The sequence below is a fragment of the Acinetobacter sp. NBRC 110496 genome (assembly GCF_000876115.1).
GTDB lineage: Bacteria > Pseudomonadota > Gammaproteobacteria > Pseudomonadales > Moraxellaceae > Acinetobacter.
The window spans coordinates 1-83,541 of sequence record NZ_BBTF01000015.1 but is presented as its reverse complement, the minus strand read 5'-3'; the positions used below and the strand labels follow the sequence as shown (position 1 = coordinate 83,541).

The following is an 83,541-nucleotide window of genomic DNA, read 5'->3' as shown; positions in this document are numbered from 1 at the left end:
TAACAAACTTAAAGTATAACTTTAAAATCTGTCTGAATATCAAGGATGTTAATCCTATCTAATCAACTCTAGCTATTCTTGCAATCTTAAAGTGGCGCAGCGGACGGGGCTCGAACCCGCGACCCTCGGCGTGACAGGCCGATATTCTAACCAACTGAACTACCGCTGCACGATAATTTTGCAATCACAGCAAACGACGATTAAAACTTAAGTGGCGCAGCGGACGGGGCTCGAACCCGCGACCCCCGGCGTGACAGGCCGGTATTCTAACCAACTGAACTACCGCTGCACTTGAGTCTTAACGTAAAGGCTTGGTGGGCGCTGACGGGATCGAACCGCCGACATTCTGCTTGTAAGGCAGACGCTCTACCAACTAAGCTAAGCGCCCTTAACGTCTTCATCGTTTGTGAGGTGCATTATAGAGAATCTTTACAGCCTGTCAAACGCTTTTGCCATTCTTTTCCAAAAAAACCGCACGAGTGATTAAAAAATAAGTAATTCCTTGAAAAAACCGACATTTCCGTATTTTATTTAAGCACTTATTGCTATTTTCTTAGCTCATTTTCGATGGCATGTTCTGAGATATAAACCAGCGCTTGCTCAGAAACGAGTCCAAATAGTTCGAGAATTTCATCATTCTTCATTCGAATACACCCATGCGACATGGGAATCCCCATCGGTTCTGTATCGGGTGTCCCATGAATATAGATATAACGCTTAAACGTGTCGTGCCCTTCTCCATGATTAAAGCCTTCCTCTAAACCATCCAGCCATAAAATTCGCGATAAGATCCAGTCACGTTGCGGGAATTGCTGAGCCAATTGCTGGTCATAGACCTCCCCTGTGGGCTGACGTGCAATAAATACGGCATTTTTAGGTGCATCCTCACCAATCTTTTGTGCGACCTGATGCCAACCTCGAGGCGTTTTCCCGCTATTCTCCTGTTCACCAATACCGTTCTTCCCAGAAGAGATCACATAAAATTTATTCTGTTTTGGCAAATGTAATGTTTGTTGTGCTAAATCAATGACAATATCTGCCTGATCTAAGGTATAGCTCATTTTTATCTCAATAACGGATGGAACAACTTCATTTCAACATAGACGGGCGCTTTTTTCTTGTACTTTTCCGTAGTTTTAATCATGGGTGAGTTTTAAATATAAGTATAAACGCACAACCCTTGTATTTTTTCTCATTGCCAGCCTTTATTTCATCTCTTGTATTAAAGCCTATTCTTATTGTTGCGAAGTTTTAGTCGCTCGCAGCAAATAGCGATATTTGGCGCAAGGTCTTGCGCATGAGAAATACATTTCGCAAGAGCGTTGCTTTAAGTTTGTTTATCCTCGCCACTCGCAGCATAGCTGCTCGTCTTGCGCAGCTAAAAAGCGTTGCTTTTCTTAACTCGCCACTTGCAGCATAGCTGCTCGTCTTGCGCAGCTAAAAAGCGTTGCTTTTCTTAACGCTGCTCAGGCTCGGGGCGTAACCACAACCATACCGCAACAATAAACATGGTGACATCGGTAAAGACTTTGACCCAAAATGGCGCATTGGTAAACAGCATCAAAATACCGCTAATCAACATCATGATACTGGCAATCCATTTTGCCTTACGTGGCACAGTGCCATGTTCACGCCAGTTGCGTAAGGTCGGACCATATTTAGGATGATTGAGTAACCACGCATCCATTTCAGGCCAACCTTTGGAAGCAGCCCATGCGGCAAGAATCAGAAATACTGTCGTGGGCATTCCCGGTAAAATCGCCCCAATGATTCCCAACGTAATAAAAAATACGACCAAACTACGCCAGAACAAAGTTTTCATTGAGCCATTAACCAACACCTGTTTACAACCGTGCTAGTATAAAGCGTTTTTAGTGTCGTTTCTTAAACTTAACCTATTATTTCAATGATTGAGTGACTTCATGTCTAAGATGATTGCCACCCCTTGCTATTTTGAGCCGTGGTTACAGTTTAAGCACCCCATCGTACGACATTTAGCATTTTGTATTGCCAGTCCGAATATTTTGGCTCAAATTCCACCTGATTTAAACATTAAGCATCCTTTTGAGCTTCATTCAAATCAGAACTGGCTAGATCACTATCTAGGTTATGAAAACCGCTTAAAACAACTTGATCAGCAGCCCCAACCCTTAATTGATTTTCTGGCGCAACTCAAAAGTACTCGGCTTGGTTTGCGTTTTGAAAATCTATTGTGGTTTTGGTTATTAGATGACGCTTATCATCCGTACCAGCTCCTTGGACATAGTATTCAAAAAATTGCAGGTGCTATCACATTAGGCGAACTTGATTTTTTACTGCTTAATCAAGACACTCAAGAAGTAGAGCACTGGGAAGTGGCTTTAAAATACTACTTAGGTGAAGGCGAGCTAGATTTAGCACAGTGGTATGGACTGAACCGAGAAGATACTTTACAGCGTAAATTAAAACATTTTACCGAGCGTCAGTTCCAGTTTACTGAAGCAAATCATCATCAGATCCAACGCAAATTTGCGGTGATGAAGGGACAGTTATATCTTCCAGCAGAATCCCACCACCTCAACCTGCCTTGCTGGATTAACACCTCAAGGCGTTTAGGTCATTGGGGCACTGATCTTCCTGAAACAGCTTATTATCGCTTACAGCGGCATGAATGGCTTTGTCCCGATCGGTACCCCACTTCTGAAACAGCAGTCTGGTGGAGCAATGGTCTTTATTATCAGGATTCACCGACTCCTGTGTTTTATATGTTTCGCCAGCCCTCATTATTGTTTAGCAAACCTAAACAAACTCATTAGTTCATAGAGTAACATTTTATAACACATTTACCATCAAACCCTTATGTTCATTTAATGCTAAATTTTTTAGCCTCTTAAGTACATCATAATTACATTTAAACGGAGAAGATGATGAAAAAAATCTTAGTTGCTTCAATCATGACTGCTTTTGTTTTAACTGGTTGTAATACATTTAAAGGTATCGGTAAGGATGTATCTAAAGCTGGTGACAAAGTAACTCAAACGGCTGAAAAAACGCAAAATAAAATGTAATTCGATACAACCCGCCTTACCAAACCTTATCTAGACCTAGATAAGGTTTATTTTTAATACCTTTCTCCACAATATTCCCCTATTATATCGGTTCACATTTCACCAGATTTAGCTCCATCTCGCATGAATCACTCCGATACGCTCGAACTTAGTTTACAACTCCTACGCCAACCTTCTGTCACCCCGATAGACCATGATTGTCAAAATATCATGGCAGAACGCTTAGCAAAAATTGGTTTCAACATCGAAAACATGCGCTTTGAAGATGTCGATAATTTATGGGCACGTCGTGGTACTGAAAGTCCGGTATTCTGTTTTGCAGGCCATACTGATGTTGTTCCAACGGGCCATTTAGATGCATGGAATTCCGATCCATTTTTACCGAGTATTCGTGATGGTAAATTATATGGTCGCGGTTCTGCTGATATGAAAACTGCTTTGGCTGCCATGGTGGTTGCCTCTGAACGTTTTGTGACTAAACATCCAGATCATAAAGGTTCAATTGCTTTTTTAATCACTTCCGATGAAGAAGGCCCATCGATCAATGGTACGGTGAAAGTGGTTGAGACCTTGGAAGCACGTAATGAAAAAATGACCTGGTGCTTGGTCGGTGAACCATCGAGTACCAATCAACTTGGCGACATCGTTAAAAATGGTCGTCGTGGCTCACTCAATGCTGTGTTAACCGTACATGGCAAGCAAGGTCATGTTGCTTATCCACATCTGGCAGAAAACCCGATCCATACCGCATCTAAAGCCTTAAATGAGCTATGTGAAACCGTTTGGGACAATGGCAATGAATATTTCCCTGCAACTTCCTTCCAGATTTCCAATATTCAAGCCGGTACAGGCGCGACCAATGTGATTCCAGGCACATTACAAGTTACGTTTAATTTCCGCTACTCAACGGAAGTGACTGCGGATATCTTAAAACAACGCGTAGTCGAACTCTTGGATCAACACCACCTTCATTATGATATTCAGTGGACGTTATCAGGCTTACCATTTCTTACGCCTGTAGGTGACTTGGTCAATGCGGCAAAAACCGCGATTAAAAATGTCACGGGGATTGATACGGTACTTTCAACCAGTGGTGGCACTTCTGATGGTCGCTTCATTGCACCAACAGGTGCACAAGTACTTGAATTGGGCGTATTGAATGCAACAATCCACCAAATCAATGAACATGTGAATGTCGCAGAATTAGAACCATTGGCTGAAATCTACGAACAAATTCTAGTCGAACTACTTGCCTAAAATAAAAATGTATAAATAAAAAAGGAACTCTGATGAGTTCCTTTTTTATTATAGTCCAAGTTGGGTCTGTATATTCTGTAGATGTGGGACATAAAATCGGTTTTCCCCCATCTTCACATATTTAAACACCTTGCTATCGTCAACTTCACCTTCTTCATCGACCACTTCCGAAATACGTAAACGGATCGACTCAGGCATTTGATTGCAAACTAGGGCAAAGCGTTGTGATACATCATCTCCTTCGACAACCAGGGCCACACCTTGTTTTTGCATCGGATCATTGACCGCGTATACAGGAAGTTTTAAATCATGCCATTCAATATGATCAACATTGGTTTGAGTATCCATTGCTGACAATACAATATTTTGTGGCAACAGCATGGGTACGTTTTGATGACATTCAATAATGTATGCATCAATAAACCCCGTGGAAACCGTAATTAAATGTTGTAACTCTTGTTGGTCAATTTGTCCCAACGCCGAGTTTGCGCTTTTCTTAACCATTATTTTTTACCTCTTAGCGCACCGTAAGTAAGCTTTCAATATTCTCCAAGAGTGCTTCTTCTTGGAATGGTTTACCCATATATTGGTTAACGCCTAGTGATAGTGCACGTTCACGATGCTTCTCACCAGTACGTGATGTAATCATGATGATCGGCAAGTCGCGGTGTATTTCATGATGGCGTACCAGATTCGACACTTCAAAACCATCCATACGCGGCATTTCAATATCCAGTAACATCAGGTCTGGTTTCACGGTTTCAAGCTGTTCTATGGCATCCACACCATCTTTCGCGGTCACTACATCATAACCTTGACGCTCTAACAGACGTGAGGTCACCTTACGTACGGTCACCGAGTCATCGACAATCATAATCAAGCGACGCTCATCATAACGCTGTTTGCTATATGTCTCATCTGCCTGCTTACTCCGCGCAGTAGACTGCGCTTGTCGTGCAATATTTTGACCATCCAGAATCAAACAGACCTGACCATCACCAAGAATCGTTGCACCTGCAATCACCCCAATATTGGAGAACTGTTGCCCCACCGGTTTGACGACAATCTGTCCACGTGAACCAATCAGTTGATCAACCAACAGGGCAGTGGTTTGTCCTTGAGCACCTTTAATCAACAACACAGGTAAAGAATGAACCACTCCACTTAAGCGAGGAACAGGTTGTCCTGCAACGAACTCGGATAAGTAGCGTAAGCGATAACGTTCTTGGTCAATGGTAAAATAGTCATCCTGACTTTCAAAGTATTGTTCTAACGCCAATGGAGAGATACGAACAATACGGTCAATCTGAGCCAATGGGAAGGCAAACTGCTGATCGCCTGCTTTTACCATCAAGGCATCACTGACGGCAACCGTGGTTGGTACGCGAATGGTAAAGGTTGTTCCCTTACCCAGCGTAGAGTCGACACTGACATGACCACCCAAGGCCTTAATGTCACTCTGAACCACATCAAGACCCACACCACGACCCGAGATTTGAGTCACTTGGGTTGCCGTACTAAAGCCTGGATGGAAGATAAACTGTAGAATTTCTTCCTGATCCAGTTTCTGATCTTTGGTCATGAGGCCAGTTTGTAACGCTTTTTCTTTGATGCGGTTAACATCAATCCCTTTACCATCGTCACTGAACGTCACCACGACATCTGTCCCTTGGCGACCAATGTTCAACACAATATGCCCAGTTTCTGGTTTTTGTGCTTGTAAACGCTGTTCACGATCTTCAATACCATGGTCAATCGCGTTACGTAACATATGCTCAAATGGTGCAACCAACCGCTCAAGAATACTGCGGTCCAATTCACCTTCAGTATTGTTCACCACCAGTTCTGTTGGTCGATTCAACGTCGATGCCGTTTGACGCACAATACGTTGCAGACGTGGCAATAGACGAGAGAATGGAACCAGACGGGTACGCATCAGGCTTTCTTGAATTTCAGCCTGAATCCGCGACTGTTGTAGTAATAAGCCTTCAGTATCACGTATTTTTTCAGACAGTGTCGTTTTAAAATCAACCAAATCCGAAGCCGATTCAGCAAGTGATTTGGAGAGCTGATTCAACGATGAATATTGGTCCATTTCCAGTGGGTCAAAGTCTGCATAACGTGCCTCTTCGCCACCATGACGGGCGATAATCTGGCTTTCCAACTCACCTTCCATTCGGCGTAACTGATCCGCCAAACGCTTGATTGCCAATTCCATTTCCGTCAACGTACTGCCTAACTGACCCAAATCCATTTCAATACGTGAACGGTTAATCGCATTTTCCCCTGACAGGTCAATCATCTTCTCGATGACCTCAGCAGAGACACGAATCATTTCATTGTTCTGTTCTATGCGTTCCGTGGTTTCCCACTCACCCAACATCGATGGAGGTTCAGTGCCATCCCCCTGCACAAACTCCATGGTAAATTCAGGTGTAAAGATATCTTTGGTCGAGAGCTTCTGAGGAAGTTGTGCAGATACATCGACAAACTCCATCTTCTCCAAGCTTTGTTTCAAGCCGTCAAAATTTGCATATTGACGTTTAGAGATGGCATCATTTAACCATGCCAATGCTGTATTGAGCAGGTTGTCATACACATTGGAATTGAAATGATGTACACCAAATTGCTCAAAAGCATTCTCTAAATGGTAGGCGATAATCGCAATGGCATCCATTTCAGCCATGCGCGCGCCACCTTTCAGACTATGCGCATTACGCTGTAACTGTAGCAATAAACTACGGTTACCCCGTTGCTCAAACCATTGCTTCAATAAGCCTTGTGCTTGCTCCAGCAGTTCTTCAGCTTCTTCAAGGAAGGTTTGCTCAACCAGAGAACGAACGTCATCATCCGTAGGCTCCAGCACTGTCTGCGGCAGTTGTGCCGCTGCAGTATGCTCAAGAACTTCGGTTTCAACCCACTCAGACGCTGACTCAACGTCAACAGGCTGTTCATCGACCAGCGTTTCGGTTTTGACAGACTCAGGCTGTTCCAGCAAAGTCTCGACTTGGCTCGACTCAACTCTTTCAAACTCGTGTGCTGTTTCAAGCCCAGACTCAACAGAAGCAACATCCGATTGATCAGCGTGTTGCAATAATTGCAACACATGGGTCGATGGATAATCGGTGTGCTGATCACGAATGGTTTGAATACGATCCGCAATATCATCCTGTACCAAACGAATAATGGCAATCAGTTGTGGTGTCGCCTGAATCTGTTGATTGATCAGCTTCTCATAAATGGTTTCTAATTCATGCGCAATCAAACCAATATGACGCGCTTGAATCATATTTGCCCCCCCTTTTAAGGTGTGCAAATAACGCATCAGGTTTTTGAGGGCATTGATATCTTGATGATCCGTCGTCCACGTATTCAGATCCGCATCAATCCCGACCAGCAACTCATCGGCTTCTTCAAGAAAAATCTCTATCAGGTCAGGATCAAAGTCACGGTTGGCCTGATCAGACGGTAACTGCTGCTTATCCAGCGCGAGTTGCGCTGCAAATGCAGTAACATCAATCGTCGTCGTTATCGATTCAACCTTATGTGGCGTCGCAGTAAGAGCAACTTCCGTATCATCGCTTTCCATTTCGGCTGTGTTTAGTTGCTCAGGCACGGTGACTGGCACAGTTTCACGTTCAAGCTGCTCAGCAACAACTGTTGTTTTCGATAACTGCTCAAGCACAGCTAAAGTATGCGTGGCAGGATAATCCACCTGCTGATCACGAATGGTTTGGATACGATCGGCAATATCATCCTGAACTGAACGAATCGCTGTAAGCAATTGTGGTGTTGCTTGAATCTGCTGATTAATTAACTTTTCATAGAGAGTTTCTAGTTCATGCGCAATCAAGCCAATATGACGTGCCTGAATCATATTTGCTCCCCCTTTTAGGGTGTGCAAATAACGCATCAGATTCTTTAACGCATTGATATTTTGATGATCAGTTGCCCAAGTGTTCAGGTCAGTATCAATTCCGCCAAGCAGTTCATCTGCTTCTTCAAGGAAAATCTCCACAAGATCCGGGTCAAAATCACGGTTTGCTTCACTTGACTGCAATTGCTGTTTATCGAGCGCAAATTGACTGGAAAAATCCGTTGTTTGAATAGCTGAACCAGCTTTTACATGAGCTTCAGTCGCTGCTGTTTCTTCAGCTGCATCTACTTCCTCTACAACAGATATGTCATCCAAAGATTCAACATTTTGTTGTGTAAATGAACTCAACTCATTTAAAACACGTTCATGTGCTTTGGTTAAAGTGACGCGCTGTCCCGCCGCCAAGGTATCAAATAGCTGGATAAACTGTTGATGGACTTGGTGATAGAGCTCAAATGCATAATCCAAATGCAGTAAACTTGGCTTAAAAATCAGATCTTGATAGCTAGAACGCAACAGACTGGTGTATTGATACATCCCGATGGTTGCATGATGATGCGTATGCTGTAACAAGGTCTCTGTTTGTTGACTGAGTAGTTGCAGGTATTGAGGGAACTCCTGACGGGCACGACTCTCAAAATCAAATTCGACATCTAAAAGATCATTGATATTGAGTTCAAGCAACTCAGATACCAAGCCTTGCGGTCTTATTGCAGCACCATTCTTTTCTTCAAGCTGGAAATCGTAACTGTCCCATGCCACATTAAACGTCTGATAGATTTCATCGAGTTTCTGCTGTGAAGCCTGTTGTTTTAATGTATGCAAATAATCCCGTACAAACTGCGCATAATGCGTCAGCAAAGCCGTTTCATCCGAACTAGAATCCAACTCTTCTTGTAATAAGGTTTTAAATAGATTCTCAACTTTTGAGCTCGCCTCAAAAACGTGATTCACATGCGCCATGGCAGAACTGCCACGTAAGGTATGTAATGCACGAATCAAGGTATTATAATGGTCGTTACTTGGGCGATCATTCTGCAAAAATTGGTCGATGGTGGCTAGATGTTCTTCGGCTTCTTCTTGGAAAATGGCCAAGGTTTCTTTAGCCAGTGCCTCATCTTCAAACGGTGCCGCCCATTCAAGTTCAGATACAGGCTCAACCTGCTGCTGTTCGAGATCAGTGGTTGCTGTTTCCTCCATCTGCTCAAGTCCAGTCATTTGCTCTTCACTGGTTAAATCAGTCGCAAGATGAAGTAATTCTGCTAAGGCTGGTTCAGGACTTTGCTGTTGTTGTAATTGCTGTCCCAACACGACCAAAGGTCTAAAGTCGATTAAATGCTGTTGAACTGCTTTAAAATCATGACAAAGTTTAAAACGATAAATATTGAACACTGTTTCTACATAACGCTGAATATCTGCATTCAAGCTAATCGTGCCTGCGATAACACGATTCAGCGTATCTTCAACTGTCCATGCCAACTCACCTGAAGATTTAGCTCCCACCATTCTTCCAGAACCTTTTAAGGTATGAAAGTGGCGGCGAATATCGCTCAACACATTCTGCTGATGTGGTTGTTCCGCCCACTGAACGAGTAATGGTTCTAACTCAACAAAGATTTCATCTAATTCTTCAATAAAAATCTCAAGAATCTCTGCATCTTGCTCAAGATAACTGTCTTCAGGAAGCGTCATCGTTTCAACTAACGTTTTTAATATTTGTTTCATAGCTGCTTCTTTCGTTTTTATCCACCAATGTGGGTAAAAATTACGTCTATCTATTACACAAGATGTAGTCCCACTGCACCATCATCTTGTTGAGATATCCAACCTCTTTAAAAATGGAAAGGCAGACACCCCCATCTGCCTTTCCAATTCGGTTTAGTCTGGTAACTTAAAGTCAGTTACAGACTCACGTAATGATTCAGCCATGTTTGCCAACTCAGATACTGAGCGCGCTGTATCAAACGTTGCTGTTGTCGTTTGTGAAGTAATTTCCTGCACGACATTCATCGTCGTAGCAATATGACTTGCTGAGGCAGACTGAAGTTTCGCTGCATCGGAAATGCTTGCAATCAGTTTTGCCAAGTCACCCGATACCGTTTGAATCTCATCTAGTGCAATCCCCGCATCTTTCGCCAAGTTCGCACCACGGACAACTTCCGACGTGGTTTGTTCCATCGAGATTACCGCTTCGTTGGTATCCGTCTGAATGGTTTTTACCAGGCTTTCAATCTGCTTGGTTGCGGAAGCAGAACGTTCTGCAAGACGCTGTACTTCATCGGCTACGACCGCGAAACCACGTCCCGCTTCACCCGCCATCGACGCCTGAATCGCAGCGTTTAATGCCAAGATGTTGGTTTGGTCGGCAATATCGTTAATCAGCGAGACAATGTTACCAATCTCTTGTGAAGATTCACCCAAACGCTTAATACGTTTCGAAGTCTCTTGAATCTGTTCACGAATGTGGTCCATCCCCTCAATCGAACGGTTTACCACTTGCGCACCATTGGTTGCAATTTGTACTGAACGTTGTGCTACGTCAGCAGACTCAGATGCGTTGGCAGATACTTGGTCAATTGACAATGCCATTTCGTTCATTGCCGCAGATGCCCCTGCGATTTCTTGTGCCTGATGCTCAGATGCCTCTGCCAACTGGTTGGTAATGTTCTGAGTGTCTTGGGTATAACGTGCAACTTCTTGCGAGGTATCGGTAATTCGGGAAACAAGGTCACGTAACTGATCAATCGCAAAGTTAATCGAGTCGGCAATCGCACCTGTAAAATCTTCTGATACCGTTGCATATGAACGTAAGTCACCATCTGCCAAGTCTGCAATTTCATCAAGTAAACGTAAAATCGCATTTTGGTTACGGTCATATTCATCTTGTAAACGTGTTACGCGCTCTTTATCGGTATTACTACGTAACATCAAGAGTTGTAATACAAAGAACACCAATGCCGCTAACGATAAAATTAAAACAATACCAGCAAAGACATTGCCCCAGCCGCCTTCAGATTTATTCGATAAATCATTCAGTGAAGTAAGAAGTGCATCTGACTGGGTGAAAATTTGTGAAGATGCCTGGCGTACACGAACAATCTGATTGGCGTTTTGAAGTACTGTTGCTGCGGCAGACTTCAATACTGCATCGTAGTCAGACTTAATACTATCCACAGATTCACGTAAAGCGGCAGAACTAATTCGGTCTACACCCAGTTCAGCACTTCCATTCAACTGCGCATTTAGATACACACCAAAGGTATCAATATCGGCACCAAAGTCATTCGCCGAAACGTTTGAGTTATCTGTTCCCACCAGTACCGAGTTGATCGAACGTAAAATACGCTCGGCAATGAACACCTGGTTCTTGGTAATGATTACCTGACTACTCGGCATGTTCTCACGTACCATCTGATCAACCATCAAGTTATATTCAGCCTGAATCTCAGGAATGGTTTCACTAATCGAAATGTTGGTATCGTAAAGCTGGTTAATAACTTTTTGTTGCGATGCAATCAGGTCAATGTTTTTAGAAACATTGTCCCAAAGCCCACTCACCTTCTTGTATTCATCCGAACCTTTACCGTACACACTTTCAACAGTACTCAGGTTTTCAGCAAATTGCTTTTCAGACTCAACCAACTTCTTCATTGCTTCTGGTGTACCAGATGCAGTAGCTTCCGTTGCTTGACGTGAAATGGTTTGTGATAACAAACGCAACTCACCGAGACTACGGGTGAGTTGATTCGAACGAGGAACACTTACGAATAAGTAAATGAGGAGAATAACTGCAAGGGCCAAAGCAATTAAAGCGCGATAGATAATCGGTTTTGATTTCTCTGTTTCACCGAATAAGCGCGAAAACTGGTCAAGTTGCGTTCGAATATTATCGAAGAACGCACCGCCTTTTTTCAGCCCGGCACTATCGCCATTGCCGTTCTTTTTTTTAAGTTTAAAGCCCATATCAGCTTCTCCCCGAATACGCGTTTATGTTCCGTAGCGTAGAATTAGTTTATAAATTTTATTGATGCATTCATATATTGAGGATTGCTTAACAAACGACTCAATAAAAACACATGCCATTGTTGATTATGTTGATGGAAATGACCTTGGCAATAATCTTTCAGCTTATTATCCAGATCATTATTCTGGGAGAAAAAACTCTTTTTGTTAAAGTGTTGAATCCCCAAAACCTGATCGACGACCAACCCCACATAATGGTCTTGATGGCTAATACAAATCACTTTTTGCGTTGGTGAAAACTGACTCCGTTGCCCTGAAATAAAATGTGTTAAATCAGAAACTGAAAGCAGACGTCCACGAATGTTGGCCAAACCTCTTACCCACGCCTGAGTATTTGGTACTGGTGTATATTTCGGCGGATAAATCACCTCCGAAATTTCCCCTAAAGGCGCAACAAAATATTGCCCTAACATCTCAAATGCAATACCAGACCAACGACTGACTTCATTTTGAGTTGAAGTGTATTGTTTATTGCCTCGCTTGGATAAACGAAGCAATTCGATAAATCCATTTGCTGCCATACCCTATCCCGTATTGAGTAATGAGAAGGCTCAACTTGAGCAAAAAATTAACTTAATAATTGTTTAATGACATCAATAAGTTGCTGTTCATCAATGGGTTTAGTCAAATAGTCGCAAGCCCCTTGACGTTTACCCCACACACGGTCTGTGGCCTGATCTTTGGTACTAACAATCACAACAGGAATATGTTGTGTATCCTTACCTTTACTGATTTGGCGGGTTGCCTGAAAGCCATTCATCCCTGGCATCACCACATCCATCAGCACCAAATCTGGCAATTCAGCTTGAGCCATTGTGACTCCATCAGCACCATTGGTCGCTTCAATAACGTCATAACCGTGCTTTGTCAAAATCTCTCTAAAGCGAAATGTTTCTGTAGGTGAATCATCTACAATAAGTATGCGAGCCATTTTTTCCTCAATCTTAACTTTTATTATGCACTAACGTGGTTGCGAATCGCGTTTAACAACTCATCTTTACTAAATGGCTTGGTTAAATATTCATCCGAGCCCACAACACGCCCTTTTGCTTGGTCAAACAAACCGTCTTTGCTTGATAGCATAATCACTGGAATATTTTGATAACTTAGAGAATTTTTAATTAATGCACAGGTTTGATAACCATCTAAACGAGGCATCATGATATCAACAAAAACGATATCAGGATTGGCTTCTGCAATTTTTGACAATGCTTCAAAGCCATCAACAGCGGTAATGACTTCACAACCTTCACGCTGCAATAACGTTTCAGCTGTACGACGAATCGTTTTTGAATCGTCAATCACCATCACCTTTAAATTTTGAAATTTATCTTCCATTTATTGTCCCGCCCCAATACTCAATACAAATTATGGTTGGTTTAATTTGTTTTATACAGATTAGTTGATATTTTTAACATATCTTTACTTGCATTATCAATGAAGTTTTTTGAACCAACCTATCAGTTTCTCTACACAATCACAAACAGTTCACACTTTTAATTAAATTCCTAATTTTTTTGCTGAATAACTATTTTTAAATGTAGAAATTAGCACTAATATACAACTGATTATTATTTAAAAATAAGTGATTTAATTAACTTTTTTTCGGGGAATGTAATGACTGGTTCGTTAAAGTGCGGTTTTCGCATGGGTCACTTTACAACGATTACTCGTACTTACATTTGTTCATTTTTTCTATTGTGTTTTGTTAGCTATTCCAGTGCTGCTACCACAGAACAACCTAAAGCTGTCTGGTATCGTTACTATGACAAAAATGGCGTTGCCAATGTCAGCACTTCCGTTTCCCCAAATCATATTCGTTACGGCTACGAAGCACTAGATCGTAACATGCAAGTGATAAAACGGAATAACCCCTACAACGCAGCCGCAGATGCCCAACAATCTGCACAACGGGAATCCGTAGCGCGTCGTCGCGAACAGGACTTAAGACTAAAACGCGCCTATGGCAACCCACAAATTGCCGCAACAAAACGAGACCAAATTTTGGCGAACCTGAAAAAACAGCTAAACTATCAGCAAGAACAATTACAACAATTACAAAAGGATAAAATCGCGTTTAAACGTCAGGAGATGGAATATCATCGTAAAGGTGAAGTACTGCCAGCACAGCTTAAAAACAATCTGGAAAATAACACTCAAAATATTGAGAACATCAAAAAAACGGTGGAAAGCCTACGTAATGCCTATCACAAGACTGAAGTCGAGTATAGCGATATTATCCAGCGCTTAAATGCGCTGGGCCCGACTTAATCCATATGCCCTTTTACAATCTCGACATTAAATTTTAAGTAATTCGAATATTTAAATACTCAGCTCTACTTTATACTGCGCCAAATTGAATGATTCATGTCATAATGCCCATTGCCCAAAACTGGGCATATTATTTTGCTCGTTGTTGTAGCACTTTTTAAATAACACTTAACTTTAGGACAGTTTCCATGCGCGCAAGCCGCTTTTTATTTGCAACGTTAAGAGAAACCCCAAATGATGCTGAGGTCATTTCTCATCAGCTGATGTTACGTGCGGGGATGATTCGTAAACTCGCTTCTGGCTTATACTCTTGGTTGCCCATGGGAACTCGTGTTTTAAAGAAAGTAGATGCGATTGTACGTGAAGAAATGAATCGCTCTGGCGCATTGGAAGTATTTATGCCAGTGACCCAACCTGCAGCGCTTTGGGAAGAATCTGGCCGTTTTGAACAATATGGGCCAGAACTTCTACGTTTTAAAGATCGTCATGACAATCCATTCGTGCTTGGGCCAACCCACGAAGAAGTCATTACTGATTTAGCACGTAATGAACTGAAAAGTTATAAACAATTGCCGTTGAATTTCTATCAAATTCAAACCAAATTCCGTGATGAAATTCGTCCACGTTTCGGTGTAATGCGTTCTCGCGAATTCATCATGAAAGATGCTTATTCTTTCCACATCGATCAAGCATCATTACAAGAAACCTATGACGTGATGTATGACACCTATAGCCGTATTTTCACCCGTCTGGGGCTGGATTTCCGTCCAGTACAAGCAGATACAGGATCAATTGGTGGCTCTGCATCACATGAATTTCATGTCCTTGCAGCCAGCGGTGAAGATGATATTGCCTTCTCTACTGAATCTGACTATGCAGCCAATGTTGAAATGGCTGAAGCGCTTTTGGTCGGTGAACGTGCTGCTGCAACCCAAGCCTACAGCGTGGTTGACACACCAAATCAGAAAACCATTGCTGATGTGTGTCAGTTCTTAAATGCCGATGCAAAACAATCTGTCAAAGCATTATTGGTACAAGGTCCAACAGATGAAAAAGGCAATACACCTGTAGTTGCCCTGTTCTTGCGTGGCGACCATGAACTCAATGATATTAAAGCTGAAAAGCATCCCTTAATTGCAGCACCTTTAACATTTGCCACTGAAGAGCAATTGCAACAACATGGCTTAACGGCAGGGTTCTGCGGCCCGCAAGGCTTAGTTGAAAAAGGGCTCACCGTGATTGTAGACCGTGCTGCATCGGTACTGTCTGACTTCGTTGCGGGGGCAAATGAAGTCGACAAGCACGCAACTGGAGTAAACTGGGATCGTGATGCGACATTTACCGAAGTCTTTGACCTGCGTAACGTAGTTGAAGGCGATCCATCTCCAGATGGTAAAGGCACAATTCAAATTAAACGCGGGATTGAAGTTGGTCATATCTTCCAGCTGGGTACCAAATACTCAGAAGCATTAAACTGTAAAGTGCTGGGTGAAGATGGCAAACCCCTCACCGTGACCATGGGTTGCTATGGTATCGGCGTGACTCGTGTGATCGCATCCGCTATTGAGCAGAACTTTGATGATAAAGGGATTATCTGGCCTCAAGCGATTGCACCTTTTGAAGTTGCGATTGTGCCAATGAATGCCCATAAATCACCACGCACCCTCGAAGCTGCCGAAGCACTTTATGCAGAATTACAAGCACAGGGCTATGATGTCCTACTGGATGACCGTAACGAACGTCCAGGCGTAAAATTCTCTGATCTTGAATTGATGGGTATTCCACACCGTATCGTGATTGGTGAAAAGGGTCTCGATGCAGGTACCTTCGAATACAAAGGCCGTCGTGATGCTGAAGCCAGCAACCTCAATAAAGAAGAATTATTGGCGAAATTGATCCGCTAATCTGAACTCTAGAGATAAAAAAGCCGTTTCAATGAAACGGCTTTTTTATTGATTAAACAGTTAAATCTTTAATAGTTTCAGATGGCCCATTATTTTTCACAGATTCAATGCCCTTGTCACGCGACTGCTCACTGGAATACAGCTGACTGGTTCCAATGACCTGATGATTGGCTGCTTTCAAATTAAAATATGGTTTTTCATTCTTTGAAGTTAAGCGATCATATCGACCATCATCAGGACTATTTTTCTGTACTGATGCGATCCCATTCAATGCTGCTGCTTTGGTTTTATATAATTCACTATTTAAAATTGGTTCACCATTTCCTGCCTTAAGTACAAAACGATATTGCCCATCACTCGCCTTACTTACTTCAAACCACCCTGACATAAGAACCTCTATTTATTGGAGTTAATCATTGTTTGTTATCTCCACCAATATAGTTCAGCTATCCCAGTTTAAAAAGCTTGTTTTTTGTTCAATTTTAGTAATTGACCGACTGCATCAAACTATAAAACCAGACCAAGGCCAAACATCTCCTACTGTTGTTCTTTTAAATGTCGACGTAGTATTTTTCCGATATTTGATTTCGGTAACTCTTGTACAAACTCAATATATTTTGGACATTTATAGGCGGTCAAATGAGCTTTGGTATAGCTTAAAATTTCCTCTTCCGTTAAAGATGGATCTTTACTCACAATAAAGATTTTTGGAACTTCACCAGATTTTTCATCCTTTACCCCAATCGCAGCCACCTCGAGCACCTTATGATACTGGGCGACAACTTCTTCAATTTCCCTTGGATAAACATTAAATCCAGAAACAACGATCATATCTTTCTTTCTATCAATCAGTTCAATAAATCCCCGCTCATCCATTATGCCAATGTCACCTGAACGGAACAGTTGATCCCGAGTCATAACCTGTGCTGTTTCTTCTGGTTTTTGCCAATAGCCCTGCATCACTTGCGGGCCACGTATGGCCACTTCACCTGGCTGACCATAGGGCAGTGGATTGCCATGCTGATCAATAATCACGACATCCGTTAAGGGGACCGGGATACCCACCTTGCCACTAAAAGTCGTTTGCCCATTGGGATTAAACGTAGCTAAAGGCCCTGTCTCGGAAAGGCCATAGACCTCACAAATAATATTGCCTGTCAACTGCTGCCATAAATCTGCTGTTGCCTGCAAGGTTGGCATCCCGCCACTCACGGCCAGTTTGAAGTCAGAAAAATCTATTTCCTTAAAATCAGGTTGATTGGCGAGAGTATTAAATATCGTGTTGACACCAGGAAATACATTTGGAGAGTAACGGCGCCAAGTGTCTAGAATGTAATTGATGTCGCGTGGATTCAATATGAGTACGACCGTCTGACCTGAATAAAGGCTATATAAAATACTGAAAGAAAAAGCAAATATATGATAAAACGGCAGAAGGCATAAAATTCGACTACTGCCACCTTGAGACGATAACAACAAATTTGAAGAAAAAGCGGCATCCATCTGCAAAGTATTAATAAATAAATTACCGTGCGTTAGGATGGTGCCTTTTGAAAGACCCGTTGTGCCACCAGTATATTGTAGTAAGGCAATATCATGAAGCTGGAGTGCTGGGCGTTGATAATCCGTAGAACCAACCTCATTCATGATGCTTTTAAATTGATATACATTACCGATAAGCTCATGTTGAACCACTTTGCTTTCTTGCAAGTGTGGATATTTAAATCGTGTTTCCTCCGTCAATAAATCCGGAATCGAGGTCTGGATAATCGTCTTGACCTTGGTTTGTGCTTCAATTTGCTGAAAAGCTGGAATCGCATCATCAATAATAATCAAGACCTCTGCGCCAGAATCATTGAGCTGATACTGAAGCTCACGGGGGGTATAATGCGGATTCACATTAACTGCAATATAACCCGCACGAAGGATGGCACAGGCAATAACTGGATATTGCAGTAAATTCGGGAGCATGATTGCAATTCGGGTTTGCTGAGCTAAATTTAACTGTTGTAAATAACTGGCAAATCGAAGACTAAGCTGATCAAGCTCAGTAAAAGAAAGGATTTGATCATAAAAAATAAAAGCAGCAGCATTACTGAATTGCTGAAAAGATTGCTCTAGCATCTCAATTAAAGATTCATGCTCGCTAGGTGATTTTAATTGATAAGCAACATTATACTTCTGATATTCATTATACCAAGGACGTTCGATTTTCATTTATTAGAGCTATTTATTTGATGAAATTTCAAGTATAAATTTTTCTACTGAAAAAAGTTGTCGATTATGTAAAAAACTGTGAATCGACTTAGCACCATAGAAACACAATGATTATTAATAATAAATCAATATATTATGCTTTAATCAAGATCATACCTTATTACTTAGGAGCGATTAATACCTAATCCCGTGATCACAACGCTCCACAATTTCAGTTAAAATAATCAACTAAATAGCAGATAAAGAAAATAATTACCTCTCCAGCCTAAATCTAAAAAGGAGCATCTACATACTCCTTTTTAGATCAGATGATTAAACTTTTTTCACGAATTCAGACTTCAATTTCATCGCACCAACACCATCAATTTTACAATCAATGTTATGACCATCACTTGCATCGGCAACCAAGCGAATGCTTTTGACCTTTGTTCCAACCTTCACCACAGAAGATGAACCTTTAATTTTTAGATCTTTCACGACCGTTACACTATCACCATCAGCCAAGACATTTCCGTTGGCATCTTTAATAATGTCCTGTACTTCTGAAGCAACAGCTTCCCCTTCCTTCCATTCATGTGAACATTCAGGACAAATCAATAAATCGCCATCTTGGTAAGTATATTCTGATTGGCATTGTGGGCAATTTGGAAAAGACATAAAAAAAACTCAAAAGGCTATTATGATGGATAGACGCTATTTTTTCAAAATTTCAGCCTTGAATCTCTTTCCCAAGTAGATAATTCTTCAGTACCAAAGCATGATTCAAGGCCGGGTCTTTGGCCGCATAAATCAGCGTTAAAGGTTGCTGTTTGGCCATCTCTCTCAGTTCTTGAACATGTGGATTATGACTTAATTCTTGATAATAGCCCTGCTGAAAACTCAGCCAATGCTCGGCTTGATGACAAAATGCCTGTCGCAACTCGGTTGAGGGGGCAATTTCCTTGAGCCATAAATCCAAATGTGCCCGTTCTTTCGATATTCCTCTCGGCCATAAACGATCTACCAAGACACGTTTGCCATCGGAAACGGCGATAGGATCATAAATACGTTTAATCTCGATTTGCATACACACTCGCCTACAATTTAGGCTTAGCTTTCCATTGCGATATCAATCACCTGCCCTTTTGCATCAAAACTTACACAAATCACATAATTGGTCATTCCATCGGGCAAAGTAAAATCAAGCATCTCATGCGGTTCTAAGCCGTCATCATCGCATTGATGATCCAAGACTAAAATCTCCAGCACCTGTAACGGTGTTGGAGTAGGTGTCCCAAAATGTTTTTGCCAATATGCAGATTCAACCTCCTCAAGATGGTGTTGAATAAATAGCTCTACACTGTCTTCGGCCTGTTGGTTTTCTAAAGCTTCTCGCATTGCACGACGTGCAAGCTGTTCACGGTGTTCAACAATTGCTTGTCCTGACATAGCATCCCCCGATGTCATCATCATAAACTGTATTTTTAAGCTGATTCTGCTTTTTCAATTTCTAATCTGGAATCTCAACCTGCACCAATAAGCCAAGCAAATACAATGATTCTTGCCAGCCTAAATAACACGCTTCAACTGGAATCACGTCTGGTATCCCTTCTTGGGTAATATGGATTTCAGTACCGACCAATACTTGTTTGAGTTGAATCGTCACCTGAATATCACCGGGCAGGTTTGGGTCATCAAAACGACTGGTATAACGCAAGCGTTCATTGGGAACCAGTTCGATATAGCTTCCACCAAAAGAGTGAGAGTGTCCTGTTGAAAAATTGGTAAATAACATTTTATAGCTCCCCCCCTCTTGCGGATCAAGATGATGGACTTTTGCTGTGAATCCATGCGGTGGTAACCATTTGACCAAGGCATCTGGATCTAAAAAGGCTTTAAAAACCCGAGCAGGTGGCGCATTTAATACACGATGTAATTTTACTGTACCCGTCATTATTATTCTCCAATCTTACAATTCTTGCGCTGGATCGATTTATCATAGCGATTTGCTGTACAAATGCCATGCCTTCAATCGCTCATTTGAGCACGATTATCGAGAATCTAAAGCTGCTTTTTTGTGAAAAATGGCGCAAAATAACAATCTATATTTTAGTGATCAGAACGCAGATTTAGGATTGATCTATGAGCCAGCTTGCTTTTACTGCTTTTAGCTTAAATGGTGTAGATGCACAGAAATTTTTACAAGGTCAGGTGACCATTCATGTCGAACGGATACCTGAAAATGAAAATCGCTATACCGCTATTTGTGATTTAAAAGGACGTATTCATTTTGGTTTATGGATTAAAAGACTCACCCCAGAGAGCTTTGAACTTGTGACCACGCAGGACCAAGCCGAAGAATTTGCTAAGCATATTAAAAAGTTTGGTGCTTTTTCTAAAATGAAGTTAGAACAAATCAGCCCTGTTTACCCAACAGTAAATGGTATTCAAACTGAGTTTTCTGCAACAGTAAGCGATATCAGTACTTGGCAAGTTCAGGCAATTCAGTCTGGGCAAGCTTGGATTAGTCAAAGTACAGAACACCTATTCCAACCACAAGAATTACGATTACATCAACGCGATGGCGTACATTTTGATAAGGGCTGTTATCTTGGCCAAGAAATCGTGGCACGTCTTTGGTTTAAAGCCAAACCAAAGCATTGGTTGCATTTAATTCAAGCCGAAGGTGGTCTGCCAGCCCCAGCAACACAACTCAGTAAAGATGTTGAAGTAGTCAATAGTGTTACCTTTGAAACTGGTTATCTGGCACTTGTGATTGCCAAACCCGCAGCCTTAACAGAACTTGGTGTAACTGTTTTAGAGCTGCCTGAAACACTGAATGGCGATGTCGCTCGACCAAGTTAAATCCTTGTGGAAATTAGGCTTTAATATTATAGTAAAAACTCATGTGTTATCGCGGCTGCTGAAACCGATTAACTCATGAGTTTTTTATAATGGATGATTTAGCACAACAACGTAACCGAGCATGGCGACGTAAGCAAAAGTTTTTATTTCGAGGCCGAGACTGTAGACACACAACACGTTTGTGGAAGCCTGTAAAGCAATGGAAATATCTCTATACAAGACAAGTTAAACTTGCTCAGGCAAAGCAATTAAGAATCGAATATCCTCGCATTTCTAAAGCTCAATCTTTACATGATGCCCGTTTTAATTATTGGACTCTTTGATTCTGAATATTCTCTTTATTTGCAGCCGTAACCAATGGCGCAGTCCAACAGCTGAACGTATTTTCGCACAAGGGTATGGTCTACGTACCCGTTCAACTGGCACCAGCCGTCACGCCAAACACACCATTTCATTAAAAGACATTGCTTGGGCTGAGCAAATCTTTGTGATGGAATCTCGACACAAGCAACAGATCAAAGAACAGTTTTCCAAACAACTAGCGCATAAAAAAGTGTTTGTGCTCGATATTCCAGATGACTATCACTATATGGACCCTGAGCTGATTGAATTACTTCAATTGGCGATGCAGCCCTATTTAAAATAAAGTTTCATCGCTGTTCTTGTCGAAAGTTTAAATCGACGTTATTGTTCCTATATTCTCAACACAATCGATTCCACATGAAAATAACGATCAAAACATGGTTATCCGCTATCACGCTTAGCCTTTTTGGCTTACAAACATTACATGCCGATAGCAAAACACTGGAACGCAACTTCAAACAGAATTATCCAGATATTCCGGTCAAATCGGTTAGTCCTTCTCCTTTACCGGGTATTTATGAAGTCTATGCCGCAGGTAAAATCATCTATACTGATGAAACCGCCAAGTATCTGTTTTTCGGTAACCTCCTCGATGTCAAAAACAAGAAAAATCTGACCGAAGAGCACTTAGCCGAATTTGGAAAAATTGATGTCAAACAACTGCCGCTCGATCAAGCAATCAAATATGTCAAAGGCAAGGGAGATCGTATCCTGTACGTCTTTAGCGATCCTGACTGTCCTTATTGCCAAAAACTTGAACAGCATATGACCTCTATAGATAATGTCACAGTTTATCTGTTCTTATTCCCACTGAAAAAATTACATCCTCAGGCAGAAGCGGTTGCCAATAAAATTTGGTGTTCCAAAAATCCGTACGAAGCTTGGGAAGATTATATGCTGCATCGTAAAGCACCAAAAAATGCAGCTCAGTGTGAAACCCCAATACAAAAGAATTTAGCCTTGGGTCAAAAATTACAAATTGATGGCACTCCGACCCTATTCTTACAAAATGGCATGCGGCTCTCTGGCAGCCCACAAAATGCTGAACAGATTGAGCAGCTTTTACAGGAAGCCAGCAGTAACAAATAATATGCAATGATGAAGGCTTATGACTCTTTTGCCACAGAAGGGTCACAAGCGATTATCTAAAAAAATAAAACATAAGATATTGATTTAATAGTTCTTAACTCATATAAAATAGTTAATTTAGGTTCTTTCATTTCACCACGATTTATACAAAATCCTTATTTACATTTTTGCCTAAACTTTTATGATGAGGACAGCATATTGAGTTCTGCCATACAAGGGATGAAAGCAGATCAACATGAAAGGAAAAATAAACATGAAAAAATTGCTGATTGCGAGTTTAATTACTGTTGTTAGTCATAGTGCTTTCGCAGCAGACGCAAAAACATCGACCATTAAACCCGATCCTGTCTTTACAAAAGCAACCCAACTTTACGAAGCAAAGGACTATGCTGCTGCCTTTCAAGAAATGCAACGTTTAGCCACAACGGGTAATCAACAAGCGATTTATAATCTTGGCTACATGACTCAGCTAGGTCAAGGTACCGCAAAAGATGAGAAAAAAGCATTACAATATTACCAAGACGCATCAACTAAAGGCTATGGCCCAGCCAGCTTTAGTATTGCTCAGGCCTACCACAAAGGTACGCTTGGCCTAGGCAAGAATCCACAAAAGTATAAAGAATATTTAGAAAAAGCCTCGATCCAAGGCTCAGATGAAGCAACCGTTGAGTTTGCAGATCTTCTATTCCGCCAAGGAAAACCTGAATACGACCAACTCGCCATTCAGAAATTATTGCCTCTCCTCCGAAAGGATTATTATCCGGCACGAAATTTAAAAGCAGTTTATGACCTTGGTATTGGGGTTAAGAATAAAAACCCGTTTATGCAACAGCAAGCAATTGAGAGCTTAAAGGATCTTGCCAAAAAGGATTATGCACCCTCTCTCATGATTCTTGGCAATATGCTTGCCAATGGCAGTATTATCGATCAGGATTTAGAGCAGGCAAAAAATATCTTTTCACGCTTAGCGGCTGTGGACTATCCAAATGCGAAAGAATCATTAGTCAAAGTTAACGAAGCCATTGCTGCGAAAAAAGCAGCGCCAACCAAAAAATAAAAAGCCAAAAGCAGCACTTTGTAAGTGCTGCTTGTTTTCACTTAGAACTGTTTGCTGACTTTAATCCCAGCACTCCAATTACGCCCATCTGCGGGTTCAAAGAAGCGGTTGCTTCCTTCGTTAACAATCACCGAGCCTGCATAGTTTTTATCGAACAGGTTATCTACGCGTGCAAAACCACTCACTCCCCAGTCTGCATATTTCCACGCATATCCAGTATACAATGACGCGACCGTATAATTTGGTGCTGCATCACTATTAATATCATTAACATACACTTTATCCATATACTGCACATCTGCACCTGCGTAAAAGCCCTGCTCAGGTTTCCACGCCAAACCAATAAAAGCTTGGCTCTTTGCGATTCCAGGAATTGCATTTCCCTCAGGAATCTCAGCAACTTTTCCAACCGCAGGAACTTTAGAATCAAAGGTCGCATCTAAATAGGCATAACTAGCATTGATGGCCAAATCTTTCCAAAGCGCTTTATTCCAAGCCAACTCAACACCTTTGCGTAAAGTCTTATCTGCATTCCTAAAAGTTGCACGACCACCAATATTTTCAGCTGCAACAATGTCATCCTTGGTTTGAATGTAGAATGTAGCCAAATTAAAATCACCTAACACATTTGAAGATTTTAGACCCACCTCATAGTTATCACTTTTTGAAGGTCTTAAGTCTAGCGTGCTGCTGCCACCTTTTGCAGGATAAGCCATCTCAGTGAATGTTGGCGTTTCAAAACCTTTGGCATAACTTGCATAGAGTAAAGCTTCTGGAATAACTTGCCAACTTAGAGCCACTGAAGGTAATACTTCTTCATAGCTAGTTTTGCCACTATTATCCCCATTCAGACCAACAATATAATGATCTTTCGATTCGTAATGCACATTACTATAACGCACACCTGTATCTAGACGCATCGTTGGTAAAAAAGACCATGAAGCCTGTAAATAAGGATCGACATTCCACAAGGTATTACGCTCATCACGGCGCAGGGCTCCTTTTACCCCTTTATCCCCAGTCTCATTAAAGTTTTGATAGCCTTGTCGACCTTCATTCATCGCATCAATTGCCACACCTGCACTGAACTGGGTATTCGGTAGTAAGTCCTTCCCCGTCCAGCGGAAGTCTGCACCATAATAATCACGTTTAAAATCAATTACTCCACCAGCTTGATACGGTGTCGCTGGATTTTTTTGAACCATATCTGGAATCGATTGATATTGTGTTACTTGACGTTGCCCAATGTAGGCCATCGCATACAGTTCATTTTGGTCATTGATTGGTTTTGACCATGTAAGCCCTGTTTGGGTTTGATCAATCTTTTTACGTGCATTGTAATCCAAAACATTTTTTGCCACTTGTCTTGGATTCACTTCCCAATCTGCTCGTGTTAAGCCACTAGGATCATCAGCATCAATCTTGACGTAGTTAGTGATCCAGTTAATCTTACTACCATCATCCAAATTCCACGTCAGTTTTGCATTGCTTAAAACCTTGTTTGCCCCGCTATGGTCTCGAAAACCATCGGTATCAAAATAAGATGAGCTAATCACATAACTCGGTTCATTTTGATTTTTAGCACCGCCTTGCAACACAATACCCGCGCGATTCTTATTGTGGCTGCCCCCAGCATAACTCATTTCAATCGAGTCTTTACCCTGCCCCTCTCTGGTTGTTGCCAGAATCGCGCCGCCCGATGAATTGCCATAAATCGAAGAAAATGGCCCTGTTAAGACTTCAAGATGACTCAAACTGCTTAAATCAATATTTGAGGTTTGCCCCTGCCCATCGGGCATCGTTGCCGGAATACCGTCGGTATATAAACGAATACCACGCACACCAAAAGTAGAGCGTGCACCAAAACCGCGCATTGACAATTGCAAATCCTGTGCATAGTTCTCACGATTACGTAATTGAAGACTTGGAATTCCTTTAACAACCTCTGTTAAATTCACTTGTGCTGATTGATCATCTTTAGGCATATCCACCCTAAAAATTGAGGCTGGTGTTTGCATATATGTAGTATCGGTGCGTGTTGCCTCGACTTTAATTGATGGCAATTGCACAGCTTGCTCAGCATCAGATTCACCCGCCCAGGCAGCGCTATTACCCACCACCCCCATACACATTGCGACGCAACCATATAAAAGGTTAATTTTCAGTGAAGGCATGAAGATTCCTTATTTCTCAAAATTTCAAAAGGATGATTTTTAAAAGTAAGCATCTAATTATTTTATATTTAACTTACATATTTAAATTTTACGGCCATCATCAAGAACGTTACCGATCTGCATTGGCAAATAAAATTAAATACCGTCATAATTGTAAGTGAAACATTTACCCTCATTGTATTGTTGTTGAAACAACTTGAGCTCTATATGCCTGAACTTCCTGAAGTTGAAACCACCAAAACCAGCCTTCTCCCTCTTTTAGAGCAACGTGTTCAAGCCGTCACTGTATTGAATGCGAGTTTACGCTGGCCAATTCCCAACGATCTCGACAAACTGGTTGGACAACGTCTAACGCAACTGAAACGTCGCTCTAAATATATTCTGGCCGAATTTGAACAAGATCAGATGCTCTGGCATTTGGGTATGTCTGGCAGCTTTCGTTTGTGTCAAGCTAATGAAGCGCTGAGAAAGCATGATCATCTGGTGATTGATTTTGAGGATTTGCAACTCCGCTATCACGACCCACGTCGTTTTGGCTGTATTTTGTGGTTAGACCAAGCCAATCAAAGCAAACTGATCGACACACTCGGCCCTGAGCCACTCAGTGAAGATTTTAATGCGGCTTACTTAGGTGAAAAACTGAGTAAAAAGAATGTCGGCATTAAAATTGCTTTGATGGATAATCATGTGGTGGTTGGTGTCGGCAATATTTATGCGACTGAAAGTTTATTCAATATCGGGGTTCATCCTGCACAGCCAGCTTCAACCTTAAGCAAAACACAGGTAGAAAAACTGGTCATTGAAGTTAAACGCATCTTAAAACAGGCAATTGATCTTGGTGGCTCTACCTTGCGTGACTATAGCAATGCCATGGGTGAAAATGGTTATTTTCAACAGACGCTTTTGGCCTATGGGCGTGCAGGCGAAATGTGCGTAAATTGCGAAACCACACTGGAAAACTTAAAGCTTGGTCAACGTGCCAGCGTATTTTGCCCGCAATGCCAACCATTGAAGTTAAAAAAAGCTTAGGCTTATTCAGATATCCCAAGGAGAACAAATCATGCAAACTGCGATTGTTCGACATATTCTCGTCAAAGATAAAGATTTAGCTGAGCAGCTAAAAAAGCGGATTCAATCAGGTGCAGATTTCGGAAAAGTTGCCAAGCAATATTCAACCTGCAACTCAGCCAAACGTGGTGGTGAACTCGGCGAGGTGAAAAAAGGTCAGTTGGTGCCTGTCATCGATAAACTGGTCTTTAGCGCAGCAGAACGTATTCTACATGGTCCGATTAAAAGCCAGTTTGGTTTTCATTTGGTTGAAGTCAAATTCCGTATGGGCAGTTTGAGATAATCGGTCTACTTGAGCTTAAATTTAGATTTAAGCTCAACAGTCAGTTCCGAGAATAAATCTTTTAATCCTGTGGCCTCATCACATAGGTCCATGCCAATGTCATTTCACCATTAGACAACTGAACCTGAGTCTTTACACGTTGATATTGTATCCCTTCAAAATCATCCAGCATTTGCCAGTTTTGTTCTAATTTGTCAGTACTAAACAAATATCCCTCAACCAAAGAATCTGCTTCATTCAGAACGATAGCAGGCAAACCTTGATCTGGCCCCCAATCTAGAATATGAATCGTGCCATGCACCGAAGCTTGCTGCCAGTCGCCACCGATTTCTCCCAAAATATGGGCATTTTCTCGATTTGGGCATAATGTACCATATACAAATAATCGGTTCATGTTAGTTGATCCCCCTCACAATATGTACAGCATCTTAAAATGAAAGCAGCTTTTTTTCTATGAGAAATGACGATTTTACGCCACTATCCAGCACGGTCCTGTTCCAATAGACAATAAAAAACGGCATCTCAGATGCCGTTTTTTATTCAAGCTAACTTAGCCCTGTTTTTTCAACTCATCACGAATTTCACGTAACAGTTGAACATCTTCTGGCGTTGCTTCTGGCTCAGGTGCAGCCTCTTCTTGTTTACGAATACGATTCATCACTTTCACTAATAAGAACACAACCCATGCTAATAACAAGAAATTAATAAGAATAGTTAAGAAGCTACCATACGCAAAGACATTCAGTCCTGCATCCTGTGCCGCTTTCAACGTCGTCACATTGTTCGGGTTATCGCCGAGGATAAGGAACCAGTTGGTGTAATCTACATTGCCACCCAAGATCCATGAAATCACTGGCATTACAATATCTTTCACTAATGAATCAATAATTTTACCAAAAGCACCACCAATGATGACACCAATCGCCAAATCCATCATATTGCCCTTGATGGCAAATTCTTTAAATTCTTTAATAATACTCATCTATAACTCTCCAGAGCTGAACTTGATCGCGGCCTGTTTTTGCATTGTTTATTACACAGGTGCGGTTATCCACATAATGCTGATAATTTAATATTTTTATCAAAAAAAGAAAGTTATTTCACACTTTAACAACACTTTTTATTTTCATAAAAATATGTCTTTAAGCATGTCCTTCCCATCAGATTTATGCAATAAAAAACCGCTAAATAAATTTAGCGGTTTTGTCATTTTTCGGTGAAGAAAAATTATTTATCGCGGTTACGCTTACGTTCGTTTTCAGTTAAGTAACGCTTACGGATACGAATCGATTTTGGTGTTACTTCAACTAACTCGTCATCTTGAATGAATTCAAGCGCTTGTTCAAGCGTGTATTCCATTGCAGGTGTTAAAGTTAAAGCTTCATCAGTACCTGACGCACGAACGTTAGTTAACTGTTTCGCTTTAGTTGGGTTTACAACCATATCGTCAGAACGTGAGTTAATACCGATGATCATACCTTCATACACTTCCAACTGTGGTTTAGCGAATAAACGACCACGGTCTTGAAGCGTAAATAATGCATAGCCCAAGCAAGTCCCTTGAACCATAGAAATCAACACACCATTTTGACGTTTCGCAACAGTACCTGCTTTTGCTGGACCGTAATGCGAGAAGCTTGATGTCATGATCCCTGTACCAGAAGTCATGGTTAGGAATTCAGAACGGAAACCAATCAAGCCACGTGAAGGTACAGTTGCTTCAATACGGATACGGCCTTTACCGTCAACTTCCATATTGGTCATTTCGCCTTTACGGAAGCCCATTTGTTCCATTACAGAACCTTGATGCTGTTCTTCAACGTCAAACGTTACGTTTTCGTATGGCTCTTGTTTTTCGCCATCGATTTCTTTCATGATCACTTGTGGACGTGATACGCCCATTTCGAAGCCTTCACGACGCATGTTTTCAATTAAAACTGAAAGGTGAAGTTCACCACGACCTGAAACCTTGAAACGGTCTGGGCTGTCAGTATCTTCAACACGAAGTGCTACGTTGTGAATCAATTCACGGTCAAGACGTTCACGAATGTTACGTGAAGTTACGAATTTACCTTCTTTACCAGCAAACGGTGAGTTGTTTACCTGGAAAGTCATCGATACAGTCGGTTCATCTACAGACAATGCTGGTAATGCTTCAACATTTTTAGGATCACAAATCGTATCAGAAATGTTTAATGCATCAATACCCGTAATACAGATGATGTCACCAGCTGAAGCTGATTCAACATCAACACGCTCTAAACCATGGTAACCCATGATTTTTAAGATACGACCGTTACGTGTATTGCCATCTTTATCGATAACAGTAACAGGTGTATTTAATTTTACAGAACCACGTTGAATACGACCAACACCGATAACACCTACGAAGCTGTTATAGTCAAGTGATGAAATCTGCATTTGGAAAGGACCATCAACATCAACTGCTGGTGGTTCAACGATATCAACGATAGTTTGGAACAACGGTGTCATATCTTCCGCTAATTCTTCTGGTGAAGGACCAGCAACACCACGAAGACCAGAAGCATAGACAACTGGGAAGTCTAACTGTTCGTCAGTACCGCCTAAGTTATCGAACAAATCAAAAACTTGATCGATAACCCAGTCTGGACGCGCGCTAGGCTTGTCAACTTTGTTGATAATCACGATTGGCTTCAAACCACGTGCGAACGCTTTTTGCGTTACGAAACGAGTTTGTGGCATTGGACCTTCTTGTGAGTCTACAAGAAGCAATACACAGTCAACCATCGACATTACACGTTCAACTTCACCACCGAAGTCGGCGTGTCCCGGGGTGTCAACAATGTTAATGCGGTATTCAGTGTTTGTACGTGCATCTAACCATTTAATTGCAGTATTTTTTGCAAGAATGGTAATACCACGTTCAGACTCAAGCGCGTTAGAATCCATAACACGTTCAATCTCGCCTGCGCGATCACCAAGAGCACCTGATTGTTGTAAAAGTTTGTCGACTAAAGTCGTCTTACCATGATCGACGTGCGCAATAATGGCAATGTTACGGAGAGTTTTAATATCTGACATGTAAAATTCGATACGCTTTAAATTTGAGGGCAAATTATACAGAAAAATACTAAACTTTAGTAGTGACAGTTTATTGACAGTGCATTTTTTTTCTGACGAAGTGTCATTGAATCGTTGGTAAAGCGAGCTAACTCTATTAGAATATTGCCCTAATGCCTCTCGCTTTTATACTCCCATGTCGAATTCACAACCTCAGCAGCAGCTTGATCTGGTCTATGGACTCAATGATCGACCGAAACCTTTTGTTGCATTTTTAGCCGCTCTACAGCATCTCTTGGCGATTTTAGTCCCGATTGTGACCCCTGGATTACTGATTTGTTTGGCACTTGGCGTCTCGCGTGAAGACACCAATATGATCCTTTCCATGTCACTGATCATCTCAGGAATTGCAACTTTTTTACAATGTAAAAAAGTTGGCCCTTTTGGTGCCGGATTGTTAATTGTTCAGGGTACCAGCTTTAATTTTATCGGACCAATCATCGGGATTGGTAGTGCAATGGTGGCTGCAGGCACCCCAGTTGAGCAAGTGATGGCCGCCATTTTTGGTGTCGTCATTGCCGGTTCATTTATTGAGATGGGTGTATCACGAATTTTACCTTGGGTGAAAAAGCTGATTACTCCGTTAGTCACAGGCATTGTGGTGCTATTGATTGGTCTTACTCTGATTAAAGAAGGTTTGATCAGCATGGGCGGTGGTTATACCGCCATGCAAGACAATACTTTTGCCAATGCAGACAACTTGATCATGTCCTGTACTGTTCTTGGAATTATTATCTTACTGAATCGAATCCGCATTGTTTGGGTGAAAAGTTCAGCCATTTTAATTGCACTGGTGATTGGCTATATTCTTGCCGGTTTTATGGGACACCTGAACTTTGCTGTCCTCAATGATGCACCATTAATTCAAATTCCAACCCCAATGCATTTTGGATTAAGTTTCTCTTGGAGCTTATTCATTCCAATGGCATTCATTTATCTGGTCACTTCACTTGAAGCAATTGGCGACGTCACTGCGACCAGTAAAATCTCGAATCAACCAGTTGATGGTCCAGTTTGGATGCAACGCATTAAAGGCGGCGTACTGGTCAACGGTGCAAACTCATTCTTAGCAGGTATCTTTAATACTTTCCCAAGTTCAGTATTTGCACAAAACAATGGTGTCATTCAATTGACTGGTGTGGCAAGCCGCTATGTCGGAATCTGGATTGCCGTGCTGCTCGTGATTTTAGGCTTATTCCCTGCTGTAGCTGCTGTAATTCAAGCCGTGCCACAAGCGGTCCTTGGTGGTGCCGTGATGGTGATGTTTGGGGCTGTAGCCGCGTCTGGGATTAATATTCTTTCGAGTATTCATCTCGACCGTCGCGCCCTGCTGATTATTGCGATTTCACTTGCACTTGGTTTAGGTGTCGCTCAAGTTCCTCAAATTCTTGAACACCTGCCTGAACTATTTAAAAATATTTTTAGCTCTGGTGTCGCAACTGGCGGTATTGCCGCTTTGATTTTAAACATTGTTTTACCTGACACACATAAGTAATCAACAAACAATCGCAAGTGCCCAGTTTCACGACTGGGCTTTGTTTTTGATGAGAGATCAAAATGGATCCACGTAGTGAAGTTGTCATCCGACAGCAAGATTATTTAAATGGCCAAGTCTTATTGATCAATGCGCCCAATGATCAGCTCGCCAAAAATTTACCCGAAAAAGCCCAAGCATCCGTGTGGACTTGGAATTATGCTGATCATCTAAGTTTTTTAAAAACTGATATCAACTCACATTTTTCAGTTGAGTTTCCTCAAGCCCAATTTGATCAAGTTGTTATTTTTGTTCCTAAATCAAAAGAATTATTAAACTATATTCTGCATGTTGTCATGAGCCACCTAAAACTGGATCAGCAGGTTTTTTTAGTGGGTGAAAAAAAAGGCGGTGTTGAGCGAGCGGCCAAGCAATTACAGCCTTATGGTAAAACATTAAAACTCGATAGCGCACGTCACTGTCAATTTTGGCAAATGAAAATTGAAAAAACTGAACAGTTAAAACCACTTGAAAACTGGTTAAAAAGCTATACAGTTCAGATAGATCAAGATCAATTAGAGATCTGCGCCCTACCCGGTGTGTTTAGTCAAAATCATTTAGATGTCGGAACAGCCATATTAGTCCCTTACCTTAGCCAAGTAAAATCAGGTAAGATTGCCGACTTTGGTTGTGGTGCTGGAATTATTAGCGCTTATTTAGCCAAGCTAAATCCGAACCAACAAATTTTTGCACTTGATGTTGATGCATTTGCATTACGGTCAACTGAGCTGACTTTTCAGAAAAACAATCTGAATCTCAATCAGTTAAATCTACATGCTGTCACTGGTTTCGTCGATGCACCCAAAGATTTGGATGCCATCGTAAGCAATCCACCTTTTCATCAGGGGATTCATACCAATTACGATGCCAGTGAAGAACTTTGCCAACGTGCGAAACAGCATCTGAAAAATGCAGGTGAATTATGGATCGTAGCCAATCGTTTTCTGAATTACCCGCCCCTCATTGAGCAAAATTTTGGTCAATGTTTGGTTAAGGCAGATCAACAAGGATTCAAGGTGTTATATGCCTGTGCAAAATAAACATTTTAAGGAATTTTTATGAGCGATACATCTGCTCCTCAACACCTTCAGCGTAAGCTCGGGGCACGTCACCTGAACATGATTGCGATTGGTGGATCGATCGGCACAGGCTTATTCCTTGCTTCTGGTTCGACCATTGCAACTGCCGGTCCCGGCGGTGCCTTACTGGCCTATGCGCTCATTGGTATCATGATCTACTTCTTGATGACCAGTTTAGGTGAGTTAGCCACGCACAATCCAACATCGGGTGCATTCTTTACCTATGGCAGTCGCTATGTCGAAGACGGCTTTGGTTTTGCTTTAGGTTGGAACTATTGGTACAACTGGGCGATTACTGTTGCATTTGAATTGGTTGCGGTTCAATTCATCATGAAATTCTGGTTTCCCGATATTCCCGGGTTCTACTGGAGTGCGATCTTCCTAGCCATTATTTTTGGGATTAATGCCTTAACGGTGAAAGGTTTTGGTGAAAGTGAATTTTTATTCTCCTTGATCAAAGTCATTGCCATTATCGTGTTTATTGTCATTGGGATCTGGATGATTGCTAAAATCATGCTGACACCTAATGTATCGGTATTTCAGCACTGGACTTACAAAGAAGCGCCATTTGTCGGTGGCTTACAAGCCCTGATCGGGGTTGCCATGATTGCCGGATTCTCGTTCCAAGGGACTGAGATGGTGGGGGTTGCAGCGGGTGAATCTAAAGATCCGAAGAAAACCATTCCTTTAGCGATTAAACAGATCTTCTGGCGCATTTTACTGTTCTATATCCTGTGTATCTTTATTATCGGGACATTGGTCAGCTATGACGACCCACTGTTGTTAAAAGCAGCTCAAAGTGAAGATATTGCACTTTCACCATTTACATTACTATATGAAAAAGCAGGCTTTGCTTTCGCAGCAAGTTTAATGAATGCGGTGATTCTCAGTGCAATCTTATCTGCGGGTAACTCTGGAATGTATTCTTCTACCCGTATGTTATTTGATATGGCCAAAGAAGGCCGCGCGCCAAAATGGTTCTCGAAACTGGATGGCCGCGGTGTACCCATGAATGCCCTCTACGCAACGACTGCGGTTGCAGCGCTGTGTTTCTTAACCACGTTCATTGGTGAGAAACAGGTATTCAACTGGTTACTCAATATGTCAGGCATGTGTGGCTTCATTGTCTGGCTTGGGATTGCGATTTCACACTATCGTTTCCGTAAAGGTTATATCGCACAAGGTTATAAGGTTGAAGACCTTGCTTACCGCGCCAAGTTTTTCCCATTTGCACCATGGTTTGCATTTATTCTTTGTTCGATCATTATCTTAGGTCAAAACTATCAAGCTCTGCTCGGTGGAAAAATTGATTGGTTAGGGTTGATCTCAACCTATATCAGCATTCCATTATTTTTGGCAATTTGGCTCGGTTACAAGTGGAAACACAAGACTAAACTGATTGCATATCAAGATATGAATGTGAAAGAAGGCGAATAAAAACTTGACCCAAATGAAAATATGAGTAAAATCGCGCTCATATTTTCAACGGCACCACATAATAGGAGGACGACAGCATGCCATTACAACTAGGAACTACACCATAAGATTTGGCACTGTCAACTCACGGACAAGTGTTCAAATATTATGATCGCTTGTCCGAATGCTCTATTTAACCTAGCATTCGCTAGGTTTTTTTACGCCTATTCGGACCAACAATTAAAATACCCGAGACAAGAAAATGGGCATACAAAAAATTCTCAATGCTGAGGCTGAATATGGCGTTCCAGTGAAAATTTTCACCAACGACATTGATAGCGAAAGTATTGAACAACTGAAAAAAATGGCACAACTACAATTTGTTTATTCACATATTGCCGTGATGCCTGATGTACATGTCGGCAAAGGTGCGACTGTAGGTAGCGTGATTCCCACAAAAAATGCCATCATCCCCGCAGCCGTAGGGGTTGATATCGGTTGTGGCATGAATGCGATTCGACTCAATCTTAAAGCGTCACAACTACCAGATCATCTAGCACCATTACGCCATGCGATTGAACGCAAAGTCCCTGTCGGCTTTGAATTACACAAACAAGTGAAAGCTAAAGCTTCTAGTATTATTCCGCTAGAAAAACGCTTACAACCTATCATCAAAAAACATCCCGGCTTGGTTCGAATGCTAAGAAAGTTTGATGCCACTTGGCAAAAACAGCTGGGGACCTTAGGGGGCGGCAATCACTTTATTGAACTGTGTCTTGATGAAAATCAGGACGTCTGGGTCATGCTACACTCAGGTAGCCGCGGTTTAGGCAATGTGATCGGTACATATTTCATTGAATTGGCAAAGAAAGAAGCACAGCATCGTTTCGGTCACGTTCCGGACAAAGACTTAAGTTATTTTGCTGAAGGCTCAAATAGTTTTGACGATTATGTTGAAGCCGTGCAATGGGCACAAGAATACGCCTTTGAAAACAGACGTGAAATGATGCGTCTGATCCTAGAAGCGATTCGTCCACTACTACCACCTTTTCAAATGACCAAAGAAGCAATTAACTGCCACCACAATTATGTGAGTCAAGAAACCCACTTTGGTGAGAATCTATTGATAACACGTAAAGGTGCAATTCGGGCAGGTCAGGATGAATTGGGCATTATCCCAGGTTCAATGGGAGCTCGCTCTTATATCGTCAAAGGCAAGGCCAATCCAGAGTCCTTTTGCTCATGTTCACATGGTGCAGGTAGAAAGATGAGCCGCAGTAAGGCAAAACTGCTATTTAGCCAAGATGACTTGATTCAGCAAACCCAAGGGATTGAATGCCGAAAGGACAGCGCTGTGATTGATGAAATTCCAGCTGCCTATAAAGATATTGATCAAGTTATGGCAAACCAAGCGGACTTGATCGAAATTGTACACACCCTCAAACAAATCTTATGCATTAAAGGTTAATGATATGAAACTCAAGGAAATGCCTAAAATCAAAGTGCGAAACCCAGTTGCACTCTCCCCTTTATTACACAAAGGTGGCGTTCATGAAACAGAGAAACCACGAGCACAGCATCGTCGTGCAAGACAGGATGCCAAACAGCAACTAAAAAAACAGATGTGGTAACTCAAAATCACACCCCTCTAACGATGAAGGAGAACAAACAAAATGGTTCAATATTTAAATTACTCAAATAAAAAAAGCGACTCAATTGAGTCGCTTTTTTATGATCTTAACTAGAGATTATCTAGCTTGACCTGGTTGTACAAGAACAGTACGGCTACCGCTGATCGCAGCAAATACGCGACGGTTCATAGCACGACCTTCTTTAGTTTTGTTGTCAGCAATCGGTTGATCCCAAGCGAAGCCTTGAGTTGTCAAACGAGATGCGCTTACGTTGTATTCGTTAACAAGTGCAGACTTAACAGAGTTAGCACGCGCTAAAGATAAACGTTCGTTTAACTTACGTGGACCAGTGTTATCTGTGTGACCTTCAATGCGAGCTGTCGCATTCGGGTACTCAGCTAACTTCTCTGCAACTTTAGCAATTTCAGACTTGTATTGTGGCTTGATGTCAGACTTGTTCGTATCGAAGAATACGCGAAGTTCCATGTTAAGGTCTTCAGTCAACTCTTGTGGTTGTGGAGCAACTGGAGTTGGTTCAACTGGAGTAACTTCTACTACTGCAGCAGCAGGTTTCAAGTGACCACCAAGAACTACGTTTAAGCCTGCAAGTGCAGTATAGTTCCAGAAATCTTCATCGATGTTATAAGTACCACGAGCTTCTGTACGAAGAGACAAAGCATCGTTCAAGCGCCAGAAAGCACCAAAACCTGCATTACCCAAAGTACCTTCTTCTTTCAAGCCACGACCAGCGCGACCCAATTGAGCTGGAGTAGCATCATCAAATGTATATTTGTAATGACCAGCACCTAACAATACGTAAGGCTTGATTTTGCTGTCATAGTTTTTAGTGATCAAATCAGAAGTAACATAGAAGTTACCGTTGATTTGTTGTTGTTTGTAGCTAGCATTAGGAGTAGAACCGTCTACATCACCTTTAACTTGGTTGTATTCAGCTTCAAAACCTAACCATGGCGTTAATTCAACACCTAGTGCAGCACCAACAAATAAGTCATCCTTAATTTCAGGAGCATTTGTTAAATGCTTAGGACCATTGTTGCTTTTAGAATCTTGGAATGTGTAACCAAGCATCAATGGTGTTACTGTAATACCCGCATTAGCAGCAGCTAAAGGAGCAGCAACAAGCATAGCAAGTGCAATACGACTCAATTTCATGGATATCCTCCAGAGATAACAATTGTTTGTTGTGTAAGCTTAGCCTATGATTTTTCGTCCTGAGAACACGAATGTCCAACAGTATTATTTTTTAAGCTATTCACTTCACTTTGAATCATACAAACACTTGATGAATTTTCCAAGTGCTTGATAACTTTAACCTCGTAAATTATTGACAAAATTTCTTACAATTTCCGTTGTAGTTCAGTAAATTTTCAATTCCCATTTAATATTGGGATGAATTATGGTTTTAAAGCTTGCGATTTAGTATTTCTTAATTAATTTATTAGTAATATTTTTATTGCCGATCCTGTTCTGGATTATAAAAAATCAATCCAAGTATTTGTTAATCAAAAATTTAATAAAAACACAAAGAGATAATATGTTTAAATTCCATGGACTGACTCTAATCGAATTAATCATCACGCTTGGAGTTTTAGCCATTCTTGCCACCTTTGCAGTCCCCTATTTCCGTGAAATTATGATCTCAAACGAAGCTGCCTACCTTAAAAGAATCCTCACAATTCATATACAAAAAGCAAAAACGGATGCACAACTTCATCATCAAAATGTGATGCTGTGCCCAAGTTCTGATGAGATTCATTGTGATCATGACTGGAATAAAGGTTTTATTGGATTTATTGATAGCAATCGGAATAGACAACGAGATGCAGAGGAAACATTGTTATTTACAATTGCACTCAACCATAAATATGGTCATTTAAGCTATAGAGCATTTGGCAATACCCCCGATTCTATTATATTTCAATCCAGCAATGGTCTTCCTCTAGCATCTAACGGCAGTTTCATCTATTGCTCAACCTCTCCAAACTATCATACGAAAATTATGTTAAGCCGAATGGGTAATATACGTTTCGAAAAGTTATCGCGTTGCTAAAAACTCTTCAGTCTAGCCTAAAATAGGTAAAACACTTTATTCAGATGCTTTTTTTACTATACTGCTTAAGTTTGGAACATTTTTATAAATTATAAGTGTGGAGACACATCATGACTGACATCGTAATCGTTAACGGCGCTCGTACAGCAATGGGCGGCTTCCAAGGTGCACTTTCAGGTGTAACAGCACCAGAACTAGGTGCAGTAACAATTAAAGAAGCAATTGCTCGTTCTGGCCTACAACCAACCGATGTAGAAGAAGTAATCATGGGTTGTGTTTTACCAGCGGGTTTAAAACAAGGCCCTGCACGTCAAGCCATGCGTCAAGCAGGTCTACCAGATTCTACCGGTGCAGTCACTATTAACAAGCTTTGCGGTTCTGGCATGAAAGCCGTGATGCAAGCAACTGATATGATCAAGGCTGGCAGTGCAGAAATCGTCGTTGCGGGCGGTATGGAATCAATGACCAACGCACCGTATATATTACCTAAAGCACGTGCTGGCTATCGTATGGGCCATGGTGAAATTAAAGACCATATGTTCCTTGATGGCTTAGAAGATGCTGAAACAGGTCGTTTAATGGGCTCATTTGCCCAAGATATGGCCAATAAACGCAGCTATACACGTGAACAAATGGATGATTTTGCGATTCGTTCTTTGCAACGCGCACAAAAGGCCATTACTGAAGGTTACTTTAAGGATGAGATCGTACCTGTTACCGTTTCGACACGTAAAGGCGACGTGGTGATTGATCAGGATGAACAACCATTAAGTGCAAAAATTGACAAGATTCCATCACTTAAACCCGCTTTTGCAAAAGACGGAACCATTACCGCCGCAAACGCAAGCTCAATCTCGGATGGTGCATCTGCACTGGTGTTAACATCTAGCGATGTTGCAACGCAACGTGGTTTACAGCCTTTGGCAAAAATTATTGCAACTGCTTCAAACTCACAGCACCCTTCTGAATTTACCATTGCTCCTGTCGGCGCGATTGAAAAAGTATTGAACAAAGCTGGTTGGGATGCGCAAGACGTCGATCTATGGGAAATCAATGAAGCTTTTGCGATGGTCACCATGTGCCCAATCGATGATTTCAAATTAGATGCTGAAAAAGTCAATATTAATGGAGGTGCTTGTGCATTGGGTCACCCTGTTGGCTCTACAGGTTCTCGTATCATCCTGACATTGATTCACGCACTTAAACGTACGGGTGGTAAGAAAGGTGTTGCTGCGCTGTGTATCGGTGGTGGTGAAGCAACTGCGGTCGCAATTGAATTGATCTAAATAATTTTTCAATTTGTTCAAAAAATCCTGCGTAATGCAGGATTTTTTAGGTTTGGGATTACAAAAAATAATGCATCCATTGCTAAAATCCCGATAAGTTATGCATTGTATAAAAAAACAACAAGGAGTCCCCCATGCAACTCAATCATTATCTAAATTTCAAAGGACAAGCAGAACAAGCATTTAACTTTTATAAATCTGTGTTTGGTGGTGAATTTGCCATGCTTAGTCGTTATGGTGATATGCCACCGACTGAAGGTATTAGCCTATCAGAAGCCGATAAAAATTTAATTTTACATGTGTCCTTACCCATCAATGAATTTACCGTATTGATGGCATCTGATACCAATGACCAGTTCTGTGCTCCCAACAGTGTCTTTACCCAAGGTACAAATCACTATATTTCAATCAATCTCGACCCGGATGAGTTGGATGAAGCGCAACGACTATTTGATGCTTTGTCTGCGAATGGCCAAATTGAAATGCCACTCGAAAAGACCTTCTGGGGTGCACTCTACGGCGCTTTTACCGATCAGTTCGGGATCAAATGGATGATCAATTGCCAGCTAGATGAATAATCTGCATCAAATAAAAAAGCTGAACCAAAGTTCAGCTTTTTTTGTTTCAATCTCTTTACGCACCAGTTTGATAACTTGCCTGTGGCACAGCAGTTGAAGCTTGATAAGGGTTGGTAAAGTCCTGAAGCCCTGCAGCCGCTTCATGAATATCCTTACCCTCTTTCACCACAAAAGTGTCAAAGCCAGAACGTTTTAAATAGTTTAAAACGTCCTTAAAGATATCACCGACCGCTCGTAACTCACCTTGATAACCTTGGCGACGTAATAAAGCAGCAAATGAATAACCACGACCATCATTGAAACCGGCAAACTCAATAAAGATCGCATCCAGTTCATTTAATGGAAATTGGTGTGTTTCAGGTGAATCATCAACAGTAATGTACAACGCCTTCTTACCTTGTACATGTGCTAATTGATCCAGCTGTGCCGTTGTAAGCACCACATCCCCCTGTGGAACAACGCCCTCTTCGGTAATGATTTGGTAGCTATTGTCAGCAATCGTGCCATCTTTAAACAGCACTTGTAGCGTTGTATTAAGCATAAGCACGCTCCTTAAATGGTTGAATGCCGACACGGCGGTAAGTATCAATAAAGCGCTCACCTTCATTACGTAAGTCAAGGTAGGTATTCAAGATTTCATCAATCACATCAGGTACAGCATCTGCAGCAAAAGATGGGCCTAGGATATCCCCTAATGATGCATCATGATCAGCATGTCCACCCAGCGTGATCTGATAAAACTCAGCACCTTTTTTGTCCACACCGAGAATACCAATGTTGCCGACATGGTGATGACCACAAGCATTCATACAGCCAGAAATGTTTAGATCCAGTTCACCTAAATTATAGATCGTGTCTAAATCTTCAAAACGGCGGCTGATCGCTTCCGAGATCGGAATTGATTTGGCATTGGCCAATGAGCAGAAGTCGCCACCTGGACAGCAAATAATATCGGTAATAAAGCCAATATGCGCACGCGCCATGTTGTGATGTTCAAGCGTTTGCCACAATTCAAATAAATCTTTTTGTGGTACATCAACCAACGAAATATTTTGTTCATGGGTGGTACGGAACTCACCAAAGGTATACTTATCGGCTAAATCTGCGATTAAGTTCATTTCTTCAGTGGTGACATCACCAGGAGCAACGCCGGCACGCTTCAAGGAAATCGTCACAATACGATAGCCTTTGACTTTATGCGCATTGGTATTAACGTTAAACCATTGTTTGAATTTCGGATGTTCGGCAAACAAAGCTGTGAAATCTTGATCTTCTAAATCTTGATAAGCAAATGGAGTGAACTCTTCATCCAATTTTTTCAAGATTTCAGGTTGAATCTTTAATGTTTCGCGTGTGTGCTGAAACTCAGCTTCCACTTTTTGTGCAAATACTTCTGGTGTTAAAGCTTTCACCAAAATTTTGATACGTGCTTTGTATTTGTTATCACGGCGGCCATGCAAGTTATACACACGTAAAGTTGCTTCCAAATAAGCAATCAAATCTTCACGTGGCAAGAATTCACGGATCACACTACCAATGATCGGGGTACGCCCCAAACCACCGCCCACCATAATTTTGTAACCCATTTCGCCTGCATCATTACGCACCAGATAAACACCGATGTCATGGAATGCTGTGGCAGCACGGTCTTTTTCTGCTAAAGCCGAAACCGCGATTTTGAACTTGCGTGGCAAAAAGGCAAATTCAGGATGGAAGGTACTCCACTGACGAATCAATTCACAGGTCGGACGTGGATCCGCAATTTCACCCGCAACCACACCTGCAAACTGGTCAGTCGTAGTATTACGGATACAGTTACCTGAGGTTTGTACCGCGTGCATTTGTACCGTTGCCAGTTCAGCAAGGATATCTGGTACATTTTCTAATGCAGGCCAGTTCAACTGAATATTTTGACGCGTTGAAACGTGTGCATAGCCACGGTCATATTCAGTCGCAATTTCAGCAATTTTTCTGAGTTGTTTGGTATTCATCAAGCCATACGGCACAGCGATACGGAGCATAGGCGCATAACGTTGCACATACAGACCATTTTGCAAACGTAATGGACGATATTCGTCTTCTGTTAATTTTCCTGCTAAATAGCGTTCTGTTTGATCGCGAAACTGAGCAACACGTTGGTTAATCAGCTGTTGATCGAAATCCGTATATAAATACATGGCGTATGGCTAGTCATTCATTATAAAGGCGACTAGCATAGCGAGCTTTCATTCATCAACAAAATGCTTTTTTTGCATATTTAATAACGGTTTTATTGATAAGCCTATCTAATTGCCACAAAAAGAAAAAGCCTAGACGAATCTAGGCTTTTTCGGATAATTTCTAAATGAAATTAGTTCTTATCTGGCAATGCATAAGCGACGAGATAATCACCCATTTTGGTGCCGAATGAACCGTGTCCACCCGCCATAATCACCACATACTGTTTGCCATTGGCTTCATAAGTCATTGGTGTTGCTTGTCCACCCGCAGGTAAACGTGCTTCCCATAACTTGTCACCATTTGAAACATTGAATGCGCGAATATAGTTATCTTGTGTTGCACCAACAAACATCACATTACCCGCAGTCGAAATCGAACCACCTAAACCAGGCACACCAATTTTCACTGGTGGTAATTGGAATAATGTTGGCAAGCTATCACGGATGGTACCAATACGTTTTTTCCAGACCACTTCATGGGTTTTTAAATCCACACCAGCAACAAAGCCCCAGCCTGGTTGTTTACATGGCAAACCTAATGGGGAAAGGAACGGACTGATATCCACACCATATGGCGTGCCATACATCGGTTGCATACCATGCTCCGTACCAGCACCACGTGCAACCGCTTGGCGATTTGGATCTGCTGGAATTAAACGGCTTACGAACGGTAAACCAATCGGGTTCATGACTGCAACCTGACGGTCCGCATTCACAGACATACCACCCCACTCAAATACCCCCAAATTACCAGGGAATACTAAAGTTCCGTTTTCAGAAGGTGGCGTATAAATACCATCATAGTTCAAACTTTTAAATTTCACACGACACATCAACTGGTCAAACATGGTGGCACCCCACATGTCTTTATCCGTCAATTTGTCTTTTGGTGCTAAATCGAAGTCAGAGAACGGTTGAGTTTTTGAGTAGAACTCACCTTTGGTTTGAGGACCCCATTTCACCGTTTGCGGAACAGGTTTCTCTGTAATCGGTACAATCGGCTGACCATTACGACGATCTAAAACAAAGGCATTCCCTGTTTTGGTCAATACATAAATCGCAGGGACTGTTTGACCTGATTTATCTTGAATATCGGCCAATGAAGGTTGTGATGGTACATCCATATCCCACAAATCATGATGTGTGGTTTGGAAGTGCCAGACCAACTTACCTGTCGTTGCATTAATCGCCAGCATTGAGTTGGCATAACGCTCTTTCAACTCAGTACGGTCACCCCCCCAGATATCTGGTGTACCGACGCCTGTTGGTACATAGACGATATCCAGTTTTGAGTCATAGGCAAGCGGCGCCCAAGCATTAGGTGAGTTATGTACAAACGTTGTGCCTTGACCAGGCATTGCATTTGGATCAGTTGCACCTGTATCAAATACCCATAACAACTTACCCGTGTTGACATCATAACCACGGATGACACCTGAAGGCTCTTTATTCGAATGGTTATCCGTTACAGAACCAGCAATCACCACAGTTGTACCAGAAACCACACCTGGAGAAGTCGGGTTATAACCACCTGGGTAGGCGTATGGCATGAATTCCTGTAAGTTTACTTCACCGTTTTGACCAAAGTCAGAACATGCCTTACCTGTATCTGCATTCACAGCAACTAAACGGCCATCATTCACAGGTACAAATACTTTACGCGGACACTCAGTTGAACTCGACTTTTTCGCCTGTAAACTGGTTGCAAATTCAGTGGTATTGGCCGCATCGTAGTACATCACACCACGACAAGTTAAATGCTGAAAAGTTTTATCCGCTTTGAGTTTCGGATCAAAACGCCATTTTTCCTTACCTGTCGCAGGATCAATTGAAATCAAATGTTGATGTGGCGTACACATAAACATGTTATTGCCAATCTTGATTGGTGTGACCTGATTGGTGGTTTCACCCGAATCATTTTCAGTACGGAAATCGCCAGTACGCAATGTCCAAGCTACTTTTAGATCTTTAACGTTTTTATCATTGATCTGTGTCAATGGCGAGTAGCGCTCACCACCCTGACTACGACCGTATGCTGGCCAATCTTCAGGTGCGATACCCTCCACTGCTTTCGCTTGTGCGGGTTGTGGTGTTTGAATCACCCCATTAATTTCTTGTGGATCATTGAAGATCGAATACACCATCACCACAATCGCAATCGCTAAAGTCGATGATAGCGCGACTTTACTCGAACTGAGATTATCAATACCACGCGTTACCGCAGGTACCAGTAACCACAACCCCAAAATGCCGAGGATATCAAGACGCGGTGCCAGTGCCCAGAAATCGGTTCCAACTTCCCAAACACCCCAAACAACGCTACCTAACATCAATCCAGCATAGACCCATAAAGGCCCTGACGCTCGTTTATAAAGTTGTACTGCTACAACCAGTAACAGTACGCCTGCAATCACATAATAAAAAGACCCACCAATTACTGCGAGCCAGATACCACCAATCAGCAAGAACAATGCAATGAGGGCGATAATCACCACCGTCAATGTTCTAAGCCCAGATTTTGAAGCAGATTGATTCATAAGATCACCTTGCATCTTTTATATTTTGGATCCATAAAAAGCAAAAAAGGTCTGTTTTTATGGTCGAGTTCAAATCACAACAACTTTGCAGATCTCACCCATGTCTGGCCTCACGCTGCAAAGTTGCCCGAATATCGAAATTAGAAAATGGTTTGGAACTTAATCCCGCCAACCCAAGTCTTATCACCATCTTTCAGTGCACCGACATGATGGACATATTGAATATTTGGACGAATGGTCAACCAGTTGGTCGCATGAATGCCGTAATACAACTCGGTGTTATATTCGTCATCCAGTAAACCATTATTTTTATCGTTGGCATGAATACGCGCGACACCCAAAGCAAGTTCATCTTTAGGGCGCTGATCAAATGGGCCTTTATAGATTAAACCAACATTTTGCATGTCTTTAACCGAATTGGTTTTCGAGTCGTGAACTGTAATATTCACAAAGCCCGTTAAACCACGATCAGACTGACCATCATGGCGAGTGAGCTGCTGCTTCGCTGTAAACCAGCCACCCTGTTTATGTCCGGTTCTGGCAGGATTTTCAATTTCAGCAGCATCAGCAGTACTATAGTAATAACCAAAACGATACTCGCCTGGTAAAGACTGCGCACTCAATTTTGGAGTCCAGACCACTTCTGCTGGAATAATCGCGCCACGTGAACCATCTGTGCTCAGGTTAAAACCTTTGCCACGTTGCAAGTTTTCAGGGTTATATTCATATGCCCCGATTTGTGCGTATAGGTCTGGTTGCAAGTTGTATTTGACACGCAATGCCCATTGGCTTACTGGCCAGTTATACCATTGGTCACCAACCCAGTTACCCACCTGAGAACCGCATAAGGCCAAGTTTTGGAAATCACAGTCAAAGCTATTGAAATCTTCACCTTCGCCGAAACGACCCACTTTGATATCCAAAGCCTGATCTAAAAATTTCTTCTTGATCCACAGGTCAGTTAAACGCCATGTTTGACCACGCCCCCAGACTTCTTGCGTAGAACTAAGATGTCCTTGTAAGGCATCTGCAGTTTGAGACAAAGACTGACCATCACGATAGGTTACCGTGATTTGGGCTTCAGTATCCTGCCAACCTAAAATTTTATTCAGGTCGAAATGAGTACCTAAAGCCAACTGCCCAGTGAATTCACTGCCATGGCTTGAGTGTTGTTTAGAATCTAAAACCCCTGCAAATTCACCAGTGTAATCAGCAGAAAATTTGTAACCCTGTTCTTGCAACGCAGTGCGTTGACCGTTCCAATCACCAAACAGCCATTGACCATTTGGATCAAATGCGGAAGAAGCTGCTTGAGTATGTTGTGTGAAAAGACTCAATGAGAGAACGGATAAACAGGAAACAATCATAGATTTAGAGATTGTCATGTTTACGTAACCTTTTATGTTATTGTGTATAAAAGGTTACTCTTATTTTTAAATTACAACTTATTCAAAATGTTAACAATCTGTACAATATTTTAACAATCAGTGATTGGTCGCACATATTTTCTACCATTTACCCTCACCCAAACCCTGACCAATAAAAGCATACTTCATTTGTGAACGAGAAAATTTGATTGGGCAGGCCAACTGAGGCTCAGTTTGTGCTGCATTTTCCGATAATGGAACTTCTACCACCCAACCCCGTTGCTGCGCGATGGGCGAGACCAATGCTTCATCCAGACTGAGTACAGGTTCAACACAGATATCCAGACGTTGGAACAAATGCTGCCATGCAGCAAAATCTTGAGTTTGAAACTTTTCCTGCAAGGCTTGTTTCACCGCTTGTCGATCTTCTGGATCAAAGGATGTCCCTTTGGCAAGCAATATAGGTAGCTCTAAAGCTGTAGCCAGACCTGCCATGAATTGTGGCTCTAAACTCCCCACCGAGAAGTAACGTCCATCTTTGGTTTGATAGTAATCATAGAAGCTTGCACCATTTAACATTCCTGCCTCAGCAGCCTGTGGTGTTTGCCCTGCCAGACTTGCTGAAGCGGCCATACTATTCAGACTCGCCACACAATCCGTCATGGAAATATCAATATATTGCCCAAGACCACTGCGTTGTCGTTCAACCACAGCAGCCAGAATACCAATCACCGCATGTAAAGAGCCGCCCGCCACATCTGCAATTTGAATCCCCAGTGGTGGTGGACCTCCCTCCTGACGACCGCTATGCCCCGATACACCTGCCAGTGCTAAATAGTTAATATCATGTCCTGCCCGATCTTTATATGTTCCTGTCTGACCATAGCCTGTAATGGAACAGTAGATTAAACGCGGATTAATCTCAGCTAAAGTTTCATAATCCAAGCCTAAACGACGCATGACATCAGGACGAAATTGCTCTAGTACAATATCAAACTCAGAGATTTTATTTTTGATCAGTTCAATATTAGCGGCATCTTTCAGGTCGAGTGCAATCGACTGTTTATTTCGATTCAGATAACTATGTGCAGTGGCCTGACCGTTAGCATAGGGTGGCATAATCCTTACCAGATCGGGACGCGTCGGTGATTCCACATGGATAACTTCTGCACCCATGTCCGCAAGGTACATACTGGCAAATGGTCCTGGTAACAAAGTCGAAAAGTCGAGGACTTTCAATCCCTTTAGTGCAGATGGCATAATATTTTTTACTCAATTTGTTTAAATTTTCTTTTATACTAGGTGTGGATAAACACAAAAACAATGTCATGTTCAGCCATTTACCTTGATAGTTTCGGCAATTTAACATGTATACAAGGCGCAATTATTTTTCTTGTCAATTGCCATAGGGCTTGTTAATTGATCATATATATGTTGCGTTGTTGGCAAAAATTTTATCAGACGAGGCATGAAACGACAGGAATGATAATTCATTTCCAAGTTTTATAACGATGTATGAGGAAATTTTTGTTACAACCCTACGGGACAAAGGCATTTTTTGATGCTACTGCATTATGTCATGCTCATTTAGAAGTACTAAATTTCACAAGCCACGCCTTGTACCATCTAAAAAATGTCTATTGTCGCAGCTATATCTGATCAACTAACAAGCCCTTTTTATTTTAGACGGTTATTTAGGTCAATTATCGTGAATAGTAAAGAAACTGAAGGATTCAATATGAGCCGTGATACGATCAGCATCCACTTCGTGAATGCGGCTTTAACAGGTGTTAAACGCCTAGGCATGGACGTTGAAACATTACTTTCACATGTCGGCATAGAAGCAGAACTACTCCGCCAACCGAAGGCTCGAATCTCTCCAGAGCAGTACACCCGTTTTATAAAAATGTTATGGATGGTCACCCAAGACGAACATGTCGGTTTTGATATACAACCGCGTCGTTTAGGTACTTTTGCCATCATGTGCCAATTGATTATCCATTCCAAAACGCTTGGTCAGGCACTGGAACTCTCCTCTCAATTCTACAAACTGTTTGGAGATGAGTGGGCGGTCAGCTTAGAGCGTGATAAACATGAAGCACGTTTGGTTCCACACATTCCCAAAGCTTTAGACCCAGATCACTTTATTACTGAAAGCATGCTGATGATCTGGCATGGTCTTGCGTCATGGTTAATTGAACGTCGTCTACCTTTAGAGCGCGTGCATTTTGGTTATGAGCGTCCAAATCATGCCGATGAATATGATGCCTTGTTTTTTGCTCCAGTGATGCAGTTCGATGCACCACGCACCGAAATTACATTTGCTGCCGATTATCTGGATCTCCCGATCCGTCAAGATGAAAAAACTTTAGAAGAATTCCTGAAAGCAGCACCTGCCCAGTTGTTAGTGAAGTTCAAAAATACCAACTCATTGACTTCGCGTATCCGTGATGTATTAAAGAGCCAGATTGGTGAAGAAATGCCAACACTGAATGATGTCGCGGCAATGTTGTATTTATCACCGCAAACCTTACGTCGTCGTTTGGCTGCAGAAGGTAAAAGCTATCAAGGCGTAAAAGATGCCTTACGTCGTGATGCTGCAATTCATTTATTGTTGACCCCAAATCTCACCCTTGAAGATGTAGCACAGCAAGTCGGCTTTAGTGAAACCAGTACCTTCCACCGTGCCTTTAAGAAATGGACGGGAGTAACCCCTGGTTTATATCGTCAGTTGCATGGCCATCACAACTAATATAACAACAAAGCAATGTTCAACTTTATACAGTTGAACATTGCTTTTTAAATGTGCTAATAATCAAGCAGACCTCTACAATTTGCTTGAATAACAATGATCATTAAAAAAGCTGACTTCTGCCATCCACAAGTTCAAAATTTGATTTATCTCCATTTGCATGGTCTACATCAAAATACCCCACTGGAACATAGTTTTGCATTAGACCTCAGCAGTCTGCAAAAAGATTCAATTAGCGTCTATACCTTATGGAACGATGAGCAATTACTGGGCTGTGGCGCAATCCAAGAACTGACACCCGACCACGCAGAAATCAAATCTATGCGGACGCATCCTGCCCATTTACGTCAAGGGGTCGCAGCACAACTGCTTGAATTTTTATTAAAACTCGCTCAACAACGTCACTATCAAAGAGTCAGTTTAGAAACAGGAAAAGACGTTCACTTTGATGCCGCAATCAAACTGTATAAGAAGTTTGGATTTGTTGAAGGTGCTGCTTTCGCAGAATATAACGAATCACCCTACAACCAATTCTTTCATTTAGATTTATCAGATTAAGCAATCTGGATAAGCTTCTTTCTACAAGTTAAATAAATGAGTATCCATCTCGTTTAAAAATACTGCTGTCTGTTTTGGCGAAGTCAAACGAATAAACTGGATATGCTGATATCGAGCATCATTCATCATCGCCAAATACTTTTTACGATTTTGAGCATGATGGGTAATCATCCATAAAATAATCGAATCCTTAGACAGAAAACTGGTCTTGAAACTTTCTCGATTATTGGAATTTTCCCATAATCTTTTTTGTGTCACCGCTCGACTAATTGCTCTTTTAACTGAGCGGTACAGATTTAACGAAAATGAATAATCCAGCCAAATAATCGTATCAATATATTTAAGCTTCAAATCTTGGGTTCGAGAATAATTACCATCAAGCACCCATCCACCAGCGGCTTGATCCATTTGATGTTGTAATTTAGCAAAAAACTCATGATCAGGTGTTTCTTGCCAATCATCCAGCCAAAATAAATCATCCATTTCAATGTAAGACAATCCTAGCTTTTGAGCAAGTTGACGAGCAAAAGTGGTTTTTCCAGCAGCAGATGTACCGACGACATTGATAAACTTCATGACTTCTCGACGTTATTCATAAGCACTCAATGTTTCTCTTCTTCCTATTTAAATAATGACACATCTATCACTTATCTCTTGCCGCTTGAATAAGTTTCACGGCATTGTCTCCAGTTACCTGCCAAGTCAGACAACGCACACTACCGCCCATTGGACAAACACTTTCGGCATTTATAGGAATAACTTTCTTACTGGTATTTTGCTGGATAATCATGAGTGCTTTTTGATCATGCGGCATATTAAAGGTCGGCACATAAATATTATGATGCGTGACCGTGGCATTTAAATTCACCCCACAAGCCGACTCAAAACCTTCCCATTGCCCTTTGGGATTAGTTTTATATTCCACAGGCACTTCGACAATTTTTGCAGTTGGAAATGAAGCTTTTAACTCCTTCATCACCGTTGTTCTAAATGCAGGCGTTTTTGAATAGTCATTCACCAACAAGGTATTTTTATCTACCCAACTGACCATGCCATCCGAATGTGCTAGTACTTCTTCATCTGGTTCTAAAATGGCAACTTCGGTTGCACCCAACGTGGCTTTTAACTCTTGTTTGGCCTCGTTATAACTCAGTTCATTATCTTCCATGAAACGTGTGGTGGTAATCACACGACCCGCATAGTCATCAACCAGATTCCCCCCATCAAGCATCAGATCAGTTTTGGCGCTTTGAATCTGATAGCGATCTGCAAAACGACTAAAGCTTTTTTGCACATCTTTACTTTGCTTCTGCGTCATCGACGCCCACGTATAAGTAAATTGCACCGGTTGCATTGGATTAACCGTGGTGAAATCACGCATCCAGATATCACGGACATCATCCACCAGTAAAATGTCTTCTGGCACTTTGCCAGTGAAATACGGTTTGGTGTCTTTATCGACCACAATCACCACATTATCATTACCCAAAATGGACTTGGCATAATCAATCTGGAAATCGACAATCCGTTGAAAAGCAGATTTGTAATAAGGGTCATGTACAGAAGGTGCAGACAATACCAACAACATTTTGTCATCAGCAACTTGATTGGAATAGGTTTGACTCATCTTGTTTTTATCCTGCTTTGCTGTGCTGTTATCAACATCCCGTCCCGAGGTATCGCATCCCAAAAGTGACAAGATCAATGCCATCACTGCATAGTGGCGCTTGGTTTTTATCATGTGCTTTCACTCATCATTTCTATCTCTCATTTTCAAGCACCAGTCTAATCGAAGACACTGTCAGACATATCAAAAGACACCAAAATTAACGATTGTCTGAATTTCTCAGCCCATTGGCGAAAAACATCAAACTTGTCAATGTTTATCATCATTGCACTGACACTTAAATTGAGTACACTCGATAAACAACAATTTTAAGGTGATACAAGGAAAACCTATGAGCGAGGCCTACATTATTGATGCCATTCGCACGCCACGCGGAAAAGGAAAAAAAGATGGCTCACTGCATGAAGTCAAACCGATTACTTTACTCACATCATTATTGAATGAATTACAACAACGTCACCAACTGGATACCTCAAAAGTCGATGACATTGTTTTAGGTTGTGTCACTCCAATTGCAGATCAAGGGGGCGATATTGCCAAAACCGCTGCGATTGCTGCAGGGTGGAATGATGATGTGGCCGGCGTACAAATCAACCGTTTCTGTGCGTCTGGCTTAGAAGCGGTCAATTTGGCAGCACAAAAAGTCCGTTCAGGTTGGGAAGATGTGGTAGTTGCCGGTGGCGTGGAATCGATGTCACGTATCCCAATGGGTTCTGATGGTGGTCCTTGGGCACTTGATCCTGAAACCAACTTAAAATCGTCTTTTGTACCACAAGGTGTTGGCGCAGACTTAATTGCCACTTTAGATGGCTATAGCCGCGAAGATGTAGACGCTTTTGCCGTCGGTTCGCAGCAAAAAGCGGCTGCGGCTCAAGCCAAAGGTTATTTCGACAAATCCGTAGTGCCTGTTAAAGATCATTCAGGTGTGCTGATCTTAGAAAAAGATGAATTTATTAAAGGCAATACCACGGTTGAAGGCTTGGCAAAACTCAATGCCAGCTTTGAAATGATGGGACAAATGGGCTTCGATGCAGTTGCTCTACAAAAGTATCCTGAAGCACAAAAAATCAACCATGTACATCATGCGGGTAACTCCTCAGGCATCGTTGATGGTGCTGCGGTGGTGTTATTGGCTTCTGAAAAAGCCGTCAAAGAACAAGGTTTAAAACCACGTGCCAAAGTACTGGCAACCGCCTTGGTAGGTACAGACCCAACCATCATGCTGACAGGTCCTGCCCCTGCTGCACGTAAAGCTTTGGCCAAAGCTGGCTTAACGATTGATGACATCGATCTGTTTGAAGTCAACGAAGCCTTTGCAGCAGTCGTAATGCGTTTTATCAATGAACTCAAGGTTCCTGCCGAGAAAGTCAACGTCAATGGCGGTGCTATTGCCATGGGCCATCCATTGGGTGCGACTGGCGCGATGATTTTAGGCACTTTGCTGGATGAGTTAGAGCGTCAAGGTAAAAAACGTGGCTTGGCTACATTGTGTGTCGGTGGTGGAATGGGGATTGCCACCATTATTGAGTTGGTGTGAGGAGAACAACATGAGCGCTATTAAATACGAAAAAAACGCGGACAATATTGTAATTCTTACTCTTGATTCATCGGGTCAATCTGCCAATACCATGAATGCAGAATTCCGTGATTCACTCAATGAAGTCAGCCAAAAGCTTAAAACAGAAACGGATCTGAAAGGCATTATTTTCCGTTCTGCCAAGAAAACCTTCTTTGCAGGCGGTGACTTGGATGAATTGATTCAAGTACAACCTGAACATGCTACTGAATTCTTCAAAATGATTGAAGAGCTCAAAGGTGACTTACGTGCGATTGAAACTTTAGGTGTGCCTGTTGTTGCTGCCTTAAATGGTACGGCACTGGGTGGTGGTTGGGAAATCGCATTAGGTTGCCACTACCGTATTGCCATCAATGATCCAAAAACCAAATTTGGTTTGCCTGAAGTAACCTTAGGTTTACTGCCAGGCGGTGGCGGTATCGTGCGTATGGTGCGTTTGTTGGGCTTACAAAATGCATTTCCATTCTTGATGGAAGGCAAGCAGTTTGGCGTGGATAAAGCAAAATCGCTGGGTCTGGTACATGACACTGCTGAAAATGAGCAAGAGCTGTTAGACAAAGCCATTGCTTGGGTCAAAGCCAATCCAAAATCGCAACAACCTTTTGATGTGAAAGGCTACAAAATTCCGGGGGGCGATCCAAAAACGCCTGCAGTTGCACAAGTGCTTGCGATTGCCCCTGCGATGCTGCGTGACAAAACCAAAGGTTGCTATCCTGCGCCTGAAGCGATCATGGCGGCTGCGGTTGAAGGTGCACAGGTTGATGTTGATACCGCTTTGCGTATCGAATCACGTTACTTTACTCAACTCACGGTCGGTCAGATTTCTAAAAATATGATCGGTACCTTCTGGCATGGTCTGAATGCAATCAAATCAGGCGTAAGCCGCCCTGCTGAAGTTGCAAAATGGCAAGCGACCAAAGTCGGTGTGTTAGGTGCAGGGATGATGGGTGCAGGCATTGCCTATTCAACCGCAATCAAAGGCATTCCTGTCGTGCTTAAAGATGTTTCAGTTGAAAATGCAGAGAAAGGTAAAGCTTATTCACAGAAACTTTTGGATAAACGTGTTTCACAAGGTCGTATGACGGCAGAAAAACGTGATCAAGTGCTTGCACTGATTACCGCAACAGCAGATGCAGCTGACTTACAAGGCTGTGACCTGATCATTGAAGCAGTGTTTGAGAATCAAGAACTGAAAGCCAAAGTGACCCAAGAAGCTGAACAATATCTGATTGAAGGTGGAATCTTTGCATCGAATACCTCGACCCTGCCCATCACAGGTTTGGCGACAGCGAGTAAAGATGCTCAAAAGTTCATTGGGCTGCATTTCTTTAGTCCAGTGGATAAGATGCAACTGGTTGAAATTATCAAAGGCAAACAAACCTCTGCCGAAACTTTGGCCAAGGCTTATGACTTTGTTCAGCAAATTGCCAAAACTCCAATCGTGGTGAACGACAGCCGTGGCTTCTTTACCAGTCGCGTGTTTGGTACATTCATCCAAGAAGGAATGCGTTTACTCGCAGAAGGTGTACACCCTGCCAAAATTGAAATGGCCGCATTGAAAGCAGGTATGCCGGTTGGCCCACTGGCGATTCAGGATGAAGTCTCTCTAACCTTGACTGAACATGTTGCAGCAGAAACTCGCAAAGCCTTACAAGCAGAAGGCAAAGATTTACCGAAAACCCCAGTGGATGAGGTGGTACACACCATGATTCACGAGCTAAACCGTAAAGGCAAAGCGGCCGGTGCAGGTTTCTATGACTATCCTGAAAATGGTAAAAAACATTTATGGGATGGGCTCAGTCGCTGGCAAAAAGACAACAATATTTCTGAACAAGACATGATTGACCGTTTCCTGTTTGTGCAGGCTCTGGATACGTTGCGTTGCTATGAAGAAGGCGTTTTAGAATCTGTGATTGATGCCAATGTCGGTTCGATTTTTGGAATTGGCTTTGCCCCTTGGACAGGGGGTGCGATTCAATTCCTGAATCAAAATGGCATTGAAAAATCCTTACAACGTGCTGAGCAACTGGCTACTCAATATGGTGAACGTTTCACACCACCAAAATTATTGAGAGAGAAAGCGCAACAAAAGGCAGTGATTCAATAATCTCGATTTAGCCAAGCCGATTAAGGCCCGTATGGAACTCCTTGTCTATACGGGCTTTTTTATAGGTTCGACAAAATCACAGCAAAACATCTGAGTAATGCATCACAATTTATGCTATAACTTCAGCAATTCTGCTTTATTTTTTTGCATCATTTGGAAATTTCTTATGTCTGAAAAACTCTGCCCAGAAACTTCGCCTTGGGGCTGGAAAGCATTAATTATCACCACAATTCTTAGTTTCTTGTTTATGGTGATTTTCTACTTGGCTATTAACAATGAACCAGATTATATGCCAATGAACCAGAAAAAAGCGGCAACCCCTGCTGAAATGTCACAATCCTCAATGTCGACAGAAACTGGCTCAACTGAAGCACATCAACACAATCACTAAAGTGTTATTGTCGAATATGATAAATCCGTGTAAAACATGGGTTTATCATGGTACTCGAGATTTTCAATGCTTCAACAAAATCGTCAGGCACTGGTCGTTGAAGGCGGTGGCATGCGTGGCGCATTCACCAGTGGTGTCTTAGATGCATTTTTACAGCAACAATTTAACCCTTTTGATCTCTGCGTTGGTGTCTCTTCAGGTTCGACCAATGTCGCCAATTATCTTGCCGCACAGCAAGGTCGTACGCTAAATCTCTACCTCGACCACTCACTTCGTTCTGAATTTATCCAATATGGTCGCTTTTTCAAAGGGGGTGACTTACTGGATTTAAAATGGATGTGGGACATCGTTGAAAAAGAACATCCTCTCAATCAAGCCCATCTATTTGCCAATCATCCTGAATTTTATATGGTGTTGACCCATGCTATTTCAGGTGAAGCCACCTATATCAAAGCTTCGAAAGACAATATTCTTGACGGATTAAGAGCCTCGAGCTCGATTCCAGTATTAACACGTCAAGCCGTTGAAGTATTTGGTGAGCCCTACTTTGATGGGGGTGTTGCCGATGCCTTGCCCGTACATTGGGCAGCGCAACAGCATGATGTCTCTAAACTCATGGTACTCCGAACTCGCCCAAAAAATTATTATAAGGCCAGCAGTAAAGGTGACCAATTGCTTGCCAAATACCTGTTTAAGCAGCAACGTGGTTTTGCACATAGTCTTTTGACTCGCACCCAACGTTATAACGATGCTGTCGAATTTACCCGCTCAGCCTCTGACCAGAAAATTCTGGAAGTGTGTCCCCCTGATTTAAAAAACATGGCAGGTCGTCTTTCCAAGGATAAGGCCAAGATTCGCTATAGCTATGATGTCGGTCTGGAAACAGGCTTTAAGGCGATTGAAGACTGGAACGCGCTTTAACCCTCTTTAGATCAAATCAACAACACTTTGAATGGCCGCACATCGTGCCGATGATAAAACGGATGAGATGACAGAAATCTCGTCTGTGTGCACCATTCAAAGTGCTGACTCACTCAACACAATCAAGAAGTGTATATTTCCACTTGGCAAATCAGCCGCAAAAGGCGCAAAATCTAGTTTTGTTTTTGTTATTTTTGGAATTTATTATGAATAACCAGCCATCCCCAAAAAAAGATTCAAATGAAGAAACCGTATTGGGATGGAAATTTGTCATCATTGTCGGGGTCCTCAGTACCATCTTTTTAAGCTTTTTCTATTTGGCCATGACCCAAGAACCGGATTATATGCCAGGTGCACAACGTAAAGCGCAACAACAGCAACATATTGAACCAGCAGTTGCTTCGGAAATCGCAACCGAACAGCATTAACGGATTTTAGATCCTGACAAACTTCTCATGCGCGAAGTTTGTCATCTGCCTTCCCAAATTAAAGCGCTAATTATTACTCACCTTTCCCCCAAAACTTCCACTTATCTTTTGGGCAGATATAGGCTTGCTCTGAGACAGAAACCAGTTGTCTCGATTCTAAGTCATAGACCTTGAATTGGCATTTCTGGTTTTCATTTTCTCCCAATATTTCATACTCGCGGCCTGCTTGTGGCTTAAATGAAGCTTCCGTATTCTCACATCCATCGACCAGTTTGGCTTTACCCGTAGTACGCTCTGTACCTACTACAAATCCATGCAGGCTGATCGGTTGATTAGCAGTCACCACATATTCCTTATAGGTCACCATCTGATAGGTATTAAAATTCTGCTCAATGTCCTTTTGTATGATTGTTCGTGGCATACCAATCGAATAATTCATATTGATTCGAGTATAGGTTTTAAAAGCATTCCATGCCCCGTAGCCACTTAAATTTTCACGTATGCCCTGTTTTCTATTTTTACAATCAAAAGTATGCTGCATATATATTTGCTGACCATTTTGGCCATATAAACGGACTCTGGCTTGTGTTGAAGGATTAAAACTGACGACTCCCTTCTGATTGAGTGGACTCTCAAATTCTTTTGCTTTACTTAAATTGGAGAAGACCAAGAGCAAAACACCGAGATAAATTTTGTTTTTCATCATTGGAATGACTCGACTTGTTATTCTTCAATTTTTATTTATAACCCTATCGCATAAGTAACGATATCAACCCATATTGATTGATATCGTTAGATTTATCCAGTAATCAATTCATGCAATTAGCACTTACAGCCAATATTCTCGATGGGCATTTGATCTTGCAATAATAATTCCAGACTTTGTTTTTCAATACCATACATGGCTTTTAAAGCTTGGATCTGCTGCATAATCTTGGCATCGGGCTGTTGAATTTGTTTGCGTTTGGTCGCTAATATCATTTTATTCTTACTGGTATGCTCCAAAGAGACAAACTCGAATACCTTAGTTTCATAACCATAGGCTTTTAGCAATAAGGCACGCAAAGTATCGGTCAGCATTTCCGCCTGTTGCCCCGCATGAATTCCGAATTGCAACATTGGCTGTAATACCTCTGGACTGTGTAATTGTGGACGCAATTCCTTATGGCAACATGGCGCACACATAATCATCGAGGCATTCAGACGAATACCGGTATGAATGGCAAAGTCTGTCGCGATATCACAAGCATGTAAAGCAATCATCACATCCAGTTTTTCAGGTTGATAACTCCGCACATCCCCTTCAAAAAAATCAAGATGATTAAAATCGACTTGATCAGCGACGTTCTTGCAAAACTCAACCAAGTTTGAACGCAGTTCAACGCCCGTGATTAACGGGGTTTTCTGTTGCGCTTGCAAATAATCATATAAAGCAAAGGTCAAATAGCCCTTTCCTGAACCAAAATCGACAATATTCAATTCATGCTGAGCAGCATCAATCTGTTCATAGGCATGTGAAAAGATTTCAATAAATTTATTAATCTGTTTCCACTTACGCGCCATGCTTGGAACGATTTGTCCTTTTTCATCGGTAATCCCCAAATGTTTTAAAAATGGGCTTTGCTGTTGCACATAACGTTGTTTTTCACGATCATGCTGCTGTTGTTCAACTTTGAGGGTTGACGCCTGTTTTTTCTGGCTATTCAGCATGGCTTTCTTTTTATTTTTCTTCAGTTGAACATCTTGATCAGAAGTAAATAGATTGGCTTGCTTAGACAACTTCAATAGCTCAGCAATTTTTTCTAGACCTTCATCAATCGCATAGTTTTTGGTCATGTCTTGTGTGGTGTAATGATATAAGCAAGACAAGGTTGCCTGACCCTGTAACTCAATCACACGGAAGGTCATCTTTTCTAATTGCGCCATTTCGCCTTTGTACTGACTCAAAATCAGACGATCAAAGCTTTTATTTTCAATAGATTGCTGGATATCCAAGAAAAACTGCTGTTCTTGTTCAAAAGAAAAATTCGGCGCAAACATAATGAAAACCTGACAAATAGAAACTAAATTTTAAAGCGTCTTACTTTAAAAGGGAAATTGCATTACGATACAGTTGTATTTTTATGCAATATGACTGCGCCTGATGAACACAAACACATTACTGGACTATGACCCCAAAGAAGAACTGATGAATGCCTATAGTCATGGGGCTGGCGCAGTACTGGCTTTAATTGCTTCAGTCTTTTTGATCATCAAAGGCTATGGCCTGCCTTTGGGACAATGGATCAGTTTATGGGTCTATGGCTTTAGCTTGGTATTATTACTGAGTAGTTCCATGCTGTATCACTTTGCCCAAGACGAACGCAAACGCTATTGGTACAAGAAACTGGATCATACCGCGATTTACTATCTGATCGCAGGCACCTATACCCCTTTTCTCAGTATCGCCATTCCAACGGCCAAAGCGCATTATTTACTGATTGCCTTATGGGTCATTGCCCTCATCGGTACACTGTTTAAGCTGGTCTTCATTCATCGCTTCCAAAAACTGTCTTTAGCCGCCTATTTAGTCATGGGTTGGCTGGCTATTTTGGTTATGGATGATATGCAACGTTACCTGTCTAAAGAAGCGGTACAACTGCTGATTGCAGGGGGATTGGCTTATACCATCGGCACATTGTTTTATGCCTTAAAAAAGGTAAGATATACCCACGCAATTTGGCATGTTTTTGTGCTATTAGGGGCAGGATTACACTTTTTGGCAATCTATTGTTATGTATTATAAGTCCATATATAGCATTAAGTTTTCGAAGTAAAACTGCACATTCAAAAGGAATTTTTCAAGACAGTCATTAGGGGCTGTTGACGTTTCATCCATACATTGCGTTATTGGCTAAAACGACATAAACAAGGTATGAAACGCAGGCAATGGTATCCCCTTGTCAAGTTTCATAACGCAGTTTAGAGAAGTTTTAGCCATAACCCTGAGCAAGAGCAAAGCCCTGCTTTAATTGCAGTACAAGGCGAAGCTCAAGGACAGGGATATTTTTGCCGTTACTGCGTTATATCTTGCTTACTTAGAATGACTAAGTTTCGCAAGGCATTCCTTTACCGCCTAAAAAATTCCCACTGTCGCAATGAGAGCTATAGCTCGTAAAGTGAAATGGCCGCAGCCCCTATATGTTCTTGAATAAATAACATGAAGGTCTTGTATGTCGTCGAGCACTACGACGGCCACCCCAGAAGTGGCCAGTAATTCAAAAGTAAGGGTATTATTTGCCAGCCTTGTCGGTACCACGATTGAGTTTTTTGACTTTTATATCTATGCCACAGCTGCTGTTCTGATTTTTCCACATTTATTTTTCCCTGAAAGTAGCGATGGCGCTGCGGTACTCAAATCACTGGCAACCTTTGCCATCGCCTTTATTGCTCGTCCCATTGGTGCAGCACTCTTTGGACATCTTGGTGATCGGATCGGACGTAAAGCCACGCTGGTTGCAGCCTTGCTCACGATGGGAATTTCTACCGTGTGTATCGGTCTGCTTCCGACCTATGCACAAATTGGTCTCGCTGCCCCATTATTGCTTGCCCTATGCCGTTTAGGCCAAGGTTTAGGCTTAGGTGGTGAATGGAGTGGTGCCGTACTGCTTGCCACTGAGAACGCGCCAGAAGGCAAGCGCGCTTGGTATGGTATGTTCCCGCAGTTGGGTGCGCCACTTGGCTTCATCCTTGCCACGGGTTCATTTCTGTTACTGAATGCTTTTATGTCGGAACAAGCCTTTATGACCTGGGGCTGGCGTATCCCATTTATTGCCAGTGCAGCATTGGTCTTGATCGGTTTATACATTCGCTTAAAACTGCATGAGACCCCAGCCTTCCAAAAAGTATTAAACAAGCAAAAAGAAGTGAATGTCCCTTTTAAAGAAGTCATGACCAAACACTTACCCATGCTGATTCTTGGCACCATTGCTGCCATTTGTACTTTCGTGGTGTTCTATCTGACCACTGTGTTCGCACTGAATTGGGGAACCACTAAACTTGGTTATGCACGGGGTGACTTCCTTGTGTTACAACTGGTGGCGACCCTATGTTTTGCCGCCTTTATTCCACTGTCGGCAATTTTGGCAGAAAAATTCGGTCGTAAAAATACGTCGATTGCGGTGTGTATTCTTTCTGCCCTATTCGGATTATGTTTTGCTCCGCTATTAGGTTCAGGTAGTCCAATTTTAGTGTTCTTGTTCCTGTGTATTGGTCTTTCGATTATGGGCCTAACCTATGGGCCAATTGGTACGGTCTTATCTGAGATTTTTCCAATTTCCGTCCGTTATACAGGTTCTGCATTAACCTTTAATCTGGCCGGTATTTTTGGGGCATCCTTTGCGCCCTACATCGCAACAAAATTGGCAGAAAGTTATGTGCTTGGTGCAGTTGGATTATATCTCAGTGTTGCTTCAATCCTCTCCCTGATTGCATTTTTAATGATTCGTGAAACTAAATATGAAGATGTAAATAATCATATTTAGAATCTTTATTCAGATGGTCTATACAATATCAATTTGGACCATCTGAATTACCATTTAAATCATCATTTTTATCTTATAAAGTTACATTTAGGATAGCATTCATCCAAATATTTTTTATGCTAAAATAATCGCCTTCATTTTTCTTAGACGATTGTGTTATGTACGCAGTGATTATCGTTGCCGTATTTTTAATCAGCTTTTTATATACCTATCTACGCGGTAAAGAGCGCTTAAAAGCATCTCGACAATTATTTGACCATTCGACATTTTTAGCGCCAATCAACATGTTTATGACTGGCTTTTCCAAGTTGCCAAACCAGCCTTTCTTCGATGTGGCGCAGTTTCCAGAACTCAAACCATTGCAAGATAACTGGCAAGTGATTCGTGAAGAAGCAATTCAGCTCCAGAATCAAATCAAAGCCTCTGAAAAAAATAATGATGCAGGCTTTAATACCTTTTTTAAACGAGGCTGGAAGCGCTTTTATCTGAAATGGTATCAAGACAGCCATCCCTCTGCGCAACAACTTTGCCCAAAAACAGTTGCTTTATTAGAAAGTATTCCTTCCGTCAAAGCGGCAATGTTTACTGAACTACCGTCTGGGAGTTATTTAGGTAAACATCGTGATCCCTATGCAGGTTCTGTCCGTTATCATCTTGGTTTGGTAACACCGAATAGCGATGATTGTTTTATTGAAGTCGATCAGGAACGCTATAGCTGGAGAGATGGCGAAGCCACCGTGTTTGATGAAACCTATGTGCACTGGGCAGAAAACAAAACTGATGAAACGCGTATTATCTTGTTCTGTGATATTGAGCGTCCAATGAAATGGGGCTGGGCACAGCGGTTTAATCACTGGTTTGGCCGCAATGTCATGTCTGCTGCAAGCTCGCCCAATGATGATCAAGACAAGACTGGTTTTATTAACCGTATTTTTAAATATGGTTATGCAGTACATCATTATGGCCGTGGCCTAAAAGAGCGTAACCGTCCGCTGTACTATGTGTCAAAATGGTTACTATTTGCCATCCTGATTGGCTTGATTTTGCTGCCAAGCCTTCTATAAGCTACTGTGTTTTCCATAAAAAAAGAGATGCTAATGCATCTCTTTTTTTATGGAAAACACACTGATGTTAATTTGCTTTTGCTGTTTGTGTACTTGTCTGGGCCGCAGCAGCATTCGCCGCTTGAACAGCTGCTTCACCAATGAGAGCAATCTTCGCCTTCTCTTGGCTTTGTGCTGACAATGCAGGGTTTGATGCCACAATACGGTTAATATTTGCTGAATTTGCAGGTGCAATAGCGGCTGTTTGCATTACGATTGGACGATTCTCAGTGTCACCCAAGGTATAGCGAATACCAGTACGTGGACTAATGACGGTGGTCACTTCACGTTTGACTTGTGCTTCAGCGGTATTACTACCCTTTGCTGCCAGTACTTTATCCACTGTTGTGGTTTGTGGCGCATCATCTGCAAATGCAAAACCCGATACTGCAACACTTGCCAAAATTAAAAGTTGTAATGGTTTTTTCATTGTCTTCCCGCTTTTAATGCGAACTCAATCAAGATCTCTAAGTGCAATTATGAAACTACAAAGCGTGCCTAGACTCAAGTAAATTCTCGTAAAAAAAGCAGAGCTTCATGCTCTGCTTTTTTATTTTAGCTCAACCTATGTCGCTGCCTAGATTTTGCCGTGACACTGCTTGTATTTTAAACCAGAACCACACGGGCAAGGTGCATTGCGGCTCTCAGGCACAGGGAATTCATTCGTATTGGCAAATCCTTCCGTTTCCTCAGAAACAGTCACTTCACCCGTTAAACCATCGACATCATCATGCTCAAATGAAAGGCGCATCGATTCCGCCTGACGTTGTTGCTGTGCTTCAAGTTCTGCCAATTCTTCTGCCGTCGGGACATGAACACGAGATAAATCCGTCACCACATCTGACTTGATCACACCCAACATATTTACAAACAAGTTAAAGGCTTCTTTCTTGTATTCTTGCTCAGGATTTTTCTGTGCGTAGCCACGTAAGTGAATCCCTTGACGCAAATAATCCATCGCAGCCAAATGATCTTTCCAATGACGATCCAGTGAGTTCAACATAAAGTGACGTTCAAGCATTGCTGCCGATTCATCACCCATTTGCTCACGACGTTGGCGATAGCGATTAATGACTTCATCAGAAATACGAGCCACTAAGCCTTCTTCATCCAAACGACGATCTTGGTCTAACCATTGCTGTACAGGAAGTTCGATACCTAAATCACTATGTAAGGCACTTTCCAGACCTTCAATATCCCATTGGTCATGAATCGACTCAGGTGGAATAAAGTTTGCAATCAAACCTTTCACTACTTCCTGATGCATTTCTTCGATATAGTCTTGAAGTGTGCTTTCAGCTAGAACTTCATCACGTTGTGAATAAATGATCTTACGCTGTTCGTTATTTACATCATCGTACTTCAACAAGTTTTTACGAATATCAAAGTTACGTGCTTCAACTTTACGCTGTGCATTTTCGATTGAACGACTGACCATTTTATGTTCAATGGCTTCACTTTCTTGCAAGCCCATTGCACGCATCATGGCAACCACGCGATCACCCGCGAAGATACGCATCAAGTCATCTTCAAGCGACAAATAGAAGCGTGATACACCTGGGTCACCTTGACGACCTGCACGACCACGCAACTGGTTATCAATACGACGTGATTCATGACGCTCAGAACCAATGATATGTAAACCACCAGAACTTAAAACATCTTCGTGATCTTTTTCCCATTGCGCCTGTAAACGGGCTTCGTCTTCAGGGGTTGGGTTTTCAATTTTGGCAAGCTTGGCTTTCCAGTTACCACCCAGCAAGATATCGGTACCACGACCTGCCATGTTGGTGGCAATTGTTACCGCATTCGGACTACCCGCTTGCGCAATAATATCCGCTTCACGTTCGTGTTGTTTTGCGTTCAAGACTTCGTGATGAATACCAGCTTGTAGCAACTTAGAAGACAAGATTTCACTGGCTTCAATGGTTGCTGTACCAATCAAGATCGGTGCAACACCCTGCTGACGAATATTGGTAATTTCTTCAATAATCGCGGTGTATTTACCATTACGGTTTAGATAGATTAAATCGTTATGATCGACACGAACCATTGGACGGTGTGTTGGAATAATCACAACGTCTAAGCCATAAATTTCTTTCATTTCCGCAGCTTCAGTATCGGCAGTACCGGTCATCCCTGAAAGCTTTTTATACAGACGGAAATAGTTCTGGAAAGTTGTAGTTGCAAGGGTTTGGTTTTCAGGTTGAATTTCCATGTTTTCTTTGGCTTCAACCGCTTGATGCAGACCTTCAGACCAGCGACGACCTGGCATGGTACGACCCGTACTTTCATCCACAATAATGACTTCTTCTTTCTGCGTCTGTGGATTCACACCGATGATGTAATGCACATTCTTTTGATAAAGATAATGCGCACGAATTGCAGCGGTGACATGGTGTACCAAATTCAGGTTGGTTGCTGAATACAGGCTCTCACCCTCAGCCAACAAGCCCATTTCAATCAGTTTTTGTTCAACTGTTTCATAACCAACTTCAGTCATTTCAACTGAGCGTTGTTTCTCATCGACCCAGAAATGTCCGCCATCAGCCACTTTTTCTTCTTTCTGTGGACGTAATGTTGGAGGAATGCTGTTAATGAGCTGATAAAGATGAGATGAATCTTCACTTTGGCCTGAAATAATCAACGGCGTACGTGCTTCGTCAATCAAGATTGAGTCGACTTCATCGATGATGGCATAGCTTAAACCACGTTGCTTTTTCTCTTGCAGAGAAAACACCATGTTGTCACGAAGATAGTCGAAACCGAACTCGTTGTTGGTTCCGTAGGTAATGTCGGAAGTATAGGCTTGTGCTTTTTCATCTGGCATTTGCATCGAGTAAATCACCCCGATGCTGAGGCCTAAAAATTCGAATAATGGACGGTTTAACTCAGCATCACGTTGTGCCAAGTAGTCATTCACGGTAATCACGTGAACACCCTGACCACTCAATGCATTGAGATAACAGGCCAAAGTACCCATCAGGGTTTTACCTTCACCTGTACGCATTTCGGCAATCTTACCTTCGTGTAAGGTAATACCACCAATTAACTGCACGTCATAATGGCGCATGCCCATGACACGTTTTGCTGCTTCACGACACACCGCAAACGCTTCTGGCATTAATTTATCTAAACTTTCGCCATTGCTAAAACGCTGTTTGAATTCTGGAGTTTTTGCAGAGAGGTCTGCATCGTTAAGAGCAGATATCGTCGGTTCAAGCGCATTGATTTGTTCAACAATTTTACGCATGCGTTTGAGCTCACGCTCATTTTTTGTACCGAAGATACCTCCGATCAGACTTGCCAACATGAATAAACTCTCTAATCCTGTTTGTTATAAGGTTTGTCAATAACAACAAACCCTAGGTCGGTTAATTTTTTCTTAGCTGTTATTATGGAGTCAGAAATAAGAACTACAAGTGCTTTGCATTCAAACAGGCAAAAAAATCTGCGAGGCGATTCTGACGTCACATCACTAAAGATGCGTTAATGTAGCAAATTTGCATTTAACTTACATCGATTTGAATGTGAATTTCTGCTCATTTTTTAACAAGATCAATAATCAATATCTCAAAAGTTCATAATAAAATACAAAAACAATAATTTTATTTATAAAGTAGATCCTGCATATTGGAAACAGATAGAAAACATAAAGAATGTATAGAGGACTGATCATGACATTACGTTTAGGCGATACTGCCCCGAATTTCCAGCAACAATCAAGCCAAGGCGACATTGATTTCTATGGCTTTTTAGGTGATAGCTGGGGAATCCTTTTTTCCCATCCTGCGGACTACACCCCAGTCTGTACCACCGAACTCGGCTACACTGCAAAGTTAAAAGATGAGTTTGACAAGCGCGGCGTAAAAGCCATTGCCCTTTCAGTGGATGATGTCGAATCACATAAAGGCTGGATTCAGGACATTAATGAAACACAAAATACCACAGTTAATTTCCCGATCATTGCCGACAAAGATCGCAAGGTGTCTGAACTATATGGATTTATTCACCCAAATGCCAGTGAGACCTTAACTGTACGTTCATTGGTGATTATTGATCCAAATAAAAAAGTGCGTTTGATTATTACCTACCCAGCTTCAACAGGTCGTAACTTTAATGAAGTGCTGCGTGTCGTCGACTCACTACAGTTAACCGATAACCACAAAGTGGCAACACCAGCGAACTGGCAGCAAGGTGAAGATGTGGTGATTGTGCCTTCATTGAAAGATGAAGAAGAAATCAAACAACGTTTTCCGAAAGGCTATAAAGCCGTCAAACCTTATCTAAGACTCACGCCCCAGCCTGAGTGAGGATCAAACGAGCAACGCTCGTTCCTGAGAAGCGACTGAAGCTTCGCAAGAAGATGAACAGCTTTGCTGTGAGTTAAGAAATTAAAGCGCAATCGCATCTGTAATAAATAAATCCAATCAAGATTGAATAACATGCATCTCAGCCTATTCTCTGAATAGGCTTTTTCTGTACCGCTTAAATTTATTTTGGTATTTTTTTAATCAATACGTTATAAGAATAATTCGATCCGCTACAGAATAAAAACAGCATCATGATCTATAACATTCACCATCTTCATTGCGGAAGTTTTTGTCCAGTCTGCGCTCCCCTGTTTGGACAAACGGGCTGGAAAGCCCACTTGGTCTGCCATTGCCTCTTGGTTGAAACGGATCAAGGCTTGGTATTGATTGATACAGGCTTAGGTACACAAGATTATTTACATACCGAACAACGCTTAGGCCGTTTACTGAAACAATTCGGTTCGATTGTGCCGAATCTCAAACTGACCGCCATTCAGCAAATTCAGCAACTCGGTTTTAACCCAAGTGATGTCAGACATATTTTTGTGACTAATCTGGATTTTGACCATGCTGGTGGAATTTCCGATTTCCCCAATGCGACCATACATCTCTTAGCTGCGGAGTTTAATGCCACCCAATTACTCACAACTAAGGGAAAATTGCGCTATAAAACAGAACAATTTAAACAGCATCGTCATTGGAACTTTGCTGAACACAACGATGGCGAGCCATGGTTTAACCTGCAAAAAGTCCAAGGGCTTCCTTTATTTCACGATGAGATTTTAATGATTCCCCTAATCGGGCATACGGCTGGGCACTGTGGCATTGCGATCAAAAAATTGGATGGTTGGATGTTATTTTGTGGTGATGCCTACTACACCCATCTGGAGCTCAATCCGAAAAATAAATTGAGAGCCCTCAACCTGACTGAACGTTTATTGGCTGAAGATAACCGACTGCGTTTGCACAACCTCAAACAGTTACAATATCTCGCTCAACAAGAGCCAAGCATTGAGTTAATTTGTGCGCATGATCCAGTCGAATTCAATCGTTATCAATAATATGAAAACAACGCTCATTACCGTTACGCTCATTTCAATACTTAGCTTAGGTGGATGTATGAAACATCCTAGCCTAGATGGTGAGCAACGTCCTAAAAACTGGGGAACGCTCATTTCACCAACGCATAATTTTTATCAAATTAGCAATGATGTGTTCCGCAGTGACCAACCCAGTAATGAATTGATCCCTATTTTGAAGAAATATAAAATTGAGACCGTCATTAATCTACGCTCTAGAAATGAAGATGCCAAAGTTTTAAAAGATCAACCTTTTAATCTGGTGCATATTCCCATTTATACTTGGGCGATCAATCGTGAAGACTTATTAGAAGCAATGCGTGCCATTCAAACGGCCAAACAAAATAATCAAAAAGTATTGGTACATTGCTATCACGGTTCTGATCGTACTGGGGCAACCATTGCCATGTACCGTATTATTTTTGAAAACTGGTCCATTGATGAGGCAGTGAAAGAAATGAAACAAGGTGGTTACGGCTTCCATGTGATCTGGAAAAACATTGATCCTTTATTCAGCCCTGAAAATGTAAAATGGATTCAACAACAACTGTCGAACCCATCTTCTTAGTCCACGAACCCAAAGAGTCTTACTTATCGCTGGTCAAGTGGAACCCAGTCAATCACCCAAGCCGATTTCATATTCAAGCTTTCATCAGAAGTAATCTTCTTACGGGTTGCATCCGCAATATCACGATCTTTGGCTGGGCCAACCATAATGCGAATTCCTTTCGAAGTCGGACTAGTAGTTACTTTATAGCCTTTAGCACGTAATTTAGACACCACAGCATCGGCATTGGCTTGGTTCGCAGCCAATGCGACTTGCACCATCCATTTCTTATCGCCATTTTCCATCAGATCTCGTGCTTTTTCTGCTTCAGCCTTTTTCTCTGCTTCGGCTTTACGCTTGTCCTCTGCTGCTTTCTTGTCTGCTTCGGCTTTACGCTTGTCTTCTGCTGCTTTCTTGTCTGCTTCAGCCTTACGTTTTTCCTCTGCTGCTTTCTTCTCAGCTTCAGCCTTACGTTTGTCTTCCGCCGCTTTCTTATCAGCTTCAGCCTTACGTTTTTCCTCTGCTGCTTTCTTCTCAGCTTCAGCCTTACGTTTGTCTTCGGCTAACTTCTTGTCAGTATCAGATTTCTGCTGATCATTTTTTTGCTGTTCAATTCGCTTCTTTTCATCGGCTTTACGTTTGTCTTCTGCAAGGCGCTGTGCCTTGGCTTTTTCATCTTCAACAAGCTCTGGTGGAATATTGTCTGAACTTTCCTGAGCCGCTGCTCGACGCGCGTTAATCGCCGCGTATTCCTCTGCCGCCTTACGTGCTGCCGCTGCTTCCGCTTGCTGCTGCATCTTTAAAAATTCAGCAGCACGTGCTTCTTGTTCTGCAACCGCTTTTTCACGCGAACGGCGTTGTTCTTCCAGCAAACGTTTTTCAGTTTCAACATCAACGGCCAAAGGCTGTAATGACACCATTTCACTGTCTTGAGCAGGCTGAGCTGTTTTCGGCTTAGACTCTGTTTTGGGAATCGGATGAGTAACGGGCGCGTGAGTCTGATCTTGCTCTATTTCTTGATTACCTTTCAGAAGTAATGCTGCCAATAAAACACCACCACCTAATAGAACAACGCCACCCATCCAGCGTTGCTTGTTATTCATCGACATTCTTCTAAATACTCCCAGACCGCTTCTAAAGTATGAAACGAACCACAGACTAAAATCAGCTGATTGTTATGACCTTGTTTCAGCGCAGTTTCAAACGCTTGCTGGATACTGCCAAACTCATACACCTGTTGCCCTTGCAATGCTTCTTGGATTTGCTGCACTGGAGCGGCTCTAGGCACATCTAAATTAGCAATAAACCAATCTTTTACTGTTGTTTTTAGTAAATCAGTGACCGAAGGAATGTCTTTATCAGCCAACATTGAAAATACAGCAACAACTTCTGTGTACTGTTTATTGTATTTTAAGAATTTTCGCAACTGCTTCAATAAAAATTCGACGCCATGTGCATTGTGGCCTGCATCAAAAATCACAGTTTTATCTTGAATCTGGCGTATTTCAAAACGGCCTTGCAAGCGAGCCTGTTGAATACCAGTGGTAATTGCTGCTTGAGAAACCTCAACTCCACTCACCAATACCGCAGCCACAGCAGTTGAAATATTTTCTAGCGCAAGCTGACCAACAGGAAGTTTTAAAGTTGTACCCGACGATGCAAATGACCATGTTTCGCCGTCATCATTGAGCTGATAAAAATAATCACGATCTAAGGCGTATAATTGCGCTTGGGCATCATTCACTTTATCTTGAATAGCTTGTGGAAGTTGCTGCTGCCCCGCAAATACCACTGGAATATTTGGACGGATAATGCCAGCTTTCTCAAATGCAATTTTTTCAACGGTATCACCCAACCAATCAACATGGTCTAAGCCAATGTTGGTAATCACGGCAATATCAGGGTCAATCACATTGACGACATCAAGACGGCCACCCAGACCAACTTCGAGTACCCAGACATCACATTGTTGTTGTTTAAAAATAACAAAAGCAGCCAACGTGGTTGCTTCAAAAAAAGAAAGACTTAATCCACATTCACGACGGGCCTGATCGACTACAACAAACGCATCTACCAGACTTTGGTCATCGACCTCTGCACCTGCCAGCTTTACCCGTTCATTAAAACGGTAAATATGCGGCGATTGGTAAAGACCGACTTTATAACCTTGTGCATTTAAAATCGCAGCTAAAGTGGTTGTGGTTGAGCCTTTGCCATTGGTACCTGCAACAGTAAATACTTTGGCCTTAGGTTGCATTACATCCAACTTTTCAGCAACAGGAATAACGCGTTCTAAACCTAAATCAATGCCTGTAACGTGAACATGGCCCCAATAATCGAGCCATGTTGTTAATGTATCTATTGCATGTGGAGCGAGTGGTTTCAAGGTAAATTCATCAGCTTAGCGACAAGTCTGTATACAGTATCACGTAATGCATGACGATGAACAATTTGATCGACCACACCATGATCAAGCAAGTATTCTGCACGTTGGAATGGTTCTTCCAGTTTTTCACGCACAGTTTGTTCGATGACACGTTTGCCTGCAAAGCCAATCATGGCTTTCGGTTCAGCAATATGGACATCACCGAGCATGGCCAATGAAGCGGTCACGCCGCCATATACAGGATGAGTCAATACCACGACATAAGGAACACGGGCATCTTTCATTTTCTGGATTGCCGCAGCAGTACGCGCCATTTGCATCAAAGACAACATGCCTTCCTGCATACGTGCACCGCCCGAAGCAGCAAAACAGATCATCGGTTGATGTAAGGCAATCGCACGCTCAGCGGCTTGTACAAAACGGTCACCAACCACAGTTCCCATTGAACCTGCCATAAAATCAAACTCAAAGGCACACGCAATGAGATCTAGACCTTTTAAAGAGCCCTGCATCACCACAAGTGCTTCGGTTTCATCGGTTTTGTCTTGTGCTTCACGAATACGATCTGGATAAGGTTTGCTATCTACAAACTTTAAGGGATCTTTGGCTCCAAACTCTTGACCTAGCTCAGCGTTGACCTGATCAAAGAACCAGTTCAAACGATCGCGCGCACGCATATGTAAGTGCTCATCGCACTGTGGACACACATAAGCATTAAATGACATTGCAGTACGTGTCACTAATGCATGGCATTCTGGACACTCAATCGTTGGCTCAGTAAAGGTCGCTTTGAATGTCTGCTGTTGATCTGCAACCTGAATACCAGGGACATGACGTTCCGTCCAAGGTGTTGAAGGGTTAAGGACCTTCCCTGATGTTAATTCTTGACTCATACTAACTCATCGAGCGCAGCTCGAAGCTCCTTCACTTTATTCACCGTCTGTTGCGCAGCTTGATCGGCTGGCAATGTCGCAAAAGATTTAACGAAAGCACTTCCTACAATCACGGCATCAGCAACCTGACCCATCGCTTTTGCAGACGCTGCATCACTAATTCCAAAACCGACGCCCACTGGCACATTGGTCTTAGACTTAATTTTTGCAATACGTGCTGCAGCTTCGGAGGTATCTAGAGTGGCTGCACCAGTGACACCTTTCAGTGACACGTAGTAAACAAAGCCACTGGCTTGATTGACCACATGCTGGATACGTTGATCGGTTGAGGTTGGCGCAAGCAAGAAGATCTGATCCATTCCATTTTGTTTAAGAACTTCACCTAATTGTTCTGACTCTTCTGGCGGCAAGTCCACCAAAAGTACACCATCAACACCACAGTCTTTCGCATAAGCCACAAACTTTTCATAACCAATCACTTCGACAGGATTTAAATATCCCATCAAAACAACAGGTGTCGTTTGATCTTTTTCACGAAAGGCTTTCACCATATCCAATGCATCTAAAGTACTGGTTCCACCTGCCAAAGCACGCTCAGCGGCTAAAGCAATCACAGGACCATCTGCCATTGGGTCAGAAAATGGAAGACCCAGTTCAATGACATCGACCCCTGCGTCCACCATTTGATGGAGTAAGGGAACAGTCACCTGTGGATGCGGATCACCTGCCATCACATAAGAAACAAGCGCTTTACGTTGCTGAGATTTAAGCTGTTCAAAACGAGTGGCAAGACGTGACATAGGATTATGCTTTCCTTGATTTATATAAATTGAGGAGTTGTTTGTAGTCATACAAAAACACTGCATTGTAACGCTATTTTTTGTTCATTGAACAGAGTTTGACGTGATTGCGACCGTGAATCTTGCGACTTACAACGCCTCGTGTACATTTATCTATATTTTGAGTTTTTTCTCAATGATCAAAGCTTCCTAATTTCAGGCTGATTACATGACATTTTAGAAATCGGCCAAGCTCCTTTATACTAGCCGCAATTTTTAAGTTTTCTTTTTATTTTTTATGTCTGCCCACTCTCAGGAAAAAGTACAAAGCAGTGCTCTTGCTTTGCTACCGCTATTGGTATTTTTGATCATCTTTCTCGGGAGTGGTGTCTATCATTCAATGATCGGGACAGAATTTGCCTTTTATCAGGTCAAAGCACCTGTAGCCGCGATTCCAGCCGTTATTTTAGCTTTACTACTATACAAACAAAAACTCAATGCAGCCATTGAAGAATTCCTAGAAGGTGCCAGTCATCCCAATCTGATTTTAATGTTTATGGTGTTTATGCTGGCAGGAGCTTTTGCCAGTGTTTCCAGTGCCATTGGCAGTGTCGATGCAACCGTACAGTTAGGGCTGTCACTGATTTCGCCAGAATTTGTGTTACCCATGCTGTTTATCATTGCTGCGTTTATTGCGACCGCAATGGGAACCTCTATGGGCACCATTGCAGCCTGTGCCCCCATTGCCTTTGGTTTCGCCCAAGCCACAGATATTGCACCCGTCTATGCGATTGGTGCAGTCGTCGGCGGCGCCATGTTTGGCGATAACTTATCCATGATTTCAGATACCACCATTGCTGCAACCCGTAGCCAGAATGTTGAACTTCGAGATAAATTCAGGGTCAATGTCTGGATTGCACTTCCTGCCGCGATCATGACCTTGTTGGTCTATATCTTCATGAGTCATGAAGCAGAAGCGATTCAATCCAAGCCCTATGATATTTGGCTGATTCTGCCTTATGTCGCGGTATTTTTTCTTGCCTTTACCCGTTTACATGTATTAGCAGTGCTGATGATCGGCGTGATTTTATCCGGCTTGATGGGACTGATTGAAAAGCCCGATTTTGACCTGCTTAAACTGAACCGTTCGATTTATGATGGCTTTGTTGGCATGTTTGAAGTGGCATTACTTTCCATGTTGCTGGGTGGACTATCTGCCTTGATGCAAAAAGAAGGTGGTTTGCAGTGGCTGATCCAACGCATCTATGCTATTACTCGCCTATTCAAATTTGGCAAACAACGTGCTGGTGAGCTGGGCATCAGCTTTCTGGTGGTCTTTTCGAATTTATTTGTGGCCAACAATACCGTTGCGATTATTTTATCGGGTGATATGGCACGTGAAGTCGCGAAAGAATATGGGGTAGATCCAAAACGTAGTGCCGCATTACTGGATATTTTTTCTTGTGTCATTCAGGGGATTATCCCTTACGGCGCGCAGCTGCTTTTGGCCTGCTCGATTGCCAAACTGTCACCTGTTGAATTGATTGGCAATATTTATTATTGCTGGATTCTTGCGGTTTGTGCAGTGCTTGCCATTGTCTTTAATTATCCACGCCTCAAAACACGTTAAAATAATACAGCGTGTTATAAGTTCTTTATTCATCTGTTGAAATTAACAATGATCATAAGGACGTCCCTCCTAGTTCTCATCGTATTCTAGGATATGCCTTCGGCGAGTTACTTTGGTTTAGCCCAAAGTAACCAAAGGCATCCGTCATCCACATGAGGAGCGATTGAAGCTCCGCAAGGTTCATTTCTTACTTGCGTTTCACCAAAGCTTTAGTCGCTTTGGCTTACTCAGGTTGTGGATGACATTTCCGCGTATCACATTTCATACCATAATTTAAATCAAGCCTAGCGCTATATTTAAAATCTAAAGAGATTTTAAAAACTGCTTAGGCGTAACTCCTGTCCAACGCTTAAATGCCCGTCCAAACGCACTCTGATCAGCATAATTCAACCGCTCCGCAATCTCAGAAAAAGACTTCCCTTGCTGCAAATACAGCTTGCTCTGTTCCAAGCGATACTGATCCAGCACATCCTGAAAATTCAGTTCAAAGGCTTTAAGCTGACGTTGTAAAGTCCGTTCCGAACAATGCAGGCGTTTCGCGACATAACGCTGCAACAGCTCTTCCTGCTGCAATACACCTTGCTCAATAAAGGCATGTATTTTCTGACGAAATTGCTGCTGTTGAACTTCAAAAGAGCTAACACTGTTCAATGACTGCTGTGCTTGAGTCGATAACACATGGTTCAGTTGCTGATCTGCGGCAATACTCTTTGCCTTTAAAATCTGATTGGAAAAGCGAATGGCATACTGTCCTTGCTGAATTTGGATCGGACAGCCATAAAATTTCTCAAAATGATAAAGTGCTGTATGCGGTGCATAGCCAAATTGAATAATCTGCGGTGGCACTAAAGCATCTTGCACAATCGACTGCGCAATTTTAAAGATCAAGGCCAGATTAAGCTCATACATTTCCCGATAGTCGCTATAGGATGCGCTCCAAATAATTTGAATATATTCAGGATACTGTTGTACATCAAGCTGTTCTAAATTGGTTTGTTTAAACACCAAAGAATAATAACGTTGCAATAATTGCAATGCTTGCTGCAAGTCAATACTGGTCGATGCCAAATAGCCCATCAATCCCAAATCTTGTAGATTGGCATGTTCAGCCAGCACCAAAGTAATCGGACGAGTGAAGTGCGGCTGAGCGGCCTGTAGTAGTAAGGCATAGCGTTCGACATCAAAGTCTTTTTCATCTGGATTTTCTAAACAGGCTTGAAAGGCTTGCCAAAGCTCAGGTGCAACAACTTTAGACAAATCAACTTGTTCCTGTTGTAGTACGCGATTAAACAAACGCAGATATCCGATTATTATTTTAACTGACATACGCCAATCTCATCCCGATCTGTCGTTATTTGTATAAAACTTGGCTGTAACTGTCAAAACATTTCATCGGAGTTTTTCCATACTGAGTACATGAAGAAAAACAAGGAATAGTCACGATGAATGCACATGTTTCCTATCAAGTTGATCCGGTAGTCAGAACCAAACTGGACTTCCATCTCGATCAAGCACCACGCTTCTGGTTTGGAGGTGATCCGTTCCGCACCCGTATGTTTGATGCTTTAAGCCTGACCTTTCCTGATGGCGAGCGTTATTTTATTGAATGTGTCCGTTTATTCCGCGACAAAATTGATGATCCAGACTTGCAGGAACGTGTGGCTGATTTCATCCGTCAAGAAGCGCAACATGGTCTTGCCCATGACAAAATGAACCAGATCATGAAAGATCAGGGCATGCCTGTAGAACAGTTCACTGCCCGCTTAAAGAAAATCTTTCGATTTGAACTGAAAAATCGCTCTCCTCAATACAACATTGCCATGACTGCAGCAGCCGAGCATCTAACTGCACTGATGGCCGATACCTTTTACAGTAAAAAAGCAACATTGGCCGAAGCAGATCCTTTTGTCCGTGCACTTTTTGCTTGGCATGCCATCGAAGAAATGGAACATCGGGATGTGGCTTTTGATGTAATGCGAGAAGTTGGCGAAGTGCCTGAAACAACTCGTCGTTTTGCCTTGGTCTTTACTACCGTGATGATGTTTGGTTTTACCCTGTATCGTACTGATGTAATGCTCAAAACCGATGGTTTCAACTTAAGACAACGTTTTGATATGGCACGTAAAGGCTTGCCGTGGTTCTTTGGTCGTAACGGTATTTTAACCGCAAAAAGAGCGCAATATCGTGACTGGTTTAAAAAAGATTTTCATCCGAATCAGCATCCGGTGATTCGCCAATACGATGTCTGGATTGATACTTTGGCCAAAACCAATGATCCGATTGCCGCAGGTGAGGCTTTTTGGCAAGCAGGGCTTTAAATCACTTCCTTAAAAAATCCCCTTTCGATTGAGGGGATTTTTATTTTCGTTATTACCACTTCGCATAATGTTGTTCTAACAAACCATATTGGCTATCTAATACCACTAATTCGACTTGGTCATGCGCAATCGTCCCACTGACTTTGGCCTGCCATTGATTAAACTGACTGCCAATTAGGCGCAAGTTAATATTTTCAAAACGGCACCAACCTGTTTCCACTACTAGGTTTAAACAGCCACCTAATGAGCGAATCGACCAAGTATTTTCATTTTGCTGTTCGAATAGCACATCGGTTAAAGGATACAAACGCCCGTTGACCCACAAGGCATTTTCATTACCAAAACTTTCATTCACTCCTGAAGCAAGGTTCAATCCAATCCGACGATCCTGCGCATCACGGAACTGGCAAGACAACCAAAACCAAGCCGTTTCAGGACGTAGGAAACCACAGGTATCGTCTAATGCTGCAAGGCTATGCGCATTGAATTCAATCTGTTGTTGATCAGGACTCATAAAGAATCCTTCAACTGCCAGCGTGGTTTGCTTCTGGGTATAGGTCCAGCCATTAATGCCCGTCGGACTACATAAACTGAGTGCGTCGGTACCTGCGCAAAAAATCCGTGCTTTTAACTGAATTTCACCATGTTTGGTGACTTGGATATAACGCACGCCATTGGCATGCTGCATATCGAATTGATAAGCCGATTTTTTAAAAGAGCTTTGACTAAATAAAGGCTGTTCATCCAGTTGTGTTTTTAATGCCAGTGGCTGAATTGCATTCCATTCAATCACTTTTTCAGACTGATGATCATAGACATAGAAAAAGCCATGACCCGCCCAGGATAGATCGACAATTGCGACACCTATACTGTAATTTGCGTGCTGCAAACCACAGAATTTAAATTTCTTATATTTAAGTTGTTTGCGCCAGCCTTTGAGTATCTGACCATAAGGCGTTTTATAGACATAGTCATCCAAGTTAATACGAGAAGGTACTTGCTCAAAACGTCCATAACGCGGTTGACCATTGGCTTGTATTAAATCCATTTTATATTCCATGATTGCGAGGTCGCATCTACGCCCATAATAGACTGTAAGTGATCAAATTTACTACTATTTCTATATAAAGAAGTGCAACTTAATTCACATTCCCCCCGATAAATCCAAGCGATTAATAAACTTCTTTAGCTCATAATTTCATCAAAGATTCATACAGAAGTTTTATTTTAAAAAACAATCTTATACCACTCGATCAAAAAACATGACGACTCAACGACTCTTAAAAGCAAATGTACTCTGTCTCATGATGCTGGCTTTAACGGCGTGTAATGACGACAATGATAATAACCAGACACCGACCGTTGAACGCAAAAATCAAAGTATCAACATCCTTGCCTTCAATGATTTTCACGGCAATTTAGAGCCACCAAAACGCTTTATTGAAGCCGATGATCCAAGCGATAACAGCAAAACAGTACGTATCCCAGTCGGTGGGGTCAGTTATTTTGCCGATGCCATCAAAAAACTGCGTGCGCAATATCCTAACAATGCCGTCGTGTCAGCAGGTGACTTGATTAGTGCCTCACCACTCACTTCATCCCTGTTCCTAGATGAACCCACCATTGAAACCATGAATGACATTCAGATTGATTTCAATGCAGTGGGAAATCATGAGTTTGACCGAGGAACAGATGAGTTACGTCGCTTACAAAATGGTGGCTGTCAGCAGTACACCAGCGCCAAACCTTGTCAAATCAATCCAAAATTTGAGGGTGCAAAGTTTAATTTCTTGGCAGCCAATGTCTCGATGAAGGCTGATCCAAAGAAAACCTTGTTCCCTGCCTATAAAGTCAAAACTTATGGCGGTATTCCAGTTGCCTTTATCGGGATGACCTTGAAAGCTACGCCAAGTATCGTATCGGCGGCAGGAATCAAAGATGTCGACTTTCAGGATGAAGCGGATACCGTCAATGCCTTAATTCCTGAATTAAAGAAACAAGGAATTGAAGCGATTGTAGTTGTCGTGCACGAAGGTGTTGCCCCAAGTACTAAATTTAATAAGAAGACTTGCGATGGTTTAAGTGGCCCACTACTCGGTATTTTGGATCGCCTAGACCCTGCGGTTGACGTGGTGGTTTCAGGTCATACCCATCAATCATATATTTGTGATTACGCGACCAAGAATCCACAAAAACCATTCTTGCTGACTTCTGCGGGGCAATATGGCACGATTATTACCAATATTCAGTTAGAACTGGATGGCAAAACAGGTCATGTGATTAAAAAAGATGCCAAACAAGTCCCTGTTCAAAGTGAAGCCTATAGCTCTGGCGCAACCACAGTAAACTTGACCAATCTGTATGAGAAATTTAATAAAACGCCAAGCATTGAAGCGATTTTAGATAAATATCGTCAAGCAGTCACCACCATTTCAGCACGTGTGGTCGGCACAGCCAACGGTGTTATTAATCGTAATGCAACCGAAAGCGGTGAAAGTGCACTGGGTAATTTAATTGCCGATGCGCAACAAGCGATGGCTTTGAGTGCAAGTAATCAAGGTTCAGACTTTACCCTGATGAACCCAGGCGGTGTACGTGCCGATTTATTGGTGAACAGTAGCAACCAGATTACTTTTGGCGATGTTTTTACTGTACAGCCCTTCGGCAACTCGATTGTCACGGTCAGCCTGACAGGCAAACAAATTCGTGATGTGTTAGAACAACAATGGTCAGGTGCCAATACTGGAACAGTACGTATCTTGCAACCATCGAAAGAGCTCAGTTACTCCTATAAGAAAGACAGCTCGGTTTCACCACGTGCCAGCAATATTTTAGTTGCAGGACAAGCGCTCAATGACAGCAAGGTCTATCGAGTTACGGTAAATAGTTTCCTTGCCGATGGTGGTGATAACTTTACCGTCTTAAAAGAAGGGAAAAATCCAGTTGGTGGTGGGCAGGATATTGATGCGTTAGAGAAATATGTCGCTCAATATTCTCCACTAACTGCACCCAAAACAGATCGAATCAAAGTAATTCCTTGATTACACATAGAATAAAAAACAGGGAAGCCTTTGCCTCCCTGTTTTTCACTACTCGTTTAAATATATTTGAACTTTGAATAACCAAGACACTGAATTAGGCGTCATCATCACTTGCTGGTTCAGACTCCTGCTCGTCGCTATCACGATTTTCTAATTTATTTTCAGCAATTTTTGCAGCTTCATAGCCAGCAAAAGCACTTGCCGCTTTTTCTAGAAAACCCGCATCTGGATCCAATTTATCGACACCTTGTTCAGCGACAATCGCACCCGCAATTTTACCTACTTCATCTAACAGACCCATTTTTATTACTCCAAAGAGTTTTATTTGAGTTTTAAGTCTAATCGGACGAATTGTAAATAGTGCTACAAAAAAGTTGCAATTTGAGAGTGCTATATACGAGATTGGCAACGTTTTATAATTTTTTCTTAAAGTTAAGCTTTCGTTAAGAAGGATCAAATCGGTAAATAGGTATTTTCCCAAATGGTGGGGCTAAACTCGCCTTGAACCAAATGAATATAACGCCCTGCAACATGATCAATCGGGAGACAGTCATCCACATCGATCACACGATCGGTATGCGGCTTATGCCAATCCACCCCAATAAACTGCTTACCTAGCTGTTTTGCAATTATAGCATCTGTTGCAACAACCAAGTAATAATGATGCAACTCACCAAAGCTGTCCGCTGAATATCCCCCCAGATTAATCAAATAGAGCTTTTCATCCGAGGCAGAAGGCGCTGCATCAGAAAACAGAATTTGATAATTCACACCTTGCGATTGCACACCTGAAATCTGTGCCCAAGCATCGATATGTAAACCGTTGGCTTCACCAAACCAAGCTTGTTTAAGCTGTGGAATTACCTCTTGCAAAGATGTGCCTATTGCGATTACCACATCATGCACTTCAGTATTGGCTCTTGCATGCCGACCACCCAACATCACCACAAACAAACTTGGCATCGTAAAGACCTACATATCAACCATTTCAACGCCATCAATACGTGCAACCGTCATCAAGTCCTTATCACCACGACCTGAAACTGTTGCAATAATGATTTGATCTTTTGACATGGTTGGCGCAAGTTTAGTGACATAGGCCATTGCATGTGAGCTTTCAAGTGCAGGAATAATCCCTTCAATCTTGGTCAAATCACGGAAACCTTGTAAGGCTTCATCATCGTTGATTGGCACATATTCAACACGGTTCATGTCTTTTAGGAAACTGTGCTCAGGACCAACACCTGGATAATCCAAACCTGCCGAAATACTGTGAGTTTCAATGATCTGGCCTTGCGCATCCGACATCAAGTAAGTACGGTTACCATGTAATACTCCCACATGACCTGCATTTAATGGTGCAGAATGTTTACCTGTTTCAATGCCATAGCCTGCTGCTTCAACACCATACATTTTCACATCCTGATCATTCAGGAACGGATAGAACAGGCCCATCGCATTTGACCCCCCCCCCACACAAGCGACTAAAGCATCTGGCAAGCGCCCTGCTTGTTCTTGAATTTGACGGCGCGCTTCACGTCCAATAATCGATTGGAAATCACGAACCAGCTGCGGATATGGATGCGGACCAGCCACGGTACCAATCACATAATAGGTACTATCAACATTGGTGACCCAGTCACGCATTGCTTCGTTCATGGCATCTTTCAATGTTTTTGAACCACTTTGTACAGGTACCACGGTCGCACCCAGCAACCGCATACGATAGACATTCATGGCCTGACGTTTCACGTCTTCGGCACCCATGTATACTACACATTCCATCCCTAAACGTGCCGCAATCGTTGCCGTCGCCACACCATGTTGACCCGCACCCGTTTCTGCAATAATACGCTTCTTACCCGACAACTTTGCCAATAAAGCCTGACCAATGGTGTTATTAACTTTATGCGAACCAGTATGGTTCAGGTCTTCACGTTTCAGGTAAATTTGCGCACCGCCGAGGTGCTGAGACCATCGTTCAGCATAATACAGCGGACTAGGACGACCAACATAGAAGGCAAGATCACGGTCAAATTCAGCCAAGAATTGAGCATCATTCTTCATACGACCATAAAGACTTTCGAGGTCTTCAAGTGCAGCCATCAGCGTTTCTGATACAAAACGTCCACCATGAATACCGAAATGCCCTTGCGCATCTGGAAACTGGGTGTAGTCAATCACTTGATTTTTTTGACTAAGGCTTTGCTGATCCACGTTGGACTCCTTGCATAAATTTTTCAATCAGTTGTTGGTCTTTTATACCTTTTGCGGACTCGACGCCTCCGCTGACATCCACAGCAAATGCCGCTGTAGTATCAATAGCTTCACTGACATTTTCAGGGGTTAAGCCCCCTGCCAAGATAAGTGGAATTTCAAGTTGTGGAAATTGATTCCAGTCAAAACTGTGCCCTGTGCCACCTTTCAATTCAGGATGCCATGCATCCAACAGCACTGCACTGGCACCTGCGGACTGATAACGTTGAATTTCAGCCACCACATTCAAGTCTGGTTTAACCTGAATGGCCTTATACCAGCGACGTTTGCATTGTGCTGCAATTTGTTGGCATTGTTCAGGTGTTTCATCACCATGTAGTTGTAATACATCCAAAGGAACTGAATCAAGCACCGTCTGTATTTCTTTAGCGCTGGCATTTACAAATAAGCCGACCAACTGTACGTAGGGCGGCACCAGCTCTGCCAAGGTTTTTGCCTGCTCAATGCTGACATGACGTGGGCTCGATGGAAAGAAGACAAAGCCAATCGCATCTGCACCTGACTCGACAACGGCATGGATATCTTGTGCTCGGGTAATTCCACAAATCTTGGCGCGGGTTCGCATTTGGCTTTGGCGCATGGGCTGTCCAATTTAAACTGAATATTTTTGAAACTTTGGCATTGTAATGCAATTTGACCCACTTTGGGCAAAGTTCATTCGGAATTGCAATTGTTTAAAAAACGTTAACACTTTATACTTTGCGTAATCTTGCAACAAGTCTAAAGCAAATTCTTTTGCTTATAGGGAAGTTGGTGAAATTCCGACACTGCCCTCGCAACGGTAACATCGAATCACTCATCTCAGCTCAACGCCAAATCACTGCATCGGTATGATGTGGGAAGATGATGAGTAACATCATTTATTTAATGATTATAGTGAAGTCCGGAGACCTGCTTGTTGTTTATTTCCACATTATCATTCACGACGGGTGAATGTCTGGAGCGACATCATGTCTATTGCTTTTCAACCAACGCGTTTAGTTGGTGCTATCGCTATTGCGATGGGGTTTTCTTCACCAGCTTTTGCTCAAGATCAATCAAGCGATAAAACTGCAACACTAGATACGATTGTTGTGACGGCATCCCGTACTGAACAAAAAATCAGTGATGTACCTGCGCGAATCAATATCATTGAACCAAAGATTCTCGAACAATCGCCAATCGCCTCTTTGCCAGAATTATTACAAACTGATGCTTCAATCAATATGGTACAAAGTGGTGGTTATGGCCAAGCTGCCTCTATCTTTTTGCGTGGTACCAATTCAAATCACACCTTACTTTTAAGAGATGGCGTTCGCCTCAACTCAAACACATCTGGTACAGCCTCATTACCATTTATCGATACCACAGATATTAAACAGATTGAAGTATTGAAGGGCCCTGCATCAGTATTATATGGCGCTGATGCAATTGGTGGGGTTGTACAACTCATTTCAAAAACACCTGAAAAAACTTCTGCTTTTGTAACAGGTGAAATTGGTGAAAATAAAACCTATAAATCTGTGATCGGTGCAGATTTAGCAGAAAATGGTTTTTATGCACAAATTCGTGGTCAACGTTTAGAAACGGATGGTACCCCTGTAACAGATGCAAAAAACAATAAAAAAGCAAGCTTTGACCAAAAAGGTTATAGTGCAAAAGTTGGCGTTGATAAAGCGCAATATGCCGCTTCGGTGGATTACAGTGAAAACCAAGGCTACAGTGACTACGATAACTATGGTAACTTAGTTTCCCAAGACTTTAAAAATGAAGCGATCAATGTAAAAGGCCGTCTCAATGTTCTAGAAAACCTTGCAGTACATGCCCGTCTTTCACAATATAAAGATAATATCGATCAAAATACTTCTTCAGATTATGTACATAGTACAACTCAGGAAGCTGAACTCTACACAAAGTGGCAAGTTACCCCCGCTCAGAATATTTTAGTTGGCTCAACCTTTAAAGATATTAAAGGAAATGTATACTCGAAAAATTTATTTGGCGGGCAAGATGTTGATG

At 42.1% G+C, this 83,541-nt stretch carries 78 protein-coding genes, 3 tRNA genes and 1 riboswitch; of the genes, 38 read left to right on the top strand and 43 right to left on the bottom strand.

Annotation, left to right across the window (positions count from 1 at the left end; all coding sequences use genetic code 11):
• Positions 1 to 92: 92 nt before the first annotated feature.
• From Aba26S_RS09755 to Aba26S_RS09735, 5 genes are all read right to left on the bottom strand, one after another.
• A tRNA-Asp gene (locus Aba26S_RS09755) sits at positions 93 to 169 on the bottom strand.
• A 43-nt stretch (positions 170 to 212) separates the two neighbouring features.
• Positions 213 to 289: transfer RNA gene (locus Aba26S_RS09750), tRNA-Asp, on the bottom strand.
• A gap of 23 nt (positions 290 to 312) precedes the next feature.
• Positions 313 to 388: transfer RNA gene (locus Aba26S_RS09745), tRNA-Val, on the bottom strand.
• Between the two features lie 157 nt (positions 389 to 545).
• A complete protein-coding gene (gene elsL / locus Aba26S_RS09740; RefSeq protein WP_005244045.1) occupies positions 546 to 1,061 on the bottom strand; it encodes a cell wall-recycling L,D-carboxypeptidase ElsL in 516 nt (171 codons plus the stop codon).
• A 395-nt stretch (positions 1,062 to 1,456) separates the two neighbouring features.
• Positions 1,457 to 1,822: a YbaN family protein gene (locus Aba26S_RS09735; RefSeq protein ID WP_005244046.1), complete on the bottom strand. Its 366-nt coding sequence runs from the start codon at positions 1,820 to 1,822 to the stop codon at positions 1,457 to 1,459.
• Between the two features lie 100 nt (positions 1,823 to 1,922).
• On the opposite strand from Aba26S_RS09735, the gene Aba26S_RS09730 reads away from it, so the two are divergent.
• The 3 genes from Aba26S_RS09730 (at position 1,923) to dapE (ending at position 4,304) form a co-directional block, all read left to right on the top strand.
• A complete protein-coding gene (locus Aba26S_RS09730) occupies positions 1,923 to 2,795 on the top strand; it encodes a DUF1853 family protein (protein ID WP_043971721.1) in 873 nt (290 codons plus the stop codon).
• 108 nt (positions 2,796 to 2,903) lie between these two features.
• Positions 2,904 to 3,047: an entericidin A/B family lipoprotein gene (locus Aba26S_RS09725; protein WP_168926886.1), complete on the top strand. Its 144-nt coding sequence runs from the start codon at positions 2,904 to 2,906 to the stop codon at positions 3,045 to 3,047.
• Between the two features lie 123 nt (positions 3,048 to 3,170).
• Positions 3,171 to 4,304, top strand: coding sequence for a succinyl-diaminopimelate desuccinylase (gene dapE / locus Aba26S_RS09720; protein ID WP_043971717.1), 1,134 nt, complete (start codon positions 3,171 to 3,173; stop codon positions 4,302 to 4,304).
• A 48-nt stretch (positions 4,305 to 4,352) separates the two neighbouring features.
• Here the strand turns inward: dapE and Aba26S_RS09715 are convergent, their stop codons facing one another.
• From Aba26S_RS09715 to pilG, 6 genes are all read right to left on the bottom strand, one after another.
• Positions 4,353 to 4,808, bottom strand: coding sequence for a hypothetical protein (locus Aba26S_RS09715; protein ID WP_005244051.1), 456 nt, complete (start codon positions 4,806 to 4,808; stop codon positions 4,353 to 4,355).
• 13 nt (positions 4,809 to 4,821) lie between these two features.
• Positions 4,822 to 9,906: an Hpt domain-containing protein gene (locus Aba26S_RS09710; protein WP_043971715.1), complete on the bottom strand. Its 5,085-nt coding sequence runs from the start codon at positions 9,904 to 9,906 to the stop codon at positions 4,822 to 4,824.
• 153 nt (positions 9,907 to 10,059) lie between these two features.
• Positions 10,060 to 12,144, bottom strand: a complete 2,085-nt coding sequence (locus Aba26S_RS09705) for a methyl-accepting chemotaxis protein (protein ID WP_043971712.1) — start codon at positions 12,142 to 12,144, stop codon at positions 10,060 to 10,062.
• A 44-nt stretch (positions 12,145 to 12,188) separates the two neighbouring features.
• Positions 12,189 to 12,725, bottom strand: coding sequence for a chemotaxis protein CheW (locus tag Aba26S_RS09700; protein WP_005244057.1), 537 nt, complete (start codon positions 12,723 to 12,725; stop codon positions 12,189 to 12,191).
• Positions 12,726 to 12,772: 47 nt separating this feature from the next.
• Positions 12,773 to 13,135, bottom strand: a complete 363-nt coding sequence (locus Aba26S_RS09695; protein WP_004652355.1) for a PleD family two-component system response regulator — start codon at positions 13,133 to 13,135, stop codon at positions 12,773 to 12,775.
• A 23-nt stretch (positions 13,136 to 13,158) separates the two neighbouring features.
• Complete coding sequence (gene pilG / locus Aba26S_RS09690; protein ID WP_005244059.1) at positions 13,159 to 13,542, bottom strand: twitching motility response regulator PilG; 384 nt, start codon at positions 13,540 to 13,542, stop codon at positions 13,159 to 13,161.
• Positions 13,543 to 13,821: 279 nt separating this feature from the next.
• On the opposite strand from pilG, the gene Aba26S_RS09685 reads away from it, so the two are divergent.
• Together Aba26S_RS09685 and Aba26S_RS09680 are read left to right on the top strand one after the other, a co-directional pair.
• Positions 13,822 to 14,475 (top strand): hypothetical protein, encoded by a 654-nt coding sequence (locus tag Aba26S_RS09685; RefSeq protein ID WP_043971709.1) that lies wholly within the window; start codon positions 13,822 to 13,824, stop codon positions 14,473 to 14,475.
• Between the two features lie 188 nt (positions 14,476 to 14,663).
• Positions 14,664 to 16,379, top strand: a complete 1,716-nt coding sequence (locus Aba26S_RS09680; RefSeq protein ID WP_043971707.1) for a proline--tRNA ligase — start codon at positions 14,664 to 14,666, stop codon at positions 16,377 to 16,379.
• A gap of 52 nt (positions 16,380 to 16,431) precedes the next feature.
• Here the strand turns inward: Aba26S_RS09680 and Aba26S_RS09675 are convergent, their stop codons facing one another.
• The 6 genes from Aba26S_RS09675 to Aba26S_RS09650 form a co-directional block, all read right to left on the bottom strand.
• Positions 16,432 to 16,767 (bottom strand): YegP family protein, encoded by a 336-nt coding sequence (locus tag Aba26S_RS09675; protein ID WP_005244065.1) that lies wholly within the window; start codon positions 16,765 to 16,767, stop codon positions 16,432 to 16,434.
• A gap of 149 nt (positions 16,768 to 16,916) precedes the next feature.
• Positions 16,917 to 18,590, bottom strand: coding sequence for an AMP-binding protein (locus Aba26S_RS09670; protein WP_043971731.1), 1,674 nt, complete (start codon positions 18,588 to 18,590; stop codon positions 16,917 to 16,919).
• A 318-nt stretch (positions 18,591 to 18,908) separates the two neighbouring features.
• Complete coding sequence (locus Aba26S_RS09665; RefSeq protein WP_005244069.1) at positions 18,909 to 19,253, bottom strand: zinc ribbon domain-containing protein YjdM; 345 nt, start codon at positions 19,251 to 19,253, stop codon at positions 18,909 to 18,911.
• Positions 19,254 to 19,305: 52 nt separating this feature from the next.
• Positions 19,306 to 19,662, bottom strand: a complete 357-nt coding sequence (locus Aba26S_RS09660; RefSeq protein WP_043971706.1) for a DUF488 domain-containing protein — start codon at positions 19,660 to 19,662, stop codon at positions 19,306 to 19,308.
• Positions 19,663 to 19,685: 23 nt separating this feature from the next.
• On the bottom strand, positions 19,686 to 20,048 hold the full coding sequence (locus Aba26S_RS09655; RefSeq protein WP_005244075.1) for a DUF2004 domain-containing protein: 363 nt from the start codon (positions 20,046 to 20,048) through the stop codon (positions 19,686 to 19,688).
• Between the two features lie 37 nt (positions 20,049 to 20,085).
• Entirely contained in the window at positions 20,086 to 20,535 is a 450-nt protein-coding gene (locus Aba26S_RS09650) for an SRPBCC family protein (protein WP_171248935.1), read from the bottom strand.
• Positions 20,536 to 20,717: 182 nt separating this feature from the next.
• Here Aba26S_RS09650 and Aba26S_RS09645 point away from each other — a divergent pair, with 182 nt between their 5' ends.
• The 5 genes from Aba26S_RS09645 (at position 20,718) to Aba26S_RS09625 (ending at position 23,949) form a co-directional block, all read left to right on the top strand.
• A complete protein-coding gene (locus Aba26S_RS09645) occupies positions 20,718 to 21,440 on the top strand; it encodes a folate-binding protein YgfZ (RefSeq protein WP_043971702.1) in 723 nt (240 codons plus the stop codon).
• A gap of 89 nt (positions 21,441 to 21,529) precedes the next feature.
• Complete coding sequence (locus tag Aba26S_RS09640; protein WP_043971700.1) at positions 21,530 to 21,763, top strand: hypothetical protein; 234 nt, start codon at positions 21,530 to 21,532, stop codon at positions 21,761 to 21,763.
• A 2-nt stretch (positions 21,764 to 21,765) separates the two neighbouring features.
• Positions 21,766 to 22,086 (top strand): low molecular weight protein tyrosine phosphatase family protein, encoded by a 321-nt coding sequence (locus Aba26S_RS09635; RefSeq protein WP_043971728.1) that lies wholly within the window; start codon positions 21,766 to 21,768, stop codon positions 22,084 to 22,086.
• Positions 22,087 to 22,160: 74 nt separating this feature from the next.
• Complete coding sequence (locus Aba26S_RS09630; RefSeq protein WP_043971698.1) at positions 22,161 to 22,892, top strand: DsbC family protein; 732 nt, start codon at positions 22,161 to 22,163, stop codon at positions 22,890 to 22,892.
• Between the two features lie 253 nt (positions 22,893 to 23,145).
• On the top strand, positions 23,146 to 23,949 hold the full coding sequence (locus Aba26S_RS09625) for a tetratricopeptide repeat protein (protein WP_005244089.1): 804 nt from the start codon (positions 23,146 to 23,148) through the stop codon (positions 23,947 to 23,949).
• Positions 23,950 to 23,990: 41 nt separating this feature from the next.
• On the opposite strand, the gene Aba26S_RS09620 is transcribed toward Aba26S_RS09625, so the two are convergent.
• Positions 23,991 to 26,123 (bottom strand): TonB-dependent receptor, encoded by a 2,133-nt coding sequence (locus Aba26S_RS09620; RefSeq protein ID WP_043971696.1) that lies wholly within the window; start codon positions 26,121 to 26,123, stop codon positions 23,991 to 23,993.
• A gap of 207 nt (positions 26,124 to 26,330) precedes the next feature.
• Between Aba26S_RS09620 and mutM the strand changes: the two genes are divergently transcribed.
• Both mutM and Aba26S_RS09610 read left to right on the top strand, forming a co-directional pair.
• Positions 26,331 to 27,152 (top strand): bifunctional DNA-formamidopyrimidine glycosylase/DNA-(apurinic or apyrimidinic site) lyase, encoded by an 822-nt coding sequence (gene mutM, locus Aba26S_RS09615; RefSeq protein WP_005244100.1) that lies wholly within the window; start codon positions 26,331 to 26,333, stop codon positions 27,150 to 27,152.
• Between the two features lie 31 nt (positions 27,153 to 27,183).
• Positions 27,184 to 27,474, top strand: coding sequence for a peptidylprolyl isomerase (locus Aba26S_RS09610; protein WP_005244102.1), 291 nt, complete (start codon positions 27,184 to 27,186; stop codon positions 27,472 to 27,474).
• 61 nt (positions 27,475 to 27,535) lie between these two features.
• Here Aba26S_RS09610 and Aba26S_RS09605 read toward each other — a convergent pair whose 3' ends face one another.
• The 3 genes from Aba26S_RS09605 to typA form a co-directional block, all read right to left on the bottom strand.
• Complete coding sequence (locus Aba26S_RS09605) at positions 27,536 to 27,868, bottom strand: gamma-glutamylcyclotransferase family protein (protein WP_043971693.1); 333 nt, start codon at positions 27,866 to 27,868, stop codon at positions 27,536 to 27,538.
• A 156-nt stretch (positions 27,869 to 28,024) separates the two neighbouring features.
• The gene (gene mscL, locus Aba26S_RS09600; RefSeq protein ID WP_005244106.1) at positions 28,025 to 28,456 is read right to left on the bottom strand and encodes a large conductance mechanosensitive channel protein MscL; all 432 of its coding nucleotides are present in this window, start codon (positions 28,454 to 28,456) and stop codon (positions 28,025 to 28,027) included.
• A 245-nt stretch (positions 28,457 to 28,701) separates the two neighbouring features.
• Complete coding sequence (typA, locus tag Aba26S_RS09595; RefSeq protein ID WP_005244111.1) at positions 28,702 to 30,537, bottom strand: translational GTPase TypA; 1,836 nt, start codon at positions 30,535 to 30,537, stop codon at positions 28,702 to 28,704.
• Positions 30,538 to 30,712: 175 nt separating this feature from the next.
• Between typA and Aba26S_RS09590 the strand changes: the two genes are divergently transcribed.
• From Aba26S_RS09590 to Aba26S_RS21120, 5 genes are all read left to right on the top strand, one after another.
• On the top strand, positions 30,713 to 32,071 hold the full coding sequence (locus Aba26S_RS09590; RefSeq protein WP_010590226.1) for a uracil-xanthine permease family protein: 1,359 nt from the start codon (positions 30,713 to 30,715) through the stop codon (positions 32,069 to 32,071).
• Between the two features lie 62 nt (positions 32,072 to 32,133).
• Positions 32,134 to 33,150, top strand: coding sequence for a methyltransferase (locus tag Aba26S_RS09585; RefSeq protein ID WP_043971690.1), 1,017 nt, complete (start codon positions 32,134 to 32,136; stop codon positions 33,148 to 33,150).
• A gap of 18 nt (positions 33,151 to 33,168) precedes the next feature.
• Positions 33,169 to 34,626 (top strand): amino acid permease, encoded by a 1,458-nt coding sequence (locus tag Aba26S_RS09580; protein WP_043971688.1) that lies wholly within the window; start codon positions 33,169 to 33,171, stop codon positions 34,624 to 34,626.
• 241 nt (positions 34,627 to 34,867) lie between these two features.
• Complete coding sequence (locus Aba26S_RS09575) at positions 34,868 to 36,073, top strand: RtcB family protein (RefSeq protein ID WP_005244117.1); 1,206 nt, start codon at positions 34,868 to 34,870, stop codon at positions 36,071 to 36,073.
• 4 nt (positions 36,074 to 36,077) lie between these two features.
• Positions 36,078 to 36,236, top strand: a complete 159-nt coding sequence (locus Aba26S_RS21120; RefSeq protein ID WP_005244118.1) for a hypothetical protein — start codon at positions 36,078 to 36,080, stop codon at positions 36,234 to 36,236.
• A gap of 117 nt (positions 36,237 to 36,353) precedes the next feature.
• Here the strand turns inward: Aba26S_RS21120 and omp38 are convergent, their stop codons facing one another.
• Positions 36,354 to 37,409: an outer membrane protein Omp38 gene (gene omp38, locus Aba26S_RS09570; RefSeq protein ID WP_005244119.1), complete on the bottom strand. Its 1,056-nt coding sequence runs from the start codon at positions 37,407 to 37,409 to the stop codon at positions 36,354 to 36,356.
• 382 nt (positions 37,410 to 37,791) lie between these two features.
• Here omp38 and Aba26S_RS09565 point away from each other — a divergent pair, with 382 nt between their 5' ends.
• From Aba26S_RS09565 to Aba26S_RS09555, 3 genes are all read left to right on the top strand, one after another.
• Positions 37,792 to 38,307, top strand: a complete 516-nt coding sequence (locus Aba26S_RS09565; protein WP_005244120.1) for a GspH/FimT family pseudopilin — start codon at positions 37,792 to 37,794, stop codon at positions 38,305 to 38,307.
• Between the two features lie 110 nt (positions 38,308 to 38,417).
• Positions 38,418 to 39,593: an acetyl-CoA C-acyltransferase gene (locus Aba26S_RS09560; RefSeq protein ID WP_005244121.1), complete on the top strand. Its 1,176-nt coding sequence runs from the start codon at positions 38,418 to 38,420 to the stop codon at positions 39,591 to 39,593.
• Between the two features lie 134 nt (positions 39,594 to 39,727).
• The gene (locus Aba26S_RS09555) at positions 39,728 to 40,171 is read left to right on the top strand and encodes a VOC family protein (protein ID WP_005244123.1); all 444 of its coding nucleotides are present in this window, start codon (positions 39,728 to 39,730) and stop codon (positions 40,169 to 40,171) included.
• Positions 40,172 to 40,226: 55 nt separating this feature from the next.
• Here Aba26S_RS09555 and Aba26S_RS09550 read toward each other — a convergent pair whose 3' ends face one another.
• From Aba26S_RS09550 to Aba26S_RS09530, 5 genes are all read right to left on the bottom strand, one after another.
• Positions 40,227 to 40,712 (bottom strand): DUF934 domain-containing protein, encoded by a 486-nt coding sequence (locus Aba26S_RS09550; RefSeq protein WP_005244124.1) that lies wholly within the window; start codon positions 40,710 to 40,712, stop codon positions 40,227 to 40,229.
• The gene (locus Aba26S_RS09545) at positions 40,705 to 42,348 is read right to left on the bottom strand and encodes a nitrite/sulfite reductase (protein WP_005244127.1); all 1,644 of its coding nucleotides are present in this window, start codon (positions 42,346 to 42,348) and stop codon (positions 40,705 to 40,707) included. The genes Aba26S_RS09550 and Aba26S_RS09545 overlap by 8 nt, the downstream gene beginning before the upstream one ends.
• Positions 42,349 to 42,521: 173 nt before the next feature.
• Entirely contained in the window at positions 42,522 to 44,927 is a 2,406-nt protein-coding gene (locus Aba26S_RS09540; protein WP_043971725.1) for a glucose/quinate/shikimate family membrane-bound PQQ-dependent dehydrogenase, read from the bottom strand.
• A 140-nt stretch (positions 44,928 to 45,067) separates the two neighbouring features.
• Positions 45,068 to 46,291: a carbohydrate porin gene (locus tag Aba26S_RS09535; protein ID WP_171248934.1), complete on the bottom strand. Its 1,224-nt coding sequence runs from the start codon at positions 46,289 to 46,291 to the stop codon at positions 45,068 to 45,070.
• Between the two features lie 144 nt (positions 46,292 to 46,435).
• Positions 46,436 to 47,554, bottom strand: a complete 1,119-nt coding sequence (locus tag Aba26S_RS09530) for a CaiB/BaiF CoA-transferase family protein (RefSeq protein ID WP_043971684.1) — start codon at positions 47,552 to 47,554, stop codon at positions 46,436 to 46,438.
• A 478-nt stretch (positions 47,555 to 48,032) separates the two neighbouring features.
• Here Aba26S_RS09530 and Aba26S_RS09525 point away from each other — a divergent pair, with 478 nt between their 5' ends.
• The gene (locus Aba26S_RS09525; protein ID WP_005244141.1) at positions 48,033 to 49,046 is read left to right on the top strand and encodes an AraC family transcriptional regulator; all 1,014 of its coding nucleotides are present in this window, start codon (positions 48,033 to 48,035) and stop codon (positions 49,044 to 49,046) included.
• 96 nt (positions 49,047 to 49,142) lie between these two features.
• Complete coding sequence (locus tag Aba26S_RS09520; RefSeq protein ID WP_005244142.1) at positions 49,143 to 49,604, top strand: GNAT family N-acetyltransferase; 462 nt, start codon at positions 49,143 to 49,145, stop codon at positions 49,602 to 49,604.
• 21 nt (positions 49,605 to 49,625) lie between these two features.
• On the opposite strand, the gene Aba26S_RS09515 is transcribed toward Aba26S_RS09520, so the two are convergent.
• Entirely contained in the window at positions 49,626 to 50,180 is a 555-nt protein-coding gene (locus Aba26S_RS09515) for a shikimate kinase (RefSeq protein WP_005244144.1), read from the bottom strand.
• A gap of 67 nt (positions 50,181 to 50,247) precedes the next feature.
• The gene (locus Aba26S_RS09510; protein WP_043971682.1) at positions 50,248 to 51,345 is read right to left on the bottom strand and encodes an agmatine deiminase family protein; all 1,098 of its coding nucleotides are present in this window, start codon (positions 51,343 to 51,345) and stop codon (positions 50,248 to 50,250) included.
• 217 nt (positions 51,346 to 51,562) lie between these two features.
• Here Aba26S_RS09510 and Aba26S_RS09505 point away from each other — a divergent pair, with 217 nt between their 5' ends.
• From Aba26S_RS09505 to Aba26S_RS09480, 6 genes are all read left to right on the top strand, one after another.
• Positions 51,563 to 52,768 (top strand): acetyl-CoA C-acetyltransferase, encoded by a 1,206-nt coding sequence (locus tag Aba26S_RS09505; RefSeq protein ID WP_032870030.1) that lies wholly within the window; start codon positions 51,563 to 51,565, stop codon positions 52,766 to 52,768.
• Between the two features lie 10 nt (positions 52,769 to 52,778).
• Entirely contained in the window at positions 52,779 to 54,914 is a 2,136-nt protein-coding gene (locus Aba26S_RS09500) for a 3-hydroxyacyl-CoA dehydrogenase NAD-binding domain-containing protein (protein WP_043971677.1), read from the top strand.
• A 166-nt stretch (positions 54,915 to 55,080) separates the two neighbouring features.
• Complete coding sequence (locus Aba26S_RS09495) at positions 55,081 to 55,305, top strand: hypothetical protein (protein WP_005244151.1); 225 nt, start codon at positions 55,081 to 55,083, stop codon at positions 55,303 to 55,305.
• A 66-nt stretch (positions 55,306 to 55,371) separates the two neighbouring features.
• Complete coding sequence (locus tag Aba26S_RS09490) at positions 55,372 to 56,226, top strand: patatin family protein (RefSeq protein WP_005244152.1); 855 nt, start codon at positions 55,372 to 55,374, stop codon at positions 56,224 to 56,226.
• A gap of 31 nt (positions 56,227 to 56,257) precedes the next feature.
• Positions 56,258 to 56,440, top strand: coding sequence for a hypothetical protein (locus Aba26S_RS09485; protein ID WP_010590162.1), 183 nt, complete (start codon positions 56,258 to 56,260; stop codon positions 56,438 to 56,440).
• Positions 56,433 to 56,654, top strand: a complete 222-nt coding sequence (locus Aba26S_RS09480) for a hypothetical protein (protein WP_043971675.1) — start codon at positions 56,433 to 56,435, stop codon at positions 56,652 to 56,654. Before Aba26S_RS09485 ends, Aba26S_RS09480 begins: the two co-directional genes overlap by 8 nt.
• Before the next feature lie 73 nt (positions 56,655 to 56,727).
• On the opposite strand, the gene Aba26S_RS09475 is transcribed toward Aba26S_RS09480, so the two are convergent.
• Both Aba26S_RS09475 and Aba26S_RS09470 read right to left on the bottom strand, forming a co-directional pair.
• Positions 56,728 to 57,360 (bottom strand): hypothetical protein, encoded by a 633-nt coding sequence (locus Aba26S_RS09475; protein ID WP_052500220.1) that lies wholly within the window; start codon positions 57,358 to 57,360, stop codon positions 56,728 to 56,730.
• A gap of 116 nt (positions 57,361 to 57,476) precedes the next feature.
• A complete protein-coding gene (locus Aba26S_RS09470) occupies positions 57,477 to 58,694 on the bottom strand; it encodes an SAM-dependent methyltransferase (protein ID WP_043971671.1) in 1,218 nt (405 codons plus the stop codon).
• Positions 58,695 to 58,797: 103 nt separating this feature from the next.
• Here Aba26S_RS09470 and Aba26S_RS09465 point away from each other — a divergent pair, with 103 nt between their 5' ends.
• The 3 genes from Aba26S_RS09465 (at position 58,798) to lpxO (ending at position 62,241) form a co-directional block, all read left to right on the top strand.
• A complete protein-coding gene (locus Aba26S_RS09465; protein WP_043971669.1) occupies positions 58,798 to 59,439 on the top strand; it encodes a hemolysin III family protein in 642 nt (213 codons plus the stop codon).
• A 427-nt stretch (positions 59,440 to 59,866) separates the two neighbouring features.
• Positions 59,867 to 61,177, top strand: a complete 1,311-nt coding sequence (locus Aba26S_RS09460) for an MFS transporter (RefSeq protein ID WP_043971667.1) — start codon at positions 59,867 to 59,869, stop codon at positions 61,175 to 61,177.
• Positions 61,178 to 61,335: 158 nt separating this feature from the next.
• Positions 61,336 to 62,241, top strand: coding sequence for a lipid A hydroxylase LpxO (lpxO, locus tag Aba26S_RS09455; protein ID WP_005244168.1), 906 nt, complete (start codon positions 61,336 to 61,338; stop codon positions 62,239 to 62,241).
• A 67-nt stretch (positions 62,242 to 62,308) separates the two neighbouring features.
• Here lpxO and Aba26S_RS09450 read toward each other — a convergent pair whose 3' ends face one another.
• Positions 62,309 to 62,710 (bottom strand): hypothetical protein, encoded by a 402-nt coding sequence (locus Aba26S_RS09450; protein ID WP_005244170.1) that lies wholly within the window; start codon positions 62,708 to 62,710, stop codon positions 62,309 to 62,311.
• 147 nt (positions 62,711 to 62,857) lie between these two features.
• Positions 62,858 to 65,593, bottom strand: coding sequence for a preprotein translocase subunit SecA (secA, locus tag Aba26S_RS09445; protein ID WP_043971665.1), 2,736 nt, complete (start codon positions 65,591 to 65,593; stop codon positions 62,858 to 62,860).
• A gap of 364 nt (positions 65,594 to 65,957) precedes the next feature.
• Between secA and Aba26S_RS09440 the strand changes: the two genes are divergently transcribed.
• From Aba26S_RS09440 to Aba26S_RS09430, 3 genes are all read left to right on the top strand, one after another.
• On the top strand, positions 65,958 to 66,593 hold the full coding sequence (locus Aba26S_RS09440; RefSeq protein WP_005244172.1) for a peroxiredoxin: 636 nt from the start codon (positions 65,958 to 65,960) through the stop codon (positions 66,591 to 66,593).
• 251 nt (positions 66,594 to 66,844) lie between these two features.
• Positions 66,845 to 67,654 carry an MBL fold metallo-hydrolase gene (locus Aba26S_RS09435; protein ID WP_043971663.1) on the top strand — a complete coding sequence of 270 codons (810 nt, stop codon included), beginning with the start codon at positions 66,845 to 66,847 and terminating at the stop codon, positions 67,652 to 67,654.
• A gap of 1 nt (position 67,655) precedes the next feature.
• Positions 67,656 to 68,240, top strand: a complete 585-nt coding sequence (locus tag Aba26S_RS09430) for a dual specificity protein phosphatase family protein (protein ID WP_043971723.1) — start codon at positions 67,656 to 67,658, stop codon at positions 68,238 to 68,240.
• A gap of 23 nt (positions 68,241 to 68,263) precedes the next feature.
• Here Aba26S_RS09430 and Aba26S_RS09425 read toward each other — a convergent pair whose 3' ends face one another.
• The 4 genes from Aba26S_RS09425 to trpA are packed head-to-tail and all read right to left on the bottom strand — an operon-like array spanning position 68,264 to position 72,298.
• A complete protein-coding gene (locus tag Aba26S_RS09425) occupies positions 68,264 to 69,328 on the bottom strand; it encodes an SPOR domain-containing protein (RefSeq protein WP_005244177.1) in 1,065 nt (354 codons plus the stop codon).
• Positions 69,319 to 70,605 carry a bifunctional tetrahydrofolate synthase/dihydrofolate synthase gene (gene folC, locus Aba26S_RS09420; protein WP_043971660.1) on the bottom strand — a complete coding sequence of 429 codons (1,287 nt, stop codon included), beginning with the start codon at positions 70,603 to 70,605 and terminating at the stop codon, positions 69,319 to 69,321. The genes Aba26S_RS09425 and folC overlap by 10 nt, the downstream gene beginning before the upstream one ends.
• Entirely contained in the window at positions 70,602 to 71,498 is an 897-nt protein-coding gene (gene accD / locus Aba26S_RS09415; protein ID WP_005244181.1) for an acetyl-CoA carboxylase, carboxyltransferase subunit beta, read from the bottom strand. The genes folC and accD overlap by 4 nt, the downstream gene beginning before the upstream one ends.
• Positions 71,495 to 72,298 carry a tryptophan synthase subunit alpha gene (gene trpA, locus Aba26S_RS09410; RefSeq protein ID WP_043971658.1) on the bottom strand — a complete coding sequence of 268 codons (804 nt, stop codon included), beginning with the start codon at positions 72,296 to 72,298 and terminating at the stop codon, positions 71,495 to 71,497. Before trpA ends, accD begins: the two co-directional genes overlap by 4 nt.
• A 277-nt stretch (positions 72,299 to 72,575) precedes the next feature.
• Between trpA and Aba26S_RS09405 the strand changes: the two genes are divergently transcribed.
• Entirely contained in the window at positions 72,576 to 73,907 is a 1,332-nt protein-coding gene (locus tag Aba26S_RS09405; protein WP_043971655.1) for a Na+/H+ antiporter NhaC family protein, read from the top strand.
• 303 nt (positions 73,908 to 74,210) lie between these two features.
• On the opposite strand, the gene Aba26S_RS09400 is transcribed toward Aba26S_RS09405, so the two are convergent.
• Complete coding sequence (locus Aba26S_RS09400; protein ID WP_005244190.1) at positions 74,211 to 75,233, bottom strand: AraC family transcriptional regulator; 1,023 nt, start codon at positions 75,231 to 75,233, stop codon at positions 74,211 to 74,213.
• 116 nt (positions 75,234 to 75,349) lie between these two features.
• Between Aba26S_RS09400 and Aba26S_RS09395 the strand changes: the two genes are divergently transcribed.
• Positions 75,350 to 76,225 carry a metal-dependent hydrolase gene (locus Aba26S_RS09395; protein WP_005244192.1) on the top strand — a complete coding sequence of 292 codons (876 nt, stop codon included), beginning with the start codon at positions 75,350 to 75,352 and terminating at the stop codon, positions 76,223 to 76,225.
• Between the two features lie 52 nt (positions 76,226 to 76,277).
• On the opposite strand, the gene Aba26S_RS09390 is transcribed toward Aba26S_RS09395, so the two are convergent.
• Positions 76,278 to 77,273 (bottom strand): DUF2804 domain-containing protein, encoded by a 996-nt coding sequence (locus tag Aba26S_RS09390; RefSeq protein WP_043971652.1) that lies wholly within the window; start codon positions 77,271 to 77,273, stop codon positions 76,278 to 76,280.
• Between the two features lie 214 nt (positions 77,274 to 77,487).
• Between Aba26S_RS09390 and Aba26S_RS09385 the strand changes: the two genes are divergently transcribed.
• Positions 77,488 to 79,266 (top strand): bifunctional UDP-sugar hydrolase/5'-nucleotidase, encoded by a 1,779-nt coding sequence (locus Aba26S_RS09385; RefSeq protein ID WP_005244195.1) that lies wholly within the window; start codon positions 77,488 to 77,490, stop codon positions 79,264 to 79,266.
• Positions 79,267 to 79,360: 94 nt separating this feature from the next.
• Here Aba26S_RS09385 and Aba26S_RS09380 read toward each other — a convergent pair whose 3' ends face one another.
• The 4 genes from Aba26S_RS09380 to Aba26S_RS09365 form a co-directional block, all read right to left on the bottom strand.
• Complete coding sequence (locus Aba26S_RS09380; protein WP_043971651.1) at positions 79,361 to 79,567, bottom strand: hypothetical protein; 207 nt, start codon at positions 79,565 to 79,567, stop codon at positions 79,361 to 79,363.
• Between the two features lie 152 nt (positions 79,568 to 79,719).
• Positions 79,720 to 80,229, bottom strand: a complete 510-nt coding sequence (locus Aba26S_RS09375; protein WP_043971648.1) for a DUF1543 domain-containing protein — start codon at positions 80,227 to 80,229, stop codon at positions 79,720 to 79,722.
• Positions 80,230 to 80,238: 9 nt separating this feature from the next.
• Positions 80,239 to 81,483 (bottom strand): tryptophan synthase subunit beta, encoded by a 1,245-nt coding sequence (gene trpB, locus Aba26S_RS09370; RefSeq protein ID WP_005244201.1) that lies wholly within the window; start codon positions 81,481 to 81,483, stop codon positions 80,239 to 80,241.
• Positions 81,464 to 82,123 (bottom strand): phosphoribosylanthranilate isomerase, encoded by a 660-nt coding sequence (locus tag Aba26S_RS09365; protein ID WP_043971645.1) that lies wholly within the window; start codon positions 82,121 to 82,123, stop codon positions 81,464 to 81,466. The genes trpB and Aba26S_RS09365 overlap by 20 nt, the downstream gene beginning before the upstream one ends.
• Positions 82,124 to 82,242: 119 nt before the next feature.
• Positions 82,243 to 82,457: riboswitch (cobalamin riboswitch) on the top strand.
• A 36-nt stretch (positions 82,458 to 82,493) separates the two neighbouring features.
• On the opposite strand from Aba26S_RS09365, the gene Aba26S_RS09360 reads away from it, so the two are divergent.
• On the top strand, positions 82,494 to 83,541 hold a 1,048-nt coding region (locus tag Aba26S_RS09360), incomplete at its 3' end, for a TonB-dependent receptor (RefSeq protein ID WP_043971643.1).

Bases quoted from the DNA above. Each gene is read 5' to 3' on its own strand.
- Aba26S_RS09520 (WP_005244142.1), top strand. From the start codon at position 49,143: ATGATCATTAAAAAAGCTGACTTCTGCCATCCACAAGTTCAAAATTTG.
- dapE (WP_043971717.1), top strand. From the start codon at position 3,171: ATGAATCACTCCGATACGCTCGAACTTAGTTTACAACTCCTACGCCAA.
- Aba26S_RS09490 (WP_005244152.1), top strand. From the start codon at position 55,372: ATGCTTCAACAAAATCGTCAGGCACTGGTCGTTGAAGGCGGTGGCATG.
- Aba26S_RS09440 (WP_005244172.1), top strand. From the start codon at position 65,958: ATGACATTACGTTTAGGCGATACTGCCCCGAATTTCCAGCAACAATCA.
- Aba26S_RS09390 (WP_043971652.1), bottom strand. From the start codon at position 77,273: ATGGATTTAATACAAGCCAATGGTCAACCGCGTTATGGACGTTTTGAG.
- Aba26S_RS09705 (WP_043971712.1), bottom strand. From the start codon at position 12,144: ATGGGCTTTAAACTTAAAAAAAAGAACGGCAATGGCGATAGTGCCGGG.
- accD (WP_005244181.1), bottom strand. From the start codon at position 71,498: ATGAGTCAAGAATTAACATCAGGGAAGGTCCTTAACCCTTCAACACCT.
- Aba26S_RS09640 (WP_043971700.1), top strand. From the start codon at position 21,530: ATGGATGATTTAGCACAACAACGTAACCGAGCATGGCGACGTAAGCAA.
- Aba26S_RS09645 (WP_043971702.1), top strand. From the start codon at position 20,718: ATGAGCCAGCTTGCTTTTACTGCTTTTAGCTTAAATGGTGTAGATGCA.
- Aba26S_RS09560 (WP_005244121.1), top strand. From the start codon at position 38,418: ATGACTGACATCGTAATCGTTAACGGCGCTCGTACAGCAATGGGCGGC.
- Aba26S_RS09545 (WP_005244127.1), bottom strand. From the start codon at position 42,348: ATGTATTTATATACGGATTTCGATCAACAGCTGATTAACCAACGTGTT.
- elsL (WP_005244045.1), bottom strand. From the start codon at position 1,061: ATGAGCTATACCTTAGATCAGGCAGATATTGTCATTGATTTAGCACAA.
- Aba26S_RS09620 (WP_043971696.1), bottom strand. From the start codon at position 26,123: ATGCCTTCACTGAAAATTAACCTTTTATATGGTTGCGTCGCAATGTGT.
- Aba26S_RS09495 (WP_005244151.1), top strand. From the start codon at position 55,081: ATGTCTGAAAAACTCTGCCCAGAAACTTCGCCTTGGGGCTGGAAAGCA.
- omp38 (WP_005244119.1), bottom strand. From the start codon at position 37,409: ATGAAATTGAGTCGTATTGCACTTGCTATGCTTGTTGCTGCTCCTTTA.
- Aba26S_RS09725 (WP_168926886.1), top strand. From the start codon at position 2,904: ATGATGAAAAAAATCTTAGTTGCTTCAATCATGACTGCTTTTGTTTTA.
- Aba26S_RS09375 (WP_043971648.1), bottom strand. From the start codon at position 80,229: ATGCCAAGTTTGTTTGTGGTGATGTTGGGTGGTCGGCATGCAAGAGCC.
- Aba26S_RS09485 (WP_010590162.1), top strand. From the start codon at position 56,258: ATGGCCGCACATCGTGCCGATGATAAAACGGATGAGATGACAGAAATC.
- Aba26S_RS09515 (WP_005244144.1), bottom strand. From the start codon at position 50,180: ATGAAGTTTATCAATGTCGTCGGTACATCTGCTGCTGGAAAAACCACT.
- Aba26S_RS09710 (WP_043971715.1), bottom strand. From the start codon at position 9,906: ATGAAACAAATATTAAAAACGTTAGTTGAAACGATGACGCTTCCTGAA.
- mutM (WP_005244100.1), top strand. From the start codon at position 26,331: ATGCCTGAACTTCCTGAAGTTGAAACCACCAAAACCAGCCTTCTCCCT.
- Aba26S_RS09565 (WP_005244120.1), top strand. From the start codon at position 37,792: ATGTTTAAATTCCATGGACTGACTCTAATCGAATTAATCATCACGCTT.
- Aba26S_RS09435 (WP_043971663.1), top strand. From the start codon at position 66,845: ATGATCTATAACATTCACCATCTTCATTGCGGAAGTTTTTGTCCAGTC.
- Aba26S_RS09700 (WP_005244057.1), bottom strand. From the start codon at position 12,725: ATGGCAGCAAATGGATTTATCGAATTGCTTCGTTTATCCAAGCGAGGC.
- Aba26S_RS09540 (WP_043971725.1), bottom strand. From the start codon at position 44,927: ATGAATCAATCTGCTTCAAAATCTGGGCTTAGAACATTGACGGTGGTG.
- Aba26S_RS09695 (WP_004652355.1), bottom strand. From the start codon at position 13,135: ATGGCTCGCATACTTATTGTAGATGATTCACCTACAGAAACATTTCGC.
- Aba26S_RS09715 (WP_005244051.1), bottom strand. From the start codon at position 4,808: ATGGTTAAGAAAAGCGCAAACTCGGCGTTGGGACAAATTGACCAACAA.
- Aba26S_RS09630 (WP_043971698.1), top strand. From the start codon at position 22,161: ATGAAAATAACGATCAAAACATGGTTATCCGCTATCACGCTTAGCCTT.
- Aba26S_RS09735 (WP_005244046.1), bottom strand. From the start codon at position 1,822: ATGAAAACTTTGTTCTGGCGTAGTTTGGTCGTATTTTTTATTACGTTG.
- Aba26S_RS09505 (WP_032870030.1), top strand. From the start codon at position 51,563: ATGAGCGAGGCCTACATTATTGATGCCATTCGCACGCCACGCGGAAAA.
- pilG (WP_005244059.1), bottom strand. From the start codon at position 13,542: ATGGAAGATAAATTTCAAAATTTAAAGGTGATGGTGATTGACGATTCA.
- Aba26S_RS09525 (WP_005244141.1), top strand. From the start codon at position 48,033: ATGAGCCGTGATACGATCAGCATCCACTTCGTGAATGCGGCTTTAACA.
- Aba26S_RS21120 (WP_005244118.1), top strand. From the start codon at position 36,078: ATGAAACTCAAGGAAATGCCTAAAATCAAAGTGCGAAACCCAGTTGCA.
- Aba26S_RS09450 (WP_005244170.1), bottom strand. From the start codon at position 62,710: ATGAAAAAACCATTACAACTTTTAATTTTGGCAAGTGTTGCAGTATCG.
- Aba26S_RS09550 (WP_005244124.1), bottom strand. From the start codon at position 40,712: ATGCTTAATACAACGCTACAAGTGCTGTTTAAAGATGGCACGATTGCT.
- Aba26S_RS09475 (WP_052500220.1), bottom strand. From the start codon at position 57,360: ATGATGAAAAACAAAATTTATCTCGGTGTTTTGCTCTTGGTCTTCTCC.
- Aba26S_RS09530 (WP_043971684.1), bottom strand. From the start codon at position 47,554: ATGCCATCTGCACTAAAGGGATTGAAAGTCCTCGACTTTTCGACTTTG.
- Aba26S_RS09385 (WP_005244195.1), top strand. From the start codon at position 77,488: ATGACGACTCAACGACTCTTAAAAGCAAATGTACTCTGTCTCATGATG.
- trpA (WP_043971658.1), bottom strand. From the start codon at position 72,298: ATGTCACGTCTTGCCACTCGTTTTGAACAGCTTAAATCTCAGCAACGT.
- Aba26S_RS09675 (WP_005244065.1), bottom strand. From the start codon at position 16,767: ATGTCAGGGTGGTTTGAAGTAAGTAAGGCGAGTGATGGGCAATATCGT.
- Aba26S_RS09685 (WP_043971709.1), top strand. From the start codon at position 13,822: ATGACTGGTTCGTTAAAGTGCGGTTTTCGCATGGGTCACTTTACAACG.
- Aba26S_RS09665 (WP_005244069.1), bottom strand. From the start codon at position 19,253: ATGTCTTTTCCAAATTGCCCACAATGCCAATCAGAATATACTTACCAA.
- typA (WP_005244111.1), bottom strand. From the start codon at position 30,537: ATGTCAGATATTAAAACTCTCCGTAACATTGCCATTATTGCGCACGTC.
- Aba26S_RS09465 (WP_043971669.1), top strand. From the start codon at position 58,798: ATGAACACAAACACATTACTGGACTATGACCCCAAAGAAGAACTGATG.
- Aba26S_RS09430 (WP_043971723.1), top strand. From the start codon at position 67,656: ATGAAAACAACGCTCATTACCGTTACGCTCATTTCAATACTTAGCTTA.
- secA (WP_043971665.1), bottom strand. From the start codon at position 65,593: ATGTTGGCAAGTCTGATCGGAGGTATCTTCGGTACAAAAAATGAGCGT.
- Aba26S_RS09625 (WP_005244089.1), top strand. From the start codon at position 23,146: ATGAAAAAATTGCTGATTGCGAGTTTAATTACTGTTGTTAGTCATAGT.
- Aba26S_RS09460 (WP_043971667.1), top strand. From the start codon at position 59,867: ATGTCGTCGAGCACTACGACGGCCACCCCAGAAGTGGCCAGTAATTCA.
- mscL (WP_005244106.1), bottom strand. From the start codon at position 28,456: ATGAGTATTATTAAAGAATTTAAAGAATTTGCCATCAAGGGCAATATG.
- Aba26S_RS09555 (WP_005244123.1), top strand. From the start codon at position 39,728: ATGCAACTCAATCATTATCTAAATTTCAAAGGACAAGCAGAACAAGCA.
- Aba26S_RS09510 (WP_043971682.1), bottom strand. From the start codon at position 51,345: ATGATAAAAACCAAGCGCCACTATGCAGTGATGGCATTGATCTTGTCA.
- Aba26S_RS09395 (WP_005244192.1), top strand. From the start codon at position 75,350: ATGAATGCACATGTTTCCTATCAAGTTGATCCGGTAGTCAGAACCAAA.
- Aba26S_RS09380 (WP_043971651.1), bottom strand. From the start codon at position 79,567: ATGGGTCTGTTAGATGAAGTAGGTAAAATTGCGGGTGCGATTGTCGCT.
- Aba26S_RS09365 (WP_043971645.1), bottom strand. From the start codon at position 82,123: ATGCGCCAAAGCCAAATGCGAACCCGCGCCAAGATTTGTGGAATTACC.
- Aba26S_RS09405 (WP_043971655.1), top strand. From the start codon at position 72,576: ATGTCTGCCCACTCTCAGGAAAAAGTACAAAGCAGTGCTCTTGCTTTG.
- Aba26S_RS09500 (WP_043971677.1), top strand. From the start codon at position 52,779: ATGAGCGCTATTAAATACGAAAAAAACGCGGACAATATTGTAATTCTT.
- Aba26S_RS09655 (WP_005244075.1), bottom strand. From the start codon at position 20,048: ATGATGATGACATCGGGGGATGCTATGTCAGGACAAGCAATTGTTGAA.
- Aba26S_RS09730 (WP_043971721.1), top strand. From the start codon at position 1,923: ATGTCTAAGATGATTGCCACCCCTTGCTATTTTGAGCCGTGGTTACAG.
- Aba26S_RS09605 (WP_043971693.1), bottom strand. From the start codon at position 27,868: ATGAACCGATTATTTGTATATGGTACATTATGCCCAAATCGAGAAAAT.
- Aba26S_RS09480 (WP_043971675.1), top strand. From the start codon at position 56,433: ATGAATAACCAGCCATCCCCAAAAAAAGATTCAAATGAAGAAACCGTA.
- Aba26S_RS09585 (WP_043971690.1), top strand. From the start codon at position 32,134: ATGGATCCACGTAGTGAAGTTGTCATCCGACAGCAAGATTATTTAAAT.
- Aba26S_RS09660 (WP_043971706.1), bottom strand. From the start codon at position 19,662: ATGCAAATCGAGATTAAACGTATTTATGATCCTATCGCCGTTTCCGAT.
- Aba26S_RS09610 (WP_005244102.1), top strand. From the start codon at position 27,184: ATGCAAACTGCGATTGTTCGACATATTCTCGTCAAAGATAAAGATTTA.
- Aba26S_RS09580 (WP_043971688.1), top strand. From the start codon at position 33,169: ATGAGCGATACATCTGCTCCTCAACACCTTCAGCGTAAGCTCGGGGCA.
- Aba26S_RS09425 (WP_005244177.1), bottom strand. From the start codon at position 69,328: ATGTCGATGAATAACAAGCAACGCTGGATGGGTGGCGTTGTTCTATTA.
- Aba26S_RS09680 (WP_043971707.1), top strand. From the start codon at position 14,664: ATGCGCGCAAGCCGCTTTTTATTTGCAACGTTAAGAGAAACCCCAAAT.
- lpxO (WP_005244168.1), top strand. From the start codon at position 61,336: ATGTACGCAGTGATTATCGTTGCCGTATTTTTAATCAGCTTTTTATAT.
- Aba26S_RS09575 (WP_005244117.1), top strand. From the start codon at position 34,868: ATGGGCATACAAAAAATTCTCAATGCTGAGGCTGAATATGGCGTTCCA.
- Aba26S_RS09590 (WP_010590226.1), top strand. From the start codon at position 30,713: ATGTCGAATTCACAACCTCAGCAGCAGCTTGATCTGGTCTATGGACTC.
- Aba26S_RS09470 (WP_043971671.1), bottom strand. From the start codon at position 58,694: ATGTTTGCGCCGAATTTTTCTTTTGAACAAGAACAGCAGTTTTTCTTG.
- Aba26S_RS09400 (WP_005244190.1), bottom strand. From the start codon at position 75,233: ATGTCAGTTAAAATAATAATCGGATATCTGCGTTTGTTTAATCGCGTA.